At 59.8% G+C, this 115,343-nt stretch carries 94 protein-coding genes and 13 pseudogenes (1 of these 107 running past the window's edge); 46 read left to right on the top strand and 61 right to left on the bottom strand.

The features are described 5' to 3' along the window. A protein-coding gene (locus RBB32_RS07825; RefSeq protein ID WP_306152146.1) for an SDR family NAD(P)-dependent oxidoreductase crosses the window boundary here: on the bottom strand, window positions 1–761 show its 5' portion. 142 nt of this gene lie to the left of the window's left edge; only the first 761 of its 903 coding nucleotides appear in the window; it begins with the start codon at window positions 759–761; its stop codon lies off the left edge, out of view. Window positions 762–845: 84 nt separating this feature from the next. Here RBB32_RS07825 and RBB32_RS07820 point away from each other — a divergent pair, with 84 nt between their 5' ends. Further along, complete coding sequence (locus tag RBB32_RS07820) at window positions 846–1,718, top strand: LysR family transcriptional regulator (RefSeq protein WP_306152145.1); 873 nt, start codon at window positions 846–848, stop codon at window positions 1,716–1,718. Window positions 1,719–1,918: 200 nt separating this feature from the next. After that, window positions 1,919–2,548, top strand: coding sequence for a LysE family translocator (locus RBB32_RS07815; RefSeq protein WP_306152144.1), 630 nt, complete (start codon window positions 1,919–1,921; stop codon window positions 2,546–2,548). Between the two features lie 67 nt (window positions 2,549–2,615). Here RBB32_RS07815 and RBB32_RS07810 read toward each other — a convergent pair whose 3' ends face one another. Beyond that, window positions 2,616–4,199 carry an ABC-F family ATP-binding cassette domain-containing protein gene (locus tag RBB32_RS07810; protein WP_306152143.1) on the bottom strand — a complete coding sequence of 528 codons (1,584 nt, stop codon included), beginning with the start codon at window positions 4,197–4,199 and terminating at the stop codon, window positions 2,616–2,618. Between the two features lie 427 nt (window positions 4,200–4,626). Here RBB32_RS07810 and RBB32_RS07805 point away from each other — a divergent pair. The 8 genes and pseudogenes from RBB32_RS07805 to RBB32_RS07770 all read left to right on the top strand — a co-directional run. Then, a pseudogene (locus RBB32_RS07805) lies at window positions 4,627–4,755 on the top strand (IS6 family transposase); the annotation flags it as partial. 223 nt (window positions 4,756–4,978) lie between these two features. Further along, complete coding sequence (locus RBB32_RS07800; protein ID WP_306152142.1) at window positions 4,979–6,220, top strand: ABC transporter substrate-binding protein; 1,242 nt, start codon at window positions 4,979–4,981, stop codon at window positions 6,218–6,220. After that, window positions 6,217–8,172: an ATP-binding protein gene (locus RBB32_RS07795; protein WP_306152141.1), complete on the top strand. Its 1,956-nt coding sequence runs from the start codon at window positions 6,217–6,219 to the stop codon at window positions 8,170–8,172. The genes RBB32_RS07800 and RBB32_RS07795 overlap by 4 nt, the downstream gene beginning before the upstream one ends. 3 nt (window positions 8,173–8,175) lie before the next feature. Next, a complete protein-coding gene (locus RBB32_RS07790) occupies window positions 8,176–9,414 on the top strand; it encodes a sigma-54 dependent transcriptional regulator (protein ID WP_306152140.1) in 1,239 nt (412 codons plus the stop codon). A 143-nt stretch (window positions 9,415–9,557) separates the two neighbouring features. Next, window positions 9,558–10,886, top strand: a complete 1,329-nt coding sequence (locus RBB32_RS07785; RefSeq protein ID WP_306152139.1) for an ABC transporter substrate-binding protein — start codon at window positions 9,558–9,560, stop codon at window positions 10,884–10,886. 87 nt (window positions 10,887–10,973) lie between these two features. After that, the gene (locus RBB32_RS07780; protein WP_306152138.1) at window positions 10,974–12,719 is read left to right on the top strand and encodes an iron ABC transporter permease; all 1,746 of its coding nucleotides are present in this window, start codon (window positions 10,974–10,976) and stop codon (window positions 12,717–12,719) included. Window positions 12,720–12,737: 18 nt separating this feature from the next. Then, window positions 12,738–13,790, top strand: coding sequence for an ABC transporter ATP-binding protein (locus tag RBB32_RS07775; protein WP_306152137.1), 1,053 nt, complete (start codon window positions 12,738–12,740; stop codon window positions 13,788–13,790). 20 nt (window positions 13,791–13,810) lie between these two features. Further along, on the top strand, window positions 13,811–14,389 hold the full coding sequence (locus RBB32_RS07770; protein ID WP_306152136.1) for a histidine phosphatase family protein: 579 nt from the start codon (window positions 13,811–13,813) through the stop codon (window positions 14,387–14,389). A 75-nt stretch (window positions 14,390–14,464) separates the two neighbouring features. On the opposite strand, the gene RBB32_RS07765 is transcribed toward RBB32_RS07770, so the two are convergent. Together RBB32_RS07765 and RBB32_RS07760 are read right to left on the bottom strand one after the other, a co-directional pair. Further along, entirely contained in the window at window positions 14,465–16,786 is a 2,322-nt protein-coding gene (locus tag RBB32_RS07765) for a Tex family protein (protein ID WP_306152135.1), read from the bottom strand. A gap of 129 nt (window positions 16,787–16,915) precedes the next feature. Continuing rightward, entirely contained in the window at window positions 16,916–17,599 is a 684-nt protein-coding gene (locus RBB32_RS07760; protein WP_306152134.1) for an IS6 family transposase, read from the bottom strand. Between the two features lie 379 nt (window positions 17,600–17,978). Between RBB32_RS07760 and RBB32_RS07755 the strand changes: the two genes are divergently transcribed. After that, the gene (locus RBB32_RS07755) at window positions 17,979–19,124 is read left to right on the top strand and encodes an HPP family protein (protein ID WP_306152133.1); all 1,146 of its coding nucleotides are present in this window, start codon (window positions 17,979–17,981) and stop codon (window positions 19,122–19,124) included. A 91-nt stretch (window positions 19,125–19,215) separates the two neighbouring features. Further along, a pseudogene (locus RBB32_RS07750) lies at window positions 19,216–19,634 on the top strand (ISKra4 family transposase); the annotation flags it as partial. 194 nt (window positions 19,635–19,828) lie between these two features. Here RBB32_RS07750 and RBB32_RS07745 read toward each other — a convergent pair. The 6 genes from RBB32_RS07745 to RBB32_RS07720 all read right to left on the bottom strand — a co-directional run bounded on the left by RBB32_RS07745 (window position 19,829) and on the right by RBB32_RS07720 (window position 25,379). Beyond that, entirely contained in the window at window positions 19,829–20,773 is a 945-nt protein-coding gene (locus RBB32_RS07745; protein WP_306152132.1) for an alpha-L-glutamate ligase-like protein, read from the bottom strand. Between the two features lie 4 nt (window positions 20,774–20,777). Next, entirely contained in the window at window positions 20,778–22,313 is a 1,536-nt protein-coding gene (locus RBB32_RS07740) for a UUP1 family membrane protein (protein WP_306152131.1), read from the bottom strand. A gap of 7 nt (window positions 22,314–22,320) precedes the next feature. Next, window positions 22,321–22,863 carry a RimK/LysX family protein gene (locus RBB32_RS07735; protein ID WP_306152130.1) on the bottom strand — a complete coding sequence of 181 codons (543 nt, stop codon included), beginning with the start codon at window positions 22,861–22,863 and terminating at the stop codon, window positions 22,321–22,323. 281 nt (window positions 22,864–23,144) lie between these two features. Next, a complete protein-coding gene (locus tag RBB32_RS07730) occupies window positions 23,145–23,306 on the bottom strand; it encodes a hypothetical protein (RefSeq protein WP_306152129.1) in 162 nt (53 codons plus the stop codon). Window positions 23,307–23,382: 76 nt separating this feature from the next. Next, on the bottom strand, window positions 23,383–24,675 hold the full coding sequence (locus RBB32_RS07725) for an ATP-binding protein (RefSeq protein WP_306152217.1): 1,293 nt from the start codon (window positions 24,673–24,675) through the stop codon (window positions 23,383–23,385). 20 nt (window positions 24,676–24,695) lie between these two features. Then, complete coding sequence (locus RBB32_RS07720; protein ID WP_306152128.1) at window positions 24,696–25,379, bottom strand: response regulator; 684 nt, start codon at window positions 25,377–25,379, stop codon at window positions 24,696–24,698. Between the two features lie 75 nt (window positions 25,380–25,454). On the opposite strand from RBB32_RS07720, the gene dsbD reads away from it, so the two are divergent. The 5 genes and pseudogenes from dsbD to RBB32_RS07695 all read left to right on the top strand — a co-directional run. Then, on the top strand, window positions 25,455–27,215 hold the full coding sequence (gene dsbD / locus RBB32_RS07715) for a protein-disulfide reductase DsbD (RefSeq protein ID WP_306152127.1): 1,761 nt from the start codon (window positions 25,455–25,457) through the stop codon (window positions 27,213–27,215). After that, the gene (locus RBB32_RS07710) at window positions 27,212–28,084 is read left to right on the top strand and encodes a TlpA disulfide reductase family protein (protein WP_306152126.1); all 873 of its coding nucleotides are present in this window, start codon (window positions 27,212–27,214) and stop codon (window positions 28,082–28,084) included. The genes dsbD and RBB32_RS07710 overlap by 4 nt, the downstream gene beginning before the upstream one ends. After that, entirely contained in the window at window positions 28,081–28,707 is a 627-nt protein-coding gene (locus RBB32_RS07705) for a DsbA family protein (protein WP_306152124.1), read from the top strand. Before RBB32_RS07710 ends, RBB32_RS07705 begins: the two co-directional genes overlap by 4 nt. Window positions 28,708–28,781: 74 nt before the next feature. Next, window positions 28,782–29,336: a L,D-transpeptidase gene (locus tag RBB32_RS07700; protein ID WP_306152123.1), complete on the top strand. Its 555-nt coding sequence runs from the start codon at window positions 28,782–28,784 to the stop codon at window positions 29,334–29,336. A 581-nt stretch (window positions 29,337–29,917) separates the two neighbouring features. Next, window positions 29,918–30,738: pseudogene (locus RBB32_RS07695) on the top strand (IS1 family transposase); the annotation flags it as partial. Between the two features lie 127 nt (window positions 30,739–30,865). Here RBB32_RS07695 and RBB32_RS21335 read toward each other — a convergent pair. Further along, window positions 30,866–30,991, bottom strand: a complete 126-nt coding sequence (locus RBB32_RS21335) for a LysR family transcriptional regulator (protein WP_371931032.1) — start codon at window positions 30,989–30,991, stop codon at window positions 30,866–30,868. Between the two features lie 17 nt (window positions 30,992–31,008). On the opposite strand from RBB32_RS21335, the pseudogene RBB32_RS07690 reads away from it, so the two are divergent. Together RBB32_RS07690 and RBB32_RS07685 are read left to right on the top strand one after the other, a co-directional pair. Beyond that, a pseudogene (locus tag RBB32_RS07690) lies at window positions 31,009–31,665 on the top strand (IS6 family transposase); the annotation flags it as partial. A 203-nt stretch (window positions 31,666–31,868) separates the two neighbouring features. After that, window positions 31,869–33,440: a rhodanese-like domain-containing protein gene (locus RBB32_RS07685; protein ID WP_306152122.1), complete on the top strand. Its 1,572-nt coding sequence runs from the start codon at window positions 31,869–31,871 to the stop codon at window positions 33,438–33,440. Between the two features lie 51 nt (window positions 33,441–33,491). On the opposite strand, the gene RBB32_RS07680 is transcribed toward RBB32_RS07685, so the two are convergent. Beyond that, complete coding sequence (locus RBB32_RS07680; RefSeq protein WP_306152120.1) at window positions 33,492–34,367, bottom strand: LysR family transcriptional regulator; 876 nt, start codon at window positions 34,365–34,367, stop codon at window positions 33,492–33,494. Window positions 34,368–34,513: 146 nt separating this feature from the next. Between RBB32_RS07680 and RBB32_RS07675 the strand changes: the two genes are divergently transcribed. The 6 genes from RBB32_RS07675 (at window position 34,514) to RBB32_RS07650 (ending at window position 41,501) form a co-directional block, all read left to right on the top strand. Next, a complete protein-coding gene (locus RBB32_RS07675; RefSeq protein WP_306152119.1) occupies window positions 34,514–35,464 on the top strand; it encodes a tripartite tricarboxylate transporter substrate binding protein in 951 nt (316 codons plus the stop codon). Then, a complete protein-coding gene (locus RBB32_RS07670) occupies window positions 35,388–35,984 on the top strand; it encodes a tripartite tricarboxylate transporter TctB family protein (protein ID WP_371931031.1) in 597 nt (198 codons plus the stop codon). Before RBB32_RS07675 ends, RBB32_RS07670 begins: the two co-directional genes overlap by 77 nt. A 60-nt stretch (window positions 35,985–36,044) precedes the next feature. Further along, window positions 36,045–37,538, top strand: coding sequence for a tripartite tricarboxylate transporter permease (locus tag RBB32_RS07665; protein ID WP_306152118.1), 1,494 nt, complete (start codon window positions 36,045–36,047; stop codon window positions 37,536–37,538). Further along, entirely contained in the window at window positions 37,535–38,683 is a 1,149-nt protein-coding gene (gene metC, locus RBB32_RS07660; RefSeq protein WP_306152117.1) for a cystathionine beta-lyase, read from the top strand. The genes RBB32_RS07665 and metC overlap by 4 nt, the downstream gene beginning before the upstream one ends. Before the next feature lie 62 nt (window positions 38,684–38,745). Next, window positions 38,746–40,107 carry an adenylosuccinate lyase gene (gene purB / locus RBB32_RS07655; RefSeq protein ID WP_306152116.1) on the top strand — a complete coding sequence of 454 codons (1,362 nt, stop codon included), beginning with the start codon at window positions 38,746–38,748 and terminating at the stop codon, window positions 40,105–40,107. A 17-nt stretch (window positions 40,108–40,124) separates the two neighbouring features. Continuing rightward, window positions 40,125–41,501, top strand: coding sequence for an MmgE/PrpD family protein (locus RBB32_RS07650; protein WP_306152115.1), 1,377 nt, complete (start codon window positions 40,125–40,127; stop codon window positions 41,499–41,501). A gap of 132 nt (window positions 41,502–41,633) precedes the next feature. On the opposite strand, the gene RBB32_RS07645 is transcribed toward RBB32_RS07650, so the two are convergent. From RBB32_RS07645 to RBB32_RS07595, 11 genes are all read right to left on the bottom strand, one after another. Further along, a complete protein-coding gene (locus RBB32_RS07645; protein ID WP_306152114.1) occupies window positions 41,634–41,870 on the bottom strand; it encodes a hypothetical protein in 237 nt (78 codons plus the stop codon). Beyond that, window positions 41,871–42,152, bottom strand: a complete 282-nt coding sequence (locus tag RBB32_RS07640) for a hypothetical protein (protein WP_306152113.1) — start codon at window positions 42,150–42,152, stop codon at window positions 41,871–41,873. It abuts the gene before it with no gap. Further along, window positions 42,149–42,463 (bottom strand): hypothetical protein, encoded by a 315-nt coding sequence (locus tag RBB32_RS07635; RefSeq protein ID WP_306152112.1) that lies wholly within the window; start codon window positions 42,461–42,463, stop codon window positions 42,149–42,151. Before RBB32_RS07635 ends, RBB32_RS07640 begins: the two co-directional genes overlap by 4 nt. Window positions 42,464–42,787: 324 nt before the next feature. Beyond that, window positions 42,788–44,227: an FAD-binding oxidoreductase gene (locus RBB32_RS07630; RefSeq protein ID WP_306152111.1), complete on the bottom strand. Its 1,440-nt coding sequence runs from the start codon at window positions 44,225–44,227 to the stop codon at window positions 42,788–42,790. Window positions 44,228–44,239: 12 nt separating this feature from the next. Further along, the gene (locus RBB32_RS07625; protein ID WP_306152110.1) at window positions 44,240–45,631 is read right to left on the bottom strand and encodes an MmgE/PrpD family protein; all 1,392 of its coding nucleotides are present in this window, start codon (window positions 45,629–45,631) and stop codon (window positions 44,240–44,242) included. Continuing rightward, entirely contained in the window at window positions 45,628–46,479 is an 852-nt protein-coding gene (sseA, locus tag RBB32_RS07620) for a 3-mercaptopyruvate sulfurtransferase (RefSeq protein ID WP_306152109.1), read from the bottom strand. The genes RBB32_RS07625 and sseA overlap by 4 nt, the downstream gene beginning before the upstream one ends. A 21-nt stretch (window positions 46,480–46,500) precedes the next feature. After that, the gene (locus RBB32_RS07615; protein WP_306152108.1) at window positions 46,501–48,009 is read right to left on the bottom strand and encodes a tripartite tricarboxylate transporter permease; all 1,509 of its coding nucleotides are present in this window, start codon (window positions 48,007–48,009) and stop codon (window positions 46,501–46,503) included. A 10-nt stretch (window positions 48,010–48,019) separates the two neighbouring features. Continuing rightward, on the bottom strand, window positions 48,020–48,481 hold the full coding sequence (locus RBB32_RS07610) for a tripartite tricarboxylate transporter TctB family protein (RefSeq protein ID WP_306152107.1): 462 nt from the start codon (window positions 48,479–48,481) through the stop codon (window positions 48,020–48,022). 115 nt (window positions 48,482–48,596) lie between these two features. Further along, window positions 48,597–49,556, bottom strand: coding sequence for a tripartite tricarboxylate transporter substrate binding protein (locus RBB32_RS07605; protein WP_306152106.1), 960 nt, complete (start codon window positions 49,554–49,556; stop codon window positions 48,597–48,599). A gap of 104 nt (window positions 49,557–49,660) precedes the next feature. Then, window positions 49,661–51,028, bottom strand: a complete 1,368-nt coding sequence (gene purB / locus RBB32_RS07600; RefSeq protein WP_306152105.1) for an adenylosuccinate lyase — start codon at window positions 51,026–51,028, stop codon at window positions 49,661–49,663. A 42-nt stretch (window positions 51,029–51,070) separates the two neighbouring features. After that, window positions 51,071–51,403 (bottom strand): carboxymuconolactone decarboxylase family protein, encoded by a 333-nt coding sequence (locus RBB32_RS07595; protein WP_306152104.1) that lies wholly within the window; start codon window positions 51,401–51,403, stop codon window positions 51,071–51,073. Window positions 51,404–51,519: 116 nt separating this feature from the next. On the opposite strand from RBB32_RS07595, the gene RBB32_RS07590 reads away from it, so the two are divergent. Continuing rightward, window positions 51,520–52,212 carry an IclR family transcriptional regulator gene (locus tag RBB32_RS07590; protein WP_306152103.1) on the top strand — a complete coding sequence of 231 codons (693 nt, stop codon included), beginning with the start codon at window positions 51,520–51,522 and terminating at the stop codon, window positions 52,210–52,212. A gap of 59 nt (window positions 52,213–52,271) precedes the next feature. After that, a pseudogene (locus tag RBB32_RS07585) lies at window positions 52,272–53,047 on the top strand (IS6 family transposase). 86 nt (window positions 53,048–53,133) lie between these two features. Here the strand turns inward: RBB32_RS07585 and RBB32_RS07580 are convergent. The 8 genes and pseudogenes from RBB32_RS07580 to RBB32_RS07545 form a co-directional block, all read right to left on the bottom strand. After that, a pseudogene (locus tag RBB32_RS07580) lies at window positions 53,134–53,405 on the bottom strand (transposase); the annotation flags it as partial. A 297-nt stretch (window positions 53,406–53,702) separates the two neighbouring features. After that, a complete protein-coding gene (locus tag RBB32_RS07575; RefSeq protein WP_306152102.1) occupies window positions 53,703–54,191 on the bottom strand; it encodes a transposase in 489 nt (162 codons plus the stop codon). Between the two features lie 289 nt (window positions 54,192–54,480). After that, on the bottom strand, window positions 54,481–55,611 hold the full coding sequence (locus RBB32_RS07570) for a M20 family metallopeptidase (protein WP_306152101.1): 1,131 nt from the start codon (window positions 55,609–55,611) through the stop codon (window positions 54,481–54,483). A 21-nt stretch (window positions 55,612–55,632) separates the two neighbouring features. Further along, window positions 55,633–56,610: an ABC transporter ATP-binding protein gene (locus RBB32_RS07565; RefSeq protein ID WP_306152100.1), complete on the bottom strand. Its 978-nt coding sequence runs from the start codon at window positions 56,608–56,610 to the stop codon at window positions 55,633–55,635. Beyond that, window positions 56,607–57,659, bottom strand: coding sequence for an ABC transporter ATP-binding protein (locus tag RBB32_RS07560; RefSeq protein WP_306152099.1), 1,053 nt, complete (start codon window positions 57,657–57,659; stop codon window positions 56,607–56,609). Before RBB32_RS07560 ends, RBB32_RS07565 begins: the two co-directional genes overlap by 4 nt. 4 nt (window positions 57,660–57,663) lie before the next feature. After that, window positions 57,664–58,548 (bottom strand): ABC transporter permease, encoded by an 885-nt coding sequence (locus tag RBB32_RS07555; RefSeq protein ID WP_306152098.1) that lies wholly within the window; start codon window positions 58,546–58,548, stop codon window positions 57,664–57,666. 34 nt (window positions 58,549–58,582) lie between these two features. Continuing rightward, window positions 58,583–59,524 (bottom strand): ABC transporter permease, encoded by a 942-nt coding sequence (locus RBB32_RS07550; protein WP_306152097.1) that lies wholly within the window; start codon window positions 59,522–59,524, stop codon window positions 58,583–58,585. 66 nt (window positions 59,525–59,590) lie between these two features. Beyond that, on the bottom strand, window positions 59,591–61,330 hold the full coding sequence (locus RBB32_RS07545; protein ID WP_306152096.1) for an ABC transporter substrate-binding protein: 1,740 nt from the start codon (window positions 61,328–61,330) through the stop codon (window positions 59,591–59,593). Window positions 61,331–61,462: 132 nt separating this feature from the next. On the opposite strand from RBB32_RS07545, the gene RBB32_RS07540 reads away from it, so the two are divergent. After that, window positions 61,463–62,014 carry a cupin domain-containing protein gene (locus RBB32_RS07540; RefSeq protein ID WP_306152095.1) on the top strand — a complete coding sequence of 184 codons (552 nt, stop codon included), beginning with the start codon at window positions 61,463–61,465 and terminating at the stop codon, window positions 62,012–62,014. 7 nt (window positions 62,015–62,021) lie between these two features. Here the strand turns inward: RBB32_RS07540 and RBB32_RS07535 are convergent, their stop codons facing one another. Beyond that, window positions 62,022–63,440, bottom strand: coding sequence for an amidase (locus tag RBB32_RS07535; RefSeq protein ID WP_306152094.1), 1,419 nt, complete (start codon window positions 63,438–63,440; stop codon window positions 62,022–62,024). Window positions 63,441–63,536: 96 nt separating this feature from the next. Next, window positions 63,537–64,787, bottom strand: coding sequence for a Zn-dependent hydrolase (locus RBB32_RS07530; protein ID WP_306152092.1), 1,251 nt, complete (start codon window positions 64,785–64,787; stop codon window positions 63,537–63,539). A gap of 301 nt (window positions 64,788–65,088) precedes the next feature. On the opposite strand from RBB32_RS07530, the gene RBB32_RS07525 reads away from it, so the two are divergent. Next, window positions 65,089–66,483 carry an amidase family protein gene (locus RBB32_RS07525; RefSeq protein WP_306152091.1) on the top strand — a complete coding sequence of 465 codons (1,395 nt, stop codon included), beginning with the start codon at window positions 65,089–65,091 and terminating at the stop codon, window positions 66,481–66,483. A 175-nt stretch (window positions 66,484–66,658) separates the two neighbouring features. On the opposite strand, the pseudogene RBB32_RS07520 reads toward RBB32_RS07525, so the two are convergent. The 3 genes and pseudogenes from RBB32_RS07520 to RBB32_RS07510 form a co-directional block, all read right to left on the bottom strand. Then, a pseudogene (locus RBB32_RS07520) lies at window positions 66,659–66,817 on the bottom strand (IS630 family transposase); the annotation flags it as partial. A 13-nt stretch (window positions 66,818–66,830) separates the two neighbouring features. Continuing rightward, a pseudogene (locus tag RBB32_RS07515) lies at window positions 66,831–67,298 on the bottom strand (IS6 family transposase); the annotation flags it as partial. A 104-nt stretch (window positions 67,299–67,402) separates the two neighbouring features. Further along, on the bottom strand, window positions 67,403–68,296 hold the full coding sequence (locus RBB32_RS07510) for a LysR family transcriptional regulator (protein ID WP_306152090.1): 894 nt from the start codon (window positions 68,294–68,296) through the stop codon (window positions 67,403–67,405). 119 nt (window positions 68,297–68,415) lie between these two features. Here RBB32_RS07510 and RBB32_RS07505 point away from each other — a divergent pair, with 119 nt between their 5' ends. From RBB32_RS07505 to pcaF, 6 genes are all read left to right on the top strand, one after another. Next, window positions 68,416–70,140: an acyl-CoA dehydrogenase family protein gene (locus tag RBB32_RS07505; RefSeq protein ID WP_306152089.1), complete on the top strand. Its 1,725-nt coding sequence runs from the start codon at window positions 68,416–68,418 to the stop codon at window positions 70,138–70,140. Beyond that, the gene (locus RBB32_RS07500; protein WP_306152088.1) at window positions 70,137–71,351 is read left to right on the top strand and encodes a CaiB/BaiF CoA-transferase family protein; all 1,215 of its coding nucleotides are present in this window, start codon (window positions 70,137–70,139) and stop codon (window positions 71,349–71,351) included. Before RBB32_RS07505 ends, RBB32_RS07500 begins: the two co-directional genes overlap by 4 nt. A 39-nt stretch (window positions 71,352–71,390) precedes the next feature. Then, entirely contained in the window at window positions 71,391–72,512 is a 1,122-nt protein-coding gene (locus RBB32_RS07495; RefSeq protein WP_306152087.1) for a TAXI family TRAP transporter solute-binding subunit, read from the top strand. Between the two features lie 74 nt (window positions 72,513–72,586). Continuing rightward, on the top strand, window positions 72,587–74,542 hold the full coding sequence (locus RBB32_RS07490) for a TRAP transporter fused permease subunit (RefSeq protein ID WP_306152086.1): 1,956 nt from the start codon (window positions 72,587–72,589) through the stop codon (window positions 74,540–74,542). Further along, window positions 74,535–76,631, top strand: a complete 2,097-nt coding sequence (locus RBB32_RS07485; protein WP_306152085.1) for a 3-hydroxyacyl-CoA dehydrogenase NAD-binding domain-containing protein — start codon at window positions 74,535–74,537, stop codon at window positions 76,629–76,631. Before RBB32_RS07490 ends, RBB32_RS07485 begins: the two co-directional genes overlap by 8 nt. 3 nt (window positions 76,632–76,634) lie before the next feature. Then, the gene (pcaF, locus tag RBB32_RS07480; protein ID WP_306152084.1) at window positions 76,635–77,840 is read left to right on the top strand and encodes a 3-oxoadipyl-CoA thiolase; all 1,206 of its coding nucleotides are present in this window, start codon (window positions 76,635–76,637) and stop codon (window positions 77,838–77,840) included. A 198-nt stretch (window positions 77,841–78,038) separates the two neighbouring features. Here the strand turns inward: pcaF and RBB32_RS07475 are convergent. Beyond that, window positions 78,039–78,257, bottom strand: a pseudogene (locus tag RBB32_RS07475) (ATP-binding protein); the annotation flags it as partial. A gap of 256 nt (window positions 78,258–78,513) precedes the next feature. Between RBB32_RS07475 and RBB32_RS07470 the strand changes: the two are divergent. Both RBB32_RS07470 and RBB32_RS07465 read left to right on the top strand, forming a co-directional pair. After that, window positions 78,514–79,041: a helix-turn-helix domain-containing protein gene (locus RBB32_RS07470; protein ID WP_306152083.1), complete on the top strand. Its 528-nt coding sequence runs from the start codon at window positions 78,514–78,516 to the stop codon at window positions 79,039–79,041. Window positions 79,042–79,490: 449 nt separating this feature from the next. Beyond that, on the top strand, window positions 79,491–80,255 hold the full coding sequence (locus RBB32_RS07465; RefSeq protein ID WP_306152082.1) for a class I SAM-dependent methyltransferase: 765 nt from the start codon (window positions 79,491–79,493) through the stop codon (window positions 80,253–80,255). Between the two features lie 414 nt (window positions 80,256–80,669). On the opposite strand, the gene RBB32_RS07460 is transcribed toward RBB32_RS07465, so the two are convergent. From RBB32_RS07460 to RBB32_RS07400, 13 genes and pseudogenes are all read right to left on the bottom strand, one after another. After that, window positions 80,670–82,421, bottom strand: coding sequence for an amidohydrolase (locus tag RBB32_RS07460; protein ID WP_306152081.1), 1,752 nt, complete (start codon window positions 82,419–82,421; stop codon window positions 80,670–80,672). Between the two features lie 52 nt (window positions 82,422–82,473). Beyond that, window positions 82,474–83,880, bottom strand: coding sequence for an amidohydrolase (locus tag RBB32_RS07455; RefSeq protein ID WP_306152080.1), 1,407 nt, complete (start codon window positions 83,878–83,880; stop codon window positions 82,474–82,476). Between the two features lie 107 nt (window positions 83,881–83,987). Continuing rightward, window positions 83,988–84,737, bottom strand: a complete 750-nt coding sequence (locus tag RBB32_RS07450) for a YbaY family lipoprotein (protein WP_306152079.1) — start codon at window positions 84,735–84,737, stop codon at window positions 83,988–83,990. Window positions 84,738–84,802: 65 nt separating this feature from the next. After that, window positions 84,803–86,461 carry a mechanosensitive ion channel family protein gene (locus tag RBB32_RS07445; protein WP_306152078.1) on the bottom strand — a complete coding sequence of 553 codons (1,659 nt, stop codon included), beginning with the start codon at window positions 86,459–86,461 and terminating at the stop codon, window positions 84,803–84,805. Between the two features lie 136 nt (window positions 86,462–86,597). After that, entirely contained in the window at window positions 86,598–87,110 is a 513-nt protein-coding gene (locus RBB32_RS07440) for a DUF308 domain-containing protein (RefSeq protein WP_306152077.1), read from the bottom strand. A gap of 118 nt (window positions 87,111–87,228) precedes the next feature. Beyond that, window positions 87,229–89,079 (bottom strand): glycerophosphodiester phosphodiesterase family protein, encoded by a 1,851-nt coding sequence (locus tag RBB32_RS07435; protein WP_306152076.1) that lies wholly within the window; start codon window positions 89,077–89,079, stop codon window positions 87,229–87,231. A gap of 542 nt (window positions 89,080–89,621) precedes the next feature. Beyond that, complete coding sequence (locus tag RBB32_RS07430) at window positions 89,622–90,476, bottom strand: AraC family transcriptional regulator (RefSeq protein WP_306152075.1); 855 nt, start codon at window positions 90,474–90,476, stop codon at window positions 89,622–89,624. 427 nt (window positions 90,477–90,903) lie between these two features. Next, a pseudogene (locus RBB32_RS07425) lies at window positions 90,904–91,302 on the bottom strand (Fic family protein); the annotation flags it as partial. Window positions 91,303–91,441: 139 nt separating this feature from the next. Then, the gene (locus tag RBB32_RS07420) at window positions 91,442–91,705 is read right to left on the bottom strand and encodes a WGR domain-containing protein (RefSeq protein WP_306152073.1); all 264 of its coding nucleotides are present in this window, start codon (window positions 91,703–91,705) and stop codon (window positions 91,442–91,444) included. 49 nt (window positions 91,706–91,754) lie between these two features. After that, window positions 91,755–92,372: an SMC-Scp complex subunit ScpB gene (locus tag RBB32_RS07415; RefSeq protein ID WP_306152072.1), complete on the bottom strand. Its 618-nt coding sequence runs from the start codon at window positions 92,370–92,372 to the stop codon at window positions 91,755–91,757. 60 nt (window positions 92,373–92,432) lie between these two features. Then, window positions 92,433–92,726 (bottom strand): type II toxin-antitoxin system RelE/ParE family toxin, encoded by a 294-nt coding sequence (locus RBB32_RS07410; protein ID WP_306152071.1) that lies wholly within the window; start codon window positions 92,724–92,726, stop codon window positions 92,433–92,435. Beyond that, entirely contained in the window at window positions 92,713–92,979 is a 267-nt protein-coding gene (locus RBB32_RS07405; protein ID WP_073037346.1) for a type II toxin-antitoxin system ParD family antitoxin, read from the bottom strand. The genes RBB32_RS07410 and RBB32_RS07405 overlap by 14 nt, the downstream gene beginning before the upstream one ends. Window positions 92,980–93,079: 100 nt before the next feature. Continuing rightward, the gene (locus tag RBB32_RS07400; RefSeq protein ID WP_306152070.1) at window positions 93,080–93,964 is read right to left on the bottom strand and encodes a DUF1403 family protein; all 885 of its coding nucleotides are present in this window, start codon (window positions 93,962–93,964) and stop codon (window positions 93,080–93,082) included. Window positions 93,965–94,122: 158 nt separating this feature from the next. Between RBB32_RS07400 and RBB32_RS07395 the strand changes: the two genes are divergently transcribed. Continuing rightward, a complete protein-coding gene (locus tag RBB32_RS07395) occupies window positions 94,123–95,220 on the top strand; it encodes a tyrosine-type recombinase/integrase (RefSeq protein WP_306152069.1) in 1,098 nt (365 codons plus the stop codon). Between the two features lie 56 nt (window positions 95,221–95,276). Continuing rightward, a complete protein-coding gene (locus RBB32_RS07390) occupies window positions 95,277–95,417 on the top strand; it encodes a hypothetical protein (protein ID WP_306152068.1) in 141 nt (46 codons plus the stop codon). Between the two features lie 379 nt (window positions 95,418–95,796). Here RBB32_RS07390 and RBB32_RS07385 read toward each other — a convergent pair whose 3' ends face one another. Beyond that, a complete protein-coding gene (locus RBB32_RS07385) occupies window positions 95,797–96,102 on the bottom strand; it encodes a hypothetical protein (protein ID WP_306152067.1) in 306 nt (101 codons plus the stop codon). A 196-nt stretch (window positions 96,103–96,298) separates the two neighbouring features. Next, entirely contained in the window at window positions 96,299–96,511 is a 213-nt protein-coding gene (locus tag RBB32_RS07380) for a hypothetical protein (RefSeq protein WP_306152066.1), read from the bottom strand. A 265-nt stretch (window positions 96,512–96,776) separates the two neighbouring features. Here RBB32_RS07380 and RBB32_RS07375 point away from each other — a divergent pair, with 265 nt between their 5' ends. Continuing rightward, a complete protein-coding gene (locus RBB32_RS07375) occupies window positions 96,777–97,163 on the top strand; it encodes a hypothetical protein (RefSeq protein WP_371931030.1) in 387 nt (128 codons plus the stop codon). Further along, window positions 97,160–97,309: a hypothetical protein gene (locus tag RBB32_RS07370; protein WP_306152065.1), complete on the top strand. Its 150-nt coding sequence runs from the start codon at window positions 97,160–97,162 to the stop codon at window positions 97,307–97,309. The genes RBB32_RS07375 and RBB32_RS07370 overlap by 4 nt, the downstream gene beginning before the upstream one ends. 20 nt (window positions 97,310–97,329) lie before the next feature. Here the strand turns inward: RBB32_RS07370 and repC are convergent, their stop codons facing one another. The 3 genes from repC to repA form a co-directional block, all read right to left on the bottom strand. Next, complete coding sequence (gene repC, locus RBB32_RS07365) at window positions 97,330–98,529, bottom strand: plasmid replication protein RepC (protein ID WP_306152064.1); 1,200 nt, start codon at window positions 98,527–98,529, stop codon at window positions 97,330–97,332. A gap of 203 nt (window positions 98,530–98,732) precedes the next feature. Continuing rightward, complete coding sequence (gene repB, locus RBB32_RS07360) at window positions 98,733–99,728, bottom strand: plasmid partitioning protein RepB (RefSeq protein ID WP_306152063.1); 996 nt, start codon at window positions 99,726–99,728, stop codon at window positions 98,733–98,735. Between the two features lie 3 nt (window positions 99,729–99,731). Further along, window positions 99,732–100,910: a plasmid partitioning protein RepA gene (repA, locus tag RBB32_RS07355; protein ID WP_306152062.1), complete on the bottom strand. Its 1,179-nt coding sequence runs from the start codon at window positions 100,908–100,910 to the stop codon at window positions 99,732–99,734. Window positions 100,911–101,267: 357 nt separating this feature from the next. Here repA and RBB32_RS07350 point away from each other — a divergent pair, with 357 nt between their 5' ends. Next, on the top strand, window positions 101,268–101,600 hold the full coding sequence (locus RBB32_RS07350) for a WGR domain-containing protein (RefSeq protein ID WP_306152061.1): 333 nt from the start codon (window positions 101,268–101,270) through the stop codon (window positions 101,598–101,600). 83 nt (window positions 101,601–101,683) lie between these two features. Continuing rightward, a pseudogene (locus tag RBB32_RS07345) lies at window positions 101,684–102,062 on the top strand (transposase); the annotation flags it as partial. Window positions 102,063–102,162: 100 nt separating this feature from the next. Here RBB32_RS07345 and RBB32_RS07340 read toward each other — a convergent pair. Together RBB32_RS07340 and RBB32_RS07335 are read right to left on the bottom strand one after the other, a co-directional pair. Further along, window positions 102,163–103,770, bottom strand: a complete 1,608-nt coding sequence (locus tag RBB32_RS07340; RefSeq protein WP_306152060.1) for an ABC transporter substrate-binding protein — start codon at window positions 103,768–103,770, stop codon at window positions 102,163–102,165. Between the two features lie 118 nt (window positions 103,771–103,888). Next, entirely contained in the window at window positions 103,889–105,886 is a 1,998-nt protein-coding gene (locus RBB32_RS07335; protein WP_306152059.1) for an FAD-dependent oxidoreductase, read from the bottom strand. Between the two features lie 150 nt (window positions 105,887–106,036). On the opposite strand from RBB32_RS07335, the gene RBB32_RS07330 reads away from it, so the two are divergent. Both RBB32_RS07330 and RBB32_RS07325 read left to right on the top strand, forming a co-directional pair. Further along, window positions 106,037–107,038: a GlxA family transcriptional regulator gene (locus RBB32_RS07330; protein ID WP_306152058.1), complete on the top strand. Its 1,002-nt coding sequence runs from the start codon at window positions 106,037–106,039 to the stop codon at window positions 107,036–107,038. Window positions 107,039–107,082: 44 nt separating this feature from the next. After that, window positions 107,083–107,169: pseudogene (locus RBB32_RS07325) on the top strand (IS6 family transposase); the annotation flags it as partial. 182 nt (window positions 107,170–107,351) lie between these two features. Here RBB32_RS07325 and RBB32_RS07320 read toward each other — a convergent pair. From RBB32_RS07320 to RBB32_RS07305, 4 genes are all read right to left on the bottom strand, one after another. Then, the gene (locus RBB32_RS07320; RefSeq protein WP_306152057.1) at window positions 107,352–109,796 is read right to left on the bottom strand and encodes an FAD-dependent oxidoreductase; all 2,445 of its coding nucleotides are present in this window, start codon (window positions 109,794–109,796) and stop codon (window positions 107,352–107,354) included. A gap of 119 nt (window positions 109,797–109,915) precedes the next feature. Further along, window positions 109,916–111,688, bottom strand: coding sequence for a hydantoinase B/oxoprolinase family protein (locus RBB32_RS07315; protein WP_306152056.1), 1,773 nt, complete (start codon window positions 111,686–111,688; stop codon window positions 109,916–109,918). Between the two features lie 11 nt (window positions 111,689–111,699). Continuing rightward, window positions 111,700–113,721, bottom strand: coding sequence for a hydantoinase/oxoprolinase family protein (locus RBB32_RS07310; RefSeq protein WP_306152055.1), 2,022 nt, complete (start codon window positions 113,719–113,721; stop codon window positions 111,700–111,702). Window positions 113,722–114,334: 613 nt separating this feature from the next. After that, on the bottom strand, window positions 114,335–114,985 hold the full coding sequence (locus tag RBB32_RS07305; RefSeq protein ID WP_306152054.1) for a cupin domain-containing protein: 651 nt from the start codon (window positions 114,983–114,985) through the stop codon (window positions 114,335–114,337). A gap of 280 nt (window positions 114,986–115,265) precedes the next feature. Here RBB32_RS07305 and RBB32_RS07300 point away from each other — a divergent pair. After that, window positions 115,266–115,343: pseudogene (locus RBB32_RS07300) on the top strand (electron transfer flavoprotein subunit beta/FixA family protein); the annotation flags it as partial.

Here is a 115,343-nt window from a genome sequence, read left to right as displayed (position 1 = left end):
TTCGCCGCGCGCAGCACCCAGCCGCCTTCCGTGCAGGCGTTGGAGGCCAGGAACGCCACTCCGGGTGCAACCGCCGATGGCTTCAGGTCCTCCGGTTCACCCTCGACGCCCCACATGCGGGTCTTGGCGACCGGAGACACTGCGTTGACGACAATTCCATGCTCGGCACCCTCGTCGGCGAGGACGTTCATGACCCCCACAGCCGCCATCTTGGCGGCCGCATAGGAAGTAAGGCCTTTCTGGACATATTGCGGATAGAGAGCCCGGCAGGAGGTGGTGATGACAATCCTGCCATAGTTGGCCCCGCGCATTCCGGTCCATGCAACCTGAGCAAGCCAGAGCGGCGCCTTGGCCGTGACCGCCATCATGTGGTCGAAAGACGGCTCCTTGAGATCTTCGATCCGTTCATACGCAACCCAGCCGGCATTGTGGATCAGCGCATCCAGCCGACCGCACAACGCGATACAGTCACGGACAAGCGCACGGCATCCGTCCGGCGTGTCGATCGCGCCCGCAAAGGGATGGGCATCGATCCCTTCCGCGCGAAGCGCAGCAGCGGCGGTTTCCGCAATCGTGCCGTCCCGGCCGCACCCATCGGACTCTGCACCGACGTCATGCAGCAGGACCGTCGCCCCGAGTTGACCGATACTGCGGGCATAGGCCAACCCCAAGCCCCGACCGGCACCAGTAACGAGCACGGCCTGTCCTTTGAAATCTGGTTCTTTCATCATGGCATCCTCCATTGCGGGGAAGATGGCCATGTCGGTATGATACTTCCAATATAAAATATGGTCTTATTCAATATGCCTGACATATCAAAAGTTACACCTGCCATCGGGCGCGGAATGATTGATCTTCGAAAGATGGAACAATTCGTCGCCGTTGCCGAGGAGCGTCATTTCCACCGTGCGGCCAACCGGCTCGGCATGTCGCAGCCGCCCCTGACGGTCGCGATCCGAAAGCTCGAAGAGGATCTCGGCATCGAGTTGCTCGACCGGGGGCAGAACCGGGTTCTGGGCCTGACCGCCGCCGGGCTAACCTTCCTTCGTGAAGCTCGCGAGACGTTGCGCCAAGCCGACCACGCAATCACCACAGCGCGTGACACGGCCGCAGGCCGCACGGGGCTCATCCGGCTTGGTTACGTCGGAAGCGCGCTTTATGGTCGGCTGCCCGACACGATCCGGGAATTCAGAAATGCGCGACCACATGTTCGGCTGGAACTGCGTGAGGCAACGACGGCAAGCCAAATCGCAGGCCTACGGGGCGGCTCACTGGATGCCGGAGTCATCATCCCGCCAATCGCGCAGACCGCAGGCATCGAGCTTCGCGACTTTGACAAGGACAAGCTCTCCATCGCCCTGCCATCGGACCATCATCTGGCCGATAAAGACGATCTTTGCCTGCCTGACATTGCTGACGAGGATTTCGTACTATGGCCTATGGTCGAGGGACGCGGCTTCCATCTTCAGGTCATTCGGCTGTGCGCCGAGGCAGGGTTCGTACCTCGGGTAACGCAAGAGGCGCATGGGATTCATGCCGTCTTGTCTCTCGTCGCGGTCGGCGCCGGCGTGGCGATTGTCCCGGAAAGTATGCAGCAATTCCGCCCCGGCCAAGTAACCTATCGATCCATTGCTGCGGCCGGTGCGGACTTCCCGCTATGTCTGGCCGTCCTTGAGCCAAGCCCCGCCACAGCGGCGTTTGTAAAGATGGCCTCTTGAGGCGGCACCGCGTACCGATACCGAAGGTCTCCGAGAAAAGTTGCCTTTCGTGCGCTCTGCAGCATTCCGTAGAATGGGCTCGGAGCAATCGTATGCCACAAGGCACCTGAAGGACGACGCCGCGGATGGAGCTCCCATCTGGTAGGGGTGATCATTTTCTAAACGGATGTTAGCTTGCATGGACAAATTGGGAGCAACTTATGACATTTGAAATCTGGACGATTTACGCAGCAACCGTACTCGCCTTGATGAGCACGCCAGGGCCGAGCCAGCTTCTTATGTTGTCTAATAGCGGGGCTCATGGACTTCGAAGGTCACTCGCAACTGCGGCGGGTGATCTTTCAGCAAACTCTCTGCAAATGCTGGCGGCGGGTTTGGGTTTGGCAGCGATCATCGCGGCTTCAGGTGCTGCGCTCGCATTTATTAAGTGGGCTGGAGTTGCTTACCTGATCTGGCTCGGCATCCGTATGATAAGAAGAGCAAAACCCGGTAGTCCCCTAGCCAATGACACTGAACGAAACGTGTCGCTCGGCAATCTCTGGATGCAAGGATTTCTTACGTCGGCAGCCAACCCCAAAGCTGTTGTCTTCTTTGCAGCTCTTTTTCCGCAGTTCATAGCCGCTGACCACTCGTTCTGGCCTCAGTTTCTAACTTTGTCCGCGACATACATTATCATGGATGGGCTGTTTCTTTCAGCTTACGGGGCCGGGGCAAGTTGGATCGCGGCTCGATTCAAAGGGGCTGCGAAAGTTTGGATAGAGCGCATCGGAGGCAGCTTCATGATCGTTGCAGCGATCATGTTGGGTCTCAAGTCGATTTCGCGACAGTAGTCAGTATGGGCTCAGGCCGGTTGTCCACCGCGCTCCGCCTGGGGGACTGGACTGCGGGGCGAAGCGGTCATTCCTTCAATGAAACTATCCGGTCCGCTCGAAGTGAATTTAGGAACGCTTGATCGTGACTGACGACCACCACCGCGCCATCGTAGCATGTCAGGGCCGCTTCCAGCGCTTCGACCCCTTCCAGGTCAAGATGGTTCGTCGGCTCGTCGAGGATCAGAAGTTGCGGCGGTGGCGTCGCGCCCAGAGCGCAGGCGAGGCCCGCGCGCAGTTTTTCACCCCCGCTTAGCCCCCCGGCGCGGCGCAGGGCATCGGCGGCACGAAACCCGAACCGGGCCAAGGCGGCATGGGCCGTTCGTGTCGTGGCCTGCGCGTTCAGATCACGGAAGGTCTCAAGGAGGGTTCGGTCAGGATCGAGCATCCCAACATGCTGGTCCAGAAACGCCCAAGGGACACAGGCCTGCGCGTGACCGGTCGCCGGGGTGAGCTCGCCGGTGATGAGCTTGAGCAGGGAGGTCTTGCCGCTGCCATTTCGGCCCGCGATCACAACGCGCTCGGGTCCAGTGATGGTAAGTGAGAAGTCTTGGATCACCGGAGCAGCCGGGTCATGTCCGCCGGTCACGCGATCCATGATCAGGACGGTCTTGCCGACCGGGAGACCGCTTGGTGCGATATCCATATGGAGAGGGTTCAGTACCTCGACCTTCTCACGGGCGGCGGACAGGGCATCCTCGGCCGCCGCCCGGCGGTCTTCACGCAGGCGCGCGCCCGCGCCGCCAGATGCTTCCGCACGGCCCTTTGCGGCATCCATCAGGATTTTCGGCTGGTCCCCCTTCGCGCGGGACTTGCGGCCAGCACTGTCTTTTCTGGCTTTGCGTTCGGCGGCCTGTTGCGCACGGCGCGCTGCCTCAGCTTGGGCCTTTTCCGCATGGACGAGGTCCTGCGCCGCGGCCGCGCGCTCGCGTTCCTTCTGGTCTCGGAAGACGCTGTAGTTGCCCCCATATCTGGCCGCACCCAAGGAGGTGAGTTCGACGATGGCATCCATTTCCTCCAGAAGCTCGCGATCATGGCTGGCTATGATCGCGCCACCGGTCCAACTGTGCAGAAGGTCGATCACCGCACGGCGTCCGGCCCGGTCGAGATTGTTCGTCGGTTCATCCATGAGCAGGAAATCCGGCTCTGCCAAGATCAGCGCGCCCAGGGCCGCCCTGCTTCGCTGACCACCGGACAAGCTGGCAAGCCGGGTCCATGGATCGGCCGAGAGATCGACTTTGGCAAGCGCGGCTTCGATCCGGGTGGGCAAGGTCCAATCCGCGTCGGCCAACTCGTTCGCGGTCGCCTGACCTTGCTCCGCCCGATCTATCACGTTCAGGGCCTGGCTTGCGCGCAGAAGGTCAGCGATTGTCTCGTTGGGGTGTTCCAGCGTCTCCTGTCGCATCACAGCGACCGAGCCTGTTATGCTGACTTGGCCCGTTGCCGGGGCCGTATCGCCCGCGATCAGGTGCAGAAGCGTGCTTTTCCCGGCACCGTTACGCCCGACGAGGCCAGCACGCTCGCAGCCGAAAGTAAGGTCGAGATCGGTGAAGAGCGGTGTGCCGTCAGGTATGGACCAAGACAGGCCGGACAGAGCAATGGATGCAGGCATGGGACAAGAGTTCTCGCGATGAAACCGAAGGGGTGAGGGTTGCGAGCGTCATGTCCATGGCGAGGGAAACTCCTGTCGTTGGATGCTCAAGAGGTAGTGAAGCTCGCGCGCGCTCGCAAGCCCCCTTCAGTTCGGGAGCGTGAATGACATCGGCACGGTGGTTCCAAGCCGATTAAGGGGTCCAGACCCTAAAGCGTTCCGCCTTTAACCCGAGACATCGGCGAAAGGCGGAACGCGTGCAACGATTGAGCGGAGCACTGCGTTTCGCGAAAATCTGTGATTCAGGTTTTTCGCGAAACGCTTTAAGTGGCTCTTTCGGTTCTCGACAACAGGAACGCCGCAACCCCCATCAGACCGGCGGACGCGCGATTGATCATCGCCCGCCGCAATGGTGTCAGCGCGCGCGCCCCAACGAAAGTGCCCGACGAGACGCATCGCCACGGACAAGCTGCGATCCTACGGCGCAACCAAACGCGAGGTCGCACCGGGGCTCGAACATCGCTCGCACAAGGGGTTGAATAATCGAGCGGAGAACAGCCATCTGCCGGTCCGTCGAGTTAATCTGACAACACCGTTTCGGGATCACGGTGCGGCCAGTTGGACACAAAGGTCAGGCGGTCGCAAATTGCCCGACCCACAAATGCCAGCCCTTTGATGCCTACAGGCTCATCGGGATGATAGCCCGTCTGCCTTCCCGCGCAAAGCAGGGTGTTTCATCCGTGAGGGCGGAGGAGAATGTCAGTGCTTTTCAAAACGCGCTGACCCGGTATCCTGCACCCATGCGGTATCCGGCGGTCATATTGATAAGCCTGTGGGCCTGCCTGTCCGGTACGGTCAGCGCAGCCGATCTGCGGGTTCTGACATCCCTGCCGCCCAGTGTGTCGGAGCCCTATGTAGATCTTTTCATATCCCGGACAGAGAACGGTGCCGCGCAGGTGCTCAACAAGAACACCATTGCCGGGATCGACGAGATATTGCGCGGCAACGAACGTGGCTTCGATGTATTCTGGGCGTCCTCGCCCGAGGCATTTGAAATACTGTCGCGCAGCGATGCCTTTACCGATGGCGATGTTTGCGGGCCGGACGGGCCGCCGCCGGTGGCCGCATTCGCGCTGTCCTCGGTCGGATGGGCGCGGCGCAGGGATTCGGACCTGTTCATGCCGGCCGAATGGAATGACCTGAGGCGCCCGTTATACCGCAATCGTCTGGCGATGGCGCGCCCGGCGCGGTCGGGATCGACCCATATGCTGATCGAGCAGCTTTTGCAGGTCAGGGGCTGGCAGGACGGCTGGGCCTTCATTCTGGGCATGTCGGCCAATCTGTCCACACTCACGGCGCGTAGTTTCGGGGTGCCCGACGGGCTTGTGAACGACAGGTTCGATATCGGTCTGACGATCGACTTTCTGTCACAGGCCAACAGCGCCTTTCTGAGGTTTCAGTATGGGCGTCCCCTGGTGGTTGCGCCTGCGCAGATCGGGATTTTGCGCAATGGCCGCGATCCGGATGCGGCCTGTGCCTTCCTGAGTGCCGTACTATCGCGGGAAGGGCAGTTGACCCTGCTTTCGCCCGGAATTTCACGCGTGCCCTATAATCCGGATATCCGCGCCGAGGTGAAAGACAGGCTGCCCACGGAAATCGTGGATGCGTTGAAACTGACATGGTTCGAATACGATGCCGAAACCTCGGCGGATCGCTACTGGGCGGTGAATACCCTTTTCGACCTGATGATCACCGAACAACTGGATCGCCGCCGCACGCTCTGGCGTATGCACCATGACCTGAAACCATATGCACCGGCGGCGTACCTTGATCGGGTTCACGAACTGCTGACCACCGTCGTTGCCACCGAAGACGAGGCTACGCTGGCGACAGGGGCCGATGCGGGGTTGCGCAACACCTCGCTGATCCGGATGGACCCGCATATGCGCTCGCTGGCAGAGGATTGGCGGGTGCGGGTCATTACGCAGCTTGAGGCAGCGGAACGTGCGCTTTCGGACCTCCAGAAAAGGTATCTTCCATGAAGCGCCTGTTCGACCGGCTGCTGCCGAAGATCTGGACACGGCTTTTCCTGATGATCGTCACGGCGGTTCTGTTGACATGGGCGGTGATCGGGATTGCTTTGTATTGGCTGGGCAATGCCCAGGCTCTGGTTCACACCTTCAGCACCGAACATACGCCCCGGTTGATGCAAACCACCGATCTGGCTGCGCAGGCATCGGACCTGGCGGTGCTGAGCAATCGGATTCTCTATTCAAATGCCGACACGCCCAATACGTTCGAAAACGATCTGCGGGTCTCGGTGGATCAGTTGAACCAGATGCTGCGCAACTCCTTCAGTACACCCGAAATGCAGGCGCAATCGCTGGACCTGCAAAGGCAACTGGCCGGGGTGATCCGGTCACTGGATCGCGCCCGCCGGTTCGAGACCACCTTGCGCGGGCAGGTCAACAGGCTGCGTTGGATCAACGTGGATATTCAGGACGAAACCACACCACTGGTCGCGGACTTTTCTTTCAACATCGCGGCATTGATCCGTGGCCTGACGCAGGAAAACGACCCCGAGGAACGCCGCAGGCAGGCCGAGGTCCTGATGGCCGAACAGGCGCTTTACCGCACGTTCGTGGATATCGGCACCGAAGCTTCGATCGCAAGCACCCTGGCGGTGGAAGGTTCGGCGAGCATGCAGAACGAACAGCTTGAACAATTTGCCGGGCTTTTGTCGGATGCGCTGAGCCGCCTCAACGGACAGCTTCAGAGGCTGCCGCTCAAGGCGGAGTATGTCACTTTGCGGCAGTCGATCGAGGCCTTGAACCAGATCGCCGTCGGGCAGGGCAGTATCGTTTCGGTCCGCCGCAGCTGGCTGGAGGAGCGCAGAATTCTCAGTCAGCAGCTTGAGGCCAGCCTTTCGGGCCTGTCCGCGCTTCAATCGCTTGTTCAGGATCTGTCTGCGGATCGCCGCGCCGAAATCCTCAGTACGAGCGAGGCGTTCGAAACCAGCGCTTCGCGCACGGTTCGTCTTTTGGTGGGGATGACGATATTCGCGGCACTGGCCGCGCTGATCATCCTTTTCGCATATATCCGTCCCGCAATCATTCTCCCGCTGGATCATCTTACCGCCGCGATGCGTGCAATCGCCGAAGGGCGACAGCCCCGCCTTGTGGACCTTCCGGCGCGCAACGATGAAATCTCGCAGCTTGCCGGGGCGGTCGCGGCCTTTCGCGACTCTGTGCAAGAGCGCGACCGTGCGATCGAACAGCTTCAGCAAACCCAGTCCGAGCTTGTTCAGACGGGCAAGATGGCCGCGCTTGGCAACCTGTCGGCGGGGTTGTCGCATGAGCTGAATCAGCCGCTTGGGGCAATTCGGCAGCGTTTGCACATGACGGGGAAGGCACTTGAGCGCGCCGATGTGGCGACGGCACAGGGCCAGACGGCAAAGATCGACGACCTGGTTGCCCGGATGGAGCGCATCATCAGCCATTTGCGGCGTTTTGCACGCGCGTCGGAATACAGGCGCGACACGATCCGTCTCTCGCAGGTGATTGACGCGGCCTGCGAATTGCTTCGCTCACGGTTGGATGATCACGGGATCACGGTCGACATCGACGATACCCTGAACGACATGACCGCCACCGGCGATTTCATTCTGATCGAACAGGTTGTGGTCAATCTGGTCTCGAATGCGATTGACGCGATTGCGGCCACGTCAGGCCCCGGCGGTATCGTCTTTCGGGCCGAGCCCGCAGCGCCGGAAAATGTGGCCTTCTCGGTGCTGGATACCGGCGTGGGTCTGGGCGATCTGGAGCCCGAACGCGCCTTCGATCCGTTCGTGACAACAAAAACCCCCGGCGAAGGTCTGGGTCTGGGGTTGTCCATTTCCTATAACATCATCACCGGAATGGGCGGCGGCCTGCGCCTGGCGCACCGGGCAGAGGGCGGTACGCGCGCCACGGTCATCTTGCCGAAAGGGACATGAGCCATGACGGATGAAAAGCTGATTTATCTTGTGGACGATGACAAGGATTTCCGCGAAGCCACATGCGAGTTTCTGGAGGCCGAAGGCTTTCCGACCGCCGCGTTCGAACAGGGCGACGCGATGCTGGCGCAGCTCGATCCGGAATGGAACGGCATCATTCTGTGCGATTTCAGAATGCAGAAAATGGACGGACTCGCGGTGCTTGAGGCTGCTCGCAAATCTGCGCCGGGGGTTCCGTTCGTCATGTTGACGGGTCATGGCGATCTGCGCACGGCCATCGCCGCCACCAGGGCGGGGGCGTATGATTTTCTCGAAAAGCCGGTACAGCCCGACTACCTGCTCAGCCTGCTGCGCCGAGGGCTGAAAGTTCGCAAGCTTGCCGTTGAAAACAATCGCCTGCGCCGCCGGGTGGCACGCTACAGTGACATGCGCTCGCGTCTGATTGGCACGTCGAAGGCCATGAAGGCCTGCCGAAACGAATTGCTGAACGTGACCCCGCTGCCCGTGACGGTGACGCTTTACGGAGAGGCGGGCACCGGCAAGGAACTCGGCGCGCGCACGATCCACGAGTTTTCCGAACTGACGGGCGAATTTCACACCATCAACTGCGCAACTGCCACCATAGACAGCCTGCGGGCCGAACTGGAGCGCCAGACCGATCCGCAAGACACGCTGTTCATGCGGTCGCTACATCAGATGGATGCCTTTCTGCAAAGCCATCTGGCGGAGTTTCTGCGCCAAGGCCAACGCCCGCGCGTGATTGTGTCGATGATCGGCGATCCCGATGCGCATATGGCAAGCGGTGTCCTGACCAGGGAACTTTACTATCTGATAAATGTCGCGACGATCTGCCTGCCGCCGCTTCGCAGCCGTGACCGGGATATTTTCATCCTGCTCGAAAATTTCCTTCGCACGGGGGCGGCGCGATTGGGGAAAAGGCTGCCGCATGTCGATACGGCGCTGATCGAGCGTTTTCGGGCGCATGACTGGCCCGGCAATGTCCGTGAACTGCGCAATGTGGCCGACCGTTTGGTGATCGGTCTTCCGGTCGACCTCAAGGCCACGGCCCGCGATGCGGGGCTGACCATGTCCTATGACGAAGCCATGCGCGATTTCGAACGCAGCCTGCTGGAGCGTACACTGGTGGAAACGGGCGGGCACAAGGGCGATGCGGCTGCAATGCTGTCGATCCCGCGCAAGCGGCTTTATCTGCGGCTCAAGGCGGTAGGCCTGTCCGAATAGGTCAATTTTGACCCAAACGGCGTGTCAAAATCGACCTAAAACCACCCTCAAATCCCTATTTTTGCAAGAAATTTGATCGCTTGCCCGCTTGCCCACAGAGTTTCCGGGCGCTGGAGGAGCGCAAGGATATCTGGGAGGGTTCCATGAAATTGAAGCATTTGTTCTTCTCGTCACTGGCCGCGACTGCGCTGGCGGGTGGCTCGGCTGTGGCCGAAGGGTCGATCACGGTCATCACATCGTTCCCCGACTCGATGACAGGCCCGATCGAAGCGGCCTTCGAGGCGGCACATCCCGAATACGACCTTGAGGTTTTGAACAAGAAAACCTCGGCCGGGGTGAAGTACATTCAGGAAATCGCAAGCGATAACACCGCCGACATCTTCTGGGCGTCGGCGCCGGATGCGTTCGAGGTTCTGAAAAGCGACGGTATGCTGGATCAGGTGGAGATCGCATCCGAAGGCATTCCCGACAAGATCGGGGCCTATCCGCTGAACGATCCCGATGGGTATTACTTCGGCTTTGCCGGTGCGGGATACGGCATCATGTGGAACGAACGCTATCTCAAGGCGCACGATCTGGAGCCCGCCCGCGAGTGGGAACAACTGGCTGATCCCAAGTATCACGGCCATGTCGGCATGTCCGCGCCATCACGGTCGGGCACGACGCACCTGACCGTCGAAACTGTCTTGCAGGGCGATGGATGGGATGACGGCTGGGCCAAATGGAAATGGATCGCCGGGAATTTCTCGACCGTGACCGAACGCAGCTTCGGGGTGCCCGACGGGGTGAACACCGGCAGTTTCGGTCTGGGGATCGTGATTGATTTCTTCGGGTTCTCGTCGAAGGCGTCAGGCTTCCCCGTCGATTTCGCCTATCCGACAGTCACCGCCCTGGTTCCGGCCAATATCGCCGTCGTGAAGAATGCGCCCAATCAGCAAGGGGCCATCGCGTTTGTCGAATTCCTGCTGACCCCCGAAGGGCAATCCGTGCTTCTGGACCCCGCGATCATGCGGCTGCCTATCAACCCGGCGACCTATGCCAACGCGCCCGAAGGGTTTCCCAACCCGTTCGAGGATTCGACCATCGGCGCCAGCGTGAAATTCGACGTCGAGAAATCCGGCGCGCGCTACAATCTGGTCAACTCGATGTTCGACGTGATGATCACCTATCGTCTCGATGACCTGCGCAGCGCCGTGAACGCGATTCAGCAGGCCGAGATGAAACACGCGGACGGCGACAATGCCGAGGCCAAGGCTTTGATCGCCGAAGCCCGCAGCCTGATCGAGGCCAACCCGATTGACGAAGCCACCAGCCTCGATCCCGATTTTGCCGCGGTCTTCACCAAGAAGCGCCGCAAGGCGACCGACACGGTCGAGGGCCGCCAGGCCGAGGTCGAACAGGAATGGGATGCGATGGTGGTCGAAAACTACCGCCGCGCTCGTGAACTGGCCGACCAGGCGGCAGCCATGTAAGCGCTCTGCCGGCCCGGTTCGGGCCGGTCTCACCCTCGCCGTTCAGCACGGCGAGGGGTTTTGGGGAAGGTGGAAAAAATGCCAAGCATGAACAGGTCTACACCCGGCGCGACCGCCGGAATCGCCGATCGTTTGCCCAAATGGCTGGTGCCGAACCTGTCGGGCCTGCATATAGTGGCACTGTTTATCGCGCTGCTGCTGATCGGGTTGCTTCTGGTGCCGGTCGCGCAGGTGATGATCGTCGCCTTTCAGGATCCGGTAACCGGCGCGGCGACCTTGCAGAACTTTCTGGATTTTTTCCGCACGTCCCTGTTCCGTGAGAGTTTCTGGAATTCATTCTATGTGTCGGCCATGTCGGTGGTTATGGCCACCGCGATTGCCCTGCCGCTGGCCTATATCACGACACGGTTTCATTTTGCAGGCTCCGTCCTGATCCAGAGTCTTGGGTTCATTCCGCTGATCATGCCGCCCTTTGTCGGCGCGGTCGCGATGCAGCTGATCTTCGGGCGCAACGGCACGGTAAACCTGCTTCTGCGCGATTACCTCGGGTTCGACATTCCGTTCATGGAGGGCCTGAACGGCGTGATCCTTGTGCAGTCGATCCATTATTTCCCGTTCATCCTGATCAACCTGTCGGCGTCGTTGCGTAATATCGACCGTTCGATGGAAGAAGCCGCGCAGAACCTCGGTTCGCACGGGATGCGTCTGTTCCGGCGGGTCGTCTTTCCGCTGGCGATGCCGGGCTATATCGCCGGGGCGGCGCTGGTTTTCATCAAGGTCTTCGATGATCTGGGAACGCCCCTGCTTCTGAACGTCAATAACATGCTGGCGCCGCAGGCCTATCTGCGGATTTCGTCCATCGGTATCAGTGATCCGATGGGGTACGTGATTTCCGTCATTCTGGTCGTTTTCTCGGTTCTGTCACTATGGGCGTCCTTCCTGTTCATGCGCGGCAAGGATTACGCCACCGTCCAGAAGGGCGGCGGCGGCATGGCCAAGCGCAACCTGAAACCGGCGGAAAAGGTGCTGGCCTATGGCGTGGTGATCTTCATCCTGCTGCTGGTCCTGACGCCGCATATCGGCCTGACGCTCTTGTCCTTCGGTACGATATGGTCTTTCGCGCCGTTGCCTGACGGCTACACGCTGCAGAACTACGTGACGATGTGGGAAGGCTCGAAAACCTTCATTCTGAATACCCTGCTTTATGCCGGGATCGCCGCCACCGCAGACGTGATCCTTGGAACGGCGATTGCCTATATCGTGCTGCGCACAAATATCTTTGGCCGCAAGGGGCTGGATTACCTGGCGACGGCGGCATTGGCCGTGCCCGGCGTGGTGCTGGGGATAGGGTATCTGCGGACCTTCCACAGCGTCGATGTGCCTTTCGTGGGCGAACCGCTGGCCAGCTGGTGGGTGGTGATCGCCCTTGCGCTGATGATCCGTCGCTTGCCCTATGCCCTGCGCGCCTGCTTGGCGGCACTGCAGCAGGTCAGCCTTGCGCTGGAAGAAGCCGCCGAAAGCCTGGGCGCCACGAAAAAGCGCACCATCTACAAGATCGTCGTGCCGCTGATGAAGGGCGGCCTGCTGGCAGGGTTCGTGACCAGTTTCGCCACCGCGGCTGTCGAACTGTCGGCCACCATCATGCTGGTCAGCTCCAATCAAGATGCGCCGCTGGCCTATGGCATCTACCTGTTCATGCAGACCCCATCGGGACGCGGGGCAGGAGCCGCGCTTGGCGTGGTGGCGGTGCTGCTGGTGGCGGCTGGCACGCTGGCCTCCCAGATCATTATCGAACGCGACAAAAAGGCCAAGGCTTCGGCCGATATGCACTGAAAAGGCGGAGACGGAAGAATGGACCAGACCGGCATCAAGATCGAAGACCTGCACCTGTCATTCGGCGAGACACAGGTTTTGCGCGGCGTGAACCTCGATATCCGCCCCGGAGAGTTTTTCGCCTTTCTCGGCCCGTCCGGGTCGGGAAAATCCACATTGCTGCGCGCGATTGCCGGGTTCGGCCCGACACCGCAGGGGCGTATCCTGATCGGGGATCGCGATGTCGTTGGGCTTGACCCGTGGAAGCGCAATGTCGGCATGGTGTTTCAGTCATACGCCCTTTGGCCGCATATGAGCGTGCGCGACAATGTCGGGTTCGGTCTCAGGGAACGCAGGGTGCCCGCAAGCCAGATCAGGGACCGCGTGGATGCGGCGCTGGAACTGGTGGGTCTGGCGCATCTGGCCGACCGTATGCCCAACCAGCTATCGGGCGGACAGCAGCAGCGCATCGCCCTGGCGCGCACGGTCGTCGTCGAACCCGAGGTTCTGCTGCTGGACGAGCCGCTGTCCAATCTCGATGCGTCGTTGCGGGTGCAGATGCGGCGCGAACTGCTGCACCTTCAGCGCAAGCTGGGCCTGACGACCATTTTCGTGACCCACGATCAGGAAGAGGCGAACACCACATCCGACAGGATGGCGGTTCTGGATGGCGGTGTGATTCAGCAGGTCGGCACCCCACAGGAATTGTACGACCGGCCCGCCAATCTGTTCGTCGCGAACTTTCTGGGCACCGCCAATATCTTTGAGGGCCGGGTCGAGATCGACGGCGACGCCGCGCGGTTCCACACGAAAACCGGCGAGGTGCTCACGATCCCGGCCTCGGGCAATCTGGACGGCAGCAACGTGGTCTTGCGCCCGCAGAACATCTCGATGACACAGGCCCCGGAACCGGACGCCCTGAAAGGCGAGGTGCTGCACCGCGAATTTCTTGGCAGTCAGATCCGGTACCTGGTCAAGGTCGCGGGCACCGAGATTGTCGTCGATCAAAGCCACAGCGCCGGGCGCGACTGGTTCGATCCGGGGGCGCAGGTGCATCTGGTCGCCAATACCTCGAGCGCGGTTATTCTGTGAAACAAATACAGGCAGTCAAAATGAACCCCAGTCCCGATGTCTACCTTTTGCGGCATGGCGAAACCGCCTGGAACAAGGCGGGACGCATTCAGGGTCAGATGAATTCCGACCTGACCGATCTGGGCCGCGAGCAGGCACAAGCACAGGCCGGTATTCTCAAACGGTTGGAGATCGGGCTGGACGGCATCGGTCGGTTTTGCAGCCCCCTGACCAGAACCCGTGAAACCGCCGCGCTTGCGCTCGGGGGGCGGGACTGCACCATCGACGACCGCCTGATCGAAATCGGATGCGGCGCGTGGCAAGGGCTGACCCCTGCCGAACGCGCCGCCCGCGATCCCGAAATCGTGGCGCGCTGCAAAACGGATCTCGACCTGTATTTCAACGCGCCGGGCAACGAGGGGCTGTCGGCGGTTCAGGCGCGGGTCGCTGCGTTTCTGGCCGACCTGACCGGCCCGGCCGTGATCGTGTCGCACAAGGTGACGCTGATCGTCATGCGCGGCCTGCTGACAGGCCTGCCGGACGACAGGCTATCCGGACTGACCTCCCGGCAAGGAACCGTGATCCATATCAGCGGCGGGCAGGAACGGCATTACGAGTGACCCATGCCCCCGGATATGGACGGTGGGTGGCGAGGGGACTGCCGCAAGTCTGAAACCGCGTTGGCGCCCGTACGCTCATTTCCTGTTTCGCATGGCATCCTGCAGTGCCGCGCCAAGGGCACCTTGGCCGGTTGACCCTTGCCCGCTCTTTTGCCGGTTCTGTCCCTTGGGGCCGCTGCCCGGCTTTGCATTGCGCGGTGGTTTCATTTCCGCCGGAGGTTTCGATCCGCCGTTGTCCTTGCGCATGCTCAGGCCGATGCGTTTGCGTGCCACGTCCACCTCGGTCACGCGCACCTTGACGACATCGCCGGTCCTGACCACCTCGTGCGGGTCCTTGACGAAACGGTCGGCCAGTTGGCTGACATGCACCAGCCCGTCCTGATGCACGCCGATATCCACGAAGGCCCCGAAAGCGGCGACATTGGTGACCGTGCCTTCCAGCGACATGCCGGGGCGCAAATCTTTGATGTCGTCGATCCCGTCGGCAAGGCGGGCGGTCACGAAATCCGGGCGCGGGTCACGGCCCGGTTTTTCAAGCTCGGCAAGGATATCGCGCACGGTGGGCAGGCCGAACCTGTCATCCACGAAATCCTCGGCACGCAGCCCCTTCAGGGCCTCGGGGGCACCCATGATGGCGCGGATGTCCCGCCCGCAGGCCTGCACGACCCGGCGCGCGACGTCATACGCCTCGGGGTGGACCGAGGTGGCATCGAGTGGCTCATCGCTGTCGCGGAGGCGCAGGAACCCGGCGCATTGCTCAAAGGCTTTCGGCCCCAGCCCGGACACCTTGAGCAGCGCCTTGCGGGACGGGAATATGCCCTCAGCATCGCGATGCGCCACGATGGCCTGCGCCAATGACGGGCCAAGCCCGGCCACACGCGCCAGCAAAGGTGCCGACGCCATATTCAGATCGACCCCCACGGCGTTCACCGCATCTTCGACCACCGCATCAAGCGTTTGCGCCAGCCGCCGCTGGTCCACGTCATGCTGATACTGGCCGACACCGATGGATTGCGGCGTGATCTTCACCAACTCGGCCAGCGGGTCTTGCAGCCGCCGCGCGATGGACACCGCACCGCGCAATGACACGTCGAGATCGGGAAACTCCTCGGCGGCCAGTTCTGAGGCGGAATAGACGGATGCGCCTGCCTCGGACACGATCACGCTGGACGGGCGCGGCGTGCCCTGCGGCAGTTGTTTCAACGCATCGGCGACCATCCGTTCGGTCTCGCGGCTGGCGGTGCCGTTTCCGATGGCGATCAGTTCGATTCCATGTTGGCGGACCAGTTCAAGCACGGCAGCCTGCGCGCCCCGCAGATCGTTCTTGGGCTGGAAGGGATAAAGCGTCGTCGTCGCAAGCAGCTTGCCGGTGGCATCCACGACCGCGGCCTTGACGCCGGTGCGAATGCCCGGATCAAGCCCCAGCGTGGCGCGCGGCCCGGCGGGGGCGGCCAGAAGCAAATCCTTGAGATTACGTCCAAAAACGGAAATCGCCTCGTCATGGGCGCGTTTGCGCAACTCGCCCATCAGGTCGATATACATCGTCAGGCTCAGCTTGACGCGCCATGTCCAGCCCGCCACCTCGCGCAGCCATGTATCCCCCGGCGCAGTGCCGGGGATGCCGATGGCCGCCTCGACCATCTTCACCGCGCGGGGCACGCCGGTGTCGGGATCGGGGGCGATGTCGACGGTGACGATCTGCTCCTTGGCCGCGCGCAGGATGGCAAGCGCACGGTGCGAGGGGATGGTGGCCCATTTCTCGCGATGATCGAAATAATCCGAGAACTTGACGCCCTCGGTTTCCTTGCCCGGCTGAACACGGGCCGAGATGATCGCCTCGCTACGCATGAACTCGCGCAGGCGGCCTAGAAGATCGGCGTTTTCGCTCATCTCTTCGGTCAGGATGTCGCGCGCGCCCTCAAGCGCCTCTTTGGTCGATGGCACGGCCTCGGTGATGTAACCGGCAGCCAGCTTTTCGGGCAGGGCGCTGCGATCATCGAGGATGGCACGCAGCAGGGGTTCCAGCCCGTTTTCGCGGGCGATCATCGCCTTGGTGCGCCGCTTGGGCTTGAACGGCAGGTAGATGTCTTCGAGCGCCGCCTTGGTTTCGGCCCCGGCAATGGCGCGGGCCAGCGCATCGGTCAGCTTGCCCTGTTCTTTGACCGAGCCAAGGATCACTTCGCGCCTGGCCTCCAACTCGCGCAGATAGGTCAGCCGATCCGCCAGCGTGCGCAGTTGCGTATCGTCCAGCCCACCCGTCACCTCTTTGCGGTAGCGGGCGACAAAAGGCACCGTCGCGCCACCATCCAACAGGCCCACGGCGGCGGTGACCTGATCGGGGCGGGCGTTGATATCGGCGGCGATGCTGCGGGCGATACGATCGGCGGTCTGTGTCAAATCCGGCGTCCTCTGCTTCATTGAACGCGCAGGAATACTCAGGGTGAATGAAAGAGGAAAGGGGGATTTGTCGCGGGGTTTTGTCGCAAACTTCTCCGTGCAACGGAGGGCTCTTGTCGCCATACACAATTATCCAGCGAGCACGGCGAATTGCTGGAATGCGGATTGGCCCGGCGCTTCAAATTGTCGTTTGCGGATCATGTGTACGACCTCGATGCCTTCCAGTGTCGCCGAGGCTGAGCTGATGGATTTGAAGCCCTTCATTTGCCTCGTCAGCTTCTTGATGAACCTGTGATCCTGTTCAATGATGTTGTTGAGATACTTCACCTGCAGAATCTCGATCAGCCAGAACCACCCACTCAAAATCAGCAGGCAATTGATGTTCTGCAGTCCGGCGAGATTTGCACCACTCTTATCGATGACTACTTTGTCGAGGAAACCGTTGTTCCCAATAGTGCGGGTAAAGAATGCAGTTGCCGCTGCTTCATCCCGATGCTCTGACAGCATGAAATCAAGGGTTTTCCCGAACTTGTCGATGGCCCGGCAATTGTAGGTCCACTTGCCGTTCACCTTGATGTAGGTCTCGTCCATGCGCCAGGATACGGCTGCTTTCTGCGTCCATTTATGCGCTTCCTTCGCGATCAATGGGGAGAACTTTATCATCCAACGGTTTAGGGTCGCGTGGTCGACTTCGACCCCGCGTTCCGCCATGATCTCCTCCAGATCACGGTAAGAAACCGCGTATCGGACATGGAAAAACACCGCGTACAGGATGACGTCCTTCGGATAGTGATTCCCTTTGAAACTGATCATGAGAACGCCTCGGTATCTGTGACTGATGCCTTCGCCAAATATGGAACGTCACACCAAACAGCCAGACCCATGAAATTTTTGCGACAGAACCCTTTTCACCACGCCAGCGTTGATACTTTTGCCCTTTGGAAAGGCTATGCCGTGAAAGTTACCACCTAACAGGCGGAGATCTCGATCCTCTCAACTTGGCCAAAACAAGTTGGCAATCCCCTGTGAAAGGTGTCTGCATCGGCTGTGATCCACGTCGCAATCAAAGAGCAGACAATCGCCACCAGCTGAACGTGATAACTCCGCACGATCTTCTACGCACGGGAATAAGCTGCTTGCGAAACGGGTGCTTTGCTGAAAATCAGGGCAAAACTGTAGGAGAGGTCCCGCTTTGTCCGTTCTGCGTTCCCTTGGTCCGGTGGTGCCGCGCACCTCCATCCGCGAGGCACTTCGCGCCGGATTCGGTGCATTGGTGGGTTTGGGGGTCACTGGGCTTTTCGTCCTGTCGCCGCAGATCGACCTGAAGCTTGGACTGTATCTGATTGCGCCCTTCGGGGCGAGTTCGGTTCTGCTGTTCGCCGTGCCCAACAGCCCGCTGGCGCAGCCATGGTCAGCAGCTGTAGGTAATCTGATCGCTGCGCTGGTTGGGGTTGCCGTCTGCATGGTTGTGCCGGATCCGGTTCTGCGCATCGCGCTGGCCGTAGCTCTGACGATCGTGTTCACGATCATGGCGCGAGCCGTGCATCCGCCTGCGGGTGCGGTAGCGATGACCGCGGCGATGAACCCGGACACGGTCGAGGCGCTCGGGTTCTGGTTCGCGTTCTCTCCGGTTGCTCTGGGTACGCTGATGCTGGTCGCGCTCGCCGCGGGTTATGCCCGCCTGACGGGCCGGCATTACCCGTTCCGCCAGTTCGACGACGCCAACATTCACGGTACCGCTGACGCAGTCCCAAGCGAGCGCCTCGGTTTGAGCGAAGACGAACTGACCGAGATTCTCGAACGCTATCGGCAGTCGTTCAACCTTGGGACCGAGGATCTGGCGCGGCTGATAGGTGCAGCAGAGGCACAGGCCGCGACCCATCGGACCGGACCGATCACCGCTACGGATATGATGTCACGCGATCTGGTCACGGTGCGCCCCGAGACCCCGCTGGCCGATGTGGCACGGGAGTTCCGCGAACACCGGTTCACCTCGCTTCCGGTGGTGGGAAAGGACGGGTGTTACCTTGGTGTGATTTTCCAGATTCACCTGATCATGCGGGCAGGCGACGATGCGGCGCGATTGAAGTGGCGGTTCCCTCCCGCATTCCGGCGTTTGATCAATGCCGACCGTAACCGCCCTGTCGAAGCACAGGAGATCATGACCGCCAAAGGCCCTCGCGCCACGCTGACAACGCCGCTCGCGGCTTTCATGCCAATGCTGGCGGACGGCGATGTGGACGCTGTGCCGGTGCTGGAATACGGAAGGATCGTGGGGATCGTGACCCGCACCGACCTTGTCGCGGCTTTGGCGCGCGCAGGTTTGCGGGGCAGCTGATCGCGGACGCGCAATGGCGAAAGCCGCTGATAAGATGTATTCTGACCGCGGTGATCCGGTGTAAGGGGGGCGCAACATGAGCGCCCCGAAGGTCGAGGTACCGCGGGTTCGGATGTACATGTTTAGGCTCCCGGGGTTTCCTGCGTTGAACGTCGCGCATTCTCCTCTGGCTCACCTCTTGTCTGACCATGCCACGCCAGAGCTTCGGCGATTGCAGGCGGCAATTTGGCGCGCGTCATAGCTTTCGGGAAGCTGCGAAGCTTCTGAACGAGCTGACACCTTGCGCCAAGCAGAACCACGTGACGATCCGCAGTCGGCTTGCGGCCGTCACTGAGGACCGTGCCGACAGCGAACTTTCTGCGGCCGCAGAAGCCGACCAACGCTCAAATCCTTCCGATGTTACAGTGTTTCTGGAAAGCGCTTATGTTCGAGCAAGACCGGAGTATCAACGCCGAAACTTTGAGATATATCTTTGGTTCCATCGAGAGTGAGCGGCACAAGAAACGCCGGATGCGCTGGCCCCCAAAGGGCGCACATCGGGTGCCAACTGTCAGAGCCCCGTTTCTGGACGGAAGGATTGCAGAAGGCCAACTCCGTGCGGCTTGATCCTCACATTCTTTCCACGCCCCAAGCCGTCATTGATTTCATGGGATAATTTCAGGCGCGATTCTGATTAGTTAGGGCACAATGACACCACGCGACGATCATGGGGGTCCAAAGCTATGCAGCGCGAAATCGACGCGTTCATCCTGCGTGTGTTCGGGGCGCACCCAATCGGCAATCAAGAGAAGCCGCCGATCCAGCCCGTCACAGTTCGCCAGCTGCACCGCCAGTCCGGGCCTGGCGTTCAGCTCCAACAGCAAGGGCCCGCGCATCTCGTCGAAGACGATGTCGACGCCGAGATAATCCAGCCCGGTCGGCCCATGACAGCGGGCCGACATGTCGAGGATCGCGCGCCATTCCGGCATCTGGATGCCGCGAAGGGGCGCGCCGCTTTCGGGATGATCGTCGATGACCCGGTCGTATTGCACGCCGAGCGTCGTGAGGCCCGTCGAGATGTCGATACCAAGGCCGATGCCCCCCTTGTGCAGGTTGGCCTTGCCGTCGCTTTCGCGCGTCGGGATGCGCGCCATCGCCATCGTAGGCACACCGCGATAAACGATGATGCGCAGATCCGGCACGCCCGCCTCGGCCACCCCGCCGAAGATGTCGGCAAAGCGGACCGTCTCTTCCAGCATGGCAACATCCTGAAGGCCGTTGAGGCTATACATCCCGCTCAGCACGTTCGAGATGTGGTGGCGCAGAGCCCGGTCGCTCAACACCCGGCCGCTGGCCAGCCGCCAACCCTTGCGGTTTTCGCCCTCAACGACCATGATCCCGTCGCCCTGCGCACCGCATGCCGGCTTGATGACGAAACTGCGCTTTTCGTCCAACATGTGGCGAAGCCGCTTGATCTGGGCCTGCATCTCGATCACGCCGTAAAGCTCGGGCACCGGCACGCCGGCCTCGCGCGCCAGCTCCTTGGTCTTGACCTTGTCGTTCACAAGCGGCATCCGGCGGCGTGGATTGCCGTCCGCGACATACCGGGTATTGCGCCCGTTGATCCCGAGGATACCCCGGCGGGCCAATTTGCGCGGCGACGCGATCATCAGTCTACCACTCCTTCGACAGATCGCGGAAGCGACGCAGCTCGGACAGGCGGAAGCCGGAATAGCGGCCCATCATCAGCATGATCGCGAGGATCACCAGCAGCAGTTCGGGATAGATGAACAGCAGGTGACGCACCAGCGCGAGGTTCATCACGAAATAGGCCGCCACCGCCACGACGATGCTGCCGACAAATTCCTTGGACGCGTCCTCGGGGCCGTTTTCCTCCCAAGTGACAGAGAGCCGCTCGATCGTCATGGTCAGGATGACGATGGGAAAGAGCGTAACGGAAAAGCCGGTGCCCAGCGAATAGCTGTCCGCAACCACGCTGACCAGGATCATCACCATCACGATCACGGTTAGTGTCGCGGCCAACCGCGGCACCAGAAGGAGATTGAGCTTGGAAAAGAAGAAGCGGAAGCTCATCCCGATCAACAGGATCGTTCCCAGGATCGCGAGCCCGGTCAGCAGGTCGGTCGCGTTGAAGGCCAGCGCGATCAGCACGGGCATGAACGTGCCGAAGGTCGGGACGCCAATGAACTGACGCATGAAAACGAGGACCAGGACACCGATCGGGATGGTCAGCAGCATCTGCACGACAAGCTGGGTATTTATGGGCAGATCCAGCAGCGTCGCCATGACGAGCAGGTTCTCGGTCCCGGCCCGGCGCTCGGCCAATGCGGCGACCGATCCGATATCGAGCGGCGTCACCGCGGTCCTGATGCGCCTCAGTGATGCACCGTCGACGGTCACCTGCGGGGCGTCCCCTCGCCAGAGAACAAGCATGTCCTTGTGCCCCACCGGATCGCCCGTCATCACGTCATAGGCTTGCCACTCCTCGCCGGTCCAGCGTTCGATCCAGGCGGTCAGAGGTATCGTTCCCTGCTTGTCCCCCAGCGGAATCCCGTGAACCACGCGGGCCGCCGTATCGTTCTGGGACAGGACGAAGGCGGCGGCCGAGGCGATCGCGGTGTCCGTATCCTCCTTGCCCACCAACTGGCGCGTCACGGTATCCTGTCCGGTACGCAGACGATCCACCAGAAGACTGGTCAGAACGTCGTCGTCATAGGCATTCCGGGCGGTTTCCGACATCAGCCGCTTGGCCAGCGTCTGCTGTTCCGGGCTTCGCTCGGCGGCGAACCGGTAATTTTCGGGCAAGTCCTCGGGGCCCTTATGATACCTCTTGTCGGTATCATGGAAGGGCTGATGGAAAAACTGCGCCCGGTAGTAGACGGTCGCCGGCTGCTTGATGTTACCGCCGGACCAAAGCGCCTTGCGATTGCCGTCGGGCCCCGACCGGACGGTCAGCGACATGCGATCGGACAGCAATTTCTCGTTCATCGGCCGAAAACGCCCCTCTTTCGGCGGGATGAAGACGCTTACCTTCGCGCCGTCGTCGGCGGGGGCGATCTGGGTCTGGATTTCGAGCGACCAGAGCACCGATCGCTCATCAGGTGTCAGCGGAAAATCTAACATGATGGCGCGATAGCCGAAAAGGCCGAATCCGACGAGAATGAGGATGGCGCAGAGAAGTCGCAGCATGGGTCGATCAATCGTCGCAGGCTGGATCGACCGCGCCGTCCTGTGCCGGGTTCACCAGGAAATTCCCCCTGAGCAGGAAGCCACGTCCCAGCAGCATCCTGTACTCCAGGCCCTCCCGGTTCGCCAGGTTGACCTCTGTCTTGTGCTCGAATTCGCCGACGCAGAGCGACAACTCCACGACATGCCGCCTAACATCCTCGCTACCGGAGCGCAGGATCCGGACGCCCTTGATGATCTCCCGTTCGAAGACGACCGAGCGGCCATCATCGCCCAGCGGCGTTTCGAACCGCACCCAGTCCTCGCCGCCGCGCTGGAACTCCTCGATGTTGCGCGCATCGATCGACGTGCTGTCCGCACCGGTATCGACCTTGGCCAGGATCCTGATGTCCTCATCAAGGATGCCCACCTCGGTGGCGCGCCCGACGATGCGAATGGTATCGGCGGCGTCGCTGGCCGATACATGGGCCGGTGCAAATATCTGGCAAACCACCAGCGCCACTGCCGCCCTGCGGCTTACTCTCGATCCGGGATAGGTGATGTCGATCTCCATTCATGGCTTGTCAAGAATGCCGCCTATCACGGGGCGACGTCCTGTTGACAATCACGCACCCCTGATTGCCGGGCGAACCTCGAAGCAAAGCTGTTATGGAATCATCCGCGATTCTACAAGTTGGAACCTACCTGTCGGCGCGTCTCGGCATTTGGACGCTGATCCGCACCTCGTCAGGCCGCCTATGGCCATGATTACGCTTGATTCCGCCCCGAAAAACGGGACGGGAGTATCCGTGCCATGCGCTCCATGTCAGCCGGCGATCGACACGCTGGAAAAGCTCATGGAGTGACGCAGGAGGTGGACGAGAATTGCCATTTGTGGACAGCCCCTACGATCTGGTCGCGGGCGATTTCAAACGCTGTCTCTTGGGTGTCGCGGATATGGCCCTTGGCCCTCTTGTGAACCTCCGCCGGTGCTCTCCAGAGGTCTGCGACTGACATTCCATCCCATGGCAGCCCGCTTTCCCCGGCGACTGACAGGCTTTAAATTGCTCCCTATCGGAAAGGACCAAAACAGTCATGGCGTGAGTTTCAACTCCACCGTCTGCCCTCCATCCTGACCCTGAACGAATTTCACTTCTCCATTCAGGCGCTGCATCGCGCTGGCCAAGATGGACAGCCCAAGACCGCTGCCATTGGCGCCGCTGCCAGGGCCGCGGGTAAATCGCGTTTGCACCCGGTCCAGCAGTTCGGGCGGGATGCCCTCGCCCTCGTCACGAATGACGACAGTGGTGCCATCCAAAATCACAGTGACCCGCGCGCCGCGCGGCGACGCGTGGATCGCATTTTCGATCACGTTGCGCAAAGCCGCTTGCAACAGGAACGGGCTGGTTCGCATCCATACGGCTTTATCGGGCGCAGCGGTCTCCAACGTAACCTCACGCTCCTTGGCCAGAACCCGCAGGTCAGCGACGGTTTCGTGCATCAGAAAAGTCAGATCCGTCTGCTCGCTGTCCTCTTCAGACCTTTCGACCGCAGCCAGTTCCAGAAGTTGCCGCACCATGCGATCTGTCCGGTCCACCGACCGCTCAATAGCGGCCAAGGCGCGGTCACGTACTTCCGGGTCATCGGACAGGCGCATCACCTGTGCTTGCGTCCTCAGCCCGGACAAGGGCGTTTTCAATTCATGTGCCGCATAGGTGGTAAAGTTCCGCTCCACGTCCCGGGCCGAAGCGACCCGCGAAAACAGAGTGTTCAGCGCCCTGCGCACCGGCTTGATCTCACGCGGGGCCGGTCCGTCGGGCAAAGGGCTCAGATCCGACGAAGACCGGATACGTAATGTGTTTGCCAGTTGGTCGAGCGGCGCAAGCCCCCGCGCCACACTGATCCACAGGATGACGGCAAGCACCGGCAGCACAAGCGCGGCTGGAAACAACAACCCCGCCAACACATCCCGCACCAACCCGTCCCGGACAGCAAGGCTGTCACCCACCATGACCCTGACGCCAAGTTCCTTGTTAACCAGCGTGTAGACCCGCCACGGTTCTCCGTCGATGACCGACCTTGAATAGCCTTCGTTCGCAACATGGGTAAGTTCGACATCCGGTGCGCTATCAGACCGGCCGACCATCCTGCCGTCGAGCGACCATATCTGGCAAGACAACTGCTTTGAATAGGACGCTTCGCGCGACATAGGAATCGGCAGCATCTGGTCTCCCGCCTGAGCCACCGCGATACGATGATCCGAAATAAGAGACGAGACCATATTCGCTGCCTCGGCCAGTCGCGCGTCAAGTACCTCTTCGACCTCCGCGCGCGTCGAGGTTTGAATCCACAAAGCAGCGGATAACCAGACAGCCCCGGTCGCCAGCGCGAGAATCAGGAAAAGTTTTAGCCGGATCGAGATGACGCGCCCCCCTCTTCGGCCAGGCGATAGCCGACGCCCCGTACCGTTTCGATAAAATCACGGCCTATTTTCGCCCGCAAATTGTGAACATGCACCTCTACGGCATTGCTTTCGACCTCTTCCTGCCAGCCATAAAGCCGCTCCTCAAGCGCGCTGCGTGAGATCACCCGGCGGGGATACTCCATCAGCGCGCACAGAATCGCACATTCCCGGCGCGAAAAGCGCATGGCCCGCTCGCCAACCCAACCGGTCAATGACGCCGGATCGACGGTCAGCCCATTATAGCAAAGCGCATTCGCAGCCCGCCCTTCACGCCGACGCAACATGGCACGCAATCGGGCTGTCAGTTCATCCAGATCGAAGGGTTTGCCAAGGTAGTCGTCCGCGCCCGCATCAAGCCCGCGCACCCGATCAGAAATCTGATCGCGGGCGGTTAAAAGCAAAACGGGAAGGTTCATCCCCTGCCCACGCAGCTCCTTCAGCAGGTGCAGCCCGAGGCCATCTGGCAGCATGATGTCCAAAACGATACCGTCGAACTCCGCCGCCGCCAAGGCCGCACGGGCATCAGCCAGCGTTTCGACGGCATCGGCTGTGAACCCGGACAGCCGCAGCCCGACAGTCAGCCCATCGGATAGGATCTCGTCATCTTCCACAATCAATATGCGCATTTTTTCTCCAATCCACGGGGATATCCGGCAAGAACCTTAAGACCTGCTTAAGGTTTGGGCGGCACTCGGCGCAACATGATGATGATCCCTACCCTTCTGGCCGCCTTGACGGCCCTCGCAACCTTGGCCCCGGCAGGACTCTCGGCGCAAGGCTCTTCCACCCCGCTGCCGGCCGAAGAGGCCTTTGCCATGACAGTGGACCATGACGCAAACGGCATGACCCTGAGCTGGGACATCGCCGATGGCTACTATCTCTACCGGGACAATTTCAGCGCCACAGGACCGAACGGCGCTTCCCTGCCTTTGGGGACCCCCGAAGGTGAGATGAAAGATGACCCGAACTTTGGTACGGTCGAGGTCTTTTACGAAAGCATCACCGCGCGGCTCGACACATCCAGCGGCCCCGTCACCCTGACCTGGCAAGGCTGCATGAATGACAGCATTTGCTACCCCCCGCAGACGCAGATCATTGAACTGGTCGGCGCCGAAGGCGCAACTCCGACCGCCCCGGCAAGCACTGTAACCGAGGCGAATACCAGCCCGGAGGGTTTCAGCCTGGCCGAGGAGAAGGGCATTCTCGCAGGCCTTTCAGACCGCGGCGGCACCGCGCTTGTTGTGGCGGGCTTCTTCGGCCTTGGGCTGCTTCTGGCCTTTACCCCCTGCGTTTTTCCGATGTTTCCCATCGTGGCCGGTATGGTCATGGGGCATGATACGTCCCTGAGTGCGCGCCGCGGACTGGCACTGGCGGGGTCCTATGTGCTGGCAATGGCAGCCGCCTTTGCCGGACTCGGAATTGTTGCAGCATGGTCCGGGCAGAACCTTCAGATCGCACTTCAGTCGCCTGTCGCCATCGGTCTGGCCGCGACGATATTCGTGATCCTTGCGTTGTCGATGTTCGGCCTTTTCACCCTGCAAATGCCGCAGGCCATCACCAATCGCCTCAGGCGGGTAGAAGGGCGTAGCGGCTCGTTGGGCGGTGCGGCCCTTCTCGGCTTCACTTCGGCCCTCATCGTGGGCCCCTGCGTGACTGCACCTCTGGCGGGCGCCTTGCTTTACATCGCGCAGACCGGCGACGTGGCCCTGGGGGCCTGGGCACTCTTCGCGCTTGGCCTTGGTCAGGGCGTCCCGCTTCTTGCGATCGGAGCCTTTGGCCCCCGCGTTTTGCCTAAATCGGGGCCGTGGATGGAATCCGCCAAAACGCTCTTTGGTGTGCTTTTCCTCGGTTTCGCAATCTGGCTCGCTGCGCGTGTCTTGCCAGGTCCGTTGACGCTGGCCTTATGGGCCGTCCTGCTGATCGGCCTCGGTGTGATGTTGACACAGATAACTCCGCAAGCAATGGCGGGGCGCCTGGGCCGTGCCGTCGGCGTTATCATCCTCTTTGCTGGTGCTCTTCAAGGTATCGGCGCGGGGGCCGGCGCGAACGACCCGCTGCGCCCGCTGGCCCCCTTTGCCGGACGCGAAGCTGCACCGGCCGAGACCGATGACGGGTTTGTCCAAATTCTTACGACCGAAGCGTTGCACTCTGCCCTCGCAGATACCGAAAAGCCTGCTCTGGCATACGTCACTGCAGACTGGTGCACCACATGCCGGAGCATCGAACGCGGCCCAATGGCCGACGCCGAGGTGCGTGACGCGTTCGATGAGCTTACGCTGCTTAAGATCGACATTACCGATTTTGGCCCGGAAAGCCAGGCGCTGCTTGACCAACTGGGCGCAGCGGGCCCTCCGACCATGGTTTTCTTCGATGCGGACCGCGCCGAAGCCCCCGGTAGCCGGATCGTCGGCGACACCGGACGTGAGGAAATGCTGCGCTCGTTGCGCATGGTGACAAGATGAATGCCATCGAACTCGGCCCCTTCGTCTTCGCGACGGAGCGTTTTGCCTTCTTGATCGCTGCGCTGGTCTTTTTCGCGGTGTTTCATCTGGCGACAATCCGGCGCAGCCCCGAGGCCGCGGAACAACTGCGCAGTTGGGCGTTTCCGGCGGCGGTCTCATGGCTGCTGGCCGCCCGCGCGGGATACGTCGTGCAAGAATGGGATGTGTTCTCTCAGCATCCGCTTGACATCCTGAAGCTTTGGCAAGGCGGCGTATCGGTCGGCGCTGGCTTCTTCGGCCTGGCCGCCGTCGCCGCCGTGGCGCTTTTGCGCCGACGGGCGGCCATGGCGCCCATGCTTGCGGCGGCCCTTGCCGGTTGGATGACAAGCCTCGGTGTACTCGCCCTAAAGGATCCGGGAGAAACCGCCCACTTGCCGCAAACCGCCTTTCCCACCATGGTCGGCAGCACCGTTCAACTGGATCGACGCAACGGCACGCCCCTGGTTCTGAACCTCTGGGCCAGTTGGTGCCCGCCTTGCCGACGAGAGATGCCGATGATGATGGACGTGGCAAACACCGTTGAAGGCGCAGAACTGATCTTTGCCAACCAGGGCGAAACGCGCCTGCAGGTAGCCAGATTCCTCGACACATTTGAACTTGGCAACCGTCATGTCTCTCTCGACCCGACCTCCAGCCTTATGTCCCGCTTCGAAGCAATGGGGTTGCCGTCAACCTTGTTCTTCGATGCCTCTGGAAGCCTTCAATACGTGCATTTCGGGGAAATCTCGCGGGCCGCGCTGATGTCGCAGATCACCGCGATCAAGACTGCCGCGCCCGGCATGGGCGACAGCGACATCTCAGAAACCAATCAGACAGGAGACACAAAATGATCCTAACACGACGCAACCTGATCATGGCCGGTACCGGCAGCCTGATTATGGGGGCCGGTACCATTGCCTTCTGGCCCCAAACTGGCCAAGCGCAAAAATTAACGGTTGATGCCGTCCTAAACGACCCCGATGCACCGGTGCAGGGCAACCCTGATGGCGATGTCACGCTGGTTGAATACTTCGACTATCAGTGCCCCTTCTGCAAACGGATGCACCCCATGTTGAAGGATCTTGTGGCCGAGGACGGAAATGTGCGTCTCATTATGAAAGACTGGCCGTTGTTCGGCGCCCCTTCGGTCAGAGCAGCCCAGCTTTCTCTTGGCGCCGTTTCACTAGGCGCCTACGAGGAAGTACATGGGGCACTCATGGCCACCGACGCTCGTCTGAGCATCGAAGACGTGGAATCCACGGTCGGCGCGATTATTGACGTGGATAAGGCCGACGAAACCTATAAGGCCGAGCGCGATACTTGGGATGGCCTGCTGAGTCGCAATGACTACCAGGCCGTCGCGCTCGGTTTCCGAGGAACACCCGGCTTTGCCATCGAAAAGACGCTCTACAGCGGCGCGCAAGGGCGTCAGACCCTGGTCGATGCCATCGCAAAAGCCCGTGCAGAGTCTTAAGCGCCATTTAAGCTGCGGCTGCCACGTGGCCCCTATCCGCCCGAAACCTCAACTCGCAGGAAAAGGAAATCCCGATGAAACACCTCCTGACCCGTCGTCGCGCACTCGCGCTCGGCCTCGCAACCGGAGCGGGCCTCGCAGCCCCGTCGCTGGCTCTTGCGCGGACGGCCATCCGGAATACATCAAGCTTCGAGATGCAAGACTGGCGCGATCATTTCGACAGTCTGGGCAAGGCGACAATCGTCGCGGACACCGTGTCGCGCGCGCTCCACTACTGGAACCATGACGGAACAGATTATCGTATCTTCCCCACATCGGTGCCGATGACCGAAGAACTGACCAAACGCGGCTACACACGTATCGTGCGGAAGCGCATTGGCCCTGACTGGACGCCCACACAATCCATGATGGAGCGCAATCCGGACCTGCACTACATGCCTCCGGGACCGGACAATCCGCTCGGGACACATGCGTTGTACTTGTCCTGGCCTGCCTATCTGATCCATGGCACCCATGATACGCGGAAAATCGGGAGGAAATCTTCGGACGGTTGCATCGGGTTGTACAACGAGATGATCGAGGAACTTTACAGCCTGTGCCCCGTCGGAACACAGGTCCGTCTGGTCTGAAACAGCCATGAAACGCAGAAATTTCATCCTGAACGGGTTGGCCCTTGGGGGCCTTCCCGTGGTTCTGTCGCAAACTTTATCTGGGAGTGCAGAACCAGCTCAAGCAGTGCCATTCTCTCATTGGTCATCGTCATCTCCGTCTTTGGTTTCGAGTCTCGCAGCCCAAACCTTTGCCGAAGATCGACGTTGGCGCCAGCATCACCACCGGCCGCGCGCTGCGCTATGCCGGGGGCTCCGCGCGCGGCCTCTTACACCACCCGGTGGGGCATGATCCAAACTCAAGATCTGTGCGTAACTCTGTTGGGCGCTCTGCGTAGAAAATCCCTGGTAGTGGGTCACTTTGAAAACTAGGCCCGCGCGAACCTTTGATTTGCACCGGGTCGCATCTGGCCCCATATTAAGTGCATGACAGACAAACCCAAGAGACCCAGAGACGCGAACCAGTTGGCCAAGTTCATTGTGGACGCGGCGACGGGTGACGAGCCTGAATATAAGCCTGACACGTCAGGGCAGCGCAAAGGTGGCGTGAAAGGCGGAAAGGCGAAGGCGCGCTCGCTAACGCCAGAGGAACGGTCAGAAGCCGCGCCACTTCGCGCATCGCTGATGTGTCTAAGAACACGGTCAACAAGCTGCTGATCGACGCGGGCAAGGCTTGCGCCGAATATCACGAGGCGAACGTGCGCAACGTCAAGGCATCTGTGATCCAATGCGATGAAATCTGGTCGTTCACCTACGCCAAGCAGAAGAACGTCAAGGCTGCGCCGGAGCACGCTGGTGACACTTGGACTTGGACCGCGCTGGACAGCGATAGCAAGCTGATTGTGTCCTACATGGTCGGTGGGCGTGACAGCGAATATGCGATTGTCTTCATGGACGACCTGCGGCCCGGCTGGCCAACCGCGTACAGCTGACCACTGACGGCCACAAAGCGTATCTGGAAGCCGTTGAGGGCGCGTTCGGTGGCGATGTGGACTACGCCCAGCTTATCAAGCTGTACGGCGAACCCACAGGCCAGAAAGGCCATGATCGGAAGTATTCCCCATCCGAATGCACTGGCACGAAGAAACGCGCTGTCGAAGGTCGCCCTGACATGGGGAAGGTCAGCACGTCGCATGTCGAACGTCAGAACCTGACTATGCGAATGCACATGCGCCGCTTCACCCGCCTGACCAATGGTTTCAGCAAGAAGGTTGAAAACCACATGCACGCGGTCGCGCTGCACTTTATGTATTACAACTTCGTCAAGGTTCACCAAACGCTCAAGGTGACGCCTGCGATGGAAGCGGGCCTGACGGATCGCCTCTGGGATATTGAGGATATTGTGAAGCTGGTAGATGATGCCGAACCGGCTCCCAAGAAACGCGGCCCGTACAAAAAGCGTCAGCCGGAAAATTCAAAGTGACCCACTACCCGGAACGAGAAGGCGGCCTCAATCTGCGCCAACGCTCTGCTGATGGGTTCGTGAAGTTCATGAGCGCGTGGTGTCGGTCTGAGTCCGTCTGCGGTGCGCACGAACAGCTCGTCATCCATCAGTTCTCGCAGACGGCGAGAGTCCCGCTCATGGCCGGTTGGGTGCGCCCCACCCGGGCCGCAGCGCGGGTAACGTTTCGCTCCGCCATCAGGGCCTCGAAGCCAAAAAGCAGGTTCAGGGGCATTGCCAAGTTGTTTTCATCTGGCCGAACGCGGTCACAGGGTCGGTCACTCGACGATCTACCGCTGGGTTCAGCACTACGCTCCCGAGATCGAAAGACGAAGGAGGTGGCAGTGGCGGCGCCCGAGATCCGATAGCTGGCGGATGGACGAAACTTACATCAAGATGCGCGGCAAGTGGGCCTATCTGTACCGGGCCGTGGACAAATTTGGCGATACGATTGATTTCTACCTCTCTCCAACCCGCAACACCAAAGCGGCGAAGCGTTTTCTGGGCAAGGCTTTCAAGGGCTTGAAAAGCTGGGAGCAGCCACGCGTGATCAACACTGACAAGGCTCCTACCTATGCTGCCGCTCTGGCTGAACTCAAGCAAGAAGGCAAATGCTCGAAGGATGTGCAGCACCGCCAGGTCAAATATCTGAACAACGTCGTGGAGGCGGGCCACGGGAAGCTGAAGCAGCTTATCAACCCGGTCCGCGGGTTCAAAACCATGAAATCGGCCTACGCCACGATCAAGGGTTTTGAAGTCATGCGGGCCCTGCATAAGGGGCAATCACGCAGCTTCAATCTGACCGGCGATATCGACGGCGAAACCCGCATGATCGAACGCGCTTTCCGCCTAAGCCCCTGCGCCCTCTCAAAGGCGATACCTATGCTCGAAAACCGCCTGGTCGCATAAAAAAGAAACGATAAAACAAGCATATTGTAGCCTCAGAAAAGTTTGCAACAGAGCCCTTGAAATCGATCACGCCGCACCCCCCTGCCAATCATCTGGCAACGCTGGCATATCCGCAAAACCAACAGAACTAGAAAGTTTGCGACAGTTCCAGCTAATATGCTCCCAAGTTCTTTCTATAGGCGTTTAAAGCATAGGGTGCTCAGATGATCAAATACGCTTCAGCGACCGCGCTGAAAGACCGCCTGGATGCACATGCGAGGATCGGACTTATCGATGTTCGAGAGCATGGCCAGTACGGCGAAGGACACCTTCTTTTCGCTTCAAACTGTCCGTACAGTCGGTTAGAATTTCGCGCGCCGCTGCTGTTACCCGACAGGAAAGCCGAAATTTATCTGTACGACGAGGGCGATGGTCTCGCCGAGTACGCTGCCGACCGGCTTGGGTGTATCGGGTATGAAGACGTGTCGGTTCTTCGCGGCGGTCTGCCCGCGTGGCAAGCGGCCGGATACGGGACGTTCAAAGGGGTCAACGTGCCCAGCAAGGTTCTGGGCGAAATGGTCGAAGTGGCGGAACGTACTCCACAGATCAGCGCCGAGGCATTGGAAGACCTGCAAAAGAACGAGGGCGGCTTGAGCCTGTTCGACGGCCGGCCCGTCCGGGATTACCGCAAGATGACGGTGCCCGGGTCGCGACATCTGCCGAATGGCGAGATGCTCTATCGGTTCGCCGCGCTTGGCCTTTCCGAAGATCATCCGATCGTCATACATTGCGCCGGGCGCACCCGTGGCCTGATCGGCGTGCAGAGCCTGATCAACGCAGGTATTCGGAACCCAGTTTATGCAATGGAAAACGGGACTCAGGGGTGGGCGCTGTCGGGCAGAAAGCTGTCCCGCGACAATGACGCGGTGCCGCTGCCGGACCTTACAGCGGACCAGTTGGAGCAAGGACGCGCGTTCGCTGAGCGTTTTATCGCCCGGTATGACCTGCCCGCGATAGGCCCTGGGGAGGTGCCGGCGTGGCGCGACGAACATGCCTACCTGATCGACGTCCGTTCGGATGCGGAATTCGCGGCCGGTCATGTGCCTGGGGCTGTACATGCTCCGGTCGTCCAACTGGTTCAGGCGACGGATGAATGGGTGGCAATGCGTCGGGCGCGGATCGTGCTCTTCGACGACAACGGCGTTCGCGCAGCGCAGGCGGCATTCTGGTTGCGGCAGTTAGGTCATGATGCAGTTATCGTCACGGATGGATTGAAGCTCGTAGCCGAGGACCCGGCCCCTGCAGCGCCTGAGAAGTTTTCCGGTATTACGAGTTCCGAACTGGCGAGTCTGGGCCGTTTAGCAACCATTATCGACCTTCGGTCAAGTATGGCTTATCGCGCGGGCCACATCCCGGGAGCGCTTTGGGCAATCCGGCCACGTGCCGCAGATGTCAAGGCGGAGCTCGAGGGATCTGTGGTGCTCGTCGCCGATGATCCTGGCGTCGCGGCACTCTTTGCGTCGGAACTTGACGACGAGACTCGGGCGGATTGCCGATATCTCGAAGGTGGGATGGAGGCGTGGACGCGGGCCGGTGGCGCGATTGAGGTCACCCCTGAAATACCGGCGGATGACGAGGCCATTGATTACCTGTTTTTCGTCCATGACCGCCACGACGGCAACCTCGAGGCGTCTCGGCGCTATCTTGAGTGGGAAACCGGCCTTGTCCGGCAATTAGACCTCGGCGAGCGGGGGGCTTTTAAAATCATCCGGACAAAGGCGCATGCGGATGTGTGAGGGGGCGGAGGTGGGTGTGGTGCCGCACGGAATTTCCACCAAGCAAACGATCTAGCCGGGAGCAGGCCCGTGATTGCGCTTTTCATGAGAGAGCGCCATTTCGTAGAGCGCCTCGATATGGTCGCCGTACCTGACCCTGGACCGGTGCAGGTAATAGGAGACCCGAGGCAGCGCGGGCAGGCCGAACTCCGGCCCCAGGATCCTGACGTCGCTCCGAAAGGCGCTCAGTGCTCGAGGGGTTATACCCAGCCCCGCTTCGACCGCGAAACGCACGCCGGTGGGGCTGGCGGTTGTCAGGCGCTCGTAATAGGGCAGGCCGGCCATGTCCAATGCGTTGAGACCGATCCGGCGGAACATGCTGGGCTCGTCGGTCAGGATCAGAGGCCAGGCGGCTTCGTCAGGGCGTTCCCAATCCTGCGCGGCAACCCAATGAGCCCGCAGCAGCTTGATCAACTTGCCTTCGCGGTTGCCGAGGCGCCAGGTGCTAACGGCCAGATCGAGACCTCCATCCTCAAGCGCCTCCATCAGGGCGCGACTGCGGTCGATCTGAAGAATGACCCGGTTGGTCGGGTGGAGGCGAGCGAACTCTCGTAAAATACCTGGGAGGATCGCGTTGGCGATTTCCAGCGGCGCGCCGATGCGCACGATCTCAGACGCGTGGCTGCGCTCTGCGGACAAAATGGCATGGTTACACATGGATATGATTTCACGGGCGTGTCGCAAAAGGGCATGCCCGGCCTCTGTCAGCTTTCTTTGACGCCCGGCGGTGATAAAGACCGGCCTGCCGACAGCGTCCTCTAGGCTTCGCATTTGTTGCGTGATGGCTGACTGGGACCGGCCGAGGACGTCTGCCGCAGCGGTAAAGCTGCCGTGTTCGTCTATCGCGATCAGGGTCTTGAGATGTGCAATCTGCAAATCCGGGCGCATGGTGAAAGTCCTGAAGAAAAACTTATGGGTTCTCAAAAATTATTAATTTTTAAAAAGATTTAATTCAAGTAACAGTCTCGCTGATCAAATGCGCCGGCCTTCCTGCATGGATTGTCGGGATTTTTCAGGTACAGGGAAGGAAAAATATGAAACACCTCACACTTGCAACGGCGCTCAGCGCACTTGTTATGGCAGGGTCCGCCTGGGCCCAGTCGTATCCCGAAAAAAACATCGACCTAGTTGTGCCGTTCGATCCCGGTGGCTCCGTTGATGTGACCTCTCGCATCATCGCGGAAACTGCGAACACGATCCTCGAAGGTGGGGAGATCAATGTCGTGAACCGGTCCGGTGGCGGCGGTGTCGTCGGCCAGACTAGCGTCGCGACGGCCAAAGCCGATGGTTACACTGTTCTAGCGATGACCAGCTCGGTCGTGACGAACCCGCAGATGAAAGGTGCCTCGTACGAAGTGACCGATTTCCGGCCGGTTGCCCTTTATAACCTGGACCCCGAGGTGATCGCGGTTCCGGCGGATTCGCCCTATGAGACCGCCGAGGAGTTTCTTGCTGCGGCTAAGGACGAGCGCCTGAACATCGTGGTCGCGGGCATTGCCACGTCGCATCACATGTCCGGTCTGGCGATCGAGCGCGCAACTGGTCTCGAGTTCACCTATGTTCCTACCAAAGGGTTCGGCGCACAGGTTCAGGCCATTGCTGGAGGCCATGCCGATGCCGCGCTTTGGCCGATGGGTGAGGCGAGTGACCAAGTTGGCCCCGACGGTGTGCGTATCCTCGCGATCGCGTCCGAGGAACGTCACGAGGATTTCCCCGATGTGCCGACCTTCCAGGAAGCCGGGATCGATATTCCGATCTGGGCCACATTCCGCGGGTGGGCCGTGCCGAAGGGCACGCCGGATGAAGCCGTGGAAGTGCTGTCGGACCTGATGAAGTCGGTCTACGAAACCCCGGAATACGTCGAGAAGATGCAGGCGGCCGGTTACGTGCCAGTTTACCGCGACGCGGATGGCTTTGAATTCGTGGTCAACAACTACGCGGATCAGACGTCGGCGATCATCGAGGAAACGGATCTCGGCCAATAAGGCTAGATCGACGCCCCCGGCACAGGCCGGGGGCTTTTTCATGTCGAGGATAACGATGAAGTCTAAAGCGCGTAAGATAGGCCTGTTGGGCCACAGCGACACCTGGGTTGGTCTGGGCATTTTTGTTTTCGGTGCTGCGGCCACAGCCATGTCTAGTGGATTTGATCCCATGTCGCGCAGCTATCCGCTGCTGTTGTCGATCTTGCTGATGGTTTTCGGCTCAGGGCTGATCCTGCGTGTTGTCCTGTCCTCGCCCGAAAATGTGTCCCTTGTCCTGCCGGGGAAGGTCGCTGCCCTCTCGGCATTTGTGGTCGTCCTTTGGATCGGAGCGCTTTCGCTGGGGCTGGGTTTCGTCTTGCCGACGCTGCTGATGCAGATCGCGTTCCTTGCGATTTGCGGCATTCGCCCATTTGGGCGTGTCGCGATCTACGCCGCGCTTGTCACGCTTGTAGGTTACGCGGCATTTGTCTGGGTACTGGGCGTTCGTCTGCCCGAAACGCTCTCTCCCTATCTTGTCTGAGGCCGTCCAATGGAAATGATCCTTTTGGGGTTCCAGACCCTTTCCGATCCTATGGTCGCGATGATGCTGCTGGTCGGCGTGATCGCTGGAATGGTTGTCGGGTCCATACCCGGTATCAATGACAACATAGCTTTTGCGGTCTTCATTCCTTTCTCATTTTCGATGCCGGCTGACCAAGCGTTGGCGCTGATGGTCGGCGTCTATTGCGCGGCGGCGACAGGCGGTGCCGTCCCGGCCATCGTCATCAAGGTGCCCGGCACGGCCTCTGCTCTGTTGACCGCCGAAGACGGGAATGCACTGGCCCGCAAGAACAAGGCCGGGCTGGCGTTGTCTATTGCTATCACCTCTTCGGTCGTTGGCGGGCTCTTGAGTTCCGTCGTGTTGTTGCTGTTTGCGCCCTCGCTGGCCAAAGTCGCGCTGGAGTTCGGCTATGTCGAGAATTTCGCGCTAGCGATCCTGGGCTTGTCGAGCGTGGTCGGGCTGCTGCGCGGCAATATCCTGAAGGGGTGCATCTCTGCCGTGATCGGCCTGCTGGTCGCGACGATCGGATTCAGTCCGATGACAGGCTCGCCGCGCTTTACTTTCGGCAACGTCAACCTGATCGAAGGCATTCCTTTCGTTCCGCTGCTGGTCGGGTTGTTCGGCATCGCCGCGATGCTAGGCCTAAAGGCCGATATCCTGAAGGACCGCGATGCCAATGTGGCCACGCCGTCCCTGCCGAAGATCGGCTCGCTGAAGCTGCCGCGTGGGCTGGTGCGGCGACTTGCGCCGGTCTGGGGCATCAGCGCGGCCATCGGTAACGTGATCGGAATGTTGCCCGGCGCGGGCATGCTGATGGCGATTTTCTTGGCCTATGACCAGGCCGCGCGCCGCTTCCGCAACAAGTTCGCCGGCAAGCCCGGTGAAAACGACTGGGGCGGTGGTGCCCCCGAAGGCGTCGCCGCGCCCGAGGCCGCCAACAATGCCGTCACCGCCAGTTCGATGGTGCCGTTGCTGTCGTTGGGCATTCCGGGAAACTCAACCTCGGCGCTGTTCATCGGTGCGCTAGCGCTGCATGGCATGGTGCCCGGGCCGCTACTGTTCACCCAGCATGGCGACGTGGCGTGGATGATCATCGTAGCCTTTCTAGTCGCCAACATCTTTCTTTGGCCGGTGGCATGGCTGGTGCTGCGCACGGTGTCCCGGTCGATCTTTGCCATCCGCAAGGAAGCGATGGTGGGCGTCATCGCGATGCTCTGCCTGATGGGGGCCTATTCGGATGGTGCGAACCTTTTCAACATGTGGGTCGCCCTCGTGGCTGGCCTCGTGGCCTACGTGATGCGCCTGGCCAGCATTCCGCTTGGTCCGGCAATCCTCGGTCTGGTGCTGGGGCCTCAACTGGAGGCTTCGCTGAACAACTCTCTCAACATCTCGCAGGGCAATTGGCTGGTGTTCGTCGATCCGGTCAATCACCCGATCAGCTTCGGCATGATGATCTTTTCTGCGCTGCTTTGGATCGTGCCGATCATTGTAGGGCTGCGTGACCGGGCCGCCACGAAGAAGGACACAAGATGAACCGCGAAACTATGCTGATGCATTTCGGCCGGACACAGACGCCGGGGCCCGCCAACCCGCCGATCGTGCGCGCATCGACCGTGCTGCACGATACGGTCCAGTCGTATCGTGAAACCAAGGCCGCGCGGGACACGAATGACCGGGTTCTATCCTACGGGCGTCGCGGCACAACGACTGCACATGAACTGTCTGCCGCTCTTTGCGCGCTGGAAGAGGCAGAGGCTTGTTTTTTGTTTCCCACCGGCGTGGCCGCCATTGCAGGTGGCCTTATGCCGTACCTTGCGTCGGGCGACCACCTGTTGGTGGTGGACACGATCTTTCCCGCAACGCGCAGCTTCTGTGACACGGTTCTGGCGCGCTATGGCGTGGAGATCGATTATATTCCGTGGAACACGACAGACCTGTCGGAGTACGTCAAACCAAACACGCGCCTCGTGCTGACCGAAAGCCCCGCATCGCAAAGCTACGAGGTGATGGACCTGCCCGCGCTTTGCAAAAACGCGCACGATCATGGGCTGATCGTGGCGGCAGACAATACCTATGGGTCAAGCTGGCTTTATCGCCCGCTTCAGCTGGGCTGCGACGTGTCGATCATCGCAGGCACGAAGTATATCGGCGGCCACGCGGACAGCATGATGGGTGCAGTGGCTGCGAGAGGGCCGGCGGTGGATGCTCTGCGCAAGCACACTGCGACGACTGGCCAGACGATCAGCCCGGATGATGCCTATGCCTGCATCCGGGGCCTGCGGACCCTCGGACTGCGCATGGAACGGCACGGTGAGAATGGTTTGGCACTGGCGCAGTGGTTCCAGGGCCGGTGCGAAGTTTCCCAAGTCTTGCATCCCGGTCTGCCCGACCATCCGGGCGCAGGTATCTGGGCCCGGGATGCAAGCGGCACCAATGGCCTTTTGACGGTGGATTTCTGCGACTGGTTCGATGCCGAGCGCTTTGTCGATCACCTTCAGCTATTCTCTATCGGCAGTTCCTGGGGCGGTTTCGAAAGCCTTGCAATGCCCTGCACCCCAGACAATGGCCGCGCTTTCGGATCGGACGCCGGCGCCCGCGCCATGATCCGCTTTCATGCCGGGCTTGAACATGTCGACGACCTGATTGCCGACCTAGAGCAATCTTTCTGCAACGCCTGATGGCCCCATCACGGGCACGACTACCGCGCCTGAAAAACCAAACATGACTAGGAGAATACCTCATGGGAACGAGTGTCTTTGATTCCGAATTGCTGATGAACGCATGGTCCACCGCCGAGATGCGCGACGTCTTCAATGACCGTGCCCGCATGCAGGCCTGGCTGGATGTCGAAGCCGCCCTGGCGCTAGTGCAGGCTGAGCTGGACATTATCCCGGTGGAGGCCGCCAAGGAAATCGCGGCGAAATCCAACTACGACGCTATCGACCTCGACCTCGTGCTGGAACATCTTCGCGTCACTAAGCACCCCTTGGTTCCCACCGTACGCGCGCTGGAACATGCCTGTGAGGGCGGCGCCGGCGAATACGTTCATTTCGGGGTGACAACGCAGGACATCATGGACACCGCGTTGGTGCTGCAATTGCGCAGCGCGACGGAAATCGTGCGCCGCGACCTGAAGGCCATCGCCAAGGACTTGATGCACCTGAGTGAGGAGCATCGCAACACCCCGATGATGGGGCGGACCCTGTCGCTTCAGGCCATTCCGGTCACGTTCGGGTTCAAGACCGCGATCTGGATGTCGGAAATCGACAGGCACCTCGAGCGGCTAGACGAGATGGAAACGCGCGTTTTCGTCGGTTCCATCGTCGGCGCGGTCGGCACCAAGGCCTCGTTCGGTCCCAAAGCGGACCAGATGGAGCACGCGATCAACGAGCGCTTGGGTCTCGGCACGCCGAACATTTCTTGGCAGGCTGCGCGTGACCGTTTCTACGAGTTTGGATCCGTGATGGGTGGTATCAATGCCACGCTCAACAAGATCGGCAACCAGCTTCTGCTTTTGGCTCATAACGAGTTCGACGAGATCGCGGAGCCGTTTGGGAAGGGGCAGGTCGGTTCGTCGACCATGCCGCACAAGCGCAATCCGGCGGTGACCGAGAATTCCGTCACCGTCAGCAACACGCTGAAGTCGAATATCAACATGCTGTCGGACATCACCAAGCACGAGCATGAGCGCGACGGCGCGGTGTGGAAGATGGAGTGGAAGATCCTGCCTGAGATCTGCCTGATGCTCTCCGTCGTTCTGGATAACCTGAAGTTCGTCTTTTCAGATCTTGACGTCCGCAAGGAGAGCATGTTGGCGAACCTCAACTTGCTGAAGGGCTACGCGCTTGCAGAGCGGGTGATGTTTGCGCTGTCTGACAAGATGGGCAAGCAGACCGCGCATGAAGAAGTCTACGAGGCGGCCATGCGCGGGCTGGAATCCGACATCCTGTTCCGCGACGCGTTGTTGGCGAACGAGGCGATCTGTGCGGCCGTCAGCGAGAAGGAGCTGGATGCGCTTCTGGATCCGACCACCTATGTGGGCGCGGCACCGGAACTGACGGATAATGCAGTCGCCTCCGTACGCTCCAAAGGGCGTATTTAAGGCGCAAGGTCCGGACCATGACGTATTCCCAAGAGCTTGCCGCGTTTGTCTGCACCCTTACGACGGAGAAAATCCCCGAAGGCACGCGGGCCCGCGCGCGCCAGTTGATGACCGACACGCTTGGTGTCGGGCTCGCCGGAACGCGCCATCCGAACTTCAAGAACGCAATGGCCGCCGTGTCGGTCATACCCGGGACACGCGGGGACCATCCGGTCATCGGATGTTCGACACGCTTCTTGGCCACCTATGCGGTGTTGGCCAACGGGGTGGCGTGCCATGTGCTCGATTTCGACGACACACACACGGCCTCGATCGTGCATGGCAGCGCCATATTCTTGCCGCTCGTCCTGGCATTGGGCGAAGAGCTGGGCCGGTCGGGCAAGGACGTGCAGACGGCTTTTGTCGCGGGCTGGGAAGTGGCCGCTCGGGTCGGGATCGCTTCGGGAAACAGTTTCCACAACCGCGGTTTCCATTCAACAGCGATTGCCGGAATCTTCGGGGCAACGGCGGCGGCGGGCAAGCTTCTCGATCTGACGCCGGAACAAATGACCCATGCCTTCGGCCTGGCCGGCAGTCAGGCCTCGGGGATCACGGAATTTCTGACCAACAGCTCTTCATCCAAGGGATACCATGTTGGCTGGGCCGCCCGTAGCGCGATGGAGATCGGGTATCTGGCACGGGCAGGGGCGACCGGGCCGTTCAGCGTGTTCGAGGGCACAAATGGTCTCTTGGCCACACATGGCTTACCGGACCGTATCGATCCGCCGCAGCTTGCCGCGGATTTGGGCGCGCGATGGGAGACGGAGCGGGTCTCGATCAAGCCCTATCCCTGTTGTCACTTTGCGCATGGCGCGATTGATTGCGCGATTGCCCTGCGGCAGGACGGGATCGTAGCGACCGATGTGCAGAACATCCACGCGATCATCGACGAGGTGGCCGCCGGTTTCGTCTGTGACCCGATCGAGGCCAAGTGGGTTCCGACAAGCGCATACGGTGCGAAGTTCAGCCTGCCCTATCTGGTGGCCTCGGGGCTTATCGACGGCGAGGTGTCAATGGCATCCTTCGACGACAGCTCCATTGCGCGCGGCGACCTGCTAGCATTGGCCAGCCGTGTGTCGTCGGAGCACGCTGAAAAAGGCACCACAGGATTTCCGAAGTATTTCCCGGGCCATTTAGTGGTCACGCTGACAGATGGCCGCAAGGTCGAAAAGCGGGTGCCCATCAACCGGGGAAATCCCGATGCGCCGCTGAGCGACATGGAGGTTGCCGGCAAGTTCTTTCGAAATGTCGATGGTCTTCTCAGCAAGCGTCGAGCCAAGATGATCGTAGATAAGATAGGGGCATTGGAGAGCTTGCAGGACCTATCGGACCTGTCGCGCGAACTGGTGATGTAGTCCGGAGAAAATCAGCCGCCAAGGCCTACTCGCCGCGAGCCGCACTACGGACACCCCGTAACCGGCCTCATTCCGATTAAAGTCGGTCGGCACTCTGGGTGCGGTCAAGGCTGCCCAACAGCCGGTAAACTCCTATTTCCGGATCGCGCCCACCAGAGCCTCGAGAAAGCTTCGTGTTTTGGATGGATCAAGCCATCGCATCACGGCGACGAAGTCATCCTCCGGGTTGATCCAGATGCAATGTCCGCCCGCTCCCAGCGCGCTGAAGGCGCTGGACGGCAGGTTGGGATTGGCGTCACCGCCGCGGTTCAGCCACCACAGGAAGCCGTACTTGTCGAGTGTCGGTGTCGGCAAGACGGATTGCGCCATCTAGTCTGCGGGCAAGATCTGTTGACCGTCCCAGCAGCCGCTTTGGCTGATGAACAGTCCAAAGCGTGCGTGATCATCGGCGCTGATGACCAGACCGCCACCCCAGTGGCCACCGCCGGTGACCGATTGCACTTTCTGTCCGTCACTCTCTACCCAAGATGTGGAGTACCCGTCCCAGCGCCAGCCGTTCGACGCGCCGATCGGGTCCATTATCCGTTCGCGCAGGATATCCGGCAGGGGACGGCGGAACCGGCACAGCAAGGCATAGGCGAGGGCATTCACCCGCACGTCATTGTATTCGTAGTAGTTCCGGGGCGGCTAACCTGGCGCAGTTGCCCTTTCCGACTGTTGTCCGCGCCTACCCCGATTTGGCGGAAATGGTCGATCTGTTCGTCCTTGTCGAAGAGCTCTCCGCGCCATTCGCTGTTCATCTGCAGCATGTGGCGCCAGATTATCGCTCGATTGTGATCGCTGGAAAAGTGCGACCCTTCGACTGTGGCGCTGGCCGGTTCATCCAGGTCCGTGATCAGCCCGTCGTTCACGGCGATGCCGGCGAGGACCGAAAGGTAACTTTTCGCGATCGAGAAGGTCATGTCGGAGCGCTCTGTATCACCCCAGTCTGCAACACGTTCTCCGCGATGCAGGATCACCCCGGCGGGCCCCCCGCGCTTTGTCACGGGACCGACGACTTCGGCCCAGGGGGCCCGAAGCCGCGTATGTGGGCTTTTGAGAGAACAAATACGGTACGAATAACGGGTCAGTCAGACCGCAGGAGGTACATGGCGACGTTATCGGCGGGGAACTTGAAGCCCCTTCCATCTGACAACGCTGGCATATCCGCAGAACCAATAGAAATAGAAAGTTTGCGGCAGAACCGTCGCATGTCCCCGGATTTCAGTCCCCCTGACAATGCCGTCTCAGCTTTTCACGAATTTCCCAGGGTTCATGAGCCCTTTCGGATCAAGCGCGCGCTTCAACACCTGGTTGAGGCCGGACTCTGTCGTGCTCCGATAGGAGCATATCTCTTCCACTTTCAAAAGCCCCAACCCGTGCTCGGCCGAAATGGACCCCTGCATGGACTTGGCAATCGGATAGACGATCGCGTTTACCGCATCCCAATGCGTCATGAACTCCGCCCGCGCCATGTCATCCGGCTGGCTGAAATTGAAATGCACGTTACCGTCGCCCACATGGCCGAAGGCACACATGTGGATGCCGGGCATGTAGGCTTCGACCGCCTTGCCTGCTTCGTCGATGAAGGCCGGGATCCGGCTGACGGGGACCGAGATGTCGTGCTTGATGGAGCCGCCGGCCGCCTTCTGCGCCTCGGGCGTGCGTTCGCGCAACGCACGCAGCCGCTCCGCCTGATCGAGCGATTCCGCCACCACGGCGTCACTGACCAGCCCCGCGTCGAAGGCGCGTTCCAGGATGTCCTCGAAGACCTGGCGCAGATCGGACCCGGTGCGGGGCGTGGACAGTTCGATGAAGGCATACCACGGTGCGCGGTCCTGCAGGGGAAACTGGCCGCCGGCATGCCGGCAGACGATATCGCAGGCATAGTCCGACAGCAGCTCGAAGGCGGTAACCTGGTCGCCGCTCTGCCGCCGGGCCAGCGACAGCAGGTCCAACGCGGCCTCGACCGATGGCAGGGCGCAGAAGGCGGTCTGTCGTTCGGCGGGCGCCGGGAAGAGCTTCAGCACCGCGGCGGTGATGAAGCCCACGGCCCCCTCGGAGCCGATGAACAGATGCTTGAGCGCGAAGCCCGAGTTGTCCTTGTAGAGCGGGCGCATGCCGTTCCAGATACTGCCGTCTGGCAGGACCACCTCCAGCCCCAAGCAGAGCTCACGCGCGTTGCCGTATTTCAGCACCCCCATGCCGCCCGCGTTGCTGGCGAGGTTACCGCCGATGGTGCAGCTACCCTCTGCCCCCAGCGACAGGGGGAACAGGCATTCCTGCGCGGCGGCGGCGGTCTGGATGTCGGCCAGCACCGCGCCCGCCTCGACCGTCATGGTGTAATTGACCGGGTCGACCTCACGGATGGCCGACATGCGCTTCATGGAGACGAGCACCTCGGTCGGGCCGGTGACGCTGCCACCGACTAGGCCGGTGTTACCGCCCTGGGGCACCATGGCCACGCCCAGTTCGGAACAGATCCGCACGGCGGCTGAGAGCTCCCTGGCCGAGGCCGGCGCGATGGCGAGCGGGGCATGGCCTTTGAACAGGCCGCGCTCTTCTTCGAGCAAAGCGGACAGGCGGTCGGGGTCTTCGATCACCGAGGCTTCGGGAAGGGCCGCGCGCAGGCGGCTGGCCAGGTCGGCCGGGAGCGGGGCGTCGGTGGGGCGGGTCACGGTGTTCATATCGGTTTTCCTTCAGGGCCGGGGCGCGGCGACCAGATCGTGCAGCGAGGTTGCGCGCCAGTCGGGCGAGAGCGCGGCAAAACTGTCGGCCCAAGCGACGAGACGCGCCGCGTCACAGCTCCATTCGGTCAGGGCCAGCACCTCCGTGGTGCGGTGGGTCATGTCGTCGTCGGACCACGGGACCTCGGGGTCGCCCCGGCGATAGGCGCGTTCCTCGGAGACATCTTGCGGCCCGTGCAGGGTCACGCGGGCGGGGCGCTCTCTTGGAAAGCGCGCGGTGAACACAGGCTCTTCCGCCAGCCGGACCTGTGCCGCACGGGCGCGGATTGCCGGATCGGCCAGTAAGTCTTCAGTCAGGCCGGTCAGCGTCGGTGGGCGGCCCAGCAGCGTGGCGGCAATGCAGAAACTGGTCGAAAACTTGGCCTCGGTCACGGTCTGCGGGTTCTCGACCCCGGCAATGGCCAGCGCGCTTTGCGGGAGGTGGACGGTGACCGGGCCGTCGCCCGCGGCCAGCAGATCGCCCGCCAGCGCATTCGCACAATCCAGCGCCGAATGCATCTGGCCGCAAACCGGCCAGCCTTTGACCGTGACGGTATGGATCATCTCGCTGTCGCCTGGATACAGCCAGGCGGCGTCGCAGCTCTCCAGCTTCCACGCGGCGCGCATGCCGCGCGGCGCTTCGAGGATCCGCGGCGCCGAGGCGATCCCTGCCTCGGCCATGTGCGCGGCGGCCAGTCCATTGCGGACGGCCATGGCGGCGTGGAAGGCCTTGGCCTCTGTCACCCCATCATCGAGGAAGGCCCAGAGCCCGCCGGCCTGCGTGCCGGCATGACCAAGCGCGTTCAGGGCGCCCTGGGCGTCGAGGCCGAGCGCCCGCGCCGCCCCGACCGCCGCGCCAAGGGTCCCGGCGGTGGCGGTGGAGTGGTTCACCCGGTAATGCTCGGATCCGAGATGGCTGCCGATGCGCAGTACCGTCTCGAACCCTGCCACGATGGCAGCGGCGGTGGTCGCCGCGTCGAGCGCGCGCGCCTCGGCCACGGCCAGGACTGCGGGCACCACCGTGATCCCAGGATGGGTGGTGGAGTCGCGATGGGCATCGTCGACTTCCCAGAAATGGCTGATCGCGGCATGCAGGCTGGCGGCCTGTGCGAGGGGATGCCCTCCGGTCTCGCCGATGATCCGGCAGGGGCCGGTCTCGTCTCCGCGTAGAAGCGCCGCACGGTAGCGGGCGTGCAGCGGGTGGCCTAGGCCTGCGATCAGCGCCGAGACCCAGTCCAGCAGCGTGGTGCGCAAGCGGCTGCGCATCCCGGCGTCCTGTGGGTCGGCGCGGTAGCCCGCGACCCATGCGGCCAGTGGCGCCAGTTCCGGTGTCACGGGTACGTTGGGCATAGCGGGGGCGGTCATGCGGCACCCGTCACGACCGGCAGGTCCGGGCGGCTCTCCTGCCCCCATTCCGTCCACGAGCCGTCATAGACCGCCACCGGACCGAGACCCGCAACTTCGGCGCCAAGCGCCAGCACCGCCGCCGTCACACCTGAACCGCAGGTAGTGACCAGCGGTTTTCCCGTCACGGCAGCAGCCTCTTCCCAGGCGGCGCGGATGTCGTCAGCCGACTTGTAGCGGCCATCGGCCAGAAGCATGTCAAAGGGCAGGTTTCGCGCGCCCGGCATGTGGCCGGAACGCAGCCCTTCGCGCGGTTCCGGCACCGAGCCTTCGAACCGGGGCGTACCGCGGGCATCGACCACGGTGGCAGAACCCTCCTGTAGCAGCTCCAGCACCTGCGCCGAAGAGCGCAGCCGTGCCGGATCGGGGCTGGCCGTGAAGGTGCCGGGCTGTGCCGAGGTCTCGGCGCCGCTCTCAACCGGCAGGCCCGCCGCCTGCCAGGCGGGCAGGCCGCCGTCCAGCACGGCCACCTCGGCGTGGCCCATCGCCTTGAACATCCACCATGCGCGGGGTGCGGCGAAGATTCCGGCGGTGTCGTAGATCACCACGCGGCTGTCGCCCGATATGCCCAGGGCGCGCGCGGCGGCCTCGAACTCTGCGGCGGGGGGCAACATGTGAGGCAGGCTGCTGCCGTGGTCCTTGACCGCCCCGTCGAAGTCGAAGCGGCGGGCGCCCGGGATATGGGCCTCGACAAACTCGGCATCGGGGTCGCGTGGAGTGTCGGGCATGAACCAGCTGGCATCAAGCACGACGGTTTCCGGGTCGTTCAGCAGGGCCGAGAGCTCAGCGGGTTGAATCAGGCTATCCATGTCTTGTCCTTTCACGTCAGGTCAGGCGGGTTCGATGTCGGCCTTGCTGCGCAGGCGTCCGAGGATCGGAGGCAACACCAGCGACAAGAGCGCCACCATAAGGATCGCGCCGGAGATCGGGCGCAGGAAGAACGGCGCCAGCGACCCCTGGCCGAACGCCAGCGCGAGGCTCAGCTGTTCCTCGGCCATCGGACCGAGGATCAGGCCGAGGATCACCGGCAACACCGGCACCTTGGCGATATGCAGCAGGTAGCCCAGCAGTCCGAAACCGAGGAAGCAGTAGACGTCGAACATCCGGTTGTTCAGCGCGTAACAGCCCACCGTGCAGAGGATCAGCAGGACCGGGATCACGTATTGACGCGGGACCGAGATCGCCTTGACCGTCAGCGGGATGAAGAAGTGGTACAGGATCGCGCAGAAGGCGAAGGCCACGAAGAAGGCGATGAAGACGATCCAGACGATGTCGCCGTGATCGCGGAACAGCAGCGGGCCGGGATCGATGCCATGCAGCATAAAGGCACCCAGCATCATCAGCGTTGAGGCATCTCCGGGAATGCCCAGCGTCAGCATCGGGATCAGCGCGCCGCCCATTGAGGCGTTGTTCGCCGCCTCCGGGGACATGACGCTTTCCGCCAGTTCGCCCTTGCCGAATTTCTCCGGCGTGCGGCTTGCGTGCTTAGCCTGGCTGTAGGCCACGATGTTCGACAGGCCCGGGCCCACCCCCGGCAGGATACCGATGACGATGCCGATGAGGGACGACCGCACCAGATCCCACCAGCGCGACACGACTTCGCGGAAGGTCGACATGAAGATGCGCAGGTCATACTGGATCTTCAGCACCTTACCCTTTCGGCCAATGTCGTCGGTATCCGCCAGAAGCTGCGGGATCGCGTAGAGGCCGATTAGCGCGGGCAGTTCGTAGAACCCGGCCTGGAAGGAGGTGAAGCCGAAGGTCAGGCGCGTCTGGCCCGAGGCCTCGTCCAGGCCGACCAGCGCTAGGGCCAGGCCGATGAAGGCCGCCATGAACGCCTTGACTGCGCGGCCCTTTGCCGACATCGCCGAGATGCAGGTGAAGGTGAAGACTACCAGCGCGAAATATTCCCAGGGCCCGAAGGACATGGCGACCTTGGCCAGCAGCGGCGCGATCAGAACCAGCGCAAGGCCCGAGATCGTGCCGCCGATCATCGAGGAATAGACCGCGAGGCCAAGCGCACGGGTCGCCTGCCCCTTCGCCGCCATCGGGTAGCCGTCCAGGCATGTGCCGGCCGAGGCGGGCGTGCCGGGAATGTTCAGCAGGACCGCCCCGACAAGGCCGCCGGAGATCGCGCCGCAATAGACCCCCATCAGGAGCGGCAGCGCGAATTCAATCTCCATCGCATAGGTAAGCGGAACCAGCAGCGCGATGGCCATGGTGGAGGTCAGGCCCGGGATCGACCCGATCACGAGGCCCCCGGCCACGCCGCACATAACGGCGAGCAATGTCCAGGGTTGGAAGACGTGGGAAATCCCCACGAGAATCTGATCATACATCGGTCGGTCCTCAGGGAAGGAAGGCTTCGAGATAGACGACGAGCAGCAGGTAGATCACCGCCAGGGTCGACAGCGCGACCACACCTGCGATGAGAAACAGCCTGGGCCCGCGGACCGGCGCCAGGGCGGCGGTCGTCGCGAAGCAGAAGACGAAAGTGGCCACGAGAAAGCCCACTGGCTTGATCGCGAGAAGATAAACGACGAAGAGCCCCAGCAGCAGCATCCGGCGCGGGCCGAAGGCGTGTTGCCAGACCACGCTGAATGTGGGCGCGTCGGCGGGCAGCTTGGTCAGCAAGGTTCGGGTGGTCTCGATCACGCCCACCAGCAGGCCGATGCCCAGCACCAGCGTCGGGTAGAGCTTGGCCGAGGTATAGACGGCGCCGCTGTTTTCGTTGAGGCCGGCCATCTGGCCGAAGGCGATCAGCAGGACGCCAAGGTAGAGCGCGGAGAAGAGGAGATCGGTGGTTCGCATTGCGGGTCCTCCGGGATGACGGCCTGGGTTCGCCCCGGGGCCGGGAGAGGGGAATGATGCTGCGGGCTGCCCGCCCGCGAAGCGGACGGACAGTGTAGCACGGCCTGTCGGAGGCTCACTCGGCGGTGAGGTTGAACTTGGTCGCCAGTTCCTCGATCCGCGCGTAGCGGTCGGCCAGGACGGCGTCTAGCTCGGCGCCCGCAGCCGGAACGACAGTCATGGACTGCTCTACCAGACGCTCCTGGCAGGCCGGATCCTCGGCAGCAGCCATCCATGCGTCCGCAAGGGCGGAAATGACCTCCGGGTCGGTGTCCTTGGGGGCATAGGTGGTAAAGTACATGGCGAAATTGCTGGGCGCACCCTGCTCCGCCGATGTCATCGCCTCGTCCAGGCGCGGATCGCGTTCGTCAGACAGGACGGCGACGGCGCTGAGATCACCGGAATCCACGTAGGGCGCGGCCGCGCCCACGGCGGTCGGCACCAGCGTCAGGTTGCCCTGGATCGCGGCCACGATGCGGGTTTTGTCGCCCGACATCGGGATAGTGCGCACGTCATCGACGCTGACACCCGCCTGCTCGAGGAAGTCGAGCGCAGCGAAATGCGAGAAGCCGTTCAACGCCGTGCCGATCGTGTAGGAGGCAGGCTCCTCCAGGACCTTGGTCTTCAGCGCCTCGACGCTGTCGATGCCGGTCTGCGCGCCGGCGAAGATGCCGTAGTTCATTGCGACGGTGGACGCGATGGGGGCAAAAGCGGTGTAGTTGTAATCGGACCGACCGGTGGCCAGGCCCATGTCCATGCCCTGGTGCGCCCAAAGCAGCTTGTACCCGTCGGGCCGGGCGTCACGCACTTCGACCTCGGCGATCTTGCCGCGTGCGCCGGTGATGTTCTTGATCAGAACCTTTTCCGAAAGCTGGTTTTCAAGGCATTGGGCAAACACGCGTGCCGAGACGTCCGACCCACCCCCTGGGCTGAAGGGCACGACCAGTTCGATCGGCTTGTCCGGAAAGGCCAGTGCGGGCGTGGCGACGGCAACTGCCATGAATGCGGCAACGGCGCGCCGGGTAAAGATAGTCATCGAGTTTCCTCCCTTAAAAGTGTTTTCGGGGCTGTCACTGGCCGCCCCGATGAGCCACTGGCCCCTTCCCCGGCACACCTCCACGCGCCAAGAAAGGGGGTATTTCATTCAGCCAGCCAGTCGGCTCCCTTCTCCCGCGCAACCACGCGGTCCACGCTGTCTCCGATGGCACCGAGATAGGCGTCCGGGGTGGTCAGCTCGGCCACCTGTTCGTCGCTGAACGTGTCGGCGATATGCGCATGCGACCGCAGGGCATCGGCAAAGCTCTTGCCCTGTTCGATACCAGCCATTGAGGCTTCGTACAGCCATTCGTGCGCGGTGTTCTTGCCCACCCTCTGGCCGAGTTCCAGCATGACCTTCTCCGACAGCAGGTAACCCTGCATCATGTCGACGTTCTTCCGCATGTTCCCGTCATCGACGCGCAGTCCCTTGAGCAGCGCGCCAGCCTGGAACAGGATCGCACCGGAGACAAGCATCGTCTCGGGCACGGCCTTCCATTCGGATTTCCACGCCACGCCGTCGCGCTCGTGCTCGGCGACCATCGCTTCCAGCATCATGGTGGCGGAGTAGCGCACCGACCGGCCCAGCATGGCCACGTTCTCGGCCGAGGTGGGGTTTCGCTTGTGCGGCATCGTCGAGGAGCCGAGCTTGCCGGTGGTGAAGCCTTCCTCGATCTCGGCGAACTCGTTGCGCTGCATGTTGGTCAGCTCATTGCCGATCTTCGACAGGGTGGCGGCGACCATGGCCATCAGGCCGCAATATTCCGCGATACGGTCGCGCGCCGGTGCCCAGGAGATGTCGGTCGCGCCCAAGCCGAGCTTCTCGGCAACGCCGGCCTCGATCTTGGCCATCTGCGGGCCATAGCTGGCCTGGCTGCCGACGGCGCCCACGACCATGACCACGAACAGGCGCGGTTCGGCCTGCTTCAGCCGCTCGGCGTGGCGCGACAACTCGTCGAGCCAGATGGCGCACTTGTGGCCAAAGGTGATCGGCAGCGCCTGGACCGAGTGGGTACGCCCGACCATCACCGTGTCGCGGTGCTCCGCTGCCAGCCGCAGCAGCTCGCGCCCGATCAGGCCAAGGTCGCGCATCACCAGCTGATGCGCTTCCTTGAGCTGCAGGATCAGACCGGTGTCGACCACGTCCTGCGTGGTCGCGCCGTAGTGGATGTTTTCGGCGGCCTCGGCACTCATGCCCTTGTGCACCTGCTTGAGCAGCGGCACCAGCGTGTGTTTGATCCGGCGGGTTTCCTCGGCCACCGCATCCAGATCGATGGTCTCGATCTTGCAGGCCGCGACGATCTCGTCGGCGGCGTCCTGCGGGATAATCCCCAGTTCGGCCTGCGTCGCCGCCAGGGCGGCCTCGAAATCCAGCCATTTCTGAAGCCGGTTCTCTTCCGAGAACACGGCCCGCATCTCCGGTGTGGACCAGAGGTGTTGCATCGTCGTCATGTCAAAGACGGATACGTTCATGTAGCTTCCTCCCGCGACGGCAGCTGAGACAGCGGCCAGCCGTTATTCCTCACCGTAGAATTTCATTGCCAGGCCGCCATGCGCGGCTGCAGCTCCTGCCTTCATCGCGGCAGAGATCAGGACCGCCTCGGCGACCTGTGCCTTGGTCACGCCCGCGGCCTTGGCCTTGGTGACGTGACTTTCGATGCAATAGGGGCACCCGGTGGCATGAGCGACCGCGACGGCGATCATCTCACGCACGTTCACGGGAATCTCGCCGTTGTCCTGACCCGGGATCGCGTTGAGCGTCATCCAGGCGTCGAAGTCTTTCGGCGCGAGTTTCTTCATCTCCATCCGGTGCTTCGCGTCGTCCGCGCCGTAGTATTCCTGTGCCATTTCGTGCTGCCCTCTCAATTCAGCCTTGTTTCATTCAATAAAATGTGTATCAATGAATAAAACACTGTTACGCCATCCTGTCAACGCCATCGATTCAACGAGGAGGACTTTTCGCGATGACTTCAACCCCACCCAGCGGCGTTCTCGACCGCGCGCTCCTTCTGCTGTCGCTGTTCTCGATGGAACGCAAGCGCCTGCAACTAAAGGAGTTTTCCGCACTCTCCGGCCTCGACAAGGCAACGGCATCGCGGCTTCTGAAGGTGCTCGTCTCGTGGGGGTACCTGTCGCGGAACTCGGACGGCAGCTATTCGCCCGGCCCGAGCAATCTGCGACTCGCATCGATCTTTCGCGCGACCTCGAACACGATCACCCGAATCGAAGGACCGATCAGCCGGATCTCGGAACGCGTCGCGCAGACGACGGCCTTCTTCGTTCGTTCGGGCGAGGAGCGCACATGCCTGGCCCGGGACCATGCCTACCAGGATTTCCGCTACTTCATCGAAACGGGCGGCTCCGTCTCCTTGGCCGAGGGCGGCGCTGCGGCGCAGCTTCTGCTGGCGTTCAACGGGACCGAGGGCGAAATATATGACCAGACACGGGCGCGGGGCTATTACATTTCTCGCGGGGAACGGAACCGACACTTTGCCTCGATCGCGGTCGCCATGTTCGAAAGCGACGGTGAATTCCTGGGGGCGCTGACGATCACTGGCATGGGCGCGGACCTTGCAAACGAGAACCTCTTGTCCTTCCTGCCGGTAATCAAGGAGGAGGTCGGAAAAGCCGGTTTTCTGACACAGCCGGCCCTGTAGGGGTCTGTTCTGCACCGTAAAGTTAATGCGGTTGGCGGCGTAAAATACGACATGGCGGCATGACCAACGCCCGTCCCTATCACCGCCACCGTTTCCCGCCTGACGTGATTGCTTACGCTGTCTGGCTGTATTATCGGTTTCCGCCGAGCCTTCGGATGGTTGAGGATCTTCTTGCCGAGCGAGGCATCATCGTATCGCATCAGATAGTGCGGGCCTGGGCCGAAAAGTTCGGAAGGGAATTCGCAAAAACAATCCGCCGCCGGTCGGCTGGCAAGCTCGGCGACAAGTGGCATCTGGAAGAAGTTGTCGTCTCGATCGGGGGACGCAAGCATTGGCTTTGGCGGGCCGTTGATCAGGAAGGGTTCGTGCTGGATGTCCTGGTCCAAGCCCGCCGCGACCGGCGGGCTGCTCTCCGCCTGATGCGCAAGCTGTTGACCCGGCAAGGCCATCCGCCGCGTGTTTTGATTACCGACAAGCTTCGCTGATACCCAGCGGCAAGGCGTGCGATCATGCCGGGGGTTGAATATCCCTCGCACAAGGGTCTGAACAACCGAGGCGAAACTCCTACCAGCCTATCCGAAAGCGTGAACGCATTATGAAACGCTTCAAGTCGCCTCGGCACATGCAGCGCTTCGTCTCCATTCACGATCCGATTGCAAACCTGTTTCACCTGCCCCGCCACGACATGACATCCGCAGAATTTCGCGAGTTCCGCACCGCAGCCATGGATGCGTGGCGCGAGCCGGTTGCTCATCAGAATCCAGCTGACCCAGGACATGTCAAAGCGTACCTGATAGTACGGGCATTCCCATTCCGTATTGCGTTCAAGGAGTAGGAGGAGAGCATCCGTTAAACTGTATTGGACGCCTTTGTTTAATGTGACGTCACCAGCCTTTTCGATCTCGTCCACGACGATGACCAGTTTCCCAAGGTCAGGTCGGCAACGACTTCCTTGAGTGCGGCCGATTCCGAGCGCAGCTCCTTAACCTCTGGCGATGTCGCCTGGCAGGCGGTATCCCCATTGCCCGCCTCGAGAAATTCCTTCGACCAGGTGTAATACAGGCTCTCGCTGATACCCTCGCGTCGGCAAAGCGCGGCGATACTCTCCTCGCCGCGCAGGCCCGCCAGCACGATCCTGATCTACTCCTCGGCTGAGTAGTGTTTGCGGGTCTTCCGCTTGATCCCCTGACCAACCTGTCAGCGGCATCCTTCGATGTTCCGGACTTCTTTTTTACCTTCCTGCCATAATGGCTTCGATGAGCCAGAAACCCTTTTGTAATCGGGCCTGGTTTTGCAAGGAATTAGCGCCTGAAGGTGCATGCTTCTGTCCGTGATCTGCGCATTGCACTCACATGATGCGGTTGGCTTTGACTCAGGAAAGCCCATCTCCGTTGCGACTTCGTGTTTAAGTCAGGATTTCTGTCGGCTTTTCCCTCACCACGTCCCTTCAGGGTCGCCTTCCTTGCGGAATCTCTGGTGTTGGTTGTCTGTCAGGCGGTTTTGAACTCTGTGCCGTCTATCCACATCCGATGCATGATGACGGCCAGTTTCCGGGCAAGGGCAATCTTGGCGCGCTTTGCGCCCCGTCGAGCAGCAACGCGCATCGCCGATGCCCTAAGTGGGGGCCATCTGGTGATTCTCACCAGCATCACATGCGCTGCTTCAAAAAGCGCAACCCGCACACTTGCATCGCCAGCCTTGGTGATCGACGTGACACGATCCGTTTCGCCGGATTGATACCGTCTCGACGTCAGGCCAAAACAGGCACCGACCGACTTTGATGAACGAAACCGTGTTGGGTCGTCTATAGCGGCTCGGAACGTCATCGCCACCACGGCTCCAACGCCGGGAATGGTCATCCGACGGTGACAGACCTCATCTTTCCGAGCCTGATCTCTAACCAGCTTGTCCAATTTGGCGAACTCCCCTGCCATCGCATCTCGTGCTGATAAGAGCGGGGAGATTGCCGCGTCCAGCACCGAGTTGCCTGCGATTAAAGCGTTTCGCGAAAATCTGTGATTCAGGTTTTTCGCGAAACGCTTTAGGTGTTTAGTCCCGACGTGTGGTGGGTTTGAGGCCACAGCATGACGCAAGTTGTTCACAAAATCGCGGCCAGCAATGACCCCAATAGAAATGCAAGTAGAAGTGCCAAACTTACCAGCCCGATAACCGGTTTAATAGGCTGCGTTACGCCACATTGCAGGCAAATCGGCGTATTACGTTTCAACTTGCTGCCACAGGTCAAGCAGTGAGTATTATCTGAACGTGTCACGTGATGTGCAGGCGGCCAAGACGGGTGAAGACATTGATACATGGGTCCATCAGTACCGTTTCGAAATATTCGTCCGTCTGATGCGCCATCGCCATCGCACCCGGCCCCATGATCAGGGTCGCCGGATTGCCCATCGCGGGTTTCAGCACCGAGGCGTCGGTGAAATACGTCGCCGTGCCGACCTCGGGCCGCTGGCCGGTTACCTCTTCTACAATTGAAAACACCTGCTGCATCCATGGATGATCGGGGCTGGTATAGACATGATCCATGTCGGTCATGGGCTCGATATCCACATCATCACCCAGAAGCGCGCCAAGTTGCGCCTTGATCTGCGCATTGCTCTGCCCCACCGTCGAGCGGATATCGACGCCGACACGCGCCAGATCGGGGACCGAGTTGATGTTGAGACCCGCGCTCATGTTGCCGACGTTTAACGACGGGCCACCCATGACAGGATGCGCTTCGACGCCGAAATCGAAGCCGCGCAGCGCGTCGATAGAGGCGCATGCGGCGAAAATGGCGTTCTTTCCCTTTTCCGGCATCGACCCATGCGCCGTAATCCCCTTGTGAACAAGAGACATCCACAGCGCGCCCTTGTGCCCGACAAAAGGTCTGTTGTCGGTGGGCTCTGCAACAATCATCGCCTCGCAGGTGCCCAATAGGTCGGGGCGCTCGGCCAACGCCAGAACGCCTTCGCAGCCCGTTTCCTCACCGGCACTGAAGATCAGCTTGACCTCGGCGCGGCGAACCGGCTCTTGCGCCAGTGCAAGCCCGGCCATGATGCACGCGGCCACGCCGCTTTTCATATCCGATGTCCCACGACCATACATGCGACCGTTCTTGATCTCGCCCGCAAAAGGATCTTCGCTCCAGTCCGCCTGTCCAAGCGGCACAGTGTCCAGATGCCCTGAATAGACAATCGCATCACGTGTCACCTTTTCGGTCGCAGGCAGCGTCGCGATCAGGTTGGGCCGTTTCGGCTGCCAATCATGCCAGGTTATGTCGAAACCCGCATTTTCCAACAGCCCCGCGATATAGCGTGCGCAGTCTGCCTCGTTTCCCGGCGGGCTAATCGTGTTGAACGAGATCAGTTTGCGGGTCAGGTCCAGTCCGGTCAGGTCAGTCATTTTGGTCTCCGGCAAGATGGGTCAGCGAAGATGGCAAGCGGCCATATGCCCCGGCGCGACCTCGCGGAGCGGGGGCTCTTCCTTGAAACAACGGTCCACGGCATAGGGACAGCGGGTATTGAAGTTGCAACCCTTGGGTGGCTTCATCGGGCTTGGCACATCCCCCTTGAGCACCTTGCGCGTCTTGCGCTTGCGTGGGTCGGGAACGGGAACAGATTCAAGCAGTGCCTCGGTGTAAGGGTGTTGGGGGGAGCGAAACAGGCTTTGCTTATCCGTAATCTCGACCAACTTGCCCAGATACATCACGCCGATCCGGTGACTGATATGCTGAACGATGGCCAGATCATGAGCAATGAACAAATAGGACAGGCCCAGTTCCTCTTGCAGGTCCATCATCAGGTTTACGACCTGCGCCTGCACGGATACGTCCAGCGCCGAAACGGGTTCGTCGGCAATTATGATCTCGGGGTTCAGGGCCAGCGCCCGAGCGATCCCCAGCCTCTGTCGCTGACCGCCCGAGAATTCATAGGGAAAGCGGTGCATCGCATCCTGACGCAATCCAACGCGTGCAAACAAATCCGCCACCTTTTCACGGCGCTCCGTCGGGGTCAGTTTGCCATAATTTCCGAGAGGTTCCCCCACGATATCCCCCGCCCGCAGCCTTTGATTCAGGGATGCGTAAGGGTCTTGAAAGATGACCTGCATCTGTTGGCGATACGGGTGGATTTCCCGACGGGAGATACGGGTAATGTCCTTGCCTTTTAGCAAAATTTGTCCGCTGGTCGGATCCTCCAGGCGCAGAATTGTCTTGCCCGTCGTGGATTTGCCGCAGCCCGATTCACCCACGATCCCAAGGGTTTCACCTGCATTCACCGAGAACGAAACACCGTCCACGGCATAGACGCGCGCCTGCTCACGGTTCCGCAGCCCTCCCCGGATCGGAAAGTGCTTTGTCAGGTTCTTGACTTCAAGAAGCGGTTTCTCTGATGTTTCGTTCATAGGGTCCAGTCCGGCAGATTTGCACTTTCCCAACACGCGGCAACGTGATCGGGTTTTTTGGGCTCAAGCGCGGGATATTCCGCGCGGCAACGGTCTGTGGCAAAGGCGCAACGTTCGGCGAAGGTGCAGCCCTTCGGCAGGTTGGTCAGGGCTGGAACAATCCCGGGAATTTCCGACAGCCTTTCCTGACGTGCTTCGGAAAAATCGGTCGTCAGCCGCGGCACCGACCGCATCAGCCCGCGTGTATAAGGGTGTTGGGGGCGCTCAAAGATTTCGGCAACGTCCGCTTCTTCCACCTTGCGCCCGGCATACATGACCAAAACACGGTCTGCCATTTCGGCGACCACGCCCAGATCATGTGTGATAAGGATGATCGCGGTTTGCAGATTGTCGCGGATTTCCTCCATCAACGCAAGAATTTGCGCCTGAATGGTCACGTCCAGCGCCGTTGTGGGCTCGTCCGCGATCAGCACCGAAGGGTTGCACGACAACGCCATGGCAATCATTACCCGCTGCCGCATCCCACCCGACAACTGGTGCGGATACTCGTTCAAACGGCGGCGCGGCTCGGGGATGTGCACAAGATCCAGCATTTCGGCGGCATGGTCTATCGCCTGTTTCGAGGACAGCCCCTGATGTAGCATGATCGCCTCGGTCAGCTGATCCCCGATGCTCAAAACCGGGTTAAGCGACGACATCGGATCCTGAAAGATCATCGAAACCTCGTTACCGCGTAAACGGCGCATCTCATCTTCGCTGGCCTGCAACAGATCGCGGCCCTTGAACATGATCCGTCCCGATGCAAAACGCGCAGGCGGGCGCGGCAGTAGCTGCATGACCGACAGTGAGGTGATGGATTTTCCGCAACCGGATTCCCCAACTACGCCTAGGATTTCACCGGGCCGAACCGAAAAATCCAGCCCGTCAACCGCCTTTACGACGCCATCGCGGGTATCGAAATGTGTGCGCAGGTCTTCCACCTGAAGAACGGGGGCGGTTCCAGCCTCTGCAGATGGGCCACGATCCAAAACAGCAGTGTCTTTGGTCATTTTGTCAGACCCTCCTTTGCATGCGGGGGTCGAGAGAGTCGCGCAGACCGTCCCCGAATGTGTTGATCGCGAAAACCGTCAGGGCAAGAAACGCGCCCGGGTAGAGGATGATCCCGACCGATTGGAAAAAGAACATGCGTCCCTCGGCCATGATGTTGCCCCAGCTTGGGATTTCGGGCGGTGTGCCTGCGCCAACAAAGCTCAGATAAGCCTCGAAAATCACGGCTTGCGCGCAAATATATGTGGCTTGCACGATCAGCGGCGGGATGGTGTTGGGCAAGATATGCCGGACTAGGATACGCGGGGTCGAGGTGCCACAAGCAATCGCTGCCTGCACATATAGCTGGTCGCGCAGCATCAGCACGACTGACCGCACCAGCCGCACCACGCGTGGAATTTCCGGGATGGTCAGCGCCAGGATTACGTTGGGCACACTACTGCCCCAAAGCGCCACCAGTGCGATGGCCAGCAGGATCGAAGGGATGGACATCAACGCATCCATAAGCCGCATGATCACCGCATCAACACTCCGCACGAACCCCGACACCAATCCGATGGCAAGGCCAAAGGACGTGGCCAAGGCCGCAACAGTTAGCCCGACAACCAGCGAAACTTGTCCACCATGCAAAACCCGGCTCAGCAAATCTCGCCCATACATATCGGTTCCGAATAGGGCATCGGGCGATGGCGATTGCAGGCGATCACGCGGCGACTGCTGCATCGGGTCTGGCAAGCCCAGCCACGGCGCGAGAAACGCCAGCCCAGCCATCAGCAACAGAACGGCCACACCGAACAACATGGTCGGGTTGCGCTTGAAAGAATCCACCACGACCCGTGCGCGATGTTTCAGGCGCGCACCAAAGGACAATTCTTGCACATGCAAACTCATTGGATTTCTATCCTTGGATATCAGGCTTGCCGGCTCAGTACCGGATACGCGGATCGAACAGCACATAGCTTAGGTCGATCAGCAGGTTCAGAAGGACATAGGTAAACGAAAACACGAGGATAACGCCTTGGATCACGGGATAGTCAGTGCGCAAAACCGCATCGACGGTCAGCCGCCCAAGACCCGGAATGGCAAACACGCTTTCGGTCACGACCACGCCACCGATCAGCAAGGCAACGCCCAGACCGATCGTCGTGCTGATCGGCACCATCGCGTTCTTGAGCGCGTGCTTGACCAAAACCTTACGTGTTGCCAACCCCTTGGCATAGGCGGTGCGCACGTAATCCTCGTTCAATACTTCCAGCATGGTGGCACGGGTCATGCGCGCAATCAGCGCCATGTAAACTGCGCCCAATGTCAGTGCCGGCAAGGCGATATGCGATAAAAACCCCGGAACGCTTTCAAGGATACTGGTATAGCCTTGCACCGGGAACCACCCTAGCGTCCGAGACCCGCCAAGGATCAGCAGATAGCCGATCACGAAAACCGGGACGGAAAATCCAAAAACCGCCAGTGTCATAACCATTCGGTCGATCCATGTTCCGACTTTCCATGCGGCGATCACGCCAAGCGGGATAGCCAAGGTGATAGCAATCAACATGGTGCACAATGTCAGCATCAGTGTCGGCTCAAGCCGCTGGCCGATCAGCTTTGTTACCGGCAAGCCGGAATAGATGGATTGCCCCATGTCCCCTTGCAGCAGGTTGACCAACCAACTGCCGAACTGAATATAAAGCGGATCGTTCAGGCCGAGTTGTTCACGGATCTTGATAATCTGCTCTTCTGTGGCGAAGTCACCCGCGATAATGGCCGCCGGATCACCCGGGCTGAGGTGCAACAACATAAAGACAAACACCGCCACGATCGCCATGATCGGGATGGTCGCGATTAGTCGGCGGATGATATATGCATACATGCCCGGCTCACTTTGCTGATTGGCCGGCAGCGCGCCGTTGACGCGCGCTGCCTCATCAAATGACGATTACTCGACCGAGATGTTCCAGAAGAACGGAACCGGAGCTTCCAGCACGCCGTTCACGTTGTCACGGAAGGCCGTTGGCTGGTAATATTGGCCGGTCGGAATGTAGGGCACGAAATCATAGAGTTCGGCCTGCAATTCCTCGATGATCTCCATCTGCTTGGCGGCATCTGTTTCCTTGGCGAAAGCGTTGCGCAGATCTTCGATCTTCTGGTTTTCGGGCCAGCCAAACCACGCATTGCCGCCCGAGGCCGCAACCGAGATGTTTGTTACCGGGTTCAACTGATCGGCGGCCAGCCACCACGTCGGGAAGATGTTCCATCCACCGTCTTCGGGGGCCTCACGAACGGCCCGGCGCGACGTCATGGTGGCCCAGTCCATTGCCACCAGCTTCACGTTCATGCCGATCTCGCGCAGTGCTTGTGCCGTAACCAGTGACTGCCCATGAGCAACCGGAATATCCGTCGGGTCAAGGATCAGCACCTCACGCCCGTCATATCCGGATTCCGCGAGTAGTGCTTTAGCCTTTTCGATATCCTTTTCCCGCAGTGCTTCGCTGCCAATATCGGTCTCGTAAGGCCCGCCGCACATGAAATAGGCGCCACAAAACTCTTCAAAATAGGCTGGGTCGCCCATGATCGAATACATGTAATCGGCCTGCTGCACAGCCCACATCGCGGCCTGACGGGCTTTTTTGTTGTCAAACGGCGGATACTTGAAGTTGAAGCGAATAACGCCTTGGGTGCCAAGCGGGTCAACGGTTTCGACCTTGATCGACGGGTCCGACTGAATCATCGGCAGCAGATCGACGGCGGGTTGCTCGTAGTAATCCACCTCACCGGCCAGCAAAGCTTGGCTTGCAGTTGCCGCATCGGGGATATAACGCCACTCGACGCGATCCACTTTCGCTACCTTGCCACCCGCTGCATAACTTGCCGGCTCTTCACGGGGCACGTATTCTTCGAATTTTTCATAGACCACTTGGTTGCCCGGCTGCCATTCGTCAGCGACGAACTTGAACGGCCCAGAACCAATGATCTCTTCCACCTGAGCGTTCGGGTCGGTTTCAGCCAGACGCTTGGGCATGATGAACGGCACATTGGACGAAATTTTGCCCAACGACTGCAACACCAGACCATAGGATTCGCTCAGCGTCAGCACAACGGTCTTGTCATCTGCCGCTTCCAAGCTGGCGGTGACACCCATCAGCTTCTGGCCCATCCCGTCGCGTGCACCCCAGCGCTTGAGCGATGCAACTACATCCTCGGCGGTCACAGCCGATCCATCATGGAAGGTCAGCCCGTCGCGCAGCGTGATCGTGTAGGTCAGACCGTCTTCGCTGACCGCGTGACCGGCTGCCATCTGCGGCTGAACCTCTAGGTTTTCGTCTAGCGCGAACAGCGTGTCGAACACCAGATACCCGTGGTTTCGCGTGATGTACGCGGTCGTCCAGATTGGGTCGACATTGCGCAGATCAGCATGCGGCACGATCTTCAGTACGGATTCCGCATTGGCTGGCGCAGTGGCCGCCATCAGACCCGCAACAGCTATTGGCGCAGACAAAACAGCATGGCGCGCCGATGTCTTCAATAGATTTGCAAATGCAGTCATAGGCATTTGTGGCTCCCTGTGTTGGCTTTCCGGCAGGACGACGTAAGTGTTGTCGCCACCGCTGGTTTTATTCATTTTCATGGTCACGCTGCGAAACAGCAGACACAACTCAGCGTAAGCGTAGGTTGCCACGTTATGCAAGTATCTTGCATGAACTTGTTTGCAAGTTGTCGTAAATGCCTAATTTTAAAGCTCAGTTGACAATCACAAACGGTCGGCAAAGAAGTACAGAATGCAAATCATTTTTGAAAATAAGGCTGGGTAATGATCGGAGAACGAATTAAGTCGATACGCAGAATCCGAAATATGACCCTGAAAGAATTAGCAAAACAGGCCAATATTTCAGAAGGGCACATGTCGAAAATTGAGAACGACAAAACTCAGCCATCTGTCGCCTTACTACACCGAATCACACAGGCGCTGGATATCACGATCGGGCTTTTGTTCGATGAAACGAATGGCGACGAACACGTTGTATCGCGCATGGGCCAACGCCCGATCATTGATCTTGATCCGGTCCGCCGCGGCACTGGAATTTGCCTCGAACGCATCATCCCGCATTCAAAAGACCATATCTTGCAGTGCAACATTCATATCATCGAGCCGAATGGCTCAAGCGAGGACCACATTCAGCATGTCGGCGAAGAAATGGGGTATGTTCTAGAAGGCGAGCTTGAACTGATACTTGACGATACCGTGTATCACCTTTGCGAAAATGACTCCTTTCACTTCAATTCCAGTCGCAAGCACGCCTATCGCAATCCCGGGAAGACGCGCGCACGTGTGCTATGGGCCAACACTCCCCCAACGTTCTGAAGCCCCCTCAGGCAAAGGCCAGTTGTGGCGGCGTCGTCAAAGGCCATAGGGTGGCCTCGTGATACAATTGGGCAATCTCCAGAAGTCGGCGATCGTTGCCTTTGCGTCCAATCAGCTGAATGCCCATGGGCAAGCCGTTGTTCCCGAATCCGGCGGGCATGGCCAATGCGGGCAAACCCGCCAGACTTGCCGGAACCATCGCCTCCATCCAGCGGTGATAAGTATCCATCTTGACACCAGCCACCTCTGTCGGCCAGCTCCAGTCCATCGGGAACGGCCACACCTGTGCGGTCGGTAAAACCAAGGCATCATAGCGGTCAAACAGCGTTGCCGCCGCCTGAAACCATCCCGAACGGACAACGCTGGCCTTGTGAACATCCACGGCCTTCATCGCAAGGCCGCGCTCGATTTCCCAAACCGCATCGGCCTTGATCTGGTCCCGCGTTTTCGGGTTCTCTAACAATTCCGAAAGCTTTGATGCCATTGTCCAGCTTCGCAATGTCGTCCAACTGTCCCAAAGGGCTTCGCGGCTGTAAGGTGCCGGAACCTTTTCCACCCTGCACCCAAGATCGGCAAGGGTATGGCAGGCAGCCTGACACAGGTCCAAAATGCCCGCATCCATCGCATAGGCCCCGCCCCAGTCCCCAAGCCAGCCAATCTTAACCTCTGCCGGGTCAATCCCGGCGAGAGTTAGATCGGGAACAAGCATGTTATGCGGCTGTCGCGGATCGGGGCCTGCCATGACCTTCAAAAGCAAAGCAAGGTCTTGCGGGCTGCGCGCCATCGGGCCGTCGGTTGAAATCTGATGCAGGAACGTGTCTGCCGCCGGCTCTGCCGGAACAAGCCCCCAACTGGGCCGCATGCCGTACACATTGTTCCACCCGGCCGGATTGCGCAGGCTGCCCATCATGTCCGACCCATCCGCGATCGGAACCATGCGCGCCGCAAGCGCGACCGCCGCACCACCCGATGACCCACCACAGGACACACCGACATCATAAGGGTTGCAGGTCGCGCCATGCACCGTGTTGAACGTATGGCTGCCAAGCGCAAACTCGGGCGTGTTCGACTTACCGATCACGATGGCCCCAGCTTGGCGCATGCGTGATACGAACAGATCGTCCTTATCGGCGATCTTGTCTGCAAAGGCGGGGGACCCCATGCTGGTCGGGAATCCCTTGGCATTGGCCATATCCTTCACACAGATTGGCAGACCCGCAAGGGCCCCGCCCCCGCGCGTAACATCGGTGGCGCGCGCCTCAGCCATAAGCCTATCGCTGTCTTTCATCGACACAACGGCGTTCAAAACACCATTTGCCTGTTCGACCCGCTCCAGTGTCGCACGCATAAGCTCTTCGGCGCTAAGCTGTCCGTCCGCAAGACCCGCCCTTAGGTCAGCCGCCCCAAGCTCCAGAATATCACTCATGTGATGCCTCCCTGCTATTCAGTTAAGCCCCGGCTTTCTTCTGTTCAAAAATATCCGGGGGAGTCGCAGCATGCTGTAACGGGGCAGCGCCCCCTTTTATTCGACGATTCCGGCTGTCTCGACGACGGCGTGCATCAAAACATCAGCCCCGGCCGTGGCCCAATCCTTGGATATCTCCTCGGCCTCGTTATGGCTCAGCCCGTCCACGCAGGGGCACATGACCATCGCGGTCGGGGCCACCCGATTGATCCAGCAGGCATCATGTCCGGCGCCTGACACAAGGTCGCGATGCGAATAGCCCAGCCGTTCGGCGGCGCTGCGCACCGCTGCGACGCAGTCTTTGTCGAATTCCACCGGGTCGAAGCCGCCCGCTTTCTCGAACTCCACCTCGCAGCCCATATCCTTGCCGATTTTGGTGGCGGCCGCTTTCATCCGGGTAACCATATCCTCGATCACCTCCAGTTGCGGTGATCGGAAATCGACGGTGAACACCGCCTTGCCGGGGATCACGTTGCGCGAATTGGGGTAGATGTCGATATGCCCGGCCGCGCCAACCGCGTCTGGTGCGTGGCTCAACGCGATCTCTTCGACCTTTTCCAGCACCCGCGCCATGGCAAGGCCCGCATTGCGCCGCATCGGCATCGGGGTTGACCCTGTGTGGCTGTCCTTGCCGGTGATCGTCACCTGTGTCCAATTCAGCCCCTGCCCATGGGTGACAACGCCGATATCCTTGCCTTCGGCCTCCAGAATGGGGCCCTGTTCGATGTGCAATTCGAAAAACGCATGCATCTTGCGTGCGCCAACCGCTTCGTCGCCGCGCCAGCCGATCCGGTCCAATTCATCGCCAAACCGTTTGCCTTCGGCATCGGTGCGATCCTCGGCCCAGTCTTGGTCATGCACCCCGGCAAACACCCCCGAGGCCAGCATCGCCGGGGCAAACCGTGTGCCTTCTTCGTTGGTCCAGTTGGTTACCACGATCGGGTGGCGCGTCTTGATGCCCAGATCATTCAGCGACCGAACGATCTCAAGCCCACCCAGCACGCCAAGAATGCCATCATACTTACCGCCCGTGGGTTGGGTATCCAGATGGCTGCCCACGTACACCGGCAGCGCGTCAGGGTCTGTCCCTTCGCGTCGGGCGAACATGTTGCCAAGGCTGTCCACGCCCATGCTGCACCCCGCAGCATCGCACCATGATTGAAACAGCGCCCGCCCTTCGGCATCCGCGTCGGTCAGCGTCTGGCGATTGTTGCCGCCGGCCACGCCGGGGCCGATCTTGGCCATCTCCATCAGGCTGTCCCACAGCCTGTCGCCATTGATCCGAAGGTTTTCGCCGGGTGCGGCCATTGTCACATCTCCCTGATGAAAGTTTGTTGCATCGTGCCTTAGCATGCGCATATCGTGGCAAAGAACAACAGGCTATCGCGACACGCGGGAGGCAAAAACATACCCAACCAATCCGCGACGGCGCGATCGACCTAATCCACGATCTTGCCCGCTTGCCGCGCAACCAATGCACCGGTAATGACCTCAAGCCTGGCTTTGAGTTGGAAATGCCCGAGACGATGCGCCTTTGGCTGGTTGTGTCGACAAACTAAGCGCCGCCTGTCGCTCTCGAGAAAACGAATGGCACAAGAAGGGCTGATAGATGGCGAACATCTGGGAATGGACGGCAACGCAAATTGCGGCAGAGGTCAGGGCGCGACGTATCTCGGCAGTTGAGGTGACACAAGCCCATCTTGACCGGCTCGATGCTGTCAACCCGGCGATTAATGCCGTGGTGCAGGAGTTTCCGGAGGAGGCGCTGGAGGCTGCTCGGCAAGTCGATGCCGCGCTTGATCGCGGCGACGATCTGGGGCCACTTTGCGGCGTGCCAGTCACGATCAAGGTCAATGTCGACCAGAAAGGTCAGGCCACGACAAACGGTCTGCGACTTCTGGCCGATAATGTTGCGACCCAGGACAGTCCAGTCGTTTCGAATATCCGCAAGGCAGGCGGCATCATTATTGGGCGTACAAACACGCCTGCCTTTTCCCTGAGGTGGTTCACCAACAATAAGCTGCACGGTCAGACGCTGAATCCGCGAAACCAGCTGGTCACGCCCGGCGGTTCATCAGGCGGTGCTGCGGCGGCAGTTGCCGCCGGAATTTGCACCATAGGACACGGCACTGATATCGCTGGATCCATCCGCTATCCCGCCTATGCCTGTGGTCTGTATGGGCTACGACCAACCACAGGCCGGGTGCCGGCATATAACTCCAGTGCGCCTGATCGTTTTATTGGCGCCCAATTCATGGCTGTATCCGGACCTATCACGCGAAGTATCGATGATCTAGAAGTTGCCTTTAACGCCATGTCGATGCCTGATCCGCGAGATCCATGGTACGTTCCAGAACCTTTAGGCGCGGCAGACTTTAGAAAGAACGTGGCGCTAGCGCTTGCTCCGGATGGCCTGATTGTCAGTGATGACGTGACCACGGCGCTACATGATGCTGCGACCCGCCTTCGACATGCGGGTTGGTCCGTTGAGGAGGTGGCCTGTCCTCCGATGCGTCGCGCGGCAGCAATCAACGCATGCCTCTGGATGGCTGAAATGCAGTTTGGGACTGCCGACACAGTGACCTCCGAAAATGATCCGGATGCACAATTCGTGTTCGAACAGATGTCCCAGGATGTAGGCAAAATCGGGTTTAAAACTCTAATGCAAGCCCTGCAGGCTCGCGCAGGACTGGTCCGAGAATGGCAGGTCTTTTTGTCAAAATACCCGATACTGCTATGCCCCATCTCGGGAGAATTGCCGTTCGATCAGCAACTCGATGTCCAATCCGAAGAAAGTTTTAAACGCGTTTTCGAAGCGCAGTTGACCCAGAGAGCCTTACCGGCAATTGGCATGCCAGGACTGGCGGTCCCAACAGGAGAATCAAAGGGCTGCCCCGTAGGCGTACAATTGATCGGTCCCCGCTTTCGCGAGGATATTCTTCTGGCTGCTGGACGTGATATCGAGGCCGCAAACAATCCGGTCGGCGTTTCCAATCCAGCCTGATCAAAGATGAACCCCAAGATTGGAGAGTGAAAATAATTCGGGATACCCAGCCCTGCGTGGAACATGTCCCCGTGTAGATAGAAGGGCCTTATTGATTGTACGGGTATGGTTCATTCCCGCGTCGCACCACACAACCTACAGCCCAAAAGAGAAAAACAATTAGAGCGTGTTCACCTCAATCGGTTTCATAGCATGCGGCGACGAAGAAGTTGTAACACTCGTCTGGGGTGAAGAGTGAGCAGACGTGTCCTACGGCGCGCCAGAGGTCCTCGTATGTTCGAGCGGCAACCTTTCGTATGAGTGCCTTGAGCTTCGAGAAGGCCATCTCGATGGGGGCACGCCAGGATCGATTTGAACCGTCCCATGACCTTCTCACGTTTGCGGGTCGGCCGATGCGAACCCTCGATGCGGTTGTTGAGCCCTTTGTGTGCCCGATGATCCGCTTCTGGCGCGAGGGTCCGGACCGGTTTGATGTAACTGCGCAACTTGTCCGTCACGACGGCACGCTGTTTGCCAAAGCGAGCGATCAGCCGTGTAAGGAAACGCTCGGCAGCTTTGGCGTTTCGGCACGGCTGCACAAGGATATCCAGCACGTCCCCGTTCGCATCCACCGCACGCCATAACCACTGCTTCACGCCGTTGATCGGGACGGCGACTTCGTCTAGATGCCATCTGCCTGCAGCGGTGGGACGGTCACGCTTTATGCAATCGGCGAAATGCCGGCCAAATCGGTTCACCCATTTGCGCACGGCTTCCCGGCTGACGGTTACACCGCGTTCAGCTAACAGGTCCTCGACGTCCGCCGTGCTAGGCGCGGCATCTCAGCTGGTATTCTCATGATAAAACGCTAGACGTATCAAGATACGGCAGCAAGTTGGCAATGCCAGTTAACGTGACAACACCGCGGCGTCGGCGCGCCTCAGGCCGCGCCACCGAACCGCTGTATGCTGGCGATGAATTTCTGCAAGGTGGGCGTATCATCATCGGCGCGCCAGATGACGGCGACATCATGTTCGGCCTGACGTTCCTCGATCTCGACGAAGACCACGTCGGAAAATGCACCGCTGGCCAGTGACGAGGGGACCAGCGACACGCCCATACCCTGTTTAACAAGGGCCACCACGGTGAACCAATGCTGAATCCTGAAGCGGTCATCCGCTTCCAGATTGGAGGCGCGCAACAGGGAGGTGATCTTGTCATGGTAGTGCGCCGCGAACCCGCGCGAAAAGACGATGATCCGCTCACCGGCAAGTTCGGAGATACGGATGCGGCTTTTCGTGGCCAGTCTGTGCCAACGCGGCAAGCAAGCGACCAATCGTTCCGTCTCGATAGTCATTTTGGTGAGGGTGTCCGGCAAGGGAACGGAGTGGACGAACCCCACATCAATCTTGTGTTCGAGCAGCCATTCGATCTGGCGGGTGGAGTTCATCTCCTGAAGGATCAATTCAACACGCGGGTGGCTGGTCTGGAAGGCCTTAAGCTTAGCCGGAAGGTCGCGGAACAGCATCGAAGGCACGAACCCCACGCCCAATTCGCCCGCCGCGCCCTTGGCCGTTTCCGCCGCGACCACCATAGCCGACTCGAGCTGCCCGAGGATTCGCGCCGCCTGTTCGGCAAAGACTGTTCCGGCCGGTGTCAGGCGAACGATCTTGCTGTTGCGTTCCATCAGCTTGACACCGAGACGATCTTCGAGGTGTCGAAGGCTGGCGCTCAACGGCGGTTGCGAAATGTTCAGTCTCTCGGCCGCGCGGCCGAAGTGAAGCTCCTGAGACAGAACAAGAAATTGCTTGAGCTGACGAAATGTGACGGCCATACAAAAATAGTATCATATCCAATTTAGTATCGCCAAATACATTATCGGTATTAGATTTTGCATTCTAAAATCTGTTTCCTGTCTCCAATTTATCAATTCGCGTGACTGGGAGGACACAGATGACCGCATCCATACACCAGAACATTCCAGACAGCCGGGGCATGAACCTGTTTGCGGCTGACCCAGATCTGTGGCGGCTGGTGCAGGTGTACCTCGATCCCGAAACCAGCGCGCTTGTCCACCCTGAACTGGACCGTATGGGGGCGCTGGCTGGGGACCGCCTCGAAGAGCTCGCCCTCACTTCTGACAAGAACCCGCCGGAACTGCGCATCCGCGCCCGCAACGGCGCCAATGACGAACGAATCGTCAAGCATCCCGCCTATGAGGAACTGGAGCGCTACGCTTTTGGCGAATTCGGCCTTGCCGCCATGTCGCATCGCGCCGGCGTATTCGGTGCAAAAGACAAGCTGCCTCCGATTGTGAAATATGCACTGGTTTACCTGTTCGTGCAGGCGGAATTCGGCCTGTGCTGCCCGCTCAGCATGACGGATTCACTGACCCGTACGTTGGTCAAGTTCGGCGATCCCGATTTGGTGGCACAATATTTCGATCAATTGACCAGCCAAGACATGCAAAGCCTTTATCAAGGTTCGATGTTCATGACGGAACAGGCCGCGGGGTCAGATGTGGGCGCCATCGACACCATGGCGCGCCGCCAAGGCGGTGAATGGAAGCTTTACGGCGACAAATGGTTCTGCTCCAACCCCGATGCGGCCCTGGGGATGGTGCTGGCACGGCCCGACGGCGGCGATGAGGGCACAAAGGGCCTGTCACTCTTCCTGCTGCCCCGCCATCTTCCAGACGGGCGCAAGAACGCCTATCGCATATTGCGACTCAAGGAAAAAATGGGGACAAAATCCATGGCGTCGGGCGAGATCGCACTGGAGGGAGCCACGGCCTATCTGGTCGGCGAAGCCGGGCAAGGCTTCAAGCATATGACCGACATGATCAACAACTCGCGGCTGGCCAATGGGGTTCGGTCCGCCGGCCTGATGCGCCGCTCTGTCGCCGAGGCCCTGTTCATCTCGCGTAACCGGACGGCCTTTGGCAAACGGCTGATCGACCTGCCACTCATGCGCCGCCAATTGCTCAAGATGATCACAACCGCTGAGCAGGGCCGCTCAATGGTTTTCCACACGGCAAGCGTCCTGCGCCGCGCCGACGCGGACGAGGCGGGTATGGCCAAGGTACTGCGCATCCTGACGCCACTGGTCAAGTTCCGCACTTGCCGTGATGCCCGCAAGGTGGCGGGCGACGCAATGGAAGTGCGCGGCGGCTGCGGATATATTGAGGAGTGGTCGGATGCACGGGTGCTGCGCGATGCGCACCTAGGCTCGATCTGGGAGGGAACAAGCAACATCGTCGCCCTCGATGTGGCGCGCGCTGTGCGGCGCGAGGACGCCCTGAGCGCCCTTGAGGCGCATGTGCACACCTTGCTGGACGAAACCCGTGATACCCTCGGCGCGCAGCCCGAGATCGCCGATCAATTCGCCCGCGCCGCCGCGTTTCTCGACGGTGTCGCCAATAGCCGGGAGCGCGAGATCGAAACCCGCGCCGCGGCCAGCGCGGTCTACAACGCGACCTCGGCCGTGACCATGGCATGGGAAGATGCCCGGATGCGTCAGGTCGGCAACGCCACCACGGGCGACCGGCTCGCGCTGGCGCATTCCGTGCTCCGGCACAAGCTTCAACCGCACGATCCACTGGCAACGGATGTCGAAGAAGACAGCCTTGCCGCGCGGGTTCTCGACAAGGAGCACGGCGATCTGGAGGCGGCGGAATGACCGAGACAGCCCCGCAAACTGCCGGCGCCCTGCACGGCCTGAAAGTGATTGACCTGAGCCGCGTTCTCGGCGGGCCGCTGACCGGTCAGGTGCTTGGCGACCACGGCGCCGATGTTATCAAGGTCGAACCCCCCACGGGCGACGAGACCCGGCATTGGGGCCCGCCGTTTCGCGACGGAACCGCCTCGTATTTCGATGGGGTCAACCGCAACAAGCGCGCCATCGCCCTTGACCTGCGCCAGGAGGAAGGCCGCGAGGTTCTGTTTCGTATGCTGGAAAACGCCGATGTTGTTCTCGAAAACTTCAAAACCGGCACGATGGAGAAATGGGGGCTTGGATATGACGACGTTCTGTCGAAACGCTTTCCAAGGCTGATCCATTGCCGCGTCAACGGGTTCGGCGCGGATGGCCCCTTGGGCGGTCTGCCAGGGTATGATGCGATCCTTCAAGCCATGGGTGGCCTGATGAGCGTAAACGGCACCCAAGACAGTGGCCCGACACGGGTGGGCCTGCCCGTTGTTGACATGGTCACCGGGCTGAATGGGGTCATCGGTATCCTGTTGGCCCTGCACGAACGCAGTGTCAGCGGGCAGGGCCAATTCATCGATGCCACCCTGTTCGACAGCGCCATTTCGCTTCTGCATCCCCATGCGGCGAATTACCTGATGTCGGGCAAGACGCCGGTGCGCACAGGCAACGACCACCCCAACATCTCACCCTATTCCACCTATGAAACGGGCACCCGGCCGATTTATCTGGCGGTCGGGAACGACCGGCAGTTCCACCGCCTCTGCGCGGTGCTCGGCGCCCAGGGTATCGCGGATAACCCGCGTTTTGCCAGCAATGGAGACCGGGTGGAGAACCGCGATGCCCTCAAATGCGCGCTGGAAACGGCAATGGCGGAAAAGGACGGCGCCGAATTGGCCGATGCCCTCATTAGGGCGGGCGTGCCCGCCGGCCCGGTGCTGGACGTGGCCGAAGCGCTTGCACATCCACATACCGCACATCGCGGGATGAATGTCGAGATCGGCGATTACCAAGGCGTCGGCGCCCCGGTAAAGCCATCGCGCAGCGCGCCAAGCTACCGGATGCGCCCGCCGCGTTTCGCGCAGCACACCGAGGAGGTGCTCCGCGAGTTCGATTTCTCGACCAAGGAGATTGAGACACTCACAGGGTCCGGGGTCGCGCCAAAAGCGCGCCCAGACCCCTAACACGTACAATCTGACTGATCATTCAAGGGAGGAAACCAAATGAGACACTTCATCAAGATGACCGCTGCCGCGGCACTGGCCGCCGGCCCGGCGTTCGCGCAAGAGGCCGAGTTGCCGCGCAGTATGCTTTGGGCAACCTACGATGTCGGTTCCAGCGGATATGCCGAGGCCTCGGCCATCGCGGATGCATTCGGCAAGGAATACGGTACCCGCGTGCGTATCATGCCGTCGGGCACCTCGATCGGTCGCCTGTTGCCGCTCAAGACCGGCCGCGTGCAATACGGCTGGCTCGCCAACGAGCTTTATTTTGCCACCGAGGCGCTGTTCGATTTCTCGGCCCGCGAATGGGGGCCGCAGGACCTGCGCGTCGTGGCGGGCCGCCCCTCCACCTTCGGTATGGCCGTGGCCGGCGATGCCGGTATCGAGGCGCTCTCCGACATCGCCGGTAAGCGCGTGCCGCGCATCAAGGCGAATCCCTCGATCAATATCAAGGTCGAGGCGCTGCTCGCCTTCGGCGGGCTGACATGGGACGATGTCGAAGTGGTCGAGGTGCCCTCCTACGGGGCGGCTCTCAAGGCTTTGGTGGACGGGCAGGTTGACGTGGCCGGTTCAACCCCCACCGCCTCGACTCTCTACGAGATGGAGAGCTCCTCGCGCGGGCTGGATTGGGCGCCCATGCCGAAGGACAACGCCGACGGCTGGGAGGCGATCATCTCGGTGGCCAGTTTCTTCGCACCGGCAACCGCGACCCAAGGCGCCGGTATAACCGAGGAAGACCCGGCGCAGATCTTTGCCGTGCGCTATCCGATGATCACGGTCTATGCCGATGCCGACGCGGACGAGATCTATAATTTCACCAAGGCGCTGGACGAGACCTATGACATCTATGCCAATGCCACCAAGGCCACGGCCCGCTGGAAACTCTCCGAGGCAGGTGTGACTCCGGCGGATGCCCCGTTCCATCCCGGTGCCATCCGGTATCTTGAAGAAATCGGCGTCTGGACGGAAAAGGACGCCGCCTGGAACGAGGCACGCCTTGACCGCCTGAACGCTGTGACCGAGGCGTGGGACGCCGCGGTTGAGGCCGCGCTTGACGAAGGCGTGTCCGACAAGGACTGGCCGGCCTATTGGTCGGAGTATTCGGCTGAGGCGCTGAACTAAGCCGCCCTGCCTGTCCCCCATGCCGGATGCTCCGGCATGGGTTGGTTCGACCGAACAGCCCTTGGAGACGCGACATGGCTGACCCTCTGACTGCGGGCCCCACCGCACGCCTGACACCGCTTGTACGCACGGCTCTTGCCAACCTCGGTGTTCTCGGGCTTTCGATTATCGTGGTGCAAACCTTCAACCTGTCGCTGTTTGGCGCCTTCCCGCTGCTCGCGAACCGGTATTACTATTGCATTATCGGTGTGTTCCTCGCCGCGGCCTTCCTGATCAGCCCGGCCCGGCGAAAGGGTCTCAGCGACCCGCCTGTGAACCTCCTTGATCTTGGGCTGATCGCCTTGACCGTGATCAGTTGCGGCTACCTTGCGTGGCATGCCGAAACGATCATTGCCCGTGGCTGGGAGGTCGTAGCACCACCGCAGGCCGCGCTTCTGTCCGGGGTGCTGGTGCTGCTGTCGCTTGAGGCGGTGCGCCGCACAGCCGGGACGCTGCTGATGGTGATCTGTGCGATCTTCGCGGTCTACCCCGTTTTTGCCGACCATATGCCCGCCTTTCTCTGGGGGCCGTCCTTTACCCTGTCGGAAACTGTCGCGGCCCATGCCATGGGCATGGAAAGCATCATCGGCATCCCGCTGCGCGTGGTCGCCGATACGCTCGTCGGCTTCATCATCTTCGGCTCCTTCCTGACAAGCATGGGGGGCGGGCAGTTCTTCATGGATCTGTCGATGGCACTGATGGGCCGCACGCGCGGCGGGGCCGCCAAGGTGGCCGTTCTCTCCAGCGGCCTGTTCGGATCTCTCTCGGGCAGCGTGATCTCGAACATCCTGACCACCGGGCGGCTTACGATCCCGGCCATGAAGAAAGCGGGCTATCCGGCGCAATACGCCGCCGCCGCCGAATCCTGCGCCTCGACTGGTGGCACCCTCATGCCGCCCGTGATGGGCGCCGTGGCCTTCATCATGGCCTCGTTTCTGGATGTGCCCTACACCACGATAATGGTCGCAGCCCTCGTGCCTGCGCTGCTTTACTACATCGCCCTCGTCCTGCAGGTCGATCTCTACGCCGCCCGCGAAGGTCTCACCGGTGAAACCGGCGAGGAACGGACGAGTCTCGCCACCGTCCTGCGCGACGGCTGGCACCATCTGACTTCGCTGCTGGCCCTCGTGGTCATGCTCTTTTTGTTCAGCCCGTCATGGGCCGCCTATTACGCCACCGCGCTCATGCTCGGGCTGGCCCTGCTGAAGTATCGCAGGCTCCCCGGTTTCGACAAGGTCATGGCCGTGCTGCAGGACGTGACGGGCAATATCGCGCATCTGGTGGCAACCCTTTGCGGGATCGGCATGGTCGTCGGTTCGCTGGCGATCACGGGGGTGGGCAGCGCCTTTTCCCGCGAACTGATCCAGTACGGCGGTGAAAGCGTCCCGCTGCTCTTGATCCTCGGGGCCTTGACCAGCTTTGTCCTTGGCATGGGGATGACCGTCAGCGCCTGCTATATCTTTCTGGCCACCCTGCTGGCCCCCGCGCTGGTCGAACTGGGGCTGAACCCCATCGGCTCCCACCTTTTCGTGCTCTACTGGGGGATGCTCTCGTATATCACCCCGCCGGTCGCGCTCGCCGCGATCACCGCGGCCCAGATCGCCGGGGCATCCGGCATGCAATCGGCCTTCAAGGCCATGCGCCTCGGGGCCACGCTTTTCGTCCTCCCCTTCGTCTTTGTCTACGAACCCGCGCTGCTGCTGGATGGGCCAACCTTGACCGTCGTTGCCGCCGTGGGAACCGCGGCGCTGGCCTTAACGCTGGTTTCCTGCGCCTTCGAATCCTACCTCTACGGGGTTGGGCGGATCGGGACGGCGGCCCGACTGGCCTTGTTCGTCTCGGGCGCCCTTCTGCTGATCCCGAACCGCGATACCGAACTCGCCGGGCTGGCGGTTCTGGTGGCGGCCCTCGCGGCCTTGTTCCTGTCGGGCCGCCGGTCGGCCGGAAACGGCGCGCGGAATCTGACAAAAACAGGGGGTCAAGATGGATAAGACATCGCAAGACAATAGCTCTGCCGTCGGCGTCGAGATATCGGAGGGCCAATGCCGCATGACCCTCGACAACCCGCCGGTCAACGTCATCGGGCACCAGGTCCGCCAAGGGCTTGACGCGGCTGTTCGGGCCGCCGAAGACGCGCGCGCCGACAAGGTCATCGTGACCGGCGCGGGCAAGGCCTTCGCGGCGGGCGCGGATGCCAAGGAATTCGACCAGCCTGCCCGGCCGCCGCATCTACCCGGGGTTCTGGCCCGGCTCGAACAACTGCCCGCCATCGCCGCACTGAACGGCATGGCCTTGGGCGGCGGGCTGGAAATCGCGCTGGCCTGCCGGATACGGATCGCCGCGCCGGGCTGTCGTCTCGGCTTGCCCGAGGTCACGCTCGGCGTCGTGCCCGGTGCGGGCGGAACGCAGCGCCTGCCCCGGCTGATAGGGATCGAAGCGGCGGCAAAACTGATTTCCGAAGGCGCGCGCATCACCGCCGAAGAGGCCCTTGATCTCGGCCTGATCGACGCGATCGCCGACGATCCCGTCGAAGCGGCCAAGTCCGTGTCACTCGACACCCTTCAGGCACGACAGCCCGCCCTCGATCGGCCTGCCCCTGCCCCGAACCCCAACGCCATCAAGGCCGCACGGGACAAAGCGCACAAACGGGCGCGCGGGCAAATCGCCCCGCAGGCCGCGCTTGACCTGATCGAAGCTACCGCACATACCCCGCCGGCCCAAGGGCTAGAGAACGAGCGGGCACAATTCCTCGACCTCCGCCAAGGCCCGCAGGCCAAGGCGTTGCGCCACGTCTTTTTCGCCGAACGCGCCGCCGCCGCGCGCAGCAATGGATTCGAGGCGGCGCCAAAATCCCTGTCCTCCGCCGTGGTGGTGGGCGGCGGCACCATGGGGGCCGGGATCGCCTATGCGCTGGATAGTATCGGCGTTACCACCACCTTGGTCGAGGTCGATACCGCCGCGGCCGAACGCGCCCGCACCAATATCGACAAACTTTTCGACGAAGGGGTGAAGCGCGGCAAGTCGACCCCGGAGGAGGCCAAGGCCGGCAAGTCCCGCATCGCCGTACGCACCGGCTACAAGGCGCTGCCGCCGGTCGATATCGCGATCGAGGCCGTGTTCGAGGAAATCCAGGTCAAGCGCGCGGTATTCGCCGCACTTGATGCCGCCCTGCCGTGCGAAACGATCCTGGCCACCAATACCTCCTATCTGGACGTGAACCGCATCTTCGAAGGTATCCGCGCGCCCGAACGCTGCCTCGGCCTGCATTTTTTCAGCCCAGCCCATGTGATGAAACTTGTCGAGATCATCCGCACCAACAACACTTCCCAAACCACGCTGGCCAGCGCCTTTGCCTTGGCCGCGCGGCTGCGCAAGGTGCCGGTCGAGGCCGGGGTCTGCGACGGGTTCATCGGCAATCGCATCCTGACCGCCTATCGACAGGTTTGCGACATCATGCTTCTCGACGGAGCGATGCCCTGGCAGGTGGATAGCGCCATGGTCGCATTCGGGATGGCCATGGGTCCCTATGCCGTACAGGACCTTTCGGGCCTCGACATCGCCTATGCCAACCGGCAGCGCAAGACCCTGCGTGATACGCAGGATGCCCGGCATGTTCCGATCGCCGACCGCATGGTCGAAGACCTCGGACGCCTCGGGCGCAAAACAGGTGCCGGCTGGTACGATTACACCGATGATGGCGCGCGCCCGTCAACGCAGGTTGCGGAACTGGTGGAAACCGCCTCGAAAGAAGCCGGGTGCCAAAGGCGCGCCTTCACCGACGATGAAATCGTCGCGCGCGCCACCACGGCGATGATCTGCGAAAGCCTGCACATCCTGCACGAGGGCATCGCCCGCCGCCCTGCCGACATCGACCTCGTGCTTGTCCATGGCTACGGCTTCCCGCGCTGGCGCGGCGGCATCATGCACCACGCCGACAGGATCGGGTTTGAAGAGGTGCGCGACCGGGTCAGGCGCTATGCGCAGGACGATCCCCTGTCATGGCGCCTGCCGCCCGATCTCGAACAGCGTGTCGCGCAGGGCCAGGCCTTGGCCGACCTTAACCAGGAAAAAACGGAATAACCCATGACCGACGCCTTCATCTGCGACTACATCCGAACGCCCATCGGCCGGTACGGCGGTGCCTTGTCGAAGGTCCGGGCTGACGATCTGGCGGCGCATCCCCTGACCGCACTCTTGGCGCGCAACCCCGATCTGGACGCCGCCGCAATCGAGGAAGTCTGGCTCGGCTGCGCCAATCAAGCGGGCGAAGACAACCGCAATGTCGCGCGCATGGCCCTCTTGCTGGCCGGCCTTCCCGAAACCGTACCGGGCGTCACCGTCAACCGGCTCTGCGGATCGGGGCTTGAGGCCGTGGCCGCGGCGGCACGCGCCATCCGCGCGGGCGAGATGACGCTCACCCTCGCCGGTGGCGTCGAAAGCATGAGCCGCGCCCCTTTCGTCATGCCAAAGGCCGAAACGGGTTTTTCCCGCACCGCGGAAATCCACGACACGACCATCGGCTGGCGGTTCGTCAATCCAAGGATGCAGGCGGCATTCGGCACTGCCTCAATGCCCGAAACCGCCGAGAATGTCGCCGACGATCACGCCATTGCGCGCGACGCGCAGGACAGCTTCGCGCTGCGCTCGCAAGAGCGCACGGCCAAGGCCATCGCCTCGGGGCGCCTCGGCGCCGAAATCGCCCCGGTCACGGTGCCCTTGGGCCGCGGCAAGACCGCCGAGGTCGCGCAGGATGAACACCCGCGCGCCGGCACGACGCTTGAGGATCTCGCACGCCTGCGGCCCATCGTCCGCCCGGACGGAACGGTGACGGCTGGCAACGCCAGCGGCGTGAATGACGGGGCCGCAGGTTTGATCCTCGCCTCCGAGGCGGGCGCCAAGGCCCAAGGCTTACGTCCGATGGCCCGGGTGGTCGGCGCGACCTCTGCCGGGATTGCGCCGCGCGTCATGGGCTATGGACCGGTGCCGGCGGTGCAAAAGCTCTGCGCCATGACCGGCGTTGGGATCGACCAGATCGGCGTGATCGAACTCAACGAGGCCTTCGCCGCACAGGGCCTTGCGGTGCTGCGCGGTCTCGGCCTGTCCGACGATGATCCGCGCGTCAACCGCAACGGCGGGGCAATCGCGCTAGGCCATCCGCTTGGCATGTCCGGTGCCCGCATCACGGGCACCGCCGCGCTTGACCTGCAAAAGACCGGCAAGCGCTATGCCTTGGCCACGATGTGTATCGGCGTGGGGCAAGGCGCGGCGATCCTGCTTGAAAAGGTCTGAACGACAGGCGCCATGCCCGGCATAGGGGCGCGCATGAGGTCTGGGTTGTCGCAAAACTGCTGGATGCCTCAATATAGGTATGCAATGCTGACATAATACATGCAATCCAAGGAATGGTGCGATGGCTGTTGATTGTCACTGAGAACTGACCCGGTATTTTCACCGAGATTTGACCCACTCTCCGTTATGCGCCGTGGTCTATGTTTTGGTCTCCTTTGCTGTTTTCTTTGCAGTCTCTGAGCTGGCCTTGAAGCGGTAGCTGTCGTTGCCGGTTTCGAGAATGTGGCAGCGGTGGGTAAGCCGATCCAAGAGGGCCGTGGTCATCTTTGCATCCCCGAAGACCTGCGCCCATTCCGAGAAGCTGAGGTTGGTGGTGATGATCACGCTGGGGCGCTCATGGAGTTTGCTAAGTAGATGTCGCCCCGAAAATCCCGCCCGTTATCGATATGGATGGCCTGAGCACCTCCGCCCTTTCTAGGGCTTTGTCACTTGCTTCTTCGGTCAAAGTCTAAAGTTATCCAAAAAGAAAACTGTCTGACGGTTAAAGTCACCATCTCATAAATCACTTTACCATCCCAGAGTTAACACTACCAAATCGCCACTGAAATCAAACGAGAAAATCATTCGCGAGTCTCACGAATTACGTGGCCATGACAGCTGGTCATTGCCGATCGTGCGCGAGTTGATGTTCGGGCCGCGACGCTTCAGCGACATTCGTGCAAACCTGCCGGGCATCAGTGCCAAGGTGCTGACCGAATGGGGTTATGCCGTGGAGCCGGTCATGCAAGAACTGGGCCGGTGGGCCGCCGCCTCACCGTTGCACGACCCGACGCTCCCTCTTTCACCGGTTTCATTCATGCTGTCGCTGCGAACGATGCTCGATACAGAGGCGGCGCGGAATATGGAGGCGGAGGTGCTTTTTACCATCGGGACCGTGCAATTCACAGCCCGGCTTGCCAACGGTGCGATGCCCGTAATGCGTGATGATGCGAAAGACCCCGACGTGCAGTTCGAAGTCCCCGCTGCACCGCCCCTTGCTGCAGTCTTCTATGGTAGAGTGGTCCCCGAAACGGTGGGTGTGCAGATAACAGGTGCCCCGGACTGTTTACGCGTTCATTTCTCCCTTCAACTTACCACCCAAGTACGATCAAGTATAAACGCCAAACGGTTAAAAGCCGGATGTCTATATCAAGGTCCATAAAGCGCTTGGGTTTTGCCTATCTCACGTTTGCAATGATAATCTAGCGACTGGCGTTTCCTCGGTTTTCCGAAAACGGCCCTGAGCGGACCTTGAACATGGTCAACTGATGCTACATTGCGGCCCGTCGAAGCCACCGTTCACTGAGAGCGCGGATTCGAGTGCCAGCTGAACTCACAGTCTGCGAACGAAGCGGTCGTTGGGCTTCGCTCGATACTAAAGCGTTTCGCGAAAAACCTGAATCACAGATTTTCGCGAAACGCAGTGCTCCGCTCAATCGTTGCACGCGTTCCGCCTTTCGCCGATGCCTCAGGTTAAAGGCGGAACGCTTTAATTCGCGAACTCTGAATGCCCCCTCGATTGTTGGCGAGCTTGATCGGATCTGACTTGACCCATACGCCTTTAGCGCAAAGAAGATAGACCTTGCGGCGGACAACGGAGGTTTCAATAGCATGCGAAACAATCGATATGGGGCGCTCTCATCTTGGGTCTACAATCTCGATAAGCCGGTCGGCCGGTCCTTTGGTGATCTGGAGTATTACCGGGACCGTCTCACACAATGTCATGGCCCGATTCTTGAGCCCGCTGTAGGCAATGGCCGGATTTTTGTGCCACTGCTGCAGGAGGGCTTCCAGATCGAGGGCTTCGATGCCTCTGAGGAGATGCTGAATTACTGTCGGGATGAGTGCCGGGAGCGGAACCTTTCGGTGAATTTGACCCTGCAGACGTTCGAGAAATTCTCCTACGACAAGAGCTTCGCAGCTATCATCGTTCCGGCTGGATCATTTCAGCTCATCACCGATGAAATTGACGCAGCCGCCGTATTGAAGCGCTTTTATGATCACCTGGCACCCAGGGGGCGATTGATCATCGACCTCGATCCGATTGGTAGCATACTTGCTCCTCCCGGGCCCATTCGGAGTTGGACCACCGAAGGTGGTGACCTGCTGACCTTGACCGACAGCCGGATAGAGACCAACTATCTCGCGCAGACGACGCTTTCTCACAATCGCTATGACCGCTGGCACAATGGGGCGCTGATAGAGACCGAGTTGGAATTGTTCAAACTGCGTTGGTGGGGTGTCCATGAGTTCCGGCTGGCCCTCCAGGCCGCCGGTTTCATGGATGTGCAGGTGTCAGGCAATTATCAGCATGCAAGAACACCGCAGTCGGAGGATGAGATTATTACCTTCGAGGCGCAACGAATGATAGCTTAGGGTTGATTGTGTTGAAAAAGTCGGTGTCCGGCCAAGAGCGGGCAAACCGACAGAACATGACCCCGCCAGGGCGCCGTTATGCAAACACGGTTTGCCAGAGCGTGATTTGAGGGAACACTATTCCGAAATTTCGAGACGGTTTTTGGTTTGCAGAGTTTTTCAACAAAATCGGCTTGATCCAGACCTTCGCCCTCTGGAGCGAATACACAAGCAGACTGGCTGTGTAGCACCCTCGCTCTTGCAATCAATTCGCGGAGGCAAAACAACCTGACAAAACCAAGCCCCTTGGTCTTCGAACGAAAGGTTACTTAAGTGAGCATCGGAGCGGTAAGAAAGCGTGGCAAATCCACAAGTGAGCGACACGAGCAAACCTTATCTCGGCTCGTGTCGCTCCACAGTATCAAAGTAATGTTTTTACTTAGCAGTAAATATTGACTTATCGTTCTTGATGGTTTCCAGCACCTTGATGTCTCGCAAGGATGCAGGATCAACCTTCAAAGGATTTTGATCCAGCACAACAAAATCTGCCAATTTTCCTGGCTTTAGGCTACCTTTAAGGTTTTCTTGATACCCTTGATAAGCAGCCCAAATGGTAAGCGCACGCAGCGCGTCATACGCGCTAATGCGTTGATCTGGTCCGATGACATCCCCAGTACGGCTGGTTCGATTAACGGCTGCCGAAAGGATGGCCATCGCACTGGGCAGGGCAACTGGCGCATCGTGGTGTTGAGAGAACATCATGCCGCGTTGCAACGCCGACTGGGCCGGTGAAATACGATACGCACGTTCTTTACCGAGAGTGACTTCGCGGTGAAGGTCGCCCCAATAGTAGGTGTGCATGGCAAAGAAAGACGGAAAAATTTCCAGCTCTTTCATCGAATCCAACTGATCTTCCCTCACCGTCTGTGCGTGGACCATGACGGTCCGTCGGTCGGCGTCTCCCATATCGCCGCGAACCTTGCGCACCGCTTCGATTAACTGGTCGCTAGTACGGTCACCGTTGGTATGAACCAGAAGCTGCCAATCATTCTGATACGCAAGTTCTACGATGCTTTCCACTTCGCTGTTATCTTCGATTGCAGGGTAACCGGCGTAATCTGACGATTGTCCGGGAAGGGGCTTCTTGTAAGGCTCGCTCAACCATGCGGTAAAGTTCTGGATCGCTCCATCCAGGCTTAGCTTGGCACCGGCGACGCGGAACCCGTTCTCGTAATCGTGAGTAGTGCCGACCTCGCGCAGGTAATCCGCATCACCGCGAATATCGGGATAGATATCGACATCGAGGATCAACTCACCACTCTCCGCGAGGCTGCGCCAGGTTTCACTGACGGCCTTGGTGGCGCGGCCTTCCTGAGCGGTGGTAAAGCCGTGCGCGGCATAAGCATTCATACCAGCGATAGCGATCTTGGTATTGGCATCCTGGTCCAACTGCGCCATGATCGCAAACAGCGGATTGAACAGTGCCATTTCTTCCAAAACGCCATTTGGTTCCTGGCTTCCCTTTTTCCGTTGTATCACCCCCCCAAGCGGATCCTGCGTAGCGGCGGTGTAACCGACCATTTCCAAGGCTTTGTTATTCATCACGCCCAGGTGGGTCGACTGGTGCAGCAGGATGACAGGAATATCCGCGGAAATCTTGTCCAGATCATCGGCAGTGGGGTGACGGTTTTCGGCTAGCTGGGCGTCATCGTAGCCGAAGCCAACGATATAGCCCACCTTGTCAATGGAGGCCTTGTTGCTATCCGCCCAGTCCTTGGTAATCTGAATTACAGATGCGATGTCATGCGCTTCACCGTCTGGTGGCGGAAGGAGATTGGCGGCCAGCGCCTGAAACCCGGTGTTCCAGACGTGGCCATGTGCATCGATAAATCCGGGAAGCAAGGTGTGGCCCTCCAGGTCGACCTGTTTGGTCTGCGACCCGATATAAGCCTCCGCTTCGTCTTCGGTGCCTACGAAAGCAATCAAACCATCCTTGACGGCAACAGCCTGCACATATTGCGGTTCATCGCTTTCCATGGTGATGATCTCACCCCCGCGATAGATCGTATCGGCGGGTTCGGTCGCATGGGCAGGCGTTATCGCAATAACGATCGCCTGCAACGCCGAAAACGATGTCGCGATAGCCGAGAATACTTTCGAGCGCGTTCTTAAGTTCTGAGCTAGCATATTCAATGCTCCTATAAGCTGTACGTGCTGTTATTGCTGTATTGGAAAATCGTCAGTCGCTTTCACCCGATTTCGTCAAAACCGGAGACCCTTTGGCCAGAAGTTCCAGCGTTGCGACTGCTGCCACTTCCGTACCAAGAGGTATGGCTCTCAGGTCAACAACGAAATTCGGGTTGTGTGCTGAATACGGAAGCCCCTTTCCAGCCTCGACTGAGGCGCGAAATACTTCTGGATCCGCGACGCCGACGATCAGATAGTTGAATGCAACGTCTTCGTTAGGCCCCTTCAGAAGGTGCACATCTTCTGACCCGGTTGCGGGCGGCAACTGTGTGACAACTCCTTCTTCACCCACAAGCTTGGTAAGCGCCTTTGCGTGTCGCTCTGCCATTTTGTCATCATTAACTAAGGGTGTCGAATAGCCCTTCATCGTATACTCAGGCATTTGATCTTCGGGCATGCCGTAGGTTTTCGCGATTCCATCGCTAATGGATTTGATGCCTGCGATCATTTTCTCACGTACGTTTTTATCGTACCAGCGCAGGTTTACCTTGACCAAGGCACTTGCCGGGATGACGTTATTGTCAACCCCAGCCTGAATTGATCCGACTGTCAGAACGGCGGTTTGCTGTGGTTGGATCGTACGCGCCACAATGGCCTGGTATTGCGTTACGGCGTAGGCTGCCATGATGACCGGATCCTTGGTCATTTGCGGCATGGAGCCGTGACCACCCACACCTTTGAACAGTACATCAATCTGATCGGTGCCCGCCATTTTCGGGCCGGCCGAACTGAGGACTGCGCCAACAGGGCCGGGCGCTGTATGCAACCCAATCAGGTAATCAGGTGTGGGAAGGCCATAATCAGTCCATAGCCCATCGTCGACCATTGCCTGCGCACCGAGAATCAACTCTTCGGCGGGTTGTGCAATCAGGATCAACGTGCCGTCCCAGTCATCTCTCTTCTCGGCCATGATCTTGGCAAGACCCAGCATCCAAGTGACATGGGCATCGTGACCACACATATGGGCCACAGGCGACACAGAGCCATCCTCACGCTCCACGTGTACGGTGCTGGCATAGGGAAGCCCAGTCGCTTCTTCGACAGCGTTCGCGTCCATGTCTGCACGATAGGCCAGCACTGGACCTTCGCCGTTCTCCATGACACCGACCACCCCAGTGCCACCAATCCCAGTCTGAACTTCAAAGCCCAATGCTTTAAGCTCTTCGGCGATAATGCCTGCGGTACGGGTTTCCATGAAACCGAGTTCGGGATTCTGATGGAGGTCTTTGAAAATACTCTCCAGACGCGCCGCGTCGGATTGTACCGCGGATTTGATTTCTTCCACCAGTTCCGGGGCGATATGGCTTTGAGTTTCGGCCAGTGCCTTTGATCCGGCAAATTGGATGTGTCCCGCAACGATTACGGCGGTAGCCACACCTAAAAGCTTTCCAATTCTCATTTTTCATCTCCATTCAATTTTAGGTATTACAAGCCGGGCTATTCGAGTGGCTTGTGAAAGTGATGCTCGTCCCAGGCTGCATCTCAGCCCCGCAGATTCGCACGCAGTCACATTTTCTGCATTACCAACATGGCCCCTCCCTTCGCATCGAGTAGCAGAAGTTGCCGACCTGTCGGATCGACCCGCCAACTATGGACAGCCGATAACGCGGCAAAGAAACTACTTTCTTGCTCCATCGCCTCGGGCGGGCAAAGCATGTTGGTTGCGGCGATGTTGCCGAACCGCATTCGCTCTCCGTCGATGTTCGCCTTGCCCCGTATGCGGTTGCACCCACCAGTGCCCGAAACAGCACCGTCAGGGGCAATTTCCAGTATTGTTTGTACGCTTTTTGCCGGGTGCTTGCCCTGAATGCGCTTTGCCAGCCAGCGTCCGGATGGCGTAGACGTCGCTGTGCCGACGCGCTTTACGATGATATTTGTCGATGTCGCACCATCCGTAAAAACAGGGTGATGGCTGGTTGTCGAAAATATCATCTGATCCTTGACGGATATTTTCGCACGAAGCGCATAACGGTGCCTATCAGAAATTCCGTTTGTGTCGTAGTTCAACGTGTATTTCACCGGCACCTCACCTTTTGGAATGAACCGAGTTTGCGCCACAACCTTCGCAGGTGCGTCCGCCAACGAGACGTCCAGCAGCATAACTTCGACAACAGCGTCCACAGGCAGTGCCATGCGTTCGTGATAAGTAACGGTGCCATTCAATGATCGCATTTCAGCAAAACATAAGGACGGGATCATAACCAACGCGCATATCACGCCGATTGTTGTGTGGATTGTTGAAAGTGTTTTTGTCATGGCGATACTCCAATAGGTTGGACTAGTGGGGTCCAAAGTTGGTTTTCAGATCAACATCACACTCTTCATGCTGAGGGCACATCGGAAATCTCACGCCGTCCCCGCGCCTCAAGAGCCGCAGACTCCGCGCGCGCAGTGGCTTCGGAATCCAATCCGTGATCGCGTCCTAAGTAGATAGTTTGGCTTGGATAGGCGAAACCCGAGCCGCCCTCTTCGATAATTGTCCTCAGCAGAAACAACAGTTCCTCCTGAACACCGAGGAACATACCGTAGTCGGACGTCAGGACATGCGCACGCACCTCAATGTCGATGGAAGATGGCCCAAAAGCCAACAGGCGTACTCGTGGCATACCCGGAACTTCTTCGACCATCTCATGCGCAGCAAAGCGCCGCGCAATGGTGGCGAGTATCCATTCCAGTTGCAGTTGCGTGGTTTCATACCGCAGCCCGACGCTCTGTATAAGAAGGCATTTATCACGCGCCGAGTAGTTGACGATATGCATCTTCGCGAGGTCGGCATTGGGTACCGTGGTTAGCGTCCCATCGAGGCCCCTGATCCTCGATGATCTTGGGCCGATCAATTCCACCGTGCCCGTACTTGTGCCATACTGGATGAAATCCCCGATGCGGAACGGTCTGTCCGCAAATATCGAAATCCCGCCGAGTACGTTTTCCACCGTCGACTGGGCGGCAAGCGCCAATGCCACACCACCGACACCGAGACCAGCAAGCAACCCGAAGGCAGGCACTCCGATCCGGTCCGCTCCGATGACAAGAATTGCACAGGCGGCGGCGATCCCGCCTACATGGCTTACAAGATGTAGCAGATGGGTGTCATATCGGCGATCAGGGATGAACGGCAATGCGATGATCAGTTCGGCCACGAGGCGCGTCGCTAGAAACGCGATCAACGCAAAGGCAATATACAGCGCGATGGTCGTCAAGATGATCTCGATGTTCGCGAACAACCCGGCAAGGCTGCTTTGATAGATTGCGAAAAGGTGGGCCAGCCAGACGAGAAATGCGAACATCATGGGAACACTGATCTGGCGGACAAGACGTGCGACCGCTGTACGGCTTTCGTCTTGACCGCGCCGGATGAACAAAGCCCATCCGCAGGCCAATGCGCCGATCAACGCCCAGATCAGTACCGTAAGAAGGGCTTTCCAGACTTGCGTTCCCAGGAAGGGGCTCTTCAACACCGCCGGAAGGTTCTCGGCCAGCTCATTGGGGATCATCGGCCCGGTAAACGCCATGACAACCCTAGTCCAGTTTGGGTAGGCCGTCGGTTGTGTCGGCGGGTAGTCGATGATGCGGGCGTGAAATTCGGGTAGCCGCGCCACGGTACTCGCAGAAAAAAGATACGTTGGCGGTTCTCTTGTGCCTTCGGCACGCGCGATTTGGATTTCGGTGTCGGGTATGGCCCAGACATCCGGCAGGTCTTCGGTCTCTCCGGGTATCTCGGACGGGTCGAGTTTTGGAAGCCGCACCAGCACATCGAACAATTGCGCCACTCGCAAGACAGCGACTTCATTGCGCTGCGCCACTGGGATCTGGCTCAGGTCGAGGCTCTGCGCCGTCCTCCCGAGGCGCTCGAGCACGGCGGCAGCCCCCGTCGCCGATTGATCGGAGCGGTAAGCCAGATAGCTTACCTCGACCTGCCTGGCTTTGCTCAGGAAGGACATGTACGTCGCCTGCGGACTGGAAAGGTCGAGCGGGGCCAAGGGGTGTTGCTCAGCGGGTTGTGCAACCACATTACCGCACAAGAAACAGAGCAGGAAAAGCAGCAGTCTTCGCACATCTATGCCCTTTGGAATCGGGTTTGCGAACGCAGCGTCGCGGTATCGGGCATGTGACGCGTCATGCGGTGGCCTTCGGATCTTTCCTGCACAGCGCCAGTATCAACAACGCGACCCCATCGACCAACAGTTCAAACGACAGGATAAAGCCCAGTCGCATCTCAACGGAAGCGAACACCAAAAGGCCCAGCACCACGGAAACAAATCCCAGGGCGATCAGTGTGTAAGAGAACGAGCCGTTCTCTAATATCCGCGAAAGCCAAAGCTTCGCCGCGCCAGAAACAAGAAGAAGCGTCCCCAGAATGAAACTCAGCAACGAGCCATTCCCGAACGCGCCGAACAAAAGGGAAAGTCCCAAAAAAAGCCCCGCGACGGCAAAGATCGCAGCTCCAACTCTTTCCTTCATGTTCTCCGGGTGCAGCGCTGTGCGTCCTTGCAAGAGCCCCATGATAACCAGTGCAAAACCTGCAATCGTGGTAGAAGCTATCTGGGCCGTGATCGGATTGAGTAATCCCAGTAAACCACCGACCAGCGCAACGATGCCTGCCCCTGCTTGCGATACTCGCGTTTTCATTCCGGGTCCTCCATTTGGCTTTCTTGCTCAACCTTCATTGGCCAGGTCACGCGTTCCCCCATGCCGTTTCCTTACCGTACATCCTGTGTCGATTTTGGCTGAAATCTCTTATGCGACATTAAGCATCCTTCTCGTCTGCAATCAGATTGAGACTATCAAGTCGGAACCGGTCACAGAGCCAAAGAACTAGCCTTTCTCCACTGCTCAACGCTTTTCTTTCCTTGATCACGTGCCGCGCCAGTGCGGGGTTGTTCGTAATCAGGCCGTCAACACCCATCGAGATCATGCGCGACATGGTAAGCGAATTGTCGACCGTCCAGACATAGATCTTTTTCTCCGCAGCATGCGCTTGGCGTATAAGCCGAAGCGACACCTGCCCGGTGTTCACAGCCACAAAATCGCTTTTGATGCGCGATAGGTTTCCGATAGCACGCGCCGCAAGAACACCAGCGGGCCAGTCGGGCCGGATCTGCTTCATCTTGCGTATACCTTCGTGCTTGAGCGACATAGTCATGACGTCCTGGTCCATGCCCGTGCTTTCGACGGTTTGCGCAACGCGCTCTTCCAGCGAGACATCACGCCCATAGTATTTCAGCTCGATCAGAACCCTGCCGCGCCCCTGCGCCAGTTCCAGAACCTCTTTCAGGGTCGGGGTTCGTTGATCCGAGTATTTCGGATCAAACCAACTGCCGATATCAATCTCTCTGAGGTCATTCAGGGTAATATCTGAAATCTTTGTACTCACATTCCCCAATTTCATCAGGTCACTATCGTGGGCCACCACCACTACGCCATCCACGGTTTCCTGCACGTCGATCTCGACCCAGTCCGCGCCGTCCTTCAGCGCTTTGTCCACTGCGACAAGCGTGTTCTCAGGGCGCAGGGCCGCAGCACCCCGGTGGGCGATGACCTCGACTGTGCTGGGGTACGCAACGCTCGCCAGTATTTCTTGGAGAAGGGCCACGGATGCAATTGCAAACGCCACCATGACCACCAGAATGGCACCCAGACCGCGATGACGATCAAGTGCCGCGCTTTGCCTCTCGGGCTTGGCTACCGGAGGGTTTTCGCCATTTTTCAAACGGTAAAACTGCATCAGCAAGAAGGCCAACGCGCCATTGGCCACACCGGAGGCAACTGCATTCGCGAAGCCCCATAGCGCCAATGCGAGCAGCGTGACAATCACCACCCCGCGCAAATCGGGCAAGACCGCATCTTGCACCTGTTGCGTCAACAGCCCCATGACCATCGCAACCGCCGAGAGCAGGAGGAAACGCACCACGGCCCAGCCAACGACACGGGTAAAGATACGCATCCGGTCGTTGGCGATCAGCGCGGCACTCTGCGCGAAACACTTCCGCGGCGGCGTGTGCTCGAACAGCAGCAGGTGCAGCGCCAGAGCCCAGCCCGATAGCATCCATGCCAAAACGAGAGCCAACACGAGGACAATGCCTGCACCTACGACGACGGCAATCACGAATTCCGATGGCCAATAAGTGAGGTAGTAGTTGATGTCATACTCGCCGATCAACAAGATCAGCATCAGGCCCAAAACCAAGACGAATGGCGCAGTGATCGCCAGAATGCGCACCAGAAGCAGAATGCCAAAAACAAACAACCGCACCAATCGCGTTGCAAGATACGGGATGTTCATTCGAAAAATTTGCTCAATCGTCGGCCAGCCTTGCTGCACCATGATGCTCATCAGAGCGAGGTCCAGTACAACAGCCACAAAGAGGAAACCTGCTACGCCCAAGAGGGCCGCGAAGCCTATGGGACTCAGAATAAACTTGGCGATGTCCTGATCGGTCATTGCAGGTGTTCCGGTCCAAAGCAATGCCAAGCTAAGCACAAACCCTACCGCTGGAACCAGCATCACCAAAATGACGGCCCGCATGAACACATGTGCCAAGAGCAATGACCAGCAATGGCGAAGCGCCACTCGGAATGCTGTGACTAAATTACTCAACACTGCCTCCTACGGACCAGTTGTCCCCGGCAACGGCTCAATACACTGATGTATCGCCGAGGTTCTCCGTCAACCTCCTCTTCGCCGCACAGAAACCGCCCCGGTGTTGCTCTCTAAAGTTGTAATTTCGAACGTCCGATTCGTATGAAACTCAAAGGCTTTTCCGTCGCCATTTCCTCTCGAAGAAGGTTGTTTAACTAGCTTAACCAGCTTTAAATACTTAACTCAAATGCTACACAAAATACAACCAAAACGGGTAATCTTTAGCCATACCTACAATTCAAAACAACGATAGGCGTCACTTACCATTTTCGAGAGGAAGATCGCGACATTGTCGCAAATCGCACGACAATGCGAAAGCAAGCTATCCAAAACCCGCAAGTTTTTATTTAATTTCCCCAATCGCTTTGTGTGAGGCGATCGCATTTCCTCCCTCGCTGCCGATCTGTTTATAGGGCTGATATCAGTAGCGGAGCCGCCCTTCTGCGAAAGGCAGATGAATTGTCTTGCCGGAATTAGAAAGGATATCAGCCCGGTGCCGCCTACCAAATGCCCCGTTTAAGCGTTGCAATCGGCAATTCGCCATAAACTGATCGATAGAAACCCGAAAATCGACCGAGATGGAAAAAGCCGTGTTGCATCGCGACTTGGGTAACAGTCGTTTCGGGGCCAGCTTGCAACAGATTTTCCCTAGCAAACGCTAGGCTCCGCCGTTTCAGATACTGAAGCGCTGTCATCCCGCTACGGTTTCGGATGATGGATTCTGCCGTACGCAGTGCAATGCCGGCTTCTTCGCACAATTTCTGCAACCCGATTGGCTCGTCCCGATGCTCTTCTATCAGTCGATCTATCCGGGCCATGTGCGCCGTCTGTCGCTGGTGGGCAAGGTGATCCCGTTTAACCTGACTGTCGACAAGAACCTCCAGAAGCGAGGCGACTACGTTATCCCGGACGCTTCTGATTCCGGTTTTTCCGACAGAATTTAGGGCAGCAATGGAATGTTGCTGAGGGATTCTGCTAGCGCTTAAATACGCGCTTCGCAAAGCTTCCAGGCGCTCTCGATCCGGTGGTACGAATGAGGCTGGGCAATGGAAAATTTTAGGAAACTCATGGCCATAGAGCATATCAGCCGCTCTTCGCAGGGCCTCTTGCCTAACCACAATGCAGCCGATTTCCGTTATTCCTTGAGTTCGCATAAACGGCGATTGTCCCGGCTCGCGAGAAATAACAAGCTCATCATCGAAGCTGCGTCCATCAATTACGATGTTCCGCGCGCTAAGGACCGGAAAAAGAAACGTTGTGGATGGATTATCACCACCCGTAAATTCTGATCGCAACGACACCGATTGCGACAGTGAGACACCGCGCACGGCGATACCATCCGTCAGGCTGGTCACGCGGAGTGTGGACGCGAACTCTCGGCCATCGTCTAGAGTCAGGCCAAAACGCCCTCCAGGGATCGCTTGGGCAAAGTGCCCGGCATCGTTAAACGTCCGGAAGCAAGAGTTGGATAGGGCATAAGGATCTTGTTCGCACAGGTCCGACGTGCTATTCACGTCTTCTCTTGTCGGGATGGATGTACTATTTCCCTGCGGAATGTCATTATGAGGCACACGTTCCTCCCTCAATCGTCCATCTAGATACATGATAGCGATAAAGGAGGCACAATCTCAAAGGAAATACGGCGTCCGAAACTACTGGTGGACCTGTCACGGTTTGATGCCGCTCCGGTTGCTCACTTAAGCGACCTTTCGTTCGAAGGTCAAAAGCCACCTCGCACACGCGACGAAGGTCGACTGTCCGCCCCTCTCCACCAACAATGCACTACCCGCCGAAGTCTTCAAGATTCAGCCAATAACACATGTGTCGGCGTTCGCCTGTGCGCGTCAGGGCTCCAATCTCGACAAGTTCTTTTAGACCCCTCGTAGCGGTCGCGCGCGATGTCCCGGTGATCGAAATATAGTTCTCGGCACTCAAGCCATCCTTGAACCCATCTGGCCCTTCGCGGAACATCCGCAGGGCCGACTTGGCCTGCCGTTTGTTCAGTTGATCGCGGTGCCAGTCATAGAAATGTGCCTTGGCAATGAAAAAGCCCACGCGGTTCAGGGTGACCTGCTGCGCTTCCAGAACGGCCTCTACGAACCATACCAACCACGGCGTGACATCCAGTGTCTTCTGGTGTCGCTCAAGCTGATCGTAATAGTCCTTTCGCTTTCGCTCGATGGCACTGGTCTTCATGGCTTCATCGCTCAGCAAGACGCGCGGCTCAAGCGGTGCGAGTGCGGCCTCGTCATACCGGAATTCCGGCCAACCGGATATCTGCCAGTTCCATGCCCTGAGGTATAGAAATCAAATCTATACCTCACAGCTCCTCGGCGTCGCTCAGGCAAAGATACCCCTTTGCCACCTTGCTGCGCACAAGTTTCTTGCAGGCTTTGACAGCGTCGCCTTCCGTTGCATAGGTGACCATCATGCTGCGGCCCCGTGTGCCGATGCGCCCCCAACTCCGGATGACCGATTGTTCTCCGAACAGGGTGGGCTGCACAGACAGCCGATAGAACCGCGCCATGTTCTGGGCCGGATCGATGCGTTCGAGATCGACAGGGTCGTGTGCGCCGCGTTGCATGGCCAGAGTCTCGCCTGTCGGGCCTCATCTGTCCAATGACAAATCTGAATCAATCCACCCTGACCGATTCAGCTTTGTGATGATCCAGCCCCGCCTCCTCCAGCCCCTCGCGATCGGGCAGGTCCTGCAGGCTCTCCAACCCGAACGCCACAAGGAACCGCTCGGTCGTCACGAAGGTATAGGGCGCCCCGCGCCGCGGCGACCGGGGGCCGGTCCCGATCAGACCGTGGGCATGCAGGCGTCCGATGAGATCACGGCTGATCTCCTTGCCGAAGATGTCCTTGAGCCCGTCACGGGTAATCGGCTGGTGATAGGCGATGGCAGCCAGCACCGCGACGTCGTACTCGCGAAGATCGAGATCCTGGTCGCCCACATCGGCGGCCGCCCGGATCGCCGCCGCATAGGCCGGCCGGGTGCGCAGCATCCAGCCACCGGCGACTTGCGCGACTTCAAAGGCCCGCCCCTCCAGATCGGCGGCAAGGTCCTCGATCAGCAAGTCAACCGAGGCCCCCTGCCCCACCACCCGCGCCAGGTCTTCGCGCGGCACCGGCGAGGCCGACGCAAACAGCACCGCCTCGATCCGCCGCATCCATTCGCGCCAGCGCAACTCCGGCGGCAGGTCGGGCAACTCGCGGTCAAGATCGGCGTCGGGTCGGTCTATGGCCATCTCAGGCTCCAGGACAGCGGATCATGCCCAGCCTCCTCCGCAATGGGCACATACCCCCGGTCACCCAAGATGCCGCCCGGGGTCCATATGCCCGTGCAGAACCCGCAGGACACGAATACCGCCCGCAATCTGCCGATAGTAAACAGCGTGAGAGACGCTCTCATAGCGCCGCACCCCTTCGCTCACATATCCATAATCCGAGCCGAAACTCGGGTTTTCCGCCACGGTTTCGATCCGGCCATGAAGAACCTCGTTATACTGTTCGGCCTGATGCAGGCCAAACTCTTCGATACCATACAGGTAGATGTCGATCAGGTCGCGCTCGGCATCACGGGAAATTTCAATCCTCGCCACGTAGCAGGCCCTTTTGCCGCGCTTCCTCGCGTGCGGCGGCCATGATGTCGCTCAAGCCACGCGTGCTGACGCCCCCGGCCTCGGCCCGCTCCAGCATGTTGCGCAGATCATCAAACGCCGCCTCCCGGCGTTCCTGATCGCGCCGCACCAGATCGCGGAAATACTCGCTCACATTGCCATAACGGCCTGCGCTGACCTGCGCCTCGACCCAATCGTTCATCTGATCGGGCATCGAAATCGTCAGTCTGGACATGATATGCCTCCGCCTTGATTGTCATACCTGTTCATATCTAATCATACTATTTGAACATCCAACCCACAACCGCCCGCTATCACCGATCCACTCGTCATCCCTACACCCCATACAGCCGGAAGGCGTCGCGCCCGGTCAGCTCGCGCACCGCGCCCAGATCGACCAGCCGGTCACAGAGCCGCCGCGCGGCGCGATCCGACAAGGGCAAGGCCGAGGGCGCCACGGCATCGCGGGTCAGGAACATCTCGACCGCGTCGCCGGCCCCCTTGGCCCGCAGTTTCGGAGCAACCGCTTTCAGATGCGCCGCCCGACGCGCGAGATCGGCAGCAAGGCGCACGGCCTCGACCACCGACGAGGTGAGCGCGCGATGACAGGCCAGCCGCAAGTCTTCCCCCCGCTTGCGCAGGTCGGCGCGTTTCAGGCCCGGGGCCAGCAGCGGCACGAGATGATCCCAACCGAGGGCTTGGGCAAGGGCCGCATCCGCAAGGATTAGCCCCGGAACGTCGGCCCGCGGCGCCTCGCCCAGCACTGCGTCTAACACCAATGCGGCACGCCTGACCGGTGCCCCCTGCCCCGCGTCCAGCCATGCGGCGATCTGGCCCGGCCCGAGGGTCGGTAAGGCTCGGCCCAGGGCCTTGATCGACACCGGCCGCTCCACCGCGCGCCGCCAGGCCAGGTAGACCTCGCCCGCCGGGCCGGGCAGACCGCCGGGGCGCAGAAGGTGCACTGCATCACGCAGCTCCCCTGCCCTCTCGGGACGCCCCGAAAACGCGACACAGGCCTCGGCCGCGCGCAGGGCCAGCCGCGCCCGCAACAAGGCCTTGGGCACCTCCTCGCGTGCCAACACAAGATGCAGGTGGTTCAATGCCGCGCCCGACAAAAACGCCACATATTCAGGGGTTTCCGAACGTCCGGAGGTGACCCAGGCGGGCATCCGGGGTAACGTATCAAGGTCGCTGATGTGATCCGGTCGGGCAAATGTCATGCCTCCGACGCTACCCCGCCACGGCGCTTTTTGCCAGATATTTCCACACAAACCGCCGCACTTTGCGTTTCACAGCTATGTCCAATAAGTTTGCATTATCGGACATATAAAGATATGCTGCGGAACAATCTCAGAAATACCGCTTTTTCGAGGGAAAGATGTCGTCAGACAACGAGAAACCAACCTCAACGACCTCCAACACGTTTGACGTTTCTCCCCTCGACGAGAGAGACCAAGAAGAATGCGATGGCATCGCCCTGCCCTCCCATGTCGCGGGGTCCGGCACGCTCGACCGGTTGGTGGACACCGCTCGGGGTTATGCCAAGGCTTCGACGGCCCAGAACACGAACAAGGCCTACGCGGCCGACTGGAAGCACTTTGCGCGTTGGTGCAGGCTCAAGGGAACCGATCCTCTGCCTCCGTCGCCAGAAATGATCGGGCTCTACCTAACCGACTTAGCCGCGCCAGCCAACGACGCCCCTGCCCTAACCGTCTCAACCACCGACCGCCGACTCTCCGGTCTCGCTTGGAACTACGCGCAGCGCGGCTTCACCCTCGACCGCAAGAACCGCCACATCGCCACGGTCCTCGCGGGGATCAAACGCAAGCACGCACGCCCACCGGTTCAGAAAGAAGCGATCCTGCCGGAGGATATCCTCGCGATGGTGGCCACCCTCCCCTTCGATCTACGCGGGCTCAGGGACAGGGCGATCTTGCTCTTGGGCTACGCTGGCGGTCTCAGGCGCTCCGAGATCGTCAGCCTGGATGTCGGCAAGGATGATACTCCCGACAGTGGCGGTTGGATCGAGATCCTCGAGGATGGCGTGATATTGACATTGAACGCCAAAACCGGCTGGCGCGAGGTCGAGATTGGGCGCGGCTCATCCGAGCAGACCTGCCCGGTCCATGCGCTCGAACAATGGCTGAACTTCGCGAAGATCGACTTCGGGCCAGTGTTCGTTCGAACGTCGCGTGACGGTAAGAAAGCGCTCGAATCCCGCCTTTCCGACAAACACGTCGCCCGCCTGATCAAGACCACCGTCCTGAAATCCGGCATCCGGTCAGACCTCCCCGAGAAAGACCGCCTCGCCCTATTTTCGGGCCACAGCTTGCGCGCCGGCCTCGCCAGTTCGGCCGAGGTCGACGAACGCTACGTCCAGAAGCAGCTTGGCCACGCCTCCGCGGAAATGACCCGTCGCTACCAACGCCGCCGTGACCGGTTCCGCGTGAACCTCACCAAGGCTGCAGGATTGTGATATGTCCTCCTCAACGCCGTCAGCGCCGCGACATGGCGAGGAAGGTCGCTGCGGGCATGCAGGATATCAAAGATGATCACTTCATCCGACCGATCCATAAAGACCAGAAAATGCGCCTCTGCCCTCGTGAACCGCAGGTCTGCAGCATCATCGACCAGAACCGCACAGCTTCTGCTATGCCCGCCTCTCCAGGATGATCTGGCAGAGCACGAGCAGCTCCGCTTCGTAAAGATCGGCCATCTGGCGACCTTGATCACGCTTACCTCCACGATTCCTCAGCTTCTAAGCGATTGCAGGGTACAGGTTTGTTCAGCAGCTTCGACCCTGCTTGCCACAACCCGATCCGCCCGTACGACGTTGTCACGTTACACTGACGAGAAAGGCACAAGGCTAAAAGTTGACAGCTGTCAACATGTAGGCCGCTGACAGGAAAAGCCTCGGTTGACAGCTGTCAACTTTTGGCCTGCCACCAGCCTTCGAACCACCAGTTAAGGGAAAGTAAAAGCACCACCCCGACTGCGGCCGAATTCGTCGGGCTACCCAGCCCAAGATAGATTGAGCCGATCACCCCGACGATCAAAAGACCAATCGGAAGCAGCGCGCCGCTATTACGAAACCGCTCACCGAGGGCGGAAACAACAACCCCAAGGTGTCCGACCCGGCGATCGCGCCGAGAGTCAGCTTTTCGTCATACCCGCGCGCCTTCAACTCGGGCAGGGTGCTTTGCACACAGTCGCACAGATCGCCGCAGATGACCCCGAAGCAGCGACAAAAATGGCCGAGGCGAGTATGACCAAGCCCACCTGGCAAGTTTGTCAGCCATGGGGCAAGGCCCGAAAAGAGATCACGCGACACGCGCGACCAAAACAAGATTTCAGCCATCCAGATAAAATAGGGCAGGGCGGTCAAAGACCATTCCGCCGAGGTGGACCAGCTTCACCCGGATATGCGTCGCTTTCGTCGGCCTCTTGGGTCCAGGATTCGGCCATCTGCGCGCCGACCCCGTGCAACCGTACATTCAAGGTAGCAGATCCGATAGAAACGAAAACTCCTTTTTAATTTCAATAGGTTATTCATATCAAGTTGATCTTCTCCAACCCTGTTCCTTGGCGGTTTCCGCCGCCGCCGACGCGGCCTTTTGCTGTTCGGCGGGCAACGCATCGAATACGCAGCGTTTACCACGACGATGTCCTTCGGCAGGAGCGCGGAGACATCGCCGAAATGCGTCAGGTAATCCCATGCTGCGGTGTTCACGCCGGTCGATGTCGCGGTGATCATGGCGTTCACCCATCCCGTGGTGAAACCCTGCGCAGGGTCCAGGAGACCGCCGATATCGTCGTGTGCGAGCATCATCCGGTCTTGCACCGTGACAAAGCGAACTGGACCTGGGGCGACCGACCCCAGCCGGTTGAAGTTGATCCTACGATGAGCGCGCGGCCTGGCAAATCCCCCGGCACTCCGGATTCGGCAAGCATCGCCAATGTGATCGAAGGCGAGATCATCTTTGGCCAAATATCGCCGGGCGCGATGCACGGGACAGGAACGAAGCGGGCAGGGTGATTGCCTGTTCCGGGTTGACCTTGGACCGGGTGGCGCGGCTGCTGGGGATTGACCCCGGGGTGCGCATCCTGCCGTTTCGCGGGGAATATTTCGTGCTGCTGCCGAAACTGAACACCGTGGTGCATAGCATGATCTACCCCGTTCGCGATCCGGCGCGGCCCTTCCTCGGGGTTCACCTGTCGCCAATGATCACGGGAACGATCACCGCCGGATCGAATGCCGTGCTGTCGCCGGCACGGGAAAAATACAGCCGGTTCAGTGCCGATCCGCGCCATGCGGCAAGCGCGTTGCCTAAAGCGTTCCGCCTTTCGCTGATGCATCAGGTGAAAGGCGGAACGCGTGCAACGATTGAGCGGAGCACTGCGTTTCGCGAAAATCTGTGATCCAGGTTTTTCGCGAAACGCTTTATTGCCAAGCATATCGCGACGATGGTGCTTTGAACACCGACCTGACCAACGGGCCGCCACCGGATGGCAGGATAGGGCAGGGGGCTGCACCAACTCCGGCGGTGACACCGCGTTTTTCCTGAATGCCCAGTGTCGATGCATGTTATGCAGCCCCTGTATTCAGCAGGGCCATGACCATCGGGCCGGGCGAAAATTTCCCGAGGTCGGCCTTTCTGGACAAAGCCCTGAGATAGCCGCCCGGACTGTGGATATCGGATATTTTTTGAAGGATACAGGCCAGCACAATGGCGGCATTCTCGGGGCCCATGCTGTTTCGCGCTTCCCTCCAGGCATCGGGGCTGACACCCATCATACCACGCACGAAATCGGCAGCTCCGATCAAATCCCGCCAGGTTCGGATATCTTCCTGTACATAGGGCAGGAGATCGGGACAGGCTTTCAACACGAGAGCCAAGGGCAGGTTTACGGGCTTATGACAAGAGGTGTCACTTTGTGTCGACTCCGGGTCAGAGGGCATCGCCCCGCCGCCCTCACAATTTTCATTGTGGAGTTCAGAATCATAAGAGTCTGTATTTGAATTATGATAGTGACGCTCAGTTTCGGCGGCTTTGCCGCTCATTTTTTCTGTATCATTCACAAGCTGCCGGTTGATCTGATCCAAAATCATACGCAGCTCAGCCCGAATATCCGACATCATTTCAACAGTCAGCCGCCGGCGCATCGTCTTGTGAACATCCAGCAGGCGGTGTTGAATCGGCTCCCAGTCGCTCTGTGGTGCGTTGTCCTGGCCGAAAGACAGCAGCTTGACCGCATCGCGTTTGAGTAATGTCAGCTCCTCGCGCAGGCGGCGCATCCGCTCGGCCGCGGCGCGTGCCTCGCTGGCAGCGTGGGCGATCTTGTCCGCCTTGACGAGAAGGGGCCTCAGATCGAGGCCGAAGGCGCGCGCATAGCCCCCTTCGGCATCGCGCACCGCGTAGCGCTTGCCGTTGGGGCTGTCATGCCGCAAAAGCAGCCCGGCATTCACCAGAGCGGCGAGGTGCCGCCTGAGTGTGCTTTCGGCCATGCCATGCGCCCGTTCGGCCAATGCCGCATTCGAGGGAAACACGATCAGCATATCGTTGTCTGACAGATTGGTATCACGATGAAAGGATAGCAACGCGTTCAGAACGGTAAGATCCCGATCAGACACGTTGAATTCGGATTTCGCAGTGCAGAGTTCGCGGAACAATTCCCACTTGTTCACATGCGGAACCGCAGGCTGTGCCTGTGCCGCACGGGTATGTTCCATCAGGGCAGCCGATACCGCCCGCTGCCCGAAGGGCGTCGTTGTCAAAACATCCATATTTTTTCACGAGACAAAACTTTTTTACCCGCCGGAGTCCGACGCCAGTTGACAGTCATCAACTTCAGACCTTAGATTCGGGTTGCTAAATCACGAACCAAGGGCCTCTCGGGAATGTATCTCGGGGGGCTTTTTCTTGTCGTCCTGTCCTCTCGTGCCTCCTTATCGTTGCTGCTCAGGTTTTTTGGTTTGCCGTTACACGGCTATTCTCCGCGCTCGTCTTTCCAGGCGCGGTGAATCTCGGCGAGATGTTCGATCAGCCATGTTTCAAACCCATTCGACGCCTTGTGGGGCAGGGTCAAAACCGTGGCATTCTCTTTGAATGTCGCATGTCCCAAGGGATTGCCCTCGGCCGTCTTGAGCTTGCGTTTCTCGGGCTTGGGGTGGGCTGTGGCCTCGGTTGCGCGGCGGCGGGGCAGGGTGAGGGCCTTCATCAGGCCCTCGAACCGCTTGTCGGAATTATCTGCCGTGTCCGACAGGTTAACCAGGGCCACGGCCTCGTCCACCGGGGTATCGCTTTCTTCAAGGCGTTCAGCCAGGGCAAGCCAGCGATCCCGGCCTACAGAAGGTGCGGCGCCGATGGCCTCGATCACCTCGATCGGAATTCGGTCTATCACCGACAGCATGCGGCTTATGACTGTCTTATCCACGTGAAGCGCCGCGCAAATTGTTTTGCGATCATACTTCAGATCTCGCATCTGCTTGGCGAAATTGGCTTTCTCAATGAAGCTCAGATCCTTGCGTGCGCTGTTTTCCTGACCCTGGGCCAGAATAAGCTCACGGTCATCCAGATCGCGTACCAGCGCCTTGACCGGCTTGCCGATATCGCGCAGGGCCAGCACGCGGCGGCGCCCGTAGACAACCTGATAACGGTCGTCTTCGGTGGGGTGGGGCCGCACCAAGACCGGCACCTGCTGACCGCTTTCACGGATCGAGGCCACCAGCGCCCGATGATCGGATTCGACATCATCAAGCCTGTCGTCCAGCCCGCCGGCCTCGATCTGGTTGGGGTCGATCTCGATCACGGAGCGGCTTTTGAGATCGGCGATGGACTGGCTGACCGCACCGATGGCACCGCCCTTGTAACGGGGGCGGGTGGGATCGACGCGGGTTGTATCCTCCTTGTCCTCATTCAGTGGCGACTCGGATGACTTGGCGGTGTCGTCCATCAATCCCTGTAAAAGGTGCTTGCGTGCCATGGTCTAACGCCTCCATGCCTGTTGAATGAGGCCCTCGATCTCGCCGTTCACGGCATTGAGAGACTCCATCGCCCGCTCGTAGGTCGAGCGGGTGAACTGACTTTTCTCGACTTCATAGAGTGTCTGCTTGGTGATCCCGGCATCCGAGATAGCCGTGGATTTAAGGACCGGATGGTTCAGGACGTGTTCCCCGAACATCGAGCGCATGAAGCTGACCATCTGGTTCTGCGGGCCATCGCCGGGTTCGTAGCGGGTGATGACATAACGCAGCCAGTCATAAGACATATCGCCCCCAGCCTCGGACACGACGCCCAGCAAATTGGAGGTCATCAGAAGGAACTGGCACATCGACATCACGTCGAGCATCTGGGGATGCACCGTGACCAGAACGGCGGTGGCCGCCGACAGGGCCGACATGGTCAGGAACCCCAACTGCGGCGGGCAATCTATCACGACCACGTCATACTCGCCTTCGACCTCGGACAGAACGGCGCCAACCCTGGTGAAGAAAAGGTTACCATCGCGTTGCGACAGCGCACGGGGGGTGTCGTGTTCGAATTCCATGAGGTCCAGATTGCCGGGCACGATATCCAGGTTGGTGAAATAGCTTTTCTGGATCACCTCGTGCAGCGGCACCGGATCGTCGTAGCGGATGGCATCATAGAGCGTTCCACCGTCCAGAAGATCAAACTCGGGCTGGAAGCCGTGCAGGGCGGAAAAACTGGCCTGCGGGTCCAGATCGACACCCAGCACCTTGTAACCGTCCAGAGCCAGCTTTTGCGCCAGATGAGCCGATGTGGTGGTCTTGCCGGACCCGCCCTTGAAGTTGATGACGGTAATCACCTGCAAATGATCGCCCTCACCCCGACCGGGCAGGTAGGTGCCGGGGGATTTTGCCCCCTCTTCGAGGAATTCGCGCAGGGCCTGGATATCGGCGGTCGAGTAATAACGGCGACCGTTGCCGCGCACCTCGGGGGAGGGGCCTTTGCCGTCCAGATGCAACTTGCGCAGGTAGGCATCGTTCACGCCCAGAAGGTCGGCGGCTTCGCCACTGGTGAACCGGCGAAGTTCCTTACGCGCGTCCGGCGGAAAAAGTCGCGCCCGATGAGCTTGCAACCGCTCTGACAATCTGCTCGCATGATCCCCGATCAGCGTGTCGATACGGGTTTGATCTATTGCCATTCTGCCCTCATGTGCTTTCCGTTTGTTACGGAAATTCTCGTTTTATTCGATTCTTTCCGTAATTAAATGCCCGGAGAACTCGATTCTGACAAGAGGTTTATTCACATCATCTTGTGGATAACTTCTGTTTCACACCGGATATCCGCCAGATGAGGGCATGATCACCGGGGCACAGCGATGGACCTTTTACCTGAGCCGTCAATGAAAGGCAGACTTGCGGGCTGCGTATTGCACGGACAAGAAGCGTTTCAACCTCACGCAGGTGCAAGTTGAACCCCAAGCAGAGCCAAACAACAGGGTCCGCTGCATTCGTCGGATGCAATGGGCAGGCCCGGCGACATGGACGGCCGACCGCGCTTGCTGATCTTCAAAGATTTCGAACTATTGCTGGAAAATATCAGCGCGACCGTTATGCTGGGAACAGGACTTGGAGGCACTGCCATGCTGACCTTTCTTTTGCACCGACAGGGCGATAGCGATGCCCGGATTCGGCAGGATTTCTATCGGATCGATGTGACCTACAACCTGTTCGGGGAATATTCGATCATGCGCGAATGGGGCCGCGCCGGACAGCGCGGGCGGCACGTTATCACGTGGGTTTCCAATCTGCGTGATGCCATGATGCTGGCTGATGGCTGGCAACGCAAAGCGTATTCCAGAGGGTTCCAGCTAACCGAGCGCAGCCAGTAATCCACCGAATACAGCCTTTCACCAAAGCGTTTCGCGAAATTATTTAACATAACAACTATTATGCGATCCGCTAATATTGCCAGCGGCGTGCCATCGTGAACCGCGACCCTGCGCCGGGGCTGGTTCAGTATTCTGATCAAGGATCGCAATACTGCTCCGTCAACTATCAGGCCGAGCTTCGAAAGCGCGGCATCCTGATCTCTCTCGGCGATTGTGTGCAATCGCCTGCCGGCAACGGAGGAGCGGCAAGGGGAACTGCTACGACAACTCGATGGTCGAGACGTTCTTCAAGATCATCAAATCGGAGCTGATCTGGCCGGTCGCCTAGCACAGACCCGCCAGCAAGCCGAAAACGCCATCACCAGATACATCGACGGGTTATATAACCCCGTCAGGCGACACTCATCGCTCGGCTTCCTGAGCCCCATCGCATTCAAGCGCAGGGTCCGCGAAGTGAGCTAAACGCTCGCCCCAAAATCCGGGCAAGCCCAAGCGACTGCGTAAGGAAATGCTATCGTATGATGGCACGACGGGTTTGTCCGTCGTGCCAATTCTTTTAATCTCAGTCGCTGAACCACCAGCGGCTAGGCGCGCGCGCGCCGTCGCATTCCCAACTGGCCGCAAGGTTCTCGCCGTGCTTCACCCGGCTGTTGCGTGCGTAGACGAAGTTGTTGAAGAACGGCAGGATCGTACCGCCGTCATCCCGCATCAGCCCACACATTTCCTGATACATTTCACCACGCTTCGCGTCGTCCAGTTCCGCCTTGGCCTGTAGCAGAAGCTCGTTGAAACGCTTGTTCTGCCACCGGCTTTCGTTCCATGCCGCGTCGTCCTTGTACGCGAGAGAGAACATGACGTCCGGTGTCGGCCGAGCCCCCCAGGAAACGGCACAGAACGGTTTCTTGAGCCAAACCTCGGAATAGTATCCGTCGTTCGGTTCGCGGATCACATTCACCTTGATACCGGCTTTCTTCGCTTGCTCGGCAAACAGCACGCACATGTCCACAGCGCCCGAGAACAAGCTGTCTGCCGTGCTGACATTGACCTCCAGATTTTCGTGCCCAGCCTTTTTCAGCAGCGATTTCGCCTGGTCAGGATCATATTGACGTTGCTCAATCTCTTCCGGCCAATATGGCTGCACCGGGGCAAGGTGGAAGTCATTGCCGATGGTCGCAGCCCCGAACGAGATCTTTTCTATGATCTCTTCGCGATCAATGGCCAGTTTCAGAGCGTTGCGCACATTCACATCATCGAAGGGTGCCGTGTCACAATGCATCGGCATCGTGATGGCAGCCCCCGACGGTACGTTGTCCACAAGGATGTCCGGCCGGCGCTCCAACAGCGAAAGCGTTTTCAGCTCTACCAGTGAGACAGCGTCGACATCGCCCGAAACAAGCGCAGCCTGTCGTGCGTTCGGGTCGTTCAGAAGTACGATCTCAACCTTGTCGAAATACGGGCCTTCAAGGTGCCACCCATCATGGCGCGACAGGCTAAACTGAACGCCGAATTCCCCATCGTCTATCCTGAACGGACCGGAGCCGTCACCGGATTGCCAGTCGATCGTGCCGTCGTCATTGGCCGGGCAGATCGCGAGATGGTAGTCGGTCATGAGCCAGGGCAGGTCCGCGTTGCCACGGGACAGGCTGATAACCACCGCGTGATCGCCGTCCGCTGTGATATCCTCGACATCGGTCAGCAGTGATTTGGCCGCCGACGTGGAATCTTCACCCCGGTGGTGGTTGAGCGACGCGATCACGTCCTTAGACGTGACGGGCTTGCCACTGTGGAAACTGGCGTTCTCGTTCAGCTTGAAGGTCCACTGCGCGGCATCCGGCGTCGCTTGCCAGTCGGTGGCAAGGTCCGGACCGAGCGAATTGTCGGGCTCGATCAGTGTCAGGTAGCTGCGGTGCTGATGGGCCACGTAGATCTGCTGACGCGACAGGTACTTTCCAGGGTCATGCGTATCCGAGGTATTGCCATCATGGATGCCCCACCGGAAGGTGCCGCCCCGCTTGGGCGTCTGGGCATGCGCCTCGCTGCTCCAGAGCGTTGTCGCGGCCGACGCCGTCAGCCCGGCCGCCGTAGCCGTCGAAAGGAAACTGCGGCGCGAGATCCGGCCAAGCCGAGCCTCCCGTGCCAGGGTCTCCATCAGGGAATTCGAGTGTTTCATTTGGTCTCCTTGGATCTGTTGGGATCATTGATTGCGGACGATGGAACCGCCCGGAAAGCGACGCAGGGCTCCGACCCTGAGCCAATTTCGAGAAGGTCACGGTGGATGCTGAGCAGTGTCAAAGTTCCAGCCCCAGCTTCCGCCCTTCGTAGAACGCGTATGGCGCTAGCCGCGGCGCCACGCAGTCGCCGATGCTTTGATGCGCAATGCCAAGCTCATCGAGCCCGAGACCGACCATGTCGAACGCAGTGTTGGTCGTCGCCAGAACCAGCGTGTCCGCCTCTATATGGGTCAACTCACCAGACAAGAGCGACCGAACCTCGGCTGCCTGCCCCGTCCAGCGTTCGACAATCGATTCTACCAGGAACCGGGCGCCGGCCCGCGCCAGCGTGCGCCGCAGCGGCGCGTCGGACGTGGTCCGGCCGAGTTCGGCCCCAACGTGCGTATCTGGCGTAACGATGTAAACCTCGTGCCCCCGCTCGGCCAGGAACCAGGCCGTGCCGCAGCCGCGCCAATGACCGCCCTCGTCTATCACCACGACACGCTTTCCGGGCACCACGGCCCGGCGCATAATGTCTTCGGCTGAACAGACATTGCCGTTTCCAAGGCCGTCCAGCGTGTCACGCTGCGGCAACCACCGTTGAAATCCGGTTTCGGGGGGAAGCGAGCCAGTTGCTATGATGACTTCATCGGCGCCGTACATTTCGACATCCTCGGCATCGATAAAGGTATTGAATTTTACATCCACGCCAAACTTGGTGAACTGACCCACGTACCAGTCGAGTAATTCCAGGATCTGTCCGCGGCGAGGCTGTTCACCGGCTAGCCGGAATTGGCCCCCAAGTTGGTTGGACGCCTCGCAAAGCGTCACCCGGTGTCCGCGCAACGCAGCGACGCGCGCCGCCTCAAGGCCGGCGGGCCCCGCACCCACGACGAGCACGGCTTTAGTGTTCTGAGCTGGCTTCAAGTCCTCGCTGCCCCATTCGTGCTCGCGTCCAACCGAGGGGTTCACAAGACAGGAGATCCAGTAATCGCGCGACCGGCGGCCCCAGCACATCTGATTGCACGAGATACAGCCGCGCACGTCCTCTGCCCGGTCTTCCATGACCTTTCGCGCCCAGAACGGATCGGCGATCTGGCCGCGTACGATGGAAACGAGATCGGCCTCCCCGGCGCGCAGCATCGCTTCGGCGTTTTCCGGCGTCCGGACCTGGCTTTCAGCGGTCACCACGGCGTTCGCAAGCCGGTCTTTCAGGGCGCGTGTCAAATCAGCGCTCAGCTTTTCTCCGTGTATGAAGGTCGGCATGACCCTGTCATAGTCGACATAGCTTCCAGACCCGCACGAGATGTAATCGACATGCCCGGTCGCATCATACCCCGCGAGAATGTCCACAAGCTCGCCCGTGTCGAGGGCAACCGGGTCTGCTTCCGCGTGGCTGACCGAAAGGCCGACAATGAAGTCCTCGCCACAAGCCGCGCGCACGCCCTCGATGATCCGCTGTCCAAAGCGTGTTCTGTTTTCGAGCGATCCGCCCCATTCATCTTCCCGCCTATTTGACCAGGGGCGCCAGAACTGCTCGATCAGCGAATGGTACGCTGCCCATATTTCGACCCCATCGAACCCGGCGGCCTGACAGCGCCGCGCGGCGCCGATATAGCCCTCGATCAATTTCTCAATCTCTTCCACCCGCAACGCGTGGCTGCCATCACTATCGTGGTAGGAGGGCATTCCCGAGGGTGACCAGTTGGGCAGGTAGGACAGGTCGGCATCACCGTGCTGTCCAACATGGTACAGCTGTTGAAGCATGACCGTGCCCTCGGCCTTGCAGGTGTCGGTGATGGCGCGGAAGCCCGGAATGACGGCATCGTCGCACGGCCGAAAGTTTCCACGGGTCAGCACCGCAGTGGGATGCACCGGTTGTGGCTCCACGACGATCATGCCTGCCCCGCCCCGCGCCCGCTCAAGGTAATAGTGTAGATGCTGGCTACCTGGCAGGCCGTTATCGGCCATGTTCGCAGTATGAGCACCGAAGACGATGCGATTTTTCAGGGTGCGGCCGCGCAACTGCAGCGGCTCGACAAGCTTCTGATGGGAGTGGGTGGTCGGATCGTTCATGGCAACCTGTTGATCCTAGAAAGCGTGTTGAGGCGTGGGTCGTCGCCGGATAGGAGGCCGACCGACGAACGATAATTTACCTGAACATCAGATGAATAATTGCATTTTTGATCGTTTTTTCTGTAAATTTGAGTCAAAGAAGAGAGCCACATGATCGACTCGCAAGGCCTTGTCTACCTTCACGTCGCACTGGTGCTGTGCCCCAGTTTCACGCAGACTCCGATGTCGTGTTTCGCCGACGCGTTGCGCCTGGCGGCAGACCATGACGATCGAAGCAAACAGATCCTGTTCAGATGGGATTACGCCAGCGCGTCAAAGGCCCCGCTGATGTCCAGCGCGGGCCTGCCCGTCGCGCCCACGATCGCGCTGGAGAGCATCGTGGATTATGACTGCATCGTCGTTTGCGGCGGGCTGCTCGGGTCGCTTGGACAAGTACGGCCCGAGCTTGTCGACCTCCTGCGCGCGGCGCATGCGCAAAACCGGATGGTCATCGGCCTGTGCACCGGCTCGTTCCTTCTTGCCGAGGCGGGGTTGCTCGACGGCAAGAGTTGCGCGATCCATCCCAACGTCCTGCGCGCCTTCGTCAACCGGTATCCGACGACGCGCCCCGTGACGCAAGGAAGCTACTGCATGGAGGGCAACCTCATCACCTGCCCGGGCGGTGTCCTGTCGCTGGACGTGGCCGGCCACATCATCCGGCACTCAAGCAACCCAAGCCGGACATTCAAGGCGTTCGACTACCTGCTGTTCAACTATGAGAACCCCCGGAACTACGTTCCCAAGCGCCCGTACCAGGAACGCCTGGACACCGCCTCGGACTTGGTAAAAAACGCGGTCCGCCTTATGGAATCGAACGTCGCAACGCCGTTTCCTGTAACCGAACTTGCCGACAGGCTGGCGACAACGCGCACCAGGCTGACACGCAGATTCAAGAATGACATGGACGCCGCGCCAGCCGCTTTTTGGCTCGGAATTCGCCTCGACCTTGCAAGCCGGCTGCTTCTGGAACGAAACATCACCATGACCGAGGCTGGCTACGAACTGGGCTTTTCCGATACCGCGCATTTCTGCCGTCAGTTCAAGTCGCGGTTCAAGGTAACGCCGCGCAGATACCGCGCGCTCTACCGGGCTAAGACACCGCTTTCGCCCTAGGTGTTTGATCCCAGCGTGTGATGGGGTGATCCTTTCGTTGGAATGGAAGGAAGTACTGGCTCTGGCGGGCGGTCGGCGCCAATGGCGAAATACTGGATATCCTGCTCCAGTCGCGTCGGAACACGAGCGCCAGAGATGGGAGCAAGCTCAACTCGGCCCGGCTCAGGCCAATATCCCGTTCAATCGGCAACAGGAAAAGGCTCCAAGCATACATGACACCCATGCAACCGTTGATAAGACAGCCGATCAAAACGGGGCGGGACAGCAGACCTGAACCCGCTGTACCATTCTCGTCATCTCGGCCATTCACTATCTACACCTTGATCCTCTCATTCTTTGGATCCAGGAAAGGCGAAAGCGAGGCCATTGCCTGATACCGTTCACAAGCAATCTCAATCTCGAATCCGCCCGAGTTCACGAAGTCACGGGTGACGCCATCGGCGCTATGGATGTAGCCCATGCCCATCGACCGATCGAGCCTGTGTCCATACCCACCAGATGTAATTGACCCGATGATCTTTCCATCCTTGTAGATGGGCTCTTCGTGATAGAGCATCTTTCGACATTCCTCAGGCAGTTGGAATTGCACAAGACGCTTTTTCGGCACACCAGCGTCTCGAGCAGCCAAAAGAGCATCACGGCCAATGAAGTCAGTTTTTGCATAGTCCACGGCAAAGGAAAGACCGGCTTGGATCGGGGTATCTTCTTCACCGATATCGTGACCCCAGTGCCGATAGCCTTTTTCAATTCGAAGGCTGTTGAGCGCGAAGAACCCGGCATGGCTAAGACCAAATTCCTGACCGGCCTCCACGATCTTGTCGAAGACGTGGACCGCGAAATCCGCCGGAACATAAAGCTCCCAACCAAGTTCGCCAACAAAGGTCAGCCGGCTTGCCCTGACGGTCGCATATCCGACCGCAATCTCCTGGCTCGTCCCGAACGGGAAGGCGGCATTCGACAGGTCGGCACCGGAAACCTTCTCAAGCAGCGCGCGGGACTTGGGCCCCATAAGCGCCAGCATGGGCAGGCCGGGCGTGACATCGGTAACAACGACAGCCGCATCGTCGGGGATGTGCCGGCGCAGCCACGACAGATCGCGCGTTTGGCTGGCGGCGATAGTCACGACCAGATAGGCGGTTTCCGAAAGCCGGGTGATTGTGACATCCGCCTCGATCCCTCCGCGGGGGTTGAGCCACTGGGTGTAGACGACCTTGCCCACGGCAACATCGACATTGCCAGCTGACACGTTGTTGAGGATGCGGCAAGCGTCTCGGCCCTCGACCCGAAATTTCACATAACAACTTTGGTCGAACAGGGTCACGGCCGTTTGCGTGTCCAAACATTCCGCACGCGCGTCTTCGAACCAACTTTGCGGGCCGAAGGAATAACCGATCTCGGTCGAACGTCCGTCGCGCGCGAAAAAGCCCGGGCGCTCATAGCCCGCCGCTTCGGTCATCGAGGCCCCAAGGGAAACGAGGCGGTCGTGAAACGGGCTGTGGCGCACGTTGCGCGCGGTCTCGTATTGCTGGTAGGGCCAGTGCATCTTGTAGAGCAAGCCCAGCGTTTCCTTGGTTCGGTCGAAGAGGTAGCTCTTGTTCGATTGCCAGTAATGCATCCGACGCACGTCGACATCGGCCAGTTCCATCGGCGGATGTCCGTCGTTGATCCAATCCGCCAGCGCCTTGCCGACGCCGCCGGACGACAGAATCCCGACCGAGTTGAACCCGCAGGCGCAGAACAACCCCTCAACCTCGGGCGTCTCTCCCAGAAGATAGCGGTCATCGGGCGTGAAGCTTTCCGGACCGTTGAAAAACAGCTGGATACCGGCATTGGCCAACGCAGGTACGCGTTTGACGGCCATGTCGAGAATCGGCTCAAAATGGTCGAAATCCTCGGGCAGGCTGTCGAAGCAGAAATCGTCGGGGATGCCCTGATGCCCCCAGGGTTTCGCTTCGGGCTCGAAGCACCCCAAAAGGAGCTTGCCAGCGTCTTCCTTGTAATAGGAACACTCGTCAGCGACGAACAGTACTGGCAATTCACGAGATAGCTCAGGCATCTGTTCGGTCACGATGTAGAAATGCTCTGCGGCGTGAAGCGGAAGGGAGACGCCGTTTTGCGCCGCGAACTCGCGCGACCACATACCGCCTGCGATGACGACGCGATCGGCCCGGATCTCGCCATCGGAAAGCTTCACGCCCCGCACCTTTCCGTTCTCGACGATCAGGCTTTCAACCGGGGTATGCTCGAAAATTCTGGCGCCGCGCATACGCGCGCCCTTTGCCATCGCCATCGTCACGTCAGCCGGGTTAACCTGCCCGTCGTTAGGCATCCAAATGCCACCAACAATATCTTCGGCCTCGACCAATGGCCAGCGTTCGCAGACCTCGCCCGCGGAAATGACATCCGCTTCCAGACCGAAATTTCTGGCCATCGAAACACCGCGTTTCAGTTCTTCGAAACGAGCGTCATGCGTGGCCAGACGCAGAGCGCCGTTTTGTTTGAAACCTGTCGCCTGCCCCGTTTCGGTTTCCAATTCGCGAAATAACTCACCCGTATATTTTGCAAGCTCCGTCATGTTGCGCGTGGCGCGGAGCTGCGTCACCAACCCGGCCGCATGCCAGGTCGTGCCGCTCGTCAGCTGCTTTCGATCACACAAGACGACATCGGCAATCCCCAGCTTGGTCAGGTGATACGCGATGGAACAGCCCGCTACGCCGCCGCCGACGATAACCACATCTGCTGTATTTGGAATGCTCATGACTGTAGCTCCTATTCTTTAGGCACCTGGGCAGGTGCCGATCCGCGGGCGCCCCGTGTCGTTTTTCTCAGAGTTTTTGAAGAGGGCGGCACCCCAGAGCATGGGGTGCCGGGTATTCGCTAGGCGGTGCGCAGTCGCGCCGTTTCAGCTTCATTCAGCGTCATGGTCTCGGAATCGATCACGACACCGTATGCGTCCCTTGCGTGTTCGATGGACACATACCCGTCCAGAACGTCGTCCAGGACCTTCTGGGCAGGCCGTTCGTGAGGATTCCCCCAGCCGCCGCCACCGGTGCTTTCGAATTGAAACACCTCGTCGTATTCGAAAGGATGGCTGGACAGAAGGGGGCTTCGCCAATCACCGTTTTCGGTTAGACCACCGATCACGATCTCGCGTCCATCCGGATAGAGATGCTTGGAGCGCTGCACATCGCTGCGCAGTCCTCCATTCACGCCCGGGCTGCCTTCGCGGGTGCGCGAAGTTTCCATGTTCATCTCTCCCTCGCAGAGGAAGCGCACCTTGAACTTGGCGCCTAGGCCGCCACGAAATTTGCCAGCCCCGGCGCTATCGGCTCGCAATTCGTATGCATCATATTCGATTGGAAATAAGAGCTCTGCTGTCTCCGCCATCATGTTCATACAATTCCCCAGAGGATCCATCGTGACACTCATTCCATCATTATAGGGTGTGCCACCCCAGCCACCGGCTGGCAGGTCGGAAAAGACGTTGGCATTTCCTTCCGCATCCTTAGTGGAAGAGACAAACCAGTTGGCCTCAGAGCAAGTAGAGCCGGTAACACGATCTGGAATCGCCTGAGCTAGAGCTTGCCAGATCGCGCTGGTAATCTTGGACGAGGTTAGAGTGGTGCAGCCGATCGTCGGTGCAGGCCATTGCGGATTCAGCCAGGTTCCTTCCGGAATATCAAGCGTGATTGGCACGAACATCCCGGCATTCGATGGGGCGTGTGGCGCAAGGAAAAACTGAAGCGAGTAGTACGCCGCTGATGCCGTATTGGCGTAAGGAGAATTGATCGAGCCTTTGCAGGTCGGGTCCGAACCGTTGAAGTCGACATGGATGTTCGATTCCTTGACAGTCAGCTGCACCGCGACCTTTACCGGATCGGGCGAGAAGCCATCGGTATCAGCGAAATCCTCGGCATAGTAGACACCGTCGGGAATCTCTTCGATCGACTTGCGGATGATGCGTTCGGTATACCCGATCAGCTCCTTCATCGCGGCTTTCACCGTCTGCAAACCATAACGCCGGGCGGCACGCTGCAACTCCTGCTCAGCGGCCCGCAACGCCCCCAGATGCGCCTGAAGATCGCCTTCGATGAAGAAAGGGGTCCGCGTGTTGTTCATGATGATGGCCAGGAAATCGGGATTGATTTCATAGTTCTCATAGAGCTTGATCGGCGGGATGCGCAGTCCCTCGGCGGCCACGTGGGTCGAGAAAGACATCCCACCCGCAGCACCGCCACCCAGGTCCATCCAGTGACCGCGGCTCACCGCAAAGCCAAGCACTTCCTCTTCATAGAAGACCGGCATGATGAAGGTGATATCGTTGGTATGCGTGCCACCCTGGTAAGGATCGTTCAACGCATAAATATCGCCCGGCTTCATGGTCTCGATGGGGTACTTCCGGGCCGCCGCGTCGGCGCTATATTGCATCGCCGCCAAGTGAACAGGACAGTTTGCAGCCTGCGCCAGAAGGCGCAGCTCGGGGTCGTAAACCGCGTTTGAGAAGTCAAGAATATCGGCCAGGATCGGCGAGAACGATGTGCGTTGCATGATCGTGGACATTCGGTTGCACGCATATTCAAACGTATTGCGCAGCACTTCGAAAGTAACGGCGTCAACATCGCCGAAGCGTCCTTTGGTTTCGGTAGACATGGTTATTCTCCTCAATTCCCGATGGTGACAACAAGGTTGCCGCTTTTGTCGACTTCGCCGGAGCAGTTCGGCGGAATGACGGCGATCGAGTCGAGATACTCGACAACAGCGGGGCCCTGCATTTTGGCGCCCGGGGCAATATTCTTGCCGTCGTAAAGGTCGGCGTCGTGCCAGATTTCATCAAAATAGACAGGCCGCGTGGCATGGCTTTCGACCGACTTCTGGCCACCGAAATCATAAACCGGCGGCTCTTTCATCTTGCCGACCGCAGTGACGCTGAGAGACACGAAGGCAATTTCGAAAGCTTCGTTCGATACGCCGTATTCCTTTTCATGCGCGGCATGGAACGCCATCGCAATCTGTGGAATGTGCAAGTCGGTCAGTTCGCCAGAGGGGATGTCGGTTTCCACCTCGTATGTCTGGCCCACATAACGCATCTGTGCCGTGCGGCGCAGCTCCATGTTGTCGTCGGATATGCCGTCCGCGGCAAGACGCTTGCGCGCATCCGCTTCGATCTGATCGTAAAGCCGGTTCAGATCGGCCACCTTGACTTCGCCAAGCGCCGCATAGTGGAAGGTTTCGATATCATGGCGCATATCCATGGCAGTGGCACCGAATGCCGAAGCCACACCGGCGGCACCCGGAATCACCACCTGCGGAATGCTCATCGCCTGGGCAACGAAGCAAGCATGCATCGGCCCCGCACCGCCGAAGCTGGCGAGGACAAAGTCGCGCGGGTCGCGCGCCCTGGCAACCACCACGCCTTTCACGGCCTGCGCCATGGTTTCGCAGGAAATCTTGATCATGCCGTCAGCCGTTTCCAGTCGCGACAGCCCGATTTTCTCGGCCAGGCGATCAATGGCAGCTTCGGCCGCCGCCTTGTCCAGTTCGAACTTGTCGCTGAGCGACGGATTCAGGCGGCCAAGAACGAGGTTGGCGTCCGTGATGGTCGGCTCCGTTCCGCCACGGCCATAGCAGGCTGGACCAGGTGTCGAGCCCGCCGATTGCGGCCCCATCCGCAACGATCCACCCTCGTCGACCCAACCGATGGAGCCGCCGCCCGCGCCGACAGAGTGGATATCAAGCATCGGCACAGCAACCGGAACTTCCCATTCCAACTCATGATCGCGGGTGATGAGTCCCTCACCCTTCTCGACGATGGACACATCGAAGCTGGTGCCCCCAACATCGGTATGGATGATGTTTTCAAAATCGGCATGGCTGGAAAGATAAGAGGCATAGGCGACGCCGCCTGCCGGCCCCGATTCAATCAATTCCTCGGGGCGAAGCTTGGCGTTTTGCGCCCCCATGACGCCGCCGTTGCTTTTGAGAATAAGCAGCTTTCCGACGAAGCCTCGTTCCGCGAGAACCTCCGACAGGCGGTCGAAGTAATGCGTCATGATCGGCATAAGACAGGCGCGAATCGCCGTTGTCGTGAACCGGCCATGCTCTCGGAAAACCGGGCGAGTGTCGGACGACATGACGACATGTACCTCGGGCACCTCTTCGAGAAGGATGTCCCGCATCTTTCTTTCATGCGCGTCATTGGCATACGAGTTAATGAACCCGATGCCGACTGAACCATAGCCCCGTGCCTTGATCTCCCGTGCGATCTCCCGCGCGGCCTCGTCTTGAAGTTCCCGGCGCACTTCGCCTTTGGCAGACATGCGTTCATCGATTGTGAATCGATGGCGACGACGGATCAGAGGCTGCGGTTTGGTCTGGTACGGGTCATACAGCGCCTTACGGCTTTGACGTCCGATCTCGATCGTGTCCCGAAACCCTTCGGTTGTGACGAATGCCGCATCGGGGTAGTCACGCTCAATAAGCGAATTTGTTGCGGTGGTCGTTCCGTGCATCAGAAATGAGATCTGGTCAAACGGAATACCTGCTGTTTCGATGGAATCGAGAACACCGCGCGAACGGTCATCCTTCGTTGTAAGGACCTTCGCGGTCTTGTACGATCCGTCCTCTTCGTTCCATGCAAAGAAGTCAGTGAAAGTTCCACCAACATCAATCCCTACGCGCCACATACGTTTCTCCCTGCTTGTGAATTTTAATAATCATATGTTCACTTGACTGATCATTTTATGTCAAGTTTTTTATTTGGTGTATTGTTTAAGGTCATTTTTCGACGGCAATTGTCGGATAAGACTATGTAAGAACACTTCTTTCGCGTTCTTGAACCTAGCGAGGGCAAAGCATCAGGTTCGGCTGATACAGCTTGAGCGGCAGTGAACCCCAGATGGTCACCGCCGCTGTCATGGTGTCAGACCGCGAAGAAAGGAAACCTTGTCGTAAGTGTCAGAGGACAGAGTCAGAACCGCTATGACTGGCGCAATCAGAAGCCCGATCTTCGCCAGGGCCATCAGGCGCCGGGCGACATCATCCTCTCCGGCCCTGCAGACGAACTCTCAGTCGCCCAATCCGGTCACTCCTTCCGGTTGATCAAGTGACGTGATCAACTAAAGAGAGCCCGCGCAAGGAGGTCAATTTCGGAGTTTTCACCGGTTCAAGTTCGATCCTGATAGACACCGACAGGGCCGCTCAAAGTCATGGATCTTTGCAAATCCACCTTAACACATAGGCGCCCGGAATCATCGGGGCCAGACCAAGACCGCCAACGTTCTGTAACGTTATTCATACTCAGTAAGACGGTGGTGAAATGGCCCAGATTATCACCGTTTCTTCATCGCTCTCATTGGCATAGCGGTGCGGAATCGAACTCTCGAAGGCAAAGCTGTCACCAGACTCGAGAGAGATCTCCTTGCCATTAAGCCAAAGAGTAAGTTTGCCAGAAGCGACAAATCCGGCCTCTTCACCCTTGTGACTGTAGTCTTCCTTTCCGCTGACTGAATGAGGGCGAAAAGTGCACCGCAACAATTCGATTCCCCGCGCCAAATTCGGAGAAAGAAGCTCGTCCCGTATGCCGCTCTCGAAATCCAGCTTGCGGCGCCTATCCCGGCGCACGACGAACTCGCGGAACTCATCATCGTCTTCGGATGGTGATGGGAAAAACCAAGATATGTTCACACCAAGTGCGCGGCTGATCGAATGCAGTGCCTTGATTGAAGGTGAAGAAATCGAACGCTCAATCTGACTGAGATACCCTTTTGAAAGACCGGTTGCATCCGAAAGTTCACTCAACGTCACATTGCTTGCGCGCCTCAAATCCTTGATCTCCTGACCAACCAAGGCACCGGCTTCCAGGACATCATCCAAGTCTTGAATGGGCTCGGACTGGATTGGCCCTCGTAGAGCTGTGGACCTTGCTAATGATGGTGTCTTCTTTTTCATACAGTAGGTACTCCCGATAGGTCAGGGACGGCATTATGGCCCAGCTCTGGAACTGCCAGCAACAGAAGATGAACTTTCGTTAGTAAATTTTTATTTTTGTGATCATGCTCCTGCACCCTCTTTTGCCCTCTGAGATAAGCCTGGATCACCAGAGATCCCCTGCTTGCGCGTGCTCCGCCCCGCTTCACAACGTCTTTGTGAACTTTTATAGTTGATTTTTCACTTTGTAGAAAACATGCTGCTTGAAATCGAACATCTGGGTCCAACGGAGGGAACAAAGGTGAAGGTTCTAGTGCCTGTCAAACGCGTGATCGACTACAACGTGAAGGTCCGTGTTAAGGCGGACGGCAGCGGTGTC

Source organism: Roseovarius sp. MMSF_3281 (genome assembly GCF_030733685.1).
In the GTDB taxonomy this organism is placed as follows: domain Bacteria; phylum Pseudomonadota; class Alphaproteobacteria; order Rhodobacterales; family Rhodobacteraceae; genus Roseovarius.
Note: the sequence above shows the minus strand (reverse complement) of the source record. Positions and strands in the feature narration are given on the sequence as shown.

Excerpts from the sequence above, each read along its gene's own strand:
- RBB32_RS07505 (WP_306152089.1), top strand. The coding sequence starts at position 68,416 with ATGACCGCATCCATACACCAGAACATTCCAGACAGCCGGGGCATGAAC.
- RBB32_RS07560 (WP_306152099.1), bottom strand. The coding sequence starts at position 57,659 with ATGACCAAAGACACTGCTGTTTTGGATCGTGGCCCATCTGCAGAGGCT.
- RBB32_RS07540 (WP_306152095.1), top strand. The coding sequence starts at position 61,463 with ATGATCGGAGAACGAATTAAGTCGATACGCAGAATCCGAAATATGACC.
- RBB32_RS07760 (WP_306152134.1), bottom strand. The coding sequence starts at position 17,599 with ATGATCAGTTTCAAAGGGAATCACTATCCGAAGGACGTCATCCTGTAC.
- RBB32_RS07710 (WP_306152126.1), top strand. The coding sequence starts at position 27,212 with ATGAATGCCATCGAACTCGGCCCCTTCGTCTTCGCGACGGAGCGTTTT.
- RBB32_RS07610 (WP_306152107.1), bottom strand. The coding sequence starts at position 48,481 with ATGCGAACCACCGATCTCCTCTTCTCCGCGCTCTACCTTGGCGTCCTG.
- RBB32_RS07420 (WP_306152073.1), bottom strand. The coding sequence starts at position 91,705 with ATGCAACGCGGCGCACACGACCCTGTCGATCTCGAACGCATCGATCCG.
- RBB32_RS07800 (WP_306152142.1), top strand. The coding sequence starts at position 4,979 with ATGCGGTATCCGGCGGTCATATTGATAAGCCTGTGGGCCTGCCTGTCC.
- RBB32_RS07510 (WP_306152090.1), bottom strand. The coding sequence starts at position 68,296 with ATGGCCGTCACATTTCGTCAGCTCAAGCAATTTCTTGTTCTGTCTCAG.
- RBB32_RS07335 (WP_306152059.1), bottom strand. The coding sequence starts at position 105,886 with ATGAACGATCCGACCACCCACTCCCATCAGAAGCTTGTCGAGCCGCTG.
- RBB32_RS07535 (WP_306152094.1), bottom strand. The coding sequence starts at position 63,440 with ATGAGTGATATTCTGGAGCTTGGGGCGGCTGACCTAAGGGCGGGTCTT.
- RBB32_RS07615 (WP_306152108.1), bottom strand. The coding sequence starts at position 48,009 with ATGTATGATCAGATTCTCGTGGGGATTTCCCACGTCTTCCAACCCTGG.
- RBB32_RS07780 (WP_306152138.1), top strand. The coding sequence starts at position 10,974 with ATGAACAGGTCTACACCCGGCGCGACCGCCGGAATCGCCGATCGTTTG.
- RBB32_RS07625 (WP_306152110.1), bottom strand. The coding sequence starts at position 45,631 with ATGACCGCCCCCGCTATGCCCAACGTACCCGTGACACCGGAACTGGCG.
- RBB32_RS07330 (WP_306152058.1), top strand. The coding sequence starts at position 106,037 with ATGATCGACTCGCAAGGCCTTGTCTACCTTCACGTCGCACTGGTGCTG.
- RBB32_RS07775 (WP_306152137.1), top strand. The coding sequence starts at position 12,738 with ATGGACCAGACCGGCATCAAGATCGAAGACCTGCACCTGTCATTCGGC.
- RBB32_RS07650 (WP_306152115.1), top strand. The coding sequence starts at position 40,125 with ATGACGTATTCCCAAGAGCTTGCCGCGTTTGTCTGCACCCTTACGACG.
- RBB32_RS07700 (WP_306152123.1), top strand. The coding sequence starts at position 28,782 with ATGAAACACCTCCTGACCCGTCGTCGCGCACTCGCGCTCGGCCTCGCA.
- RBB32_RS07795 (WP_306152141.1), top strand. The coding sequence starts at position 6,217 with ATGAAGCGCCTGTTCGACCGGCTGCTGCCGAAGATCTGGACACGGCTT.
- RBB32_RS07820 (WP_306152145.1), top strand. The coding sequence starts at position 846 with ATGATTGATCTTCGAAAGATGGAACAATTCGTCGCCGTTGCCGAGGAG.
- RBB32_RS07390 (WP_306152068.1), top strand. The coding sequence starts at position 95,277 with ATGCAGGATATCAAAGATGATCACTTCATCCGACCGATCCATAAAGAC.
- RBB32_RS07315 (WP_306152056.1), bottom strand. The coding sequence starts at position 111,688 with ATGTCTACCGAAACCAAAGGACGCTTCGGCGATGTTGACGCCGTTACT.
- RBB32_RS07595 (WP_306152104.1), bottom strand. The coding sequence starts at position 51,403 with ATGGCACAGGAATACTACGGCGCGGACGACGCGAAGCACCGGATGGAG.
- RBB32_RS07740 (WP_306152131.1), bottom strand. The coding sequence starts at position 22,313 with ATGCTGCGACTTCTCTGCGCCATCCTCATTCTCGTCGGATTCGGCCTT.
- RBB32_RS07380 (WP_306152066.1), bottom strand. The coding sequence starts at position 96,511 with ATGGGTGAACGCCATGATCACCGCGACATCGACCGGCGTGAACACCGC.
- RBB32_RS07310 (WP_306152055.1), bottom strand. The coding sequence starts at position 113,721 with ATGTGGCGCGTAGGGATTGATGTTGGTGGAACTTTCACTGACTTCTTT.
- RBB32_RS21335 (WP_371931032.1), bottom strand. The coding sequence starts at position 30,991 with ATGCCCCTGAACCTGCTTTTTGGCTTCGAGGCCCTGATGGCGGAGCGA.
- RBB32_RS07745 (WP_306152132.1), bottom strand. The coding sequence starts at position 20,773 with ATGATCGCGTCGCCGCGCAAATTGGCCCGCCGGGGTATCCTCGGGATC.
- RBB32_RS07685 (WP_306152122.1), top strand. The coding sequence starts at position 31,869 with ATGATCAAATACGCTTCAGCGACCGCGCTGAAAGACCGCCTGGATGCA.
- RBB32_RS07680 (WP_306152120.1), bottom strand. The coding sequence starts at position 34,367 with ATGCGCCCGGATTTGCAGATTGCACATCTCAAGACCCTGATCGCGATA.
- RBB32_RS07320 (WP_306152057.1), bottom strand. The coding sequence starts at position 109,796 with ATGAGCATTCCAAATACAGCAGATGTGGTTATCGTCGGCGGCGGCGTA.
- RBB32_RS07555 (WP_306152098.1), bottom strand. The coding sequence starts at position 58,548 with ATGAGTTTGCATGTGCAAGAATTGTCCTTTGGTGCGCGCCTGAAACAT.
- RBB32_RS07440 (WP_306152077.1), bottom strand. The coding sequence starts at position 87,110 with ATGAAAACGCGAGTATCGCAAGCAGGGGCAGGCATCGTTGCGCTGGTC.
- RBB32_RS07305 (WP_306152054.1), bottom strand. The coding sequence starts at position 114,985 with ATGAAAAAGAAGACACCATCATTAGCAAGGTCCACAGCTCTACGAGGG.
- repB (WP_306152063.1), bottom strand. The coding sequence starts at position 99,728 with ATGGCACGCAAGCACCTTTTACAGGGATTGATGGACGACACCGCCAAG.
- dsbD (WP_306152127.1), top strand. The coding sequence starts at position 25,455 with ATGATGATGATCCCTACCCTTCTGGCCGCCTTGACGGCCCTCGCAACC.
- RBB32_RS07785 (WP_306152139.1), top strand. The coding sequence starts at position 9,558 with ATGAAATTGAAGCATTTGTTCTTCTCGTCACTGGCCGCGACTGCGCTG.
- RBB32_RS07635 (WP_306152112.1), bottom strand. The coding sequence starts at position 42,463 with ATGACCTTCTCGATCGCGAAAAGTTACCTTTCGGTCCTCGCCGGCATC.
- RBB32_RS07490 (WP_306152086.1), top strand. The coding sequence starts at position 72,587 with ATGGCTGACCCTCTGACTGCGGGCCCCACCGCACGCCTGACACCGCTT.
- sseA (WP_306152109.1), bottom strand. The coding sequence starts at position 46,479 with ATGGATAGCCTGATTCAACCCGCTGAGCTCTCGGCCCTGCTGAACGAC.
- RBB32_RS07415 (WP_306152072.1), bottom strand. The coding sequence starts at position 92,372 with ATGGCCATAGACCGACCCGACGCCGATCTTGACCGCGAGTTGCCCGAC.
- RBB32_RS07770 (WP_306152136.1), top strand. The coding sequence starts at position 13,811 with ATGAACCCCAGTCCCGATGTCTACCTTTTGCGGCATGGCGAAACCGCC.
- RBB32_RS07465 (WP_306152082.1), top strand. The coding sequence starts at position 79,491 with ATGCGAAACAATCGATATGGGGCGCTCTCATCTTGGGTCTACAATCTC.
- RBB32_RS07400 (WP_306152070.1), bottom strand. The coding sequence starts at position 93,964 with ATGACATTTGCCCGACCGGATCACATCAGCGACCTTGATACGTTACCC.
- RBB32_RS07630 (WP_306152111.1), bottom strand. The coding sequence starts at position 44,227 with ATGAACACCGTGACCCGCCCCACCGACGCCCCGCTCCCGGCCGACCTG.
- RBB32_RS07705 (WP_306152124.1), top strand. The coding sequence starts at position 28,081 with ATGATCCTAACACGACGCAACCTGATCATGGCCGGTACCGGCAGCCTG.
- RBB32_RS07340 (WP_306152060.1), bottom strand. The coding sequence starts at position 103,770 with ATGAAACACTCGAATTCCCTGATGGAGACCCTGGCACGGGAGGCTCGG.
- RBB32_RS07395 (WP_306152069.1), top strand. The coding sequence starts at position 94,123 with ATGTCGTCAGACAACGAGAAACCAACCTCAACGACCTCCAACACGTTT.
- RBB32_RS07605 (WP_306152106.1), bottom strand. The coding sequence starts at position 49,556 with ATGACTATCTTTACCCGGCGCGCCGTTGCCGCATTCATGGCAGTTGCC.
- RBB32_RS07675 (WP_306152119.1), top strand. The coding sequence starts at position 34,514 with ATGAAACACCTCACACTTGCAACGGCGCTCAGCGCACTTGTTATGGCA.
- RBB32_RS07665 (WP_306152118.1), top strand. The coding sequence starts at position 36,045 with ATGATGCTGCTGGTCGGCGTGATCGCTGGAATGGTTGTCGGGTCCATA.
- RBB32_RS07525 (WP_306152091.1), top strand. The coding sequence starts at position 65,089 with ATGGCGAACATCTGGGAATGGACGGCAACGCAAATTGCGGCAGAGGTC.
- repC (WP_306152064.1), bottom strand. The coding sequence starts at position 98,529 with ATGGATGTTTTGACAACGACGCCCTTCGGGCAGCGGGCGGTATCGGCT.
- RBB32_RS07500 (WP_306152088.1), top strand. The coding sequence starts at position 70,137 with ATGACCGAGACAGCCCCGCAAACTGCCGGCGCCCTGCACGGCCTGAAA.
- RBB32_RS07565 (WP_306152100.1), bottom strand. The coding sequence starts at position 56,610 with ATGAACGAAACATCAGAGAAACCGCTTCTTGAAGTCAAGAACCTGACA.
- metC (WP_306152117.1), top strand. The coding sequence starts at position 37,535 with ATGAACCGCGAAACTATGCTGATGCATTTCGGCCGGACACAGACGCCG.
- RBB32_RS07790 (WP_306152140.1), top strand. The coding sequence starts at position 8,176 with ATGACGGATGAAAAGCTGATTTATCTTGTGGACGATGACAAGGATTTC.
- RBB32_RS07815 (WP_306152144.1), top strand. The coding sequence starts at position 1,919 with ATGACATTTGAAATCTGGACGATTTACGCAGCAACCGTACTCGCCTTG.
- RBB32_RS07530 (WP_306152092.1), bottom strand. The coding sequence starts at position 64,787 with ATGGCCGCACCCGGCGAAAACCTTCGGATCAATGGCGACAGGCTGTGG.
- purB (WP_306152116.1), top strand. The coding sequence starts at position 38,746 with ATGGGAACGAGTGTCTTTGATTCCGAATTGCTGATGAACGCATGGTCC.
- RBB32_RS07450 (WP_306152079.1), bottom strand. The coding sequence starts at position 84,737 with ATGACAAAAACACTTTCAACAATCCACACAACAATCGGCGTGATATGC.
- repA (WP_306152062.1), bottom strand. The coding sequence starts at position 100,910 with ATGGCAATAGATCAAACCCGTATCGACACGCTGATCGGGGATCATGCG.
- RBB32_RS07550 (WP_306152097.1), bottom strand. The coding sequence starts at position 59,524 with ATGTATGCATATATCATCCGCCGACTAATCGCGACCATCCCGATCATG.
- RBB32_RS07495 (WP_306152087.1), top strand. The coding sequence starts at position 71,391 with ATGAGACACTTCATCAAGATGACCGCTGCCGCGGCACTGGCCGCCGGC.
- RBB32_RS07670 (WP_371931031.1), top strand. The coding sequence starts at position 35,388 with ATGGCTTTGAATTCGTGGTCAACAACTACGCGGATCAGACGTCGGCGA.
- RBB32_RS07810 (WP_306152143.1), bottom strand. The coding sequence starts at position 4,199 with ATGCCTGCATCCATTGCTCTGTCCGGCCTGTCTTGGTCCATACCTGAC.
- RBB32_RS07735 (WP_306152130.1), bottom strand. The coding sequence starts at position 22,863 with ATGGAGATCGACATCACCTATCCCGGATCGAGAGTAAGCCGCAGGGCG.
- RBB32_RS07460 (WP_306152081.1), bottom strand. The coding sequence starts at position 82,421 with ATGCTAGCTCAGAACTTAAGAACGCGCTCGAAAGTATTCTCGGCTATC.
- RBB32_RS07590 (WP_306152103.1), top strand. The coding sequence starts at position 51,520 with ATGACTTCAACCCCACCCAGCGGCGTTCTCGACCGCGCGCTCCTTCTG.
- RBB32_RS07455 (WP_306152080.1), bottom strand. The coding sequence starts at position 83,880 with ATGAGAATTGGAAAGCTTTTAGGTGTGGCTACCGCCGTAATCGTTGCG.
- RBB32_RS07570 (WP_306152101.1), bottom strand. The coding sequence starts at position 55,611 with ATGACTGACCTGACCGGACTGGACCTGACCCGCAAACTGATCTCGTTC.
- RBB32_RS07720 (WP_306152128.1), bottom strand. The coding sequence starts at position 25,379 with ATGCGCATATTGATTGTGGAAGATGACGAGATCCTATCCGATGGGCTG.
- RBB32_RS07485 (WP_306152085.1), top strand. The coding sequence starts at position 74,535 with ATGGATAAGACATCGCAAGACAATAGCTCTGCCGTCGGCGTCGAGATA.
- RBB32_RS07385 (WP_306152067.1), bottom strand. The coding sequence starts at position 96,102 with ATGGCTGAAATCTTGTTTTGGTCGCGCGTGTCGCGTGATCTCTTTTCG.
- RBB32_RS07645 (WP_306152114.1), bottom strand. The coding sequence starts at position 41,870 with ATGGCGCAATCCGTCTTGCCGACACCGACACTCGACAAGTACGGCTTC.
- RBB32_RS07405 (WP_073037346.1), bottom strand. The coding sequence starts at position 92,979 with ATGTCCAGACTGACGATTTCGATGCCCGATCAGATGAACGATTGGGTC.
- pcaF (WP_306152084.1), top strand. The coding sequence starts at position 76,635 with ATGACCGACGCCTTCATCTGCGACTACATCCGAACGCCCATCGGCCGG.
- purB (WP_306152105.1), bottom strand. The coding sequence starts at position 51,028 with ATGAACGTATCCGTCTTTGACATGACGACGATGCAACACCTCTGGTCC.
- RBB32_RS07730 (WP_306152129.1), bottom strand. The coding sequence starts at position 23,306 with ATGTCAGTCGCAGACCTCTGGAGAGCACCGGCGGAGGTTCACAAGAGG.